A 107661-nucleotide genomic window follows, 5' to 3' on the forward strand; every position below is an offset into this window, starting at 1 on the left:
GCGAGCCAACAATACGAAGTATTGTATATAAAGAAGCCAGTAAATGAATTTATAAAAAACTCATTTACTGGCATTTTTGCTAGGAATTATGTCCCAGCCTCAGATTTAATCATGTATCTTCGTATACATATATTTTTATTTACTATATATTATTGCTTTAGAATAAACCTACTGCATGGCCATCTTCTGTAACGTCCATATTTAACGCAGCTGGTTTCTTAGGTAATCCAGGCATAGTCATAATTGCACCTGTTAAGGCAACAATAAATCCTGCACCTGTTTTAGCTTCTAATTCTCTAATTGTAATATCAAAATCAGTTGGTGCTCCTAATGCAGTAGCGTCATCGCTGAATGAATATTGTGTTTTAGCCATACAGATTGGATATTTACCCCATCCATTATCTGTAAATTCTTTTAATTGTTTTTTAGCTTTTTTACTGAATGTTACTGAAGAACCACCGTAAATATCTTTAACGATTGTTTCAATTTTTTCTTCTAATGATTGATCTAAATCATATAAGAATTTGAAATCATTTGGTTGTTCGATAACTTCTAATACTTGGTTAGCTAATTCAACGCCACCTTTACCGCCTTTTTCCCAAACTTCAGTTAAAGCGATTCTAACGTTATTTTTTTTAGCCCAAGCTTTTACAGCTTCAGTTTCTGCATCAGTGTCATGAATAAATGCATTTAATGCGATAACTGGTTCAACACCGAATTTGCGGATGTTATTAACGTGACGTTCTAGGTTAACGATACCAGCTTTTACAGCTTCAACGTTTTCTTCTTTAAGATCATCTTTTGCTACGCCACCATGCATTTTAAGCGCACGAACTGTTGCAACTAATACGACTGCTGATGGTTCGAAGCCAGCTTCTCTAGCTTTAATGTCGATAAATTTCTCAGCACCAAGGTCTGAACCGAATCCTGCTTCAGTTACAACAATATCTGCAAGATCACGTGCAGTTTCAGTAGCTAAAATAGAGTTACAACCATGTGCAATATTTGCGAATGGTCCACCATGAACTAATGCAGGTGTACCTTCAATTGTTTGAACTAAGTTAGGTTTAATAGCATCTTTTAAAATCATTGCTAATGCACCTTCAACTTTTAAGTCAGCAACTGTAACTGGTTTACGGTCGCGAGTGTAGCCAATAGTGATACGACTAATTTTTTCTTTTAAGTCATTAATATTACGAGCTAAACATAAGATAGCCATTACTTCTGAAGCAACTGTAATGTTGAAGCCATCTTCACGTGGTACACCATTTGTAGGTCCACCTAAACCAACGTTCACATGACGTAATGCACGGTCGTTCATGTCTAATACACGTTTCCATTCAACACGACGTACATCAATGCCTAAGTCGTTACCTTGATGGATGTGGTTGTCGATAAATGCAGATAACGCATTGTTAGCAGTAGTAATGGCATGGAAGTCACCATTGAAGTGTAAGTTAATGTCTTCCATTGGTAGTACTTGTGCATAACCGCCACCAGTTGCCCCACCTTTAATACCAAATGTAGGTCCTAATGCTGGTTCACGTAAAGCGACCATTACATTTTTATTTAATTCGTTGAACGCATCAGATAATCCAACTGTAACTGTAGATTTACCTTCACCTGCTGGCGTAGGACTCATAGCAGTTACTAAAACGACTTTCCCTTTGTTGTCTTTAGGTTTGATTTGATTGATATCAATCTTAGCTTTATAGTGACCATATTGTTCTAAAGCATCTGCTGGGATGCCAGCTTTTTCAGCGATTTCTCCAATAGGTTTAAGTTCTGATTGATTAGCAATGTCTAAATCTGATAAATGTGCCAACTTATTTCAACCCCTTATTAATTTTAGTTTGATTTATGTAAGAATACCTCAAATAAATCTTTTAAGGTTTCTTTTAATCTTACATACTAATAATAACTAACAATGAAAGCGATGTCGAATTTTTGAGAGCGTTTCCAATGATTTGTGTAAAATTTAACTTAATTTTATGATCAATTAACTAATTTAAAAATATAATGAATGTAAATCATTAACTTTTTAGGTAAAAATACATTATTACTTCATTTAAAATTTGGAACGATTATTTCTAAATTGAACAGTAATTTAATAATTTTAAGAACAAAATCTCTTAAATCATGTGATCTAAAATGGATAGTAGAATGTAGTTAATCATTGCGCCCAAACAAAGCATATCTCAAAATAGATTTACAAATTAAGCAAGTTGGACAAGTAAAGTAACAATACGAATGAATGTAAATAAAGAAACCAGCGAATGAATTTGTAAAAACTCATCCGCTGGCTATCTTACTAGGAATTATGTCCCACACCCTGTCTAATAAATGATTTAATCTTCCATTGTACTTAAATCACCTGCATCTAAGTTAAGCTCCCAAGCTTTCAATACACGTCTCATAATTTTACCTGAACGTGTTTTTGGCAATTTATCTTTAAATTCTATTTCTCTTGGCGCTGCATGACCTGATAATCCTTCTTTAACAAACTTACGAATTTCTGTCTTTAATTCGTCAGATGGTTCATAACCTTGTCGTAATGAAATAAAGGCTTTGATAATTTCACCTCTGACCGGATCTGGCTTACCGATAACCCCAGCTTCCGCAACCGCTTCATGTTCAACCAATTTAGATTCTACTTCGAAAGGACCCACACGCTCACCAGCAGTCATAATGACATCATCAACGCGTCCTTGGAACCAGAAATAACCATCTTCATCTTGATACGCAGAATCTCCAGATACATACCAATCACCAATGAAATATGAATCATATTTTTCAGGGTTCTTCCAAATTGAATACATCATTGATGGCCAACCTTTCCTGATAGCCAAATTACCCATTCGATTTGGTGGTAACTCATTACCCGAATCATCAACAATAGCAGCTTCAATACCTGGCAGTGGTTTACCCATTGACCCTAATTTAACATCGACTGCTGGGTAATTTACAATCATATGTCCGCCTGTTTCAGTCATCCACCATGTATCTAGCACGCGTTTATCGTAAACATCTTTAGACCATTTTATAACTTCAGGGTTTAAAGGCTCACCTACTGATAATATTGAACGTAATGATGATAAATCATACTTCTCAACGATATCATCACCCGCACTCATCAGCATTCTTAGTGCAGTCGGTGCAGTATACCAAATCGTTACTTTAAATGTTTCAATCATGCTATACCATTGTTCAGGTGAGAATCGTCCTCCAGCAATACAATTCGTTACACCATTTAACCAAGGGGCAAAGACGCCATAAGATGTTCCTGTAACCCATCCTGGATCTGCTGTACACCAGTATATGTCATCTTCTTTTAAATCTAATACGTATTTACCTGAAATATAGTGAAGTAACATGGCCTTTTGAACATGTAATACACCTTTAGGTTGACCAGTAGAACCAGATGTATAATGCAAGATAAGTCCATCATCTTCTTTCAACCATTCGATATCAAATGATTCACTAGCATGATGCAATTCTTTATTAAAATCTATATATTGTTCATCCACATCCTCATCAACGACTATAATCGTCTCAAGATGTGGTAATTTCTCCTTAGGAATTCGATTAACTAAACTGTTTGTTGTAATAATAACTTTTGCCTCACTATTATCTAACCTATCCGTCACGGCTTTTTCCATAAAGGCTTCAAATAGAGGTCCCACGATAGCACCTATTTTTAAAATACCGAGAAAGGCAAAATAGAGTTCAGGTGTTCTAGGCATAAAGATAAATACACGATCCCCTTTTTGAACATTTGCTTTATCAACTAATACATTTGCAGCTTTATTTGATAATACTTTTAATTGTTCAAACGTATATTGTTCTTTACGCTTTTCGTCTCTATAGTTAAGTGCAATTTTATCACCTTTGCCATTATCGACATGGCGATCTATGCACTCATAAGCCATATTAATTTTTCCAGTTTCATTCCATGAGAAAGCTTTTTTCACTTCGTCCCAATCAAAGTCTTGATAAGTTTTTTCATAATCTTGTAAATTATAATTACCTTTTTCGCTTTCAAATACTTCTACTTTCATTGTAAACTCCCCCTTGTTTAATGAAATCGCTTTCTTTAAAAAGTATTATACATCAATTTTTGTGTTATTCAAAATTTTTAGATAATTATTACAATTTAATTTGTTTATTTCTCCAAATAAATATAAAATAACTATAATAGTAGTTCGTATTGGGAGTGAGATAAATGAAACATATCAAAACGCATGTAACAAAGCACCTTACAATAAAAGATAAGCATTTCACAATTGAAGGGCCTGTTTCATACCAATATTTGAAAACGCTTTCTTTCGACGAATCATTAAATGCCTTTAGACCTTCAAATGACCAGTTTGAAGCTTTACTTGAAATAACTCAATTGCCAGAAGGACGTATTTATATAGCGCGAGAAGATAAGCATATTATCGGTTATGTCACCTATCACTATCCTGACGATTTTGAAAGATGGGCTGAAGGTCAATTGCCTTATTTATTAGAGTTAGGTGCAATAGAAGTACAACGTAATTATAGACAATTTCATCTTGGTAGCGAACTTATTGCGTTAAGTCTAGCTCAAGATGAATTTGAAGATTACATTGTTTTAACTACTGAGTACTACTGGCATTGGGATTTAAAAACGGCAAAACTTGAGGTTTTTGAATATAAGAAAATGATGCAAAAGTTAATGTCTAAAGGTGGCTTAGAAGTATTTGCTACAGATGATCCAGAAATTACAAGTCACCCAGCTAATTGTCTAATGGCAAGAATTGGGAAAAGGATATCATTAGACCAACAACAATCTTTTGATGATTTACGTTACAAAAATCGATTTTTATTTTAGCCATTTCTGCTATAACTTTAAGGGGTATGATATTTATGCAAAAGAATTTAAAAACGGGGTATGTATACTCAGATGAACTATTGAAGTATCGTTTCAATGATAATCATCCTTTTAATCAAATGCGATTAAAATTAACAACAGAATTACTCCAAATGATGAACTTATTAAATGATGAGCAGATTATCCAACCTAGAATAGCAAATGAAGACGAACTTGCTTTAATTCATAAATATGATTATATCCAAGCAATTAAACACGCTTCACATGGTATATTAAGCACATCTGAAGCTCAAAAATATGGTTTAAATACTGATGATACATTTCAATTTCGGCATATGCATAGACATAGTGCGCGCATTATAGGTGGTGCACTAAATTTAGCAGATGAAATAATGAATGAAAACATACAAAATGGATGTCACTTAGGCGGTGGCTTGCACCATAGTCTTCCTGGACGCGCGAATGGATTTTGTATATATAATGACGTTGCTATAACTGCGAAATACCTAGCTTCGAAATATCAACAACGGGTGATGGTAATTGATACCGATGCACATCATGGTGACGGTACACAATGGAGTCTTTATACAGATAACACGATAATGTGTTATTCCATTCATGAGACAGGTAAATTTTTATTTCCAGGATCAGGGCATTACACAGAGCGTGGTGAGGATTTAGGATATGGATATACAGTAAATTTGCCATTAGAACCTTATACAGAACATGATAACTATTTAAAGGTATTTGAAGAATCCGTAACAAGCGTGATTCAAGCATATAAACCTGACATCCTACTTAGTGTGCATGGCGTCGATATTCATTATTTAGATCCATTAACGCATATGAGTTGTTCACTAGAAACTTTATATGAAATACCATATATCATTAATAAATTAGCTCAACTATATACCAAAGGAAAAGTACTAATGTTTGGTGGTGGCGGTTATAATATTTGGCAAGTGGTACCTCGAGCGTGGAGTCATATATTTTTAGCTTTAATGAATGAACCTATCCAAGAAGGCCCCTTGCCCGAACAGTGGATAACAAAATGGGGTAACTATTCACCTGTTAAATTACCCAAGCACTGGACAGAAGATTATCGTGACTATGTAACGATCCCAAGAACACAAGCAATCTCTGAAAAAAATAATGAACGTGCGAATAGAATTATTCATTGGTATACAAATTAAAATAAAGGAGTAGGAAAATGTTCTTAGTAAATGCATTATCCTACTCCCTATCTATTAACGCGTAAATTTTCTCATTGAAACACTTGTAGTTAGGACCTCTCCCACAAAGATGAGTTGTGTCTTATTCTTATTTCAATTGCTTAACATTAATCTTTCGTAGTTCCTCTGTACTCAATACGGTGTGGCAATATTACATTTGGTTCTTCAATTTCTTCTTCATTCATATATTTAGTTAACAAACGCATGCCTACAGCGCCGATATCATATAGTGGTTGAATCACACTCGATAATTTTGGTCTCACCATTTCTACTAATCGAGTATTATTAAAGCTAACAATTTGTAAGTCTTCTGGAACGCGTATGCCTGCATCTAGTGCGCTATGCATGATACCAATCGCTTGTTCATCACTAATTGATAATATAGCATCAGGTAGATGATCTTTTAAATCTTCAAATACTTTAATACCATCTTTATAACTTTCAGAACCTGAGAATTGTACTGTATCATTTAATTTTAGTTGGTGACGATCTAACACTTCTCTAAGACCAATTAGCACATCTTCTTGTGCTTTTTTAGAATAATCACCACTCACTAATGCAAACTCTTTAGCGCCTGATTGGATGAGTTGTTCGGTAATCTCCATTGCTGCCGTTTTAAAATCAATATTAACAGAAGCGATGTTATCATCTTTTCCGTTAGTACCTGATACTACAACAGGAACAGATGATTGATTTATTAAATCTTTAATTTCATTCGAAATTGTACCACCTAAGAAGATAATACCGTCTACTTGCTTACTTAATAAGTTATTAAATATTTCTTTTTCTTTCTCAGAATCATTATCTGAGTTTGAAATAATAGAATGATATTTATACATTGTCGCTATATCCTCAATACCACGAGCTAATTGAGAATAATAGATGTTAGAAATATCAGGGATAATAACGCCTACTGTTGTTGTTCGTTTACTAGCTAGTCCTCTTGCAACAGCGTTTGGTCGATAATTTAATCTTTTAATAACTTCATTAACTTTTTTTCTTGTTTCAGGTTTAACGTTTTGATTACCATTCACTACTCGTGAAACGGTTGCCATAGATACTCGGGCCTCTCTAGCAACATCATATATAGTTACTGTCATAATTTCCTCCTTGTAAGCGTTTTAATTGTTATTATAACGTGTTTTCATTTCATTTTCAAAGTTTACCACAAAATCGCTTTCATTCAAACATATTGCTAATATTTTCACATTTATGTCATATTTTATATTATTTTTATCATAAAAGCGTAATTTAACATAATATACATTTGAAATGAAATTCATTCAATAGTCGTAGATTTTATCAATAATTGCAATTGAAAAAGCTATTCATGATTACTAGAAAAAAGTATTATAAAACATACTCTTTATTCAGTAAAATGAATAGCTCATTTCATTAATATATTTAGACGATTAATTTATTATTTTAATTTTTTTGAATTATACAATTCTGCTAATGGCTTTAATTCATTGTAAAATTGATTAAATTCATTTAAATCCATTTGTTGGCCACTATCACTTAATGCAACAGATGGGTCTGGGTGCACTTCTGCCATTACGCCATCAGCACCAACAGCTAACGCAGCTTTAGCAGTTGGTAACATAATGTCCTTACGTCCTGTACTATGTGTTACATCTACCATTACAGGTAAGTGTGTGCCTTGTTTCAAAATAGGCACTGCAGAAATATCTAACGTATTTCTTGTTGCTTTTTCGTAAGTACGGATACCACGCTCACAAAGGATAATATTTTTATTGCCTTGAGAAGCAATATACTCAGCAGCGAAAGTAAATTCTTCAATTGTAGCCGATAAGCCTCGTTTTAAGAGGATTGGTTTGTTCGTTCTTCCAGCTTCTTTTAATAATTCAAAGTTTTGCATGTTTCGAGCACCAATTTGGAACACATCTAAGTATTCGTCGGCAATTTCGAAATCAGCAGGATTTACAATTTCACTGACAACATTAAGGCCAAATTTATCTTTTACATTTTTTAAAATTTTAAGCCCTTCAACACCTAATCCTTGGAAATCATATGGTGATGTACGAGGTTTGAATGCGCCACCGCGAATGAATTTTTCTCCTTTTGCTTGTAAATCTTTTGCGACCGCATCAACTTGTTCTTGTGATTCAACAGAGCATGGTCCAAATACAAATGATTTATTGCCATCGCCAATAACGCCACCATTGTCAAACTGAACAATCGTATCTTCTGGTTTTAATTTACGAGACACATATAAATGTTTTTCATTCTCAGATTTTTGTAAATCAGTAGAAGCTTTAAAAATTTCTTTAAATAATTGCTTAATTACATTATCATTAAAAGGTCCTTGATTACGATCCATTAACTCATTAATCATTTCTTTTTCGCGTTGTGGATCATAAACCTTTGTACCCTGTTTAATTTTCTCTTCACCTATTTTTTGTGCTAATTCTCCACGCTTAGATAATAAATCTAAAATTTGATTATTAATCGAAACAATCTCTTCTCTGTATTGCTCTAATTTAGTTGACATTACTACTCACCTCAATAAAAGTTACTTGTATAATTATATCACTTTAAAGCGATAAAATAATATTAGTTAGATAATATTCTAACAATTAAAAAATAATAGTTCAACCGTTCTAGTTGATAAATTATCTAAAATTTGTGAATTGTCTAATTATTATATCAAATTTGATATTCACTTTTTATAAAAATAAGAAAAAGGAGCGAATCAAAAATCTAATTTAATTAACAGATTTCTGAATCCACTCCATTTAGTGATTAAAACCTCACATTAAATACAAGCATTAGCTTTATTAATCATTAAAGGTACGTTTATCGATTTTACTTTTTGCTTTTTCAGCTCTTTGTTGTTGCTTAGGTGTTTTATTTTTAGCTTTTGTTGCATTCTGCTTTTTCTTAGTATTGCCTTTTGCTTTTTCATTAGCTGATTTAGTATCGTGTGTAATGACACCATTTTCAAATTTAGCAGAGGCATGTGCTTGATTATTTTTAACTTGATCTTCATCTTTGTTAATTTCTTTTTTTGTAACTAAATTAGGGACCACTTTATCGCCTGATGATTTAGCAATTGCTGGTTCTTCTAATAACGTTTTTGTTTTACGCGCAACATTTGCATCATTATCTATCTTATTTTTCTTTGTACGTGCTGCAGATGCTATATTTTTTGCATTCACATGTTGATGGTTGCTCGTATCACCACTAGTTGAAGGATCAGATAAATTATGTTTTGATGATTCAACTTTAACTGCATTTTGTTGCGCTGCTAATTCAGTTGCACTAACCTCTTTAGACTGTTGTTCTTTTTCAGTCTCTTTCTTAGCTTCTTGAATTTCTTGTGCTTGTGGTGATTGATCAGCTAAGTTATCTGATGTTTCTGCTTTAATCGCATTTTGTTGCGCGACAATTTCTTCTGCACTATTGCCTTCATTGTTTCTTAAATGTTCACTATCATCAGCTTTAGCTTCTTGAATTTGTTGCGCTTGTGGTGATTGATCCGCTAAATTATCTGATGTTTCCGCTTTGATCGCATTTTGTTGCGCTGCTAATTCTGTCGCAGTAATATCTTTCGTATCTTGCTCTTTAAGTGCTTCAGCTTTAGCTTCTTGGATTTCTTGTGCTTGTGGTGATTGATCCGCTAAATTATCTGACGTTTCCTTTTTGATTGCATTTTGTTGTGCAACAAGTGCTTCTTTACTAACTTCTGAATGGTCTTTATTTCTAAAGTCTTCAATTTTTTGTTTTACATTTTCAATATTATTCTCAGTTTGTTGCTTGATATTTTGATAACGATGTCTTAATTCTTGTTCTTTATTTTTTGCGCTATCAATTTTTTCTTCGGCTTTATTTTTATAAAAGAGTCCAACCGCTGAACCAATTAAAGCACCTGTAATAAAACTAATCACAAAGTCTTTGCGTGATGGATGAGAACTGTATTTGTTGTGACTATATTGAGAACTAGTAACATCCTCTCCAGTAGTCTTTTGATTTGCACCTTGACCATGTAAGTCTTTACCAGAATTATTTGTGACAAACGCATCTCTATTATAATGCTCTGTATTTAAACCTTGTCTAGACTTACCATCTTTTTGATTTGGGCCATTATCATGTAAATCATGGCCATGATTATTTTTTTCAAAGTCATCTCTATTGTAATGTTTAGTCGCATTTGATTGTGCTGCACTATCTTGTTGATTCGCACCTTGTCCGTGTAAATCGCTGCCAGTGTTTGTCGTTGTAAAAGCGTCTCTATCATAATGCTTAGTCGCATTTGATTGTGCTGCACTATCTTGTTGATTCGCACCTTGTCCGTGTAAATCATTTCCAGAATTTGTCGTTTCAAATGCGTCACGATTATATTTCTTACTCATATTAGCTCCTCCTATAAGAAAAGCACTTAAATAAGTAAAAACCTCATTTAAGTGCATTTGATTGAATCATATTAAAAGTTTTTCTCAACGTTAGTAGTGTAATTTTCGTTTGCATGATTTGCATCATTACCTACAGATGTGTTTCTGTAGTTTGCACTTCCTCTACGGTAGTGTCTATTTTGCCATTTGTCAGCAATTTCCATTGCAACATTTGACCATTGAACTACTTGAGAAATTTTATCTTCATTTTGAGAAATATTATGTGTAATTGAGTTAGTTACACGATCAACTGAACCATTTAAATTTTGTACTGAATCGCCGATACCTTTAACACCATCGACAACAGAATTTAAGCGTTCAACTTTGCCTTGAATATCTTCAGTTAAGCGGTTAGCTTTGTGAAGTAAATCAGTTGTTTCACGTGTAATACCTTGAACTTGTCCTTCAACACCATCAAGTGTTTTAGCAACGTGATCTAAATTCTTTTTAACTGAAATTAAAACGACAACGATTCCAATACATAATACTAAGAATGCAATCGCGGCGATAATTCCAGCAATTGGTAAAATCCAATCCATTAAAAACGCCTCCTAAATACCATTTACTTTTAAATAAAAGCTATTAATTATTAATACCCAACATAATTATATATAAACATATTAAAATTCATTTGTCATGCCGACATGTTCTTCATAAGCACGTTGTAACTTTTGAATGTCACCAGCGCCCATAAATAAGATAACAGCATTATCAAATTGTTCTAATACGTCAATATTATTTTCATCGATTAGCGCAGATCCGTCAATACGATTTATTAAATCTTGAATTGTTAAATCACCTGTATTTTCACGAATTGAACCAAATATTTCACATAAATAAACATGATCCGCTTTGCTTAGTGATGCTGCAAATTCTTCTAAGAAAGCTTGTGTTCTTGAAAATGTGTGAGGTTGGAAAACTGCCACAATATCTTTATTTGGATATTTTTTACGTGCTGTTTCAATTGTAGCACTTATTTCTCTTGGATGGTGAGCGTAATCGTCTACTAATACTTGATTAGCAACATTTGTTTCATTAAAGCGACGTTTTACACCACCAAATGTTTCCAATGCTTCTTTAATATTCTTGACGTCCATCTTTTCAAGGTAACTAATCGCGATAACTGCTAATGCATTTTGGATATTATGATCTCCGTATTGTGGTGATAAGAATTGATCATAATATTCACCATTAACGTAAACATCAAATTGTGTACCTTTATCAGTTATTTGAATATTATCGGCATATATATCATCATTTTTGTTTAAACCATAATAATAAATTGGTACGTCCGCTTCAAGTTGTCTTAAATGTTCGTCATCACCCCAAGCAATAATCGCTTTTTTAACATTATGTGCCATACTTTGGAAAGCACTTGCAACGTCTTCAATGTCTTTAAAATAATCAGGATGGTCGAAATCAATATTAGTCATAATGGCATAGTCTGGATGGTAACTTAAGAAATGACGACGGTACTCACACGCCTCAAATGCAAAATAGTCACTTGCAGGTAATCCCATACCCGTACCATCTCCAATTAAGAATGATGTTTTTTTATCACCATTCATAACGTGAGACAGTAAACCAGTTGTTGATGTTTTTCCGTGTGCACCTGTAACTGCAACAGATGTGTATTGATCAATCACATGACCTAAGAAATCATGATAACGTATCACGTCTAATTTTAAATCATGCGCTTTAACAATTTCTTCATGAGTATCTGGAAACGCATTACCTTGAATGACTACCATACCTTCTTTAATATTGTCACTGTTGAATGGTAGTATTTTAATTCCTTTATTTTTTAATGCTACTTCTGTGAATACATATTTTTCTATGTCAGATCCTTGCACCTCATGTCCTAAATCATGCATGATTTGTGCTAATGAACTCATTCCTGCGCCTTTAATACCAACAAAATGATAATGCGTCATATACATAAAACTCCTTTAATTTAATCTTTCTTTAAATCTGCTTCAGTAATAAATACATCTCTAGGTTTAGAACCGTTTGCACCAGAAATATAATCTAACTGTTCAAGTTGGTCTACGATTCGTGCAGCACGGTTATATCCAATTTGGAAGTGTCTTTGAATTAATGAAGTGGAAATATGTCCTTCTTTAACCATAAATTCACACACATCATCGAATAATTCGTCTTGAGCTTGTGTTTGGTTCTTTTTAAGTAATTCCTTCTCCTCGAACAAATAGTTCGGTTCTCTTTGTTCTTTAATGAAATCAACTACATCATCAATCTCATCATCTGAAACAAATGTACCTTGGACACGAATTGGTTTATTCATTCCACTACCTAAGTAAAGCATATCGCCATAGCCTAACAAGCGTTCCGCACCACCACTGTCTAAAATGGTTCTTGAGTCAACGCTTGAAGATACCATAAATGCAATACGTGTAGGTATATTGGCTTTAATTAAGCCAGTTATAACATTGACAGATGGTCGTTGTGTTGCAACCAACATATGAATGCCACATGCACGCGCCTTTTGTGCTATTCGAGCAATTGATTGTTCTACCTCTTGCGGTGCCATCATCATTAAATCTGCTAACTCATCAATAACAATAACAATTTTTGGCATTCTTTGCTCATACGGTGCTTTTTTGTTGAAAGCAGTAATGTTTCTTACATGGAATTGCGCAAATAATTTGTAACGTTTTTCCATTTCGTCAACGGCCCATTTTAAACTTTGTGTGGCTGCCTTAACATCAGTAATAACCGGTGAAACTAAATGCGGTAAATCGTTGTATGGTGCAAGTTCAACCATCTTAGGATCAATTAGTAATAACCTTAATTCTTCTGGATGATTTTTGTAAAGTAATGACATTAAAATACTATTGATACAGACTGATTTACCTGATCCGGTTGCACCCGCAATAAGGGCGTGTGGTGTCTTAGCAATATCCATTAACAATGGTTCATTGTTAATTCTATTACCCATGGCTACGGTTAATTTAGACTCAGCATTTTTAAATTTTGGACTTTCTAAAATAGATTTTAAGTTAACTTTCGTAGGATTTAAGTTTGGTACTTCAATACCTACTAAACTTGTTCCAGGAATTGGTGCTTCAATTCGAATGTCTTTCGCAGCTAACGCCATTTTAATATCATCCTGTAAAGCTGTAATTCGTGAAACTTTGACACCCTTCTCTACTGCCAATTCAAACCGAGTTACACTTGGTCCTTCAGTTACATGTTGCACTTCAGCCGGTACATTAAAATAATAAAAGGCATCATTTAGCTCTTGTTTCTTCTCTTCAATCCATGCCTCATCGATTTCATGTGCTTCATGATCTTCTAATAAATCAAGGCTAGGTAGTTTAATATTTGGACCTCTTCTAATTGTACCTTTAGCATTATGATCTTCTTTTTGATGGTGGTTTGAAGATACAATAGTTTGATCGTCTGCTGAAACGGTTGGATTCACTTCTTGATGATTGTTCATATCATGATTTGAATGTACAGCTTGGTTAAATTGTTCTTCACTGTCTGTATCAGTATTTTGGCTGTTTTCGAGAGGTTCTTCTACTAGGTTATCGTCATCTCTGTTTATGTCATTATTTAAATTTTTATCTTGTTCATCTGAATGATTGATATGATAGTTTGAATGCGTAGACTCTGTTCGAGACTCAGATAATGTATTTTCATTGTCACGAGATTCATTTGTATGATGGTTGACTTCTGATTCACGCTTTTTAGTTTGAACATGTTGTTTTGTCTCAGGCTTTAATTCTGGCACATTCACTTTATGTTTCGATACAGATTCTTTTTTTGCATCCATCATTCTTTTTTTATCAGAAGGTGTCATAACTACATTAAACGGTTTACTTCCTGGCGTGATAGACATTTTTTCAGGTACTTTTTTAGCTTCCTTATGTGTTATTTCTGATTTATCGTCGCCATTGTTAATGTGTTCATCTTCCACACCTTGTACTGATTCATCTGTATCTTTAACTGCAAATGAATCATCCATTTTATTAGAAGGGTCATTATGTGTTTTCGTTGACTGTGATACATTTTGGCTCTCTATATTTGTATTTTGAGAGACTCCATTCGTTTCGTCATCTTCTTTAGTGGCATATTCCACTTCAGACGTTACAGCATTTCTAATTGCATGATTCACATTTTCAGTTGATACATCTTCATCATCTTCTATGGCAGATGTTTCATCTGATAAAGATTCATTTTCGGACATACTGTCAGTGTGTGACTCCACGTCATCTATTTCTCTAAATTGTGCATCATCAACAGTTCCATTATGGTTGTCGTCATGAATGTTTTCACTTAAACTATCTGAATCATCATTATTAGATTGTAATTGTACCGCTTCTTCATCTGCTACGTCGTGATGGTAATTTGATTCTTTTGTAGATTCGTCAATCGCTTCATTAGAATGACGTTGTGCCTCATCATGATTAACATTTGATAATTGATCATTTGGAACATCTTTAACTTGTACATCATCTTGGTTAACTTCTTGCACACTTGAAACTTGGTTTAAATCAATCTCTTCATAATTATATGGTGCATTTGTCTCTTCGATATACTCTTGTTGTTCAATATTATGGTCTATGTCACTATCATCTTTCGATTGAGCGTTAGATGTCTCATGATGTGCAACGTCTTCTACTTGTGCTTGGCTCTCAACATGGTCATTGTTGTTTTTGTACTCTTCATTAACACCCTCTGTTACATCACTATGTAAATGGTCAGAGTGGTTTAATGAACTTTCGCCAATATATTGTTCAGCTTGCTTAGCATACATTTCATCAATAGCTCTTTGAATACTATCTTCTTCATCAGTCTGTTGACGTTTGTTTTGCAATGCTTGTTTAAATTTACGTTTTTGTTGAACTTTACGCTCTCTTTCTTTTCTAATCTCCTCTACGATTTGAGAAGCATAAATATTTTCTATATTTACCGTGTTATCACGTTTTGAATAGTTTGGCGTACGTTCATAGTGATTAGAAGTATCAGCATTTCCTTCAACGATTGATTGTTGTTCACTGTTAACTGGTGCATTCTCTTGTGAAGTTAAATGTTCACCATCAAATTTTTGTCTGCTATCTTTTTCATTTTTACTTTCATGCGGAACGTGTTCTACCGTGCTCGAATGATGCTTGGTTTTAGACTCACTTGTATCTGTGTCATCTTTCACTGGTGGTATAACACCGTTTTCAATAGGTCTACGCTTTTTAGTTCCGAAAATAGCTGATGGTACTTCTGAAGTTTTAAAACTTGAACGGTGATATGTAGGTTCAGAACTCAAATGATAATTCGATTTGAATCTTTCTGATTGTAATTTCATCCTAGATTGATTTGAATTAGCGCTTCTGTAATTAGCAGTATTCGTTCTAGAATGTGTATTTTGACGTTTGTTAAAACGTTGAGATGTACTCGTATTATGAGTTCTACTTGATGTTTGAGAAGTTCTTGACTTAATAGAAGGCATACCAGAATCATCTTGACTCACATGTTTTCTTCTACGATGTCTTCTTGCATTTTCAGCACGATCATCATCTGAGTAACTATTCATGTGACCCGTATAGTCATCATATTCATATGAACCGTATTGATTATCTTTCAATGTTGAATGGTTCTCTTTATCATCATTACTTTCGCGATAAGTTGCTTCTTCATACGTTTCATCTCGACCCACATCGATTGGGAATCGAAACTTACCTTTTGGACGATCGTAAATATCATTATTTTCAGGAAGTAATGAATCATCTTTGCTTTGAGTTAGATCGCCATTGCGACGTTTACTTTTGCGTCTAAGCAATTCATCATCAGAATTGTCTTTGTTACTAAATAAATCATCAAACCAACTCATACATTCACTTCCTTCCTTTATTCATCAAAAAATGCTTGACCGACTTTATAGTCATCACTTAAAACCATAATACCTTTTTCTTGAGGTGCATTAGGTAAATTTAATTCTCTCATTGAGCAAACCATACCGCTTGAAGCAACACCACGTAATTCAGCATCTTTAATAACCATTCCACTCGGCATTACGGCACCAACTTTAGCAACAACCACTTTTTGTCCAGCTTCTACATTTGGCGCACCACAAACGATTTGTAAATGGTCATTACCGACATCTATTTTTAAAATACTTAATTCATCCGCATCTGGATGCTTATCTTTAGTTTCAACATAACCAACTACAAATTTAGGAGATAAATCTGCATTTAGTTGATACGTTAATCCAGATTCATTAATAGCTTTTTGTAATGCATCTACAAGCTCAGAAGTTAATTTAATATGTCCATTACCGTTGATTTGATGATAATTTGAAAACTTAAATAGATTGAAGCCAACAATCGTTCCTTCTTTACTAATTTCAACAACATCTCCAGATTTCTTATATTCAAACGGTCCATCTGTAGGTTCAATTTGTAGAAAAGCTACATCCCCTACGCCTTCTTTATTGTAAAATAAATTCATTTTAAATCTCCTCTATATCAATTATTTCTTATTATTAAATTTTTTACGATTTGCTTCCAATCGTTGTATCACATTGGGGTCTCTTTTTTGTTTGTTATTTTTACCCAAAATGAAGATAGGTTCGAAGTGACCTTTTTCATAACCAAATGATAATGAAGTAATAGGGACTAATCCTTTAGTAAAGAATTCCATAGTTAAATGTGCCATTACATCATAACCAGTTTTATTTCGAATATCAGCAATAATTAAGACATCTTGATGTGGTACAGCCACTAACATTTCACCTTCACATTGTTGATAGATATCATCTAAAAATTTGGTATTTAAAACACGACTGGCATCATAGCCATCATTAGAGTTTACAAAATAAAAAATATTCCCTTTAACTTCATCTGTTTTATATTGATTATTAAGTTTACGTATATTAAATAGTGACATTTCCTTAACTTGTTGTTCAGTCAATCCAAGTGATTCAAGCATACTTTCGTCAATTAAGCGATAAGACTTACCTAAATCGAGTGCATAATAGATATTTGTTTCTGCTGTATGCTTTTCAATTATAAATGGATGACCATCTTTTGTTTTTTTATCAAAGCTTGTAGCACGAATGACAGGCATAATTTGAATGTCATTCATTTTCTCAATACTTTGATCATCCATTTGAGCGATGGCTTCTTCAACATAATATACAATCTCATCTATAATTTTCTCTTTTTGGACTTCATATTTAGCGACAATAGCGTTTAATTTGATTGTTACGCCTTTATGGTTGTCTTGTCTATATATACGTAACGTTTCTTCTTCACGATCAAATTTAAAATCAACATTTAAATGCGCTAAACGTTGTTTCAATTTATCTCTTACTTGAAAAACATTCATGTTTAACACTCCTATATTCGCACCTTATCCTATTTTACAATAAATTTGTGGTCAATTACAGAAAAAATCAATTGTACATATCATTCTAAAAACCTTTTAAATGATTTATCTATTTATCAAACTGACTTAAAAATTCATCGATTTGTACTATAGATTTGCGTTCTTTTCCAATGTAACTTCCTACTAATTCGTCATCTTTAAATACTAAAAAGCTTGGAATACCCATGATATCATGTTCTATGGCTAAATCTATAAATTGGTCTCTATCTACAGAAACGAAGTTAAAATCTTTATATTTCTCTTCCAATTGAGGTAGATCAGGTTCAATGACACGACAGTCAGGACACCAACCTGCCGTAAATTCAAATACGGTATGCTCTTTCTTAAGTGACTTGAATTGTGATTCAGATTCTAAATTAATCATTCTATTCGCTCCTTATTCTTGAAATTGTAATTTATTAATTTGTTCTTCAGTTAAGTTGAGTATAACTTGTTCTAGTAATTGTCTTGCTGAGAAATAATCTCTAATATCAAAAACAGCATTAGTACTGTGAATGTATCTAGCACAAACACCAATTACAGCAGTTGGAATACCAATATTAGCTTTGTGAATTTCACCACCATCTGTGCCACCCGGTGAAATATAATATTGGTAATTTATATTATTATCATCTGCTAATTTAAGTAGATAGTCTCTAAATTCAGGTTGTAAAATCATGGTACCGTCTTTAATTCGAATTAAAGTCCCTTCACCTAATTCACCTGATAATTGATTTGCACCTTTAATATCATTTGCTGGAGAACAATCCACTACAAGTGCAACATCGGGTTGAATGAGTTCAGCTGCTGCTTTTGCACCACGTAAGCCTACTTCTTCTTGAACATTAGCGCCAACGTATAAATCAACATCCAAATCGACATTCTTCAACAATTCTAATATTTCAATCGCAATGACACAACCATATCGATTATCCCATGCTTTCGCGCTATATCGATGTTCAGTTAATTGCGTTAATTCAGTATTCGGAACAATCGTATCTCCTATTTCTATTCCCATCTGTCTTACTTCATCATCAGAACTTGCACCGATATCTAGCATCAAATCTTTTATTTCTGGCACCGCTTCGTTGCCTGTTCTAAAATGTTTCGGAATATTAGAGACAATCCCTACTATAATGTCGCCTTTTCTATTTTTTACTTGAAGACGTTGACCTTGCCAAATATCGTTTGCTACACCACCAAGATTGGTAAACTGTAGCATACCATTCGAAGTAATGTTTGTAATCATGAACCCTATTTCATCCATATGCGCAGCAATCATTACCTTCTTAGCATTAGCTTTTTTAGATTTTTTAACGCCATAGAAACCACCCATACGATTTACGATAAACTCATCAACATATGGTGACATTTCATTTTTCATATAATTTCGTACATCCTCTTCAAAACCTGGTGCACCATGTAATTCGGTTAATGCCTTAATTCGTTCTAATGTTTTATGCTTATCCATCTTAACTAACACACTCCTTAAATGTATTATATCATTTTGAATATGGTACACTAATGATAAGAACTATTAATAGAGAGGTAGAGATTATGACACGTCAAACTTACAAATACATCTCAATTTCAGTTGCTCTAGTTACAGGTATAGCCACTGTCTTTTTTATTTATTTCCTAAAAGAAAAGAATAAAATGCAAAATCCTGATAAAGTATTGGATGAAGCCAAATCTTACTTTATGAACATCACAGGATCGTTTATTCTTCATGAGCCGTATGTAGATGACAATCTATATCCAAATCGTTTCATTTTTCAAGGCGGCATTACTCAAGTTAAGAATGATCAAAAGATGGAATATATCTTTTATGCAGATGCAAAATCTGGTGAAATTTTAAATATTATTGAATTATAATAAACTGAACATAATAGGGAGCTGGACTGAATGAATATAAATTCTTAGTCCGGCTCCCTATTATAATCGTTCATTAAAAAATGGATAACAACGTTACCAAATCGCTTTATATCACTTTCTTTATCGTTTAATTGATTGCTTAATCGTCTTTCCATCTGACTCATATTGCGTCGCGAAGTAAACATGATCATGATAATATAAGAACCAATAATCATGATAAATAAAGTATGGTATTAATCTTTCTTTTTCTCGAATAGACGTCATTGGGTAATCATCATATGCCATAACCCAAAGTGGATTGGTATGTGCATTTGTAGGTAATATATCGGACATGTGAACTGCACGCTCACCTTCACTCTCAATTGTAATAATTGATTGTCCATAACTATGACCACCAACATGCTTCATATGAATCCCTGGATAAACTTCAATGAATTCATCAAAAAGTATCATTTTATCTTCATATGTACCTCTATTTATTTCCCAATAGGTTGCTTTACTACGAATGTTTGGACTTATAAATTCATGCCACTCGTCTTGTTGCACATAGTGCATTGCATTTGGAAAAATAGAATTACCCTCAGTATCCGTTAACCCTGTCGCATGATCAAAATGCATATGTGACATTAATACAATATCGATATCTTCCACAGTCAAATTTAATTTTTCTAAATCAAATTGAATATGACTTTCATATTCGACACCATAATTTTTAAGTTGTTTGTCTGTTAATTTATGATTTCCAATTCCAGCATCGATGATAATGTTCTTATCGCCAGTCTGAATTAAAATTGGATATGTTAAGTTAGGAACTTGATTTCTTTCATTCACATCATACTTTTTCGTCCACAGCGGTTTAGGTACAACGCCAAAGATAGCACCACCATCCATTTGCGTCATACCCCCATTTAAATAAGTGATATTAAATGCACCTAACTTCATATTAAACACCTTCCATCTTTTTATTTATCAAGTATTTCAATATATGAAATAATCTTACATTACAATATCCAATTTAAGAATATATAAACAGAAAAGAGCAGAACAGAATTCTTGTCGAATTCAATGTTCCACTCTTGGAATGACGTTTTAAACTATAACAAGTGATGCATTAGCCTTCACTCAATCTCACTAACTACCGTGAATCTTCATGATGATCAAAGTCACAACTTTAAATTAATGTTCAATGTCTTTATGAAATTTTGCTTCCATTCGATAAATTCTAGAACCTTTATCGGAAAATTTCTTCTCATATTCTGTCAATATATTATCTTCATCATCTTCTTCATGAAGATTGAGATTTAATTTAGTAAAGTACATACCATATTGCGACATACTTTCTAAACTAAACGCGAATAAGCCTCTGTTATCCGTTTTAAAATGGATTTCTCCATCTTCTTTAAGGATTTGTTGATATAGCGCTAAAAAAGTATGATATGTTAATCGACGTTTAGCGTGTCTTTTTTTCGGCCATGGGTCAGAGAAATTTAAATAAATTCGTGCAACTTCACCATCATTGAAATACTCATTTAATTCTATAGCGTCATTACATATCATTTTTAAATTTGTCAGGCCTTGTTCTTTCACTTTATCTAGTACTTTATACATGACACTTTTTTCGCGTTCCATAGATACAAAATTAATTTCTGGGAATTTAGAGGCTAACGTTGTTATAAACTGCCCCATACCAGAGCCAATTTCTATATAGATGGGTTGTTCTTTATCAAACCACTCCGACATTTTTCCTGCATGTGTGCCATCCATATCTACTAAATCAGGATGTTCTTTTAAATAATCTTCCGCCCATGGTTTATAGCGAACTCTCATACTTGAAATCTCCCTTAGATAAATAAATTACTATTCATAACCTCGTTTAAAAATTTTAGCCAATTATTCATATCTTTGAATCTTTTTTGCTCTTCATACCATTGAACCATACCAATTGATTGAATGACTGTATACCATTTCATACGTTTATTTAAGTCTATGCTTTCTTCTACGCCATACGTCTTAAACCAGTCAGACCAATTTTTTTCGGGAACGTAGTTATAGAGCAGCATTCCAATATCAATAGCAGGATCGGCAATCATTGCGCCTTCCCAATCTACTAAGAATAATTCATCTCTATCAGATAGTAGCCAGTTGTTATGATTTACATCTCCATGTACAACCGTAAAGAAACGAGAATCCATATTGGGGATATGTTCTTCAAGGTATGTTAATGATTTACGAATAATGTGATGTGTTAATACTTCTCTTGATAGTGATGCATTAATCTTTTTCAACATGATATTAGGCGTGATGGGTTCCATTTCCATACGTTTAAGCATATTCAGTAAAGGTTTAGAACCATGAATCTTTTTAAGCAATGCAGCAACACGTGCTTGATACATTTCATCTGGTTCAAGTTCTCTGCCATTTTTCCAGTGTTGGGCTGTGACAACTTCACCTGTTTCAATACGTTTGGTCCATACTAATTTAGGTACAATACCTTCAGCTGACAATGCTGCAATAAATGGATTAGAATTACGCTTTAAAAATAGCTTTTGACCGTCCTGTTCAGCCATATATGCTTCACCAGAAGCACCTCCTGCTGAATCAAGTGTCCACCCTAATTGATAAAACTGCTCCAACTCGTTCACCTCACTTTCAATTAGAAAATGGCTCGAGAAATATAGTTTTCAAGAGCCATATATTCTAATTTGATATAATCGTTTGTTGGAAAACACGACTATATATTTCTAAATAATTATATTTTTATACATAAGTTATTATTATAAATAAATTGTTACTGTCCCCAAACATTTATTTAAATAAATACGTCTCTTTTATCACTCAATGATGATTTTATAATTTTTAGCCTTTTTTTTCAACTGAAAATGAGAAACAAAAAGATACATTTTACTAGTCGATTATGGCTAAATTACGTTTCAATCTTTAGGTTTTATTATAACACATTTTCAGACCATTAAACTGCGTATTTTTAATTTAATTCATGAAATTTATTTACATTATAAAATCAAAAAGAACGTACTCAAATTCTATAAATTTAGAATCAGTACGTTCTTTAATAATCAATTATTTATTTAATTAATTACTTCTCGTTTCAATGTATTTATTAAATCCTTCTTGAAGTTTGCGCGTAACAGGTCCTACTGTGCCTTCACCAACTTGCTCACCATCTATTTTAACAACAGGTGTCACTTCGGCAGATGTACTTGAAACAATGACTTCATCAGCATTTTTCAAAAATTCAACAGTAAACGTTTCTTCTTTAAATGGAATATCTTCATCTTCAGATATCCATTTAATTACTTTACGCGTAATACCATTCAAAATGTAATTATTAACGGGATGCGTATAGATTGCACCATCTTTAATTGCATACACATTACTTGAAGCACCTTCTGTAACTATATCGCCTCTATGTTGAATTGCTTCACTTGTGTTGTATTTAACTGCATATTCTTTTGCAAGTACATTTCCTAAAAGGTTTAAACTTTTAATGTCGCAACGTAACCATCTAATATCTTCTACAGTTGCTGCATTGATTCCGTTTTCCAAATCTTCAAAAGGTCGATCGTAACTTTTAGCAAATGCCATAATGACAGGCTTTACGTCAGGTGTTGGGAAAGAATGATTTCTTGGTGCTACACCACGTGTAGCTTGGATGTAAATGCCACCATTTTTTATTTGATTTACCTTTAATAATTCTCTAACTACATCAATTAATTCTTCGACTGTATATCCTAAATCTAATTGTATTTCCGCAGCACTTCTTAAAAAACGCTCGAAATGTTCTGTAACTGTAAATAATTTCCCGTCATATGCTCGAATGTATTCATAAATACCATCACCGAATACATAACCACGATCTTCATAAGAGACTTTTGCTTCACTTTGATCGATAAATTCACCGTTAATAAATACTTTTGTCATAGTTTATCCCTCCACACATAGTGAGTAAATTGCTTCTAAATAGATACTTGTTGCATTGAATAATTGTTTTTTAGTAATATATTCATTCTTTTGATGCATTAAATCCTCTGAATCTTCAAACATGGCTCCAAATGCCACACCTTTATCAAGGTTTCTAGCATATGTACCTCCACCTATTGTATAGGGTTCAGACATATCGCCAGTTTGATTTCTATAAGCTGTAACTAATTTCTGTACAAAAGGATCATTTTTGTCTACAAAATGAGGTTGCTGAACTTTGCCTAATTCAAGATCAAATCCATATTCTTTAATTTCTTTAGTAAATCGCTGTATAGCTTCTTCAAATTCAAAATTTTGTGGATAACGTAAATTAATGCCAAATCGGCCAGCATGTTTATGGTCATAAGAAATAATACCAACATTTGTAGTTACATCGCCCATAACATCTGTATGGAATTTCATTCCCATCTTCTCACCAAAATGTGATTCGTGAAGGTAACGATTACTAAAGTCTACAAATTCTCTTGCTGTTTGATTTAGATTTAATGTTGATAAGAAATCTAATAAGTATAAGCCAGCATTAACACCTAATGATGGATCCATACCATGAACAGCTTTACCTTCAACCGTTAGGACTAACTCTCCACTATCAACGACACTCTCACCTTGTAGTTTATGCTCATCTAAATAGTGTTCGAAATGCTGAACAACGTCGGTCATGTTTTCTTTGACAAATACGCGTGCTTGAGCATGATCAGGTACCATATTGTAACGTTGACCAGATTCAAACGAAATCAATTCATAATCTGGTTCATCTTGATCTTCAGACGTACTATTCTGAACTAAATCGAAAGTTGTGATTCCTTTTTCTCCATGAATAGCTGGAAATTCTGCATCAGGTGCAAATCCTAATGCTGGCATTTCTTCCGTTTGGAAATATCTTTCAGTACATTTCCAATCTGACTCTTCATCTGTACCAATAATGATATGAATACGTTTCTTCCAATCAACTTTCATTTCATTTAAAATTTTGACTGCGTAATAGGCTGCTATTGTCGGTCCTTTGTCATCTAGCGTACCTCTAGCAATAATTGCATCATCAGTTACCACAGGATTAAATGGATCTGAGTCCCATCCATCTCCTGCAGGCACGACATCGACATGACATAAAATACCTAAAACATCGTCACCTTTACCTGCTTCAATTCTGCCTGCAATATGATCTACATCATGGGTAGAAAAACCATCTCTTTGTGCTATTTCGTACATATAATCAAGCGCTTGACGAGGCCCCGGACCAACTGGAGTTTCATCAGATGCTTTTGAATCATCTCTGACACTCTCAATCGAAAGTAAACCTTTCAAATCATCGATTATTTGACCTTCATATTCTTGAACTTTCTCTTTCCACATTCGAGATCAACTTCCTTTTCAATAAATATACAGTTTATTTTACATAACTATAACGAAAAATTACAGTAAGATGTCAGAATATTTATAGATTTTATAAAATTTTATGTTAAAAATTTTATAAAACCTCCATATTTATACGCTATTTGACGCAGTTTGTGTAAATCATACATATCAATGACATTTAATTTTTTGTACACAAATCTTTCATTCCATATTTATAAAAAAAGAATGGGACAGAATTCTTTTTAAATTCGTTGTCCCACCCCGAAAGGATGACCAGAACTGAAAAAAGCATGATTTAAGTGTATTCTCAGTTCAGTCAGCTACTGCCTATTGGCAAAGTAGCATTATCATAATGTTATTTCTCTTGCGCTTATAAATATCACAAAATTAATCTTTATCTTCTAACGCATTTTTATTTTTCTTTAAATCTTCTTCAGTGACTACTCTTAAATTGTTATTAACAGTAGCGCCACCTTCATCATCAAATTTACCTTCTTCTAGTGCATCTTCTTTGTTTGCATCTAAATTAGTAAATTTTGATTTTTCTTCTTCTAAGAATGATTTTGGATCATTTTTCAAGCGATTAGCGTATTCTTGAGGGTTATTTCTAACCTCTTGAATTGTTTCATTAGCTTTTGAACCTAATTGACTCGCTAATCCTTTTGCATTTTCTTTATAACTTTCTGGATCTTCTTTGTATTTATTATATTGCTCTTTTAATTTGTCTCTACTTTCTTTTCGAGATAATACAACTGCTGCAGTTGCAGCACCGACTCCAGCAATAATTCTAAATAAGCCTGTAGTTTTAGACATAGTAAACACCTTCTCCTTTATGAATGCTGTAAAAGCTTTAATTCGTCATCTGAGAGTAACTTATACTCACCAGATTTAAGATTTTCATCTAACGCCAAATTAGCGATTTTAAGACGTTTTAATTCTAATACCTCATTTTCAATGGCATGAAACATCCTTTTAACTTGATGATACTTACCTTCATAAATGGTCACCTGTGACGTAGTCTCATTTACTCTTGTTAGTAAAGCAGGTTTAACTGGTCCATCAGATAGCGTGATCCCCTGCTTAAAAGCTTCAATATCATCATCAGATATCGTATGTTGAGAGATGACTTCATATGTCTTTGATACATGTTTAACGGGACTCATCAATTCATGACTAAACTGACCGTCATTTGTGATAAGCAATAATCCCTCTGTATCTTTATCTAATCTACCAACAGGAAAGATATCTAAATGTTGATATTCTGGAATTAAATCTATGACAGTGCGATTCGTTCCATCATGCGTAGCTGAAATATAGCCCTTAGGTTTATTGAGCATAATATAAATATGATTAATAAACGTAATTTGTTTTCCATTTACCATCACAATATCGTCTTCTGGATTAATATGACATTTAGGTGATTTCTCTATCGAATCGTTAACTGTAACGGTCCCTTTTTTTAAAAGTTGCTTTACCTCAGAACGTGTTCCCACACCCATATTAGCTAAAAATTTATCTAATCTCATCTTAAGAAACCAACTTTTCGACGAATTTTACCAGGTAAATCTCCTAAAAACTCATCAGCCAATCTATTTTTAATTGTAATTGTACCATAGATGAGACCACCTACAATAACGCCAATAATCAGAATAATAAACGCTCCAGATTTACGATCGACAGATATGAACAAGCTTAAAATAAAGTAAACAACTTCAACACTTATCATCATGATTAAACTATAAATGAAAATTTTAGCAACTTGAACAAATGTATCTGTAAAATGGAATTTAGCATAAATTTTCAAAATCATTAGGTTCGCGATGTTAGCGACTGTAAGCGCAATAGCAGTACTTAAAACTGCACCTGCTGTATGGAATATCATAATTAATGGAATATTCAAGATTAATTTAACAATTACAGATCCTAAAATTACAAAAACTGTTAATTTTTGTTTGTTAATCCCTTGTAGCATTGACGCAGTTACACTTAATAAAGAAATTAAAATTGCAACTGGTGCATAGTAAAATAGTATTTTATTACCATCTGGATTATATTGATAGAATACAGTGTATAAAGGAGATGATAATGCCATTATTCCAAGACTTGCTGGCACTGTTATGTACATTAATACGCCAATAGACGTTCTAATTTGACGATGCATTTCTGTTAAGCGACCTTCAGCAAAAGTCTTGGTAATAAATGGTATTAAACTAACTGCAAAACCCGCTGCTAATGATGTTGGTATCATAACAATTTTGTTTGTTGTAAAGTTTAAGATAGTAAAGAAATAGTCTTTATTCGCATGGAATCCTGCTGCATCTAATGCATTATTGTGTGTAAATTGGTCCACTAAATTAAATAGTGGGAAATTCAGACTTACAATAACAAATGGAATACTATATGAAATTATTTCTTTATACATTTTAGTATAAGAAACATCTAGTCCAGAATTATCGGATGCTACCATTTTTTGAATATGTGGCTTACGTTTTCGCCAGTAGTACCAAAGCGTTAGTAAACCAGCAATAGCACCTATCGCGGCTGCAAACGTAGCTATACCATTTGCTTGTAAGTAAGAACCATGAAAGACATTTAATACTAAGAAACTTCCGATAAGTATAAACACAATTCTAGCGAGTTGTTCTGTTACCTCAGAAACAGCTGTAGGTCCCATTGATTCGTACCCTTGGAATACACCACGCCATGTAGCAAGTAATGGTATAAATACAACTACCATACTTATCACTCGAATGATCCAAGTAATATCATCAATTGTCCATCCGCCTTTGCCCTCTTTACGTCCTAAAGTTAGAGAAGCAATATCTGGCGCTAAGAAAAATAGAATTAAAAATCCTATTATTCCTGATATGGACATAACGATAAAACTTGATTTATATAATTTCTGTCCAACTTTATACGCACCTAAAGCATTGTACTTAGCTACAAATTTTGAGGCTGCTAATGGTATTCCCGCTGTTGCAACAGCAATTGCGATATTATATGGAACATATGCATAGTTAAATGGTGCTAACTTTTCTTCCGCATTTGCACCCATAATGGCATAAAAAGGAATTACAAAAAGTACACCTAATATTTTAGTTATTAGAATACTTAATGTAATGAGAAAGGTACCTCTTACCATTTCCTTATTTTCACTCATATTTAATCTTCCTGCCTTTTTAATAATCAAATTATTTAATTTAAAACCTTCTTGAAGGGCTTGCATTACTATAAAATATATCACAAAATACTAATTGTTTACTAATGACTTTAATAGTTTTCCTAAATTTAAGTTTAAACGCATAATAAATCAAGATATATATTCATTTGTTAATGAACCAATCTTAAATTATAACTAAAATTGTTAAGAATTCAATCGTAATTTAAATTATAATAATAGCACTAAGATAATAAGACGGAGGTTTCTCAATGTATCAAACAATAATCATAGGTGGTGGACCTAGCGGACTCATGGCTGCAGTTGCTGCATCTGAGCAAAGTGAAAAAGTACTTTTATTAGAGAAAAAGAAAGGTTTAGGTAGAAAACTTAAAATTTCTGGTGGCGGTAGATGTAATGTTACGAATCGATTACCATATGCAGAAATAATTAAAAACATACCAGGTAATGGAAAATTTTTATATAGCCCTTTTTCTGTATTTGATAACGAATCAATCATACACTTTTTTGAATCTAAAGGCGTAAAATTAAAAGAAGAAGATCACGGTCGTATGTTTCCAGTATCTAATAAATCTCAAGATGTAGTAGATACACTTGTAAACACCATTAAACAAAATAAAGTCGATATTAAAGAAGAAACGATCGTTAACGATATTAATGTAGAAGACAATGGGATATTTAAAGTTATAACTGATAAAGGCTCATTTTTAAGTAAAAGTGTCATCATTGCAACTGGAGGCACAAGTGTACCTCAAACAGGTTCAACTGGAGATGGCTACAAATTTGCGGAAAGTTTAGGTCATAGCATTACTGAACTCTTCCCTACTGAAGTTCCTATTACTTCAGCAGAACACTTTATTAAATCCAAAGAACTTAAAGGTTTAAGTCTTAAAGATGTAGAATTATCCGTGCTTAAGAAAAACGGTAAAAAACGAATTAGCCATCAAATGGATATGATATTTACTCATTTTGGTATAAGTGGACCAGCAGCACTAAGATGTAGTCAATTTGTTTATAAAGAACAAAAAAATCAAAAGAAAAAAGAAATTAATATGCAATTAGATGTTTTTCCAGAATACAAAAATCATGTTCTAGAGGAAAAAATAACATCTATTTTAATTGAAGAACCTGATAAGTACATAAAAAATAGTTTAAAAGGACTTATAGAAGAACGATATTTGTTATTTATGCTCAAACGAGCTCAAATCGATGAAAATACTACATATCATCACCTATCAAACCAACAACTAAAACAATTAGTTGACTGTTTTAAAGCCTTTACCTTTAAAGTGAACGGCACTTTACCAATTGATAAAGCCTTTGTAACTGGTGGTGGTGTAAGTTTAAAAGAAATTTGGCCAAAAACGATGATGTCAAAAATACAACCTGGTTTATTTTTATGTGGAGAAGTATTAGATATTCACGGTTATACAGGTGGCTATAATATTACTAGTGCATTAGTAACTGGCCATGTTGCTGGACATGAAGCAGCCATTTTTAAATAGAACAAAAGAACTTCCTTCAAACAAATTAGGATTTAAACGTTTGAAGGAAGTTCTTTTAAAATTTAATTTCTGATTACCGGTAAAGAGCGTATTTCAATCTTATTTAACATTTTTTCTTCGCTTTGATATTAATAGTAAGAATAATCCACTAATTAAAGACAATTGAGTTAATGGTACAACATCTTCTACTTTTTTAATACCTGTATTAGGTAATAAAGTATTTCCATTAAATTCTATTAATTTTAATTTAGAATTGACTCTAGGATTTTTATTTTTAGAAGCTTCTTTTTCTATTTTAGAAATTTTTTCAGTATTTTTCATTTTATTAAATTTAATATCGTTAAGTTTAGCTTCAGTTTCTTCAACAATTTGACTTAATTGAGTATCATGTGTAGCTTTATCAATTCTTAATAATGAACTTTTAACAATATTATCTACAAGTGTCTTTAACTTATTCTTTTCTTCATTAGAAATATTTTGTGAATTCTCTATTTTTTCTACTATATCCTTACCTTTACTTAAAATTACTTTTTTAGCGTTTAGTTTAGCTTTAGCTAAGGTATTTATTTGTGTAATTAACTTACTATATTTAATATCAATTGCTTTAACTTCTCTATTACTTTTCGCTTTTTTAATTTCTGCAAAAGCTTGATTTATTATTTGATCAATCTTATGTTTTGCACGCATTTTTTCTTCATCAGTTGCAGATTTATTTGAATCAATGATTGCTTTTTGCTTAGTTGCAATATCCATCAGATGTTTAAGTGCTTTATTTTTCGCAATAACTGTAGTTTGAACTTTGTTTATATCCAATTTACCTTTACTTAAAGATGCATCAACTTCGCTATTGTTTAAAGATTTATCAATATTTTCTTTCGCAATTTTAATTACTTCGTCTACCTTTGCTTTCGCTGCTGCCTTTTCTTCGTCTGTCGCGTTTGGCGTTTGATCGATTTCCGTTTTCTTAGCTTCTGCTGCTTTGTCAATTGCTTGTTTTGCTTGTGCTTTTTTCTCAACCGTTGGTTGAACATTGTTAATTGAATCTACACCGTTTGCTTTTGCTGTATCTACACCTGCGTTATTTGTTGCTTGGTCTATCGCATTCTTAGCGTTACTTACAGCCTCATCGACTTTTGCTTTCGCTTCTGCCTTTTCTTCATCTGTGGCATTAGGCGTTTGATCGATTTCTGCTTTCTTTGCTTCGGCTGCTTTGTCAATTGCTGTTTTCGCTTCGTCTTTCTTAACAACCGTTGGTTGAACGTGATTAATTGACTCTACTCCAGATGCTTTTGCAGTGTCTACATCTGCGTTATTTGTTGCTTGATCTATCGCATTCTTAGCGTTACTTACAGCCTCATCGACTTTTGCTTTTGCTGTTGCTTTTTCTTCATCTGTTGCGTTTGGTGTTTGATCGATTTCTGCTTTCTTTGCTTGCGCTGCATTATCAATCGCTGCTTTTGCTTCGTCTTTCTTAACAACAATTGGTTGAACATGATTGATCGCGTCTACACCTGAAGATTTAGCAGTGTCTACACCTGTGTTATTTGTTGCTTGATCTATCGCATTTTTAGCTGATGTCACTGCTTCATCAACTTTCGCTTTGGCTGCTACTTTTTCTTCATCTGTCGCGTTTGGTGTTTGATCGATTGCTGCTTTCTTTGCTTGCGCTGCATTATCGATTGCTTGTTTTGCTTGTGCTTTTTTCTCAACCGTTGGTTGAACATGATTGATCGCGTCTACACCTGAAGATTTAGCAGTATCTACGCCTGTGTTATTTGTCGCTTGATCTATCGCGTTTTTAGCAGTTGTCACTGCTTCATCGACTTTCGCTTTGGCTGTTGCTTTTTCTTCTTCTGTTGCGTTTGGTGTTTGATCGATTTCTTCTTTCTTTGCTTGCGCTGCATTATCGATTGCTGTTTTCGCTTCGTCTTTCTTAACAACACTTGGTTGAACATGATTGATCGCGTCTGCACCTGAAGATTTAGCAGTGTCTACATCTGTGTTATTTGTTGCTTGATCTATCGCATTCTTAGCGTTACTTACAGCCTCATCGACTTTTGCTTTTGCTGTTGCTTTTTCTTCATCTGTGGCATTTGGTGTTTGATCGATTTCTTCTTTCTTTGCTTGCGCTGCATTATCGATTGCTGTTTTCGCTTCGTCTTTCTTAACAACACTTGGTTGAACATGATTAATCGCGTCTACACCTGAAGATTTAGCAGTGTCTACACCTGCGTTATTTGTCGCTTGGTCTATCGCGTTTTTAGCAGTTGTCACTGCTTCATCGACTTTTGCTTTTGCTGTTGCTTTTTCTTCATCTGTTGCGTTTGGTGTTTGATCGATTGCTGCTTTCTTAGCACGAGCTGCTTCATCTATTGCGTTCTTTGCTTGTGCTTTTTTCTCAACCGTTGGTTGCACATTGTTGATTGAATCTACACCGTTTGTTTTTGCTGTATCTACACCTGCGTTATTTGTTGCTTGGTCTATCGCTGTTTTAGCGTTATTTACCGCCTCATCGACTTTTGCTTTCGCTGCTGCCTTTTCTTCATCTGTCGCGTTTGGTGTTTGATCTATTTCTACTTTCTTAGCACGGGCTGCATTATCGATTGCTGTTTTCGCTTCGTCTTTCTTAACAACCGTTGGTTGCACATTGTTGATTGAATCTACACCGTTGGTTTTTGAAGTATCTACGTCAGCGTTATTTGTCGCTTGGTCTATCGCATTCTTCGCACTATTCACTGCTTCATCGACTTTCGCTTTTGCAGCTGCTTTTTCTTCATCTGTGGCATTTGGTGTTTGATCGATCTCTGCTTTCTTTGCTTGTGCTGCATTATCAATCGCTGTTTTCGCTTCATCTTTCTTAACAACACTTGGTTGAACATGATTGATCGCGTCTACACCTGAAGATTTAGCAGTTTCTACACCTGCGTTATTTGTCGCTTGGTCTATCGCGTTTTTAGCAGTTGTCACTGCTTCATCGACTTTTGCTTTTGCTGTTGCTTTTTCTTCATCTGTTGCGTTTGGTGTTTGATCGATTTCTGCTTTCTTAGCACGAGCTGCTTCATCTATTGCGTTTTTTGCTTGGGCTTTTTTCTCAACCGTTGGTTGCACATTGTTGATTGAATCTACACCGTTTGTTTTTGCTGCATCTACACCGGCATTATTTGTCGCTTGGTCTATTGCTGCTTTCGTATTATTCACTGCCTCATCGACTTTCGCTTTCGCTGCTGCCTTCTCTTCGTCCGTCGCGTTTGGCGTTTGATCGATTTCTGCTTTCTTTGCTTGCGCTGCATTATCAATCGCTGCTTTTGCTTCGTCTTTCTTAACAACCGTTGGTTGCACATTGTTGATTGAATCTACACCGTTTGTTTTTGCTGTATCTACGTCAGCGTTATTTGTCGCTTGGTCTATCGCATTCTTAGCGTTACTTACAGCCTCATCGACTTTTGCTTTTGCTGTTGCTTTTTCTTCATCTGTTGCGTTTGGTGTTTGATCGATTGCTGCTTTCTTTGCTTGCGCTGCATTATCAATCGCTGTTTTCGCTTCATCTTTCTTAACAACACTTGGTTGAACATGATTGATCGCGTCTACACCTGAAGATTTAGAAGTATCTACGCCTGTGTTATTTGTTGCTTGATCTATCGCATTTTTAGCAGTTGTCACTGCTTCATCAACTTTCGCTTTGGCTGCTGCCTTTTCTTCGTCCGTCGCGTTTGGCGTTTGATCGATTTCTGCTTTCTTTGCTTGCGCTGCATTATCGATTGCTGCTTTTGCTTCGTCTTTCTTAACAACCGTTGGTTGAACATGATTGATTGCGTCTATACCTGAAGATTTAGCAGTGTCTACACCTGCGTTATTTGTCGCTTGGTCTATCGCATTCTTCGCACTATTCACTGCTTCATCGACTTTCGCTGCTGCCTTCTCTTCATCTGTCGCGTTTGGCGTTTGATCGATTTCTGCTTTCTTAGCTTCGGCTGCTTTGTCAATTGCTGTTTTCGCTTCGTCTTTCTTAACAACCGTTGGTTGGACTTGATTAATTGACTCTACTCCAGATCCTTTTGCAGTGTCTACGCCTGCGTTATTTGTTGCTTGATCTATCGCATTTTTAGCAGTTGTCACTGCTTCATCGACTTTCGCTTTGGCTGCTGCCTTTTCTTCGTCCGTTGCGTTTGGTGCTTGATCGATTTCTGCTTTTTTAGCACGGGCTACTTCATCTATTGCTGTTTTTGCTTGTGCTTTTTTCTCAACTGTTGGTTGGACGTTATTAATGGCGTCTGTTCCTTCAGTTTTCGCTGTATCTACGCCTGCGTTATTTGTCGCTTGGTCTATTGCATTCTTCGCATTACTTACAGCCTCATCGACTTTTGCTTTTGCTGCTGCCTTTTCTTCATCTGTCGCGTTTGGTGTTTGATCGATTTCTACTTTCTTAGCACGGGCTGCTTCATCTATTGCTGTTTTTGCATCGTCTTTTTTTACAACCACTGGTTGGACTTGATTAATTGCATCTAAACCAGATGATTTTGCTGCATCTACACCGGCATTATTTGTCGCTTGGTCTATTGCTGCTTTCGTATTATTCACTGCCTCGTCGACTTTTGCTTTTGCTGCTGCTTTTTCTTCGTCTGTGGCATTTGGTGTTCTATCTATTTCAGATTTCTTCGCATTTGCTTGATCTATTATTGCTTGTCTAGCAAGATTCTTTTTAACAGCGTTAACTTGTACATCATTGATTTTGTTAACTGCATTCTCTTTTGCAGTCGTAACATCAGTATTATGCACACCTCGCTCTATATTTAATCGTGCTTGATTAGCAATTTCATCAATTTTTGCTTTCGCTTCATTTTTTTCTTCAATGGTTGCATTAGTATCGTTATCAATTACGGACTTTTTAGAAGCAATAGCCCTTTCTAATTCTTGTTTCATATTATTTCTATGAACTGAGTTAGGAACAATTTGACCAATATGGTTAGTATTTGAAGTTTGAGCTGTTTCAACTAACTGATTAGTTGTTGCATTTCTCACATCATTAGTCGCATTAATGAGCGCTTCATTAACACTTGTTTTAGCTGTTTCTCTTTCTTCAAATGTTGCGTTTGTATCATTCTCAATTTCAATTAGTTTTTCATTGGCTTTATCTTGCAACGCTTGTATCGCTTGTTGCTTAATTGTTGGAATAACATCTATAGGATCAATATCAACTACCGATTGATTCTTTCTTTCTGAAATTTCATTAGTATTAGATGCACTTTCAATATCTCTATTTTTTTCGTCCAAAGTTGCTTTTAAAAGTGTTAAAGCAGCATCTTTTTCTTCTCTAGTCGCATCATTATTATTATTAATTGCTGCTTTACGCGACTCTGCAACTTGATCTATATCTAGTTTTGCTCTTTCTTTATCTAATTTTAAAGTTAAATCATTAATAGTTGCTTGATTTTTTCTTTCACTTATAGGCGTATCATCGTTTTCATTTAAAATTTGACGTGATGCATTTAGAACATTTTGCATCGATGACCAAGCTTCTTGTGAATAATCATGTTGGTTTAAATGCTCTATTTGAGCAGATATTTCATTAAATTTCTCTTGTAAAGCAGTTTTATACATTTCGACAGTAACAGATTGTGTTTCAACATTAATATTACCTTTTCTTTGATCTGATTCAGTTTTTATATACTCGTTATTACCACCATATCTAAAATAGTTATCATCGGCATTCAAACCAAAATCACGACTTCCATTTCTTCTATTCATATTTATACCATCAGTAGCATAAACTAATGTTGCATCGAAATCCTTTTTAATAGGTTCTGAAGTCGGTAATGAAACAGTATAAGCAATGTTTTTAATCGCTCCTGGCTCTATTCTATCTACATTTAATGTTAACAATCTAGTGGATGTATTATAACTTGCTCTAGCATTTTGAGCTGAAATAAATTGAGCTCCTTCTGGTAAAATTACTTTATATTGCGTTTTATTCGAACGGGAGTGTCCTTTATTTTCTAATGCGACATTTAGTGTAGTATTTACTGTAGTTGCAATAGATGAAGGGGATGTAACTTTATATTGTGTTTCTGTAGTAGTTGCTTTTAAGTATGCACCACTATTTACTTTCACATCTGCTAATCCACTTCCACCAAAATTATTATTACCTTTTAAAAGTCTACCGCCATTTGCACTTTCATAACTTCTTTTTTCATGTGTTTCAAACATAAATCTTAGTCTTGAAACATTGTTAGGCACATTAAATACACCTGTAAATACACCAAATGATTTACCAGCTGTATTAGGTCTACCTGCGTAAAGTAAATCAGTAGGATTATTCGCATCATAGATTGATACTTTAACACCATTGATACCTTGTGTATTACCCATCGAAGTACCCATGAAATTTAGTTGAATTTCTGATCCTGGCGTAACATCTATATCTTGGTATATTGGACCAACAGTCTTATCTGCTGCTACCCCACTAACATTACTTGGATATTTGGATAATACTGCGGCAATTTTATTTTTAGTTTTATCAAAAACATAAGGATTGTAAGGTGGTAATGCTTTAGGTCCCCATATAAGTGGTATTACTGTTTGATCGTTATCTTTGACATGCCATCCTGTAATCTTACTTGCCTGATTCATTTCAGACACAGTTTGATTCGTAGGAATAACTGCTCCATTAGACGTATCCGTAAAAGTACCGTTAACAATTTGACCAGAATTGGTTTCATTTAAACTCATTTGATCTTGATTATTTGTAACAATTGTATCAGTAGAACGTTTAGTTCTTTTATGTACTAAATTATTTTTATTTACAGTAATATGATTACTTTCATTTTTCAAAAGATTTTCAGTAGTTGGATTGCCTTCATTAGAAACCGTACTTTGATTGTTATCTCTAGATAAGTTGTTTGTTTCTCGATTATCTATGTTTTTGGGATCATTAATATTTTCTACTTTAGATTTAATTTCATTGTTAATCTTTTGATTAGTTACTAAATCGTTAACAGATCCATTATTATTTTCAGAATCTATGTATTTATCATTATTATTTATTGATTTATCAATGGTTTGAGATTTAACATTTTGTGAGGTAGTTTGCGAAGAATTACTTTCTTCCTCTTGAGTTGCTGCATGACCTGGGTGTGATAAGAAAGTCAGTGTAGCTATAACAGTGGAAAATATTCCTACACTAAATTTACGAATACTAAATTTCTGTTTTTTAAAAAGATTCATTATTGTCCTCCTTGATGTTCTTGTCTTGTTGTAATAGTAATAATGAATAATAATGAGTGTTGCTATTAAATTGTATGATATGATTTTATGCAATTGTTATCATACTTTTTATAATATCATCATTCATCTAAAATAACCAGAATAAATTTTTCATTACATAAGATTTTCACATAACATAAATCTTTAAAAAATTATATTTTAAATCATTATATGTTTTTTGCAAATGAATAATAAAAAATCAGACCCCACAATTTTGTGAAGTCTGATTTCCAATTTAACTCATTGATCAATTATTTTCTTTGTTTCTTTTTCTATTTTTCAAGAATAAGAATAAACCACTTATCAACGCTAAACCTGCTAAAGGTGATTGATTTTGACTTTCTTTACCAGTACTTGGTAATTTAATAGACCCTTTGTTGTTACCTGAGCTAGTATTATAATTATCACCTGAATTATTATTATTTCTATCTCCACCATTATTATTGCCACTTGGTAAATATTCCTTACCTTTTGAACTTAATGGATTAACTTTTTCAATATCTTCAATGGCTTTATTTGTAATTGCATCAACGTCGTTGTTATTAATATCATTTTCCAATTTTTCTAAAGCATTTTTAACAATTTCATCAATCATGTTTTTAGCTTTATTTTTTTGTTCATCTGTTAAACCATTTAGATTATCAATTTTAGCTTTTTGTTTTCTCGCTATATTTAAAATATTTTTTCTAGCCTGTGGCTTTTTAACAATTTTGATTTTAACTTCTTTTATTTTAGAAGTGAAATTAACTTGAACTTTATCAACATCGTCATTAGTATTTGCATTATCTATTGCTCTATTAGCCTTATCAATTATTTTATCAACCTCTGCTTTTGCTGCATCTTTTTCTTCTTTAGTTGCATTGTGATTTTTATCGATTTCGGCTTTCTTAGCTTTTGCTTGATCTAAAAGCGTTTGTTTCGCAACAGTTTTCTTAGTAGTATCTGGTTGAATTTTTTTGATAATATCGCTACTACTATTTTTAGCTTGATCTACTTCGTCATTTGTAGTTCCTTGATCTATATTATCTTTTGCTTTTTTAGCTTCTTCGTCGACTTTAGCTTTTGCAGTGTCTTTTTCTTCTTTAGTTGCATTGTGATTTTTGTCGATTTCGGCTTTCTTAGCACGTACTAATTCATCGATTGCTTTTTTAGCTTCGTCTTTTTTCACTACTTCAACTACAACACTATTAATGCCATTTGTTCCTTTATTTTTAACCTGATCAACATCACTATTTGTAATAGCTTGATCTATTTCTTTTTTAGCTTTAGTGACTTCTTCATCTACTTTAGCTTTTGCTGCATCTTTCTCTTCTTTTGTTGCATTTGGTGTTTGATCGATTAACTCTTTTTTAGCTTTAGCTACTTCATCTATAGCATTTTTAGCTTCAGGTTTTTTAACTGTTTCAGGTTCAATTGGTGTTATAGCTGTATGGCCGTTATTTTTTGCTTGGTCAACTCCGTCGTTAGTTGTTGCTTGATCTATAGCACTCTTAGCTTTAGTAACTTCTTCATCTACTTTTGTTTTTGCTACATCTTTTTCTTCTTGAGTTGCATTTGTGTTATTATCAATTGCTTGCTTCTTAGCTTTAGCAACTTCGTCAATTGTACGTTTTGCTTCTGACTTTTTAACTATTTCAGGTTGAATAGATGTAATAGTATTAACGCCTTGAGTTTTAGCTTGATCTACTGTTTCATTTGTTGTCGAATTATCAATAGATTGTTTTGCTTTTGTTGCTTCTTCATCTACTTTTGCTTTCGCTGCATCTTTCTCTTCTTTAGTAGCTTCTTGATTTTGATCAATTTCGGCTTTTTTAGCAGTCACCGCTTCATCGATTGCTTGTTTTGCTTCTGCTTTTTTAACAACTTCTGGTTGGATTTTTGCTATAGCTGAAGCGCCGTCTGTTTTAGCTTGATCTACATCATTATTTGTTGATGATTGGTCAATGCTATTTTTTGCTTTTGTTGCTTCTTCATCTACTTTTGCTTTCGCTGCGTCTTTCTCTTCTTTAGTAGCTTCTTGGTTTTGATCAATTTCGGCTTTTTTAGCAGTCACTGCATCATCAATTGCTTGTTTTGCTTCTGCTTTTTTAACAACTTCTGGTTGGATAGATGAAATTGTTGTTTCACCTGATGTTTTAACTTGATCTACATCATTATTAGTAGAAGCTTGATCAATCGCTGCTTTTGCTTTTGTTGCTTCTTCATCTACTTTTGTTTTAGCAGCATCTTTTTCTTCTTGAGTAGCATTTTCATTATTATCAATTTCTTGTTTTTTAGCTGATACTGCCACATCGATTGCTTGTTTCGCCTCAGCTTTTTTAATAGTTTTTGGTTCTATTGAAGAAATTATTGTAGTTCCATTCGTTTTTGCTTGGTCAACATCATTATTTGTAACGGCTTTATCTATAGCTGATTTAGCTTTTGTTACTTCTTCGTCAACTTTTGCTTTGGCTGCGTCTTTCTCTTCTTGTGTAGCATTAGAAACTTGGTCAATTTTAGCTTTTTTAGCTGTAGCAGCATCATCGATTGCTTGTTTCGCCTCAGCTTTTTTAATTGCTTCAGGTTGAATTTTGTTAATAGCAGTTATTTCATTATCTCTAGTTTCATGTACAGCATCATTAGTGCTTGCTTGATCAATAGCTTGTTTTGCTTTAGTTGCCTCTTCATCTACTTTTGCTTTGGCTGCGTCTTTTTCTTCTTGTGTAGTAGTGCCATCTTGATCAATTGTATTCTTTTTAGCTGTTACAGTTTCATCTATTGCTTGTTTTGCTTTAATTTTTTCAATTGACTCTGGTTGGATATTATGAATCGTGTTAACACCATTGTCTTTTGCTTGATCTACACCATCATTTGTTGTTGCTTGATCAATTGCTGCTTTGGCTTTAGTGACTTCTTCATCCACTTTTGCTTTGGCTGCATCTTTTTCTTCTTGTGTTGCTGTAGGGTGTTGGTCAATTTCTTGCTTCTTAGCAGTTGCTGCATCGTCAATTGCTTGTTTCGCTGTAGATTTTTTAACTGCATCTACTTGAATACCTGCAATTGTAGTAGTTTCTGAATTTTGAACTTGATCTACATCATTATTAGTATTTGCTCGCGTAATTGCATCCTTAGCTTTTTGTACTTCAGCATCTACTCTTGCTTTGGCTGCGTCTTTTTCTTCTTGTGTAGCGGTTGGATGCTGATCAATTTCATTTTTTCTTAGCTATCGCTGCATCATCGATTGCTTTTCTAGCGGCAGCTTTTTTAACAACATCAGGTTGAATAATTGATATTGCATTAGTACCTGAGTCTTTCGCTTGATCAACACCATCATTTGTTGTTGCTTGATTAATCGCTGTTTTTGCTTTTGCAACTTCAGCATCGACTTTGGCTTTTGCTGCGTCTTTCTCTTCTTGTGTAGCGTCACTATTATTATCAATTGCTGCTTTCTTAGCAGTTGCACTATCATCGATTGCTTGTTTTGCTGATGATTTTTTAATTGTATCTGGTTGGATACCTTCAATAGTTGTTACACCAGATGATTTAGCCTGTTCTACTTCATTATTTGTATTAGCTTGATCAATCGCTACTTTGGCTTTTGTAGCTTCAGCATCGACTTTGGCTTTTGCTGCTTGTTTTTCTTCCTCTGTAGCATCGTTAACAGTATCAATTGCTGCTTTCTTAGCAACAACTTCATCATCAATCGCTTTTCTTGCTGCTGCTTTTTTAACGACTTCTGGTTGGATACTAGCAATAGATGAACTACCATTATTTTGTGCTTGATCCACACTATCATTAGTAGTTGCTTGTGCTATTGCTTGTTTTGCTGCTGTAACAGCTGCATCGACTTTAGCAATTGCTGCGTCTTTCTCTTCTTGTGTTGCATCAGGTGTATTATTAATAGCTTCTTTTTTAGCAGTTGCAGCATCATCAATTGCTTTTCTTGCTGCAGCTTTCTTCACAGTGTCAGGAAGAATTCCTGAAATAATAGCAGTATTGCTGTTAGTTGCTTCATCTACCGCACTATTAGTAGTTGCAGCATCAATTGCAGCCTTTGCTTGTTTTGCTGCTTCATCGATTTTAGCTAAAGCGACATTCTTCTCTTCTTGAGTAGCCTCATTATTATTGTTGACTAATGCTTTTTGATTTAAGACTGCAGTGTCAATCGCTTGTTTTGCAGCAGGTTTTTTAGCTATTTCAGGTTGAATATTATTAATTGTACTAGTACTGTGCGCTTGAACTTCATCGACACCATCATTATTTGTAGATTGATCAATAAGTCTATCAGCATTTCTAACTTCATCTGTGACTCTTTGAATCGCAGCGTCTTTTTCTTCTTGTGTTGCATCACTAATTTGATTAATTAACGCCTTTTTAGCTTCTGCAGCTTGGTCAATAGCCTTTTTAGCATTTGCTTTTTTGATTACATCAGCATCAATACTATTAATAACGTTTGTTCCATTAGTTTGAGCTTGGTCTACATCATTATTTGAAGTTGCTTGATCAATTAATGCTTTCGCCTTGTTAGCTTCTTCAGTTGCTTTTGCCATAGCCACATCTTTTTCTTCTTGTGTTGCATCATAATGACTATCGATATAAACTTTGCGCTCAGTCAATGCCGCTTCAATAGCTTTTTTCGCTTCTGCTTTTTTAGATGCAGTCACATTAATTGTGTTAATTTGAGCGATTTTAGCTTCTTTTGAAGGAGCGATATCACTACTAGTAGTTAAATTATCAATTTCACCTTTTGCTTCTGTGTATTTATTTTGTAATTTAGTTAAAGCGACTTGTTTTTCTTCAGTAGTAGCTTCAGTGTTACTATTAATGACATTTTCTCTAGCTTTAGCAGCTTTATCAATATCAAATTTAGCTTTTGCTTTTTCTAGGTTTAATAATAAATTATTAATTTCGGCTTGATTCTTTCTATCTGTTAATGGTGTTGATTCAGTTTCATTTTTAACAACTTTTGCATTTGTGAGTGCTGTTTGAAGATTGTTCCACGCCTCCGTAGAGTAATCATTTTGATTTGCTTGAGCAAGTTCTGTTTCAATCTCACTTATTTTATTATTGATAGCATCTTTATACATAAAGACAGTTACAGATTGTGTTGATGCATTCGTAGTACCTTGTCTTTGATCACTTTCAGCAATAATAAACTCATTATTACCACCATATCGAAGGTAGTTATTATCACCAGGTGTTTGCGTAGCAAGGTCTCTTGAACCATTTTTTCGGTTCATGTTAATACCTTCAGTTTGATAAATCAGATTACCGTTAAAATCTTTTTTAATTGGAACTGAAGTAGGTAATGAAACAGTATAAGATATATCTCGTGTAGAACCAGCGTCTATTGGATTAATATTAAGTGTCAACTCTCTTGTATCTTCATTAAATGAACCTGTTGCATTTTCTGCAGTAACAAAAGTAGCCCCTTCTGGTAAAACAACTTTATATTGAGTTTTGTTAGAACTTGAGTGTCCTTTATTCTCAATAGAAAAATTTAATTTAGCATTGACATTAGGTGATGACGCAGAAGTAGAGTTTGCTTGATATTCTGTTTGAGCTGCACTTACTTTCAAGTAAGCACCGGTATTCACAGAAACGTCGGCAACTACACCACCACCAAAGTTATTAGGGCCTTTAAGTAAACGGTGGCCACTGTAAGTGTCATGACTAACATTCACTAAAGATTCGAATTGAACTCTGATTCTTGAAATATTATCAGGTACATTAAATACCCCTTTAAAAATACCAAAAGGTTGGCCACTCGTTTTAGGTGTACCTTTATATAATAATGTTGAAGGATTATTAGCATCATAGACATATAAACGTGCACTATTAAATCCAGATACGTTCCCCATAGATGTACCAATAAAATGGAATTGTAATTCTGAACCTGGTGTAACATCGATATCTTGATAAATCGGTCCTACACTATTATCTGGTCTACCATATGATAAGTTATCGCTATATTTAGATAATACAGCACCAATTTTGTTATTAGTCTTATCAAATGTAACATACGTATATGATGGTAAAGCTTTAGGTCCCCAAACTAGTGGAATTTGTGTTTGTTGACTATTGACTACTTGCCATCCTGGTATTGTACTTGCAGCATCCATAGCTGATTCTGTTGCTGCAGTAGGAAGTTCCGCACCGTTAGATGTATCAGTGAAATTACCATTAATAATTTGACCTGAGTTTGTTTCATTAATTGCCATCGGATCCTGCTGCGATTGTGTATTTGAAGTCGCATCACTGGCATCACGTTTCACTCTTTTATGTTTAGCCGTATTACGCTTTTCATTTGATGACGTTTTTTCTTCTGATAATGGTTGATTAGTGTCAACATTAATATCTTTAGACTTTGTCTCAGCTAAATCTTTGTTTGAATTTTTATTGTTACTTAAAGTTTCAGACTTGCTCGATTTAGCACTTGTATCATCAACTGAGTTTTGTTTTGGTGCAGGATTATTATCTGCTTTCGTTTCCACTTTAGAAGGTGGGTTGCTTGCGTCTTCTTTAGATTCTACTTGTGAAGATGCATTATCAGGAGCAGTTGATTTTTGATTAGTATCATCTGTACCGCTTGTTTCAGTAACCTTTTGTTGAGCAGATTGACTTTGCTCATCCAATTCAGCTGCATGTCCTGTATGTGTGATAAATGCTAATGTAGCAATCACTGTTGAGAACGTACCAACTGTAAATTTACGTATACTGAATTTTTGTTTTTTAAATAGATTCATTAAATATCCTCCTTGTAGTCTGATCTTGATGTCCTTGATTTAATGAATTAGTCAAAATATAGTCTAAATCCTATTTGACCATTTACGGAATTATTCTATCACTATTAATCATTGTACGCTAGTGTATTTTAAATTATTATGATAAATATTTTATAAAATATAATTTAGTCCTCTTAAAAATCAAAAAAGCGACTGACATTTGAATTTGTCAGTCGCTTATGCATGATTAAATACTATTTATTTCTGTACCTGCAGTGCCCCATTCGTTCATACCACCTTCTACATTAATAGCATGAATATCATGGCCTTCTAAATATTTCACAACTTTTGCACTACGCATTCCAGCTGCACAGATAATATAGTATGTGTCTTTGTCATTAAAATAATTTAGGTTATCAGGAATTTGATCCATTGGAATTGTTTTAGCTCCAGGTATAACTCCCATTGCAGTTTCTTCGTCAGTTCTAACATCCACAATGTTAACTGGATTAGATTCTAATACTTTCTCTTTTAATTGATCTACTGTAATAGATTCCATTATTAAAACTCCTTTTAATTATTATTTAGCAACAATATTCACTAATTTTTGAGGCACAGCAATCACTTTTTTAATGTCTTTACCCTCTATAGATAGTTTAACATTTTCGTCTTGTAATGCTAATGCTTCCATCTCATCTTTAGACGTGTCTTTAGGAATATTCATTTTGGCTCTAACTTTACCGTTAACTTGGACAACAATTTCTACTTCTGCATCAACTAATAATGATTCATCATAGGTTGGCCAAGGTTGGTAAGTAATCGTATCATCATTACCCAATCTGTTCCATAATTCTTCACCAATATGAGGCGCAATTGGTGCTAACATTTTAATGAAACCTTCTGCATATGGTTTATAAATAGTTTCTGATTTATAACACTCGTTAATAAATACCATCAATTGGCTAATAGCTGTGTTAAAGTTCAATGAATTAAAATCTTCTGTTACCTTTTTCACAGTTTGGTTAAATACTTTATCTAATTTAGTGTCATTGTTTTCAACTACTTTATCTGTTAATGAACCATCTTCATTAATGAATAATCGCCATACACGATCTAAGAAACGTCTAGAACCGTCAAGTCCATTTTCACTCCATGCAATCGCAGCATCTAATGGTCCCATAAACATTTCATATAAACGTAATGTATCAGCACCATGAGAATTGACAATATCATCTGGGTTAACTACGTTGCCTTTTGACTTACTCATTTTCTCATTACCTTCACCAAGAATCATACCTTGATTATATAATTTTTGGAAAGGTTCTTTAGTTGGAACAACACCTAAGTCAAATAAAACTTTATGCCAAAATCTTGCATATAATAAGTGTAGTACTGCGTGTTCAACACCACCAATGTATAAATCAACTGGCAACCAGTGTTTTAATTTTTCTGGATCAGCTAACATCTTACTATTATTAGGATCGATATATCTTAAATAATACCAACAGCTTCCTGCCCATTGTGGCATTGTATTCGTTTCACGACGACCTTTCATGCCAGTTTTCTCATCAACGACATTTACGAATTCATCAATATTAGCTAATGGAGATTCTCCAGTTCCTGAAGGTTTAATTTCATCTGTTTCTGGAAGTAATAAAGGTAATTCATCTTCTGGCACTGTAGTCATAGAACCGTCTTCCCAGTGTATAACTGGAATAGGTTCTCCCCAATAACGTTGTCTACTGAATAACCAATCTCTTAGTTTGTAGTTTACTTTCTTTTCGCCTGCACCTTTAGCAACTAATAGTTCAATTGCTTTAGAGATCGCCGCTTCATTATCTAAGCCATTTAATTCACCTGAATTAATATGTTCACCAACACCTGTGTATGCTTCTTTTTGAATATCTCCACCAGCAATCACTTCGTTAATTGGTAAATTAAATTTAGATGCAAATTCATAATCACGTTCGTCATGCGCAGGTACAGCCATGACTGCGCCTGTACCATAACTAGATAGTACATAATCTGCAATCCAAATTGGTAATGTCTCACCTGATAACGGATTGATAGCGTATGCCCCCGTAAATACACCTGATTTATCTTTTGCTAAATCAGTACGTTCTAAATCGGATTTCTTTGAAGCTTCTTCTTGATATTGTTTAACCGTTTCAAGTTTATCGGCAGACGTAATTTTATTTACTAAAGCGTGTTCAGGACTTAATACTAGGAAAGTTGTACCATAAATTGTGTCCGGTCTTGTAGTAAACACATCAATACTTTCATCACTGTTATCTACTTTAAAAGATACGCTTGCACCTTCAGATCGGCCAATCCAATTACGTTGCATATCTTTAATAGATTCAGGCCAATCCAGTTCGTCTAAATCTTCTAATAAACGATCAGCATATTCCGTAATTTTTAGTACCCATTGTTTCATTGGACGTCTATAAACAGGATGTCCTCCACGTTCAGATACACCGTCCACTACTTCTTCATTAGACAATACAGTACCCAATGCTGGACACCAGTTAACAGCTACTTCATCAACATAGGCTAATCCTTTATTGTAAAGTTGAATGAAAATCCATTGCGTCCATTTATAATACTCTGGATCTGTCGTATTAACTTCTCTATCCCAATCATAACTAAATCCTAATTCTTGAATTTGACGTTTAAACGTTTGAATATTTTGTTGTGTAAATTCTCTAGGGTCATTACCCGTATCTAAAGCATATTGCTCTGCCGGTAAACCAAACGCATCCCATCCCATTGGATGAAGAACGTTATAACCTTGCATACGTTTATATCTAGATACAATATCCGTAGCGGTATAACCTTCAGGGTGTCCGACATGTAAACCTGCTCCTGATGGATACGGGAACATATCTAACGCATAAAATTTCTTTTGACCTAAGTTATCGCTTGTTTTAAAAGTTTTGTTGTCTGTCCAATAATTTTGCCATTTTTTCTCAATTTCCTTATGATTATATCCCAAATCTATTTCCTCCTATAAATAAAAAAACATCTCTAACTATTATTTATGATAGGGACGACGAATAGCCGCGGTACCACCCTAATTCACATATTATGTGCACTTTATAATAGTAAGAGATGTTTTAAATTTAATTATTTAACGGTAAGTTCACTTAATTCTTAACACTAGTTCTCACCACCACTAGCTCTCTGATGAAAAGTATTTAAGCTACTACTCCAATACATTTTAATATTATGAGATTCAAGCAGTAATTGCAAGTAGTAGTTATTAATTTATTTCAACTTACACTTAAATATAGTTACTGTCTTGAACGTTTTGATTGTTCTCTTTTAGGCAGACCCTTATCAAAGATTGAAAGGAAAATAATTCCAATGATTAATAAAAGCATGATACCGATAAACATTGCACTCATGTTAAACGTATCTACTAATAATCCACCAATCAACGGACCAAATGCCTTACCAACAGTTGATGCTGAATTGACAACACCTTGATATTGACCTTGTTTACCTTCAGGTGCTAAATAGTTAGCGATTGTTGGAACAGCAGGCCATACAAACATTTCACCCAACGTTAAAATAATCATTCCGATTAGAAATACAGTAAATTGTTCTGCAAAACTAGTAACAAAGAATGACAACATAAAGATTAAAATCCCAACAAACATTTGATGTTTTAAGTTTCCTTTTAATAACATAATCGCTGGTCTTATTAACGGTTGGGCAACTAAAATCATAATACCATTCACTGTCCATAATACGCTATATTGAGACATTGAAATATTTAATTCTTGCGTGAATGATGCAATTGTTGTTTCCCATTGAATATAAGCAATCCAACAGATAGCAAACATGACACATAATAATAATAGTGCAATAAACCGTTTTTTGTTTTCTTTATTATGAATATCTATGCTGTCGGGTGTTCGAAATTTAGCATGATACTCAAGATTGAACTGCGTTATTGCAACAATTGCAAATAAGACGTACATGATTAAGTTAGCTAAGAAGATATAATTAAAACTTAATTCAGCCACGAAACCACCCATTGCTGCGCCCGTTGCTACACCAATGTTTTGAGCTAAGTAGATAGCATTAAATGTTGTTCTTCCCCCATTAGGCCAAACGGCACCAGCCATTGCATATATTGCGGGAACTATCATACCTCCACCAAAGCCTAACAGTACTAACCAAACTGCATACCATGGCCATCCATGGAAGAAGTTTAAGAGTGTCGTACTTATTAAACAAGTCACAGTACCAATCATAATTGTTCGATAGCCGCCTAATTTATCGAATAATGAACCCCCTAATAAATTTCCGACTACCATTCCAAATGAATTAACCATTAGAACAATCGCAGCAATTGTCAGGCTCTTACCCAGCTCTTCTTTCATATAAATTGTGTTTAAAGGCCATAAAAAGCTAGAGCCAGTTATATTCAGTGCCATACCTATAACTAGCCACCATACTGATCTAGGTATATTCATACTATTAGTCCCCTCTTTATATTTTTGTTGAACCACATTAAACACTATAACATTAAAGTATGTTAAAATCTTTACTTAGAACTAAGTTAGATAGAAAGGAAAATGTGTTATGGGTAACTATTTCCCGTATGCCTTTGAAAATAAACGATATCATACATGGAATTACCATTTAAAAAATAGATTTGGGCAAAAGATTTTTAAAGTAGCGCTGGACGGTGGATTTGATTGTCCTAACCGTGATGGCACAGTTGCACATGGTGGTTGTACATTTTGTTCAGCAGCAGGAAGTGGCGACTTTGCCGGTAATAGAGCTGATCCAATTGAAGTTCAATTCCAACAAATTAAAGATAGAATGCACGAAAAATGGAGCGAGGGTAAATATATTGCTTATTTCCAAGCCTTCACTAATACGCATGCACCAGTAGAAGTATTAAAAGAGAAGTATGAGCCTGTCCTTAAAGAAGAAGGCGTTGTTGGTTTGTCTATAGCAACACGACCAGATTGCTTACCAGATGACGTTGTAGACTATTTAGCAGAGCTTAATGAACGTACTTATTTATGGGTAGAATTAGGTTTACAGACTGTCCATCAAGAAACATCTGATTTGATTAACCGTGCACATGATATGCAAACTTATTATGAAGGTGTGGCAAAGTTAAGAAAACACAATATTAATGTTTGTACACATATCATCAATGGATTACCAGGAGAAGACTATCAAATGATGATGGAAACAGCTCGTGAAGTAGCGCAAATGGATGTTCAAGGTATTAAAATCCATTTACTTCATTTATTAAAAGGTACGCCAATGGTTAAACAATATGAAAAAGGAATGCTTGAATTTATGTCTCAAGAAGATTATACCAATCTAGTTTGTGATCAACTTGAGATTTTACCTCCAGAAATGATTATACATCGAATTACTGGTGATGGTCCTATCGACTTAATGGTTGGTCCAATGTGGAGTGTTAATAAATGGGAAGTTTTAAATGAAATTGATAATGAATTAGCAAGACGCGAATCATATCAAGGTAAATATTATCAAACTGAAGAAAAGGTCAAATTATGAAATTAGAACGTATTCTCCCCTTTTCAAAAACGTTAATAACTGAACACATTAATTCGCAAAGCATCGTCATTGATGCAACTTGTGGCAATGGTAATGACACGAAATTCCTTGCGCAACAAGTTCCAGAGGGTCACGTATTCGGATTTGACATACAAGCATCTGCTATTCAATCCACTTATGAAAAGGTAAAAACATACGATAACGTAACGCTCATTCAAGATGGCCACGAGAATGTGCAACAACATATCGATTCTAACTATAAAGGTCATATTGATGCCGCCATCTTCAATCTTGGGTATTTACCTAAAGGAGATAAATCTATCGTTACGAAACCAGAAACTACTATCAACGCGATTAATAACATCTTTGATTATTTAAGCGTTGAAGGCATTATCGTATTAGTTATCTATCACGGCCACCCTGAAGGTCAAATTGAGAGAGACGCTTTATTAACGTTTCTAGAAGCATTCGATCAAAATAAAGCACATATTCTTAAATATCAATTTATGAATCAAGTGAATCATGCACCCTTCATTTGTGCCATTGAAAAACGTTAGCTTTAACATCTAACAAGAAACCTAACATTCTTAATAAGAATACAAAAAATCCACTCCAAAATATTAATTACGGAGTGGATTTTTTATATAACACGCTTATAGTATAAGTCAATATGACATCAAACTGAGATTTGATTACTTAAACACGCATTAATAAATTTAAACTGCTTTCTAATATTTCATATCGTTTTTTTATAGTTGCGGTAATGAAATCTAACAGTTCATTTTTCTGTTCTTGTTTAGCTTCATTAAAATGTATAATTACAGTACGTTCATCATCCAAAGGACGTTCTTTAAAAATCCATTCAGAGTGAACCAATTTATTATATGTACGGGTACGTTTATAAGACTTAATATTAACGTAACTATCCATTTCTTTCAGCGTCATAGGACCTTTGTCCCATAAAGTAAGTAAAATTAAAACCTCTTCTTTAGTTAAATCATAAGTTTCATATATTACTTTAAAAATTGAATTGATTTCCTTACAGACTTCTTCAAGCTGTAATATCATTGAAACATTCTCTCCTGCTTGATTACTCATGCTGCTCCCTCCCTAACCGATTGTACACATTCTGATTTTAAAATGATTAAATTATCTGTCACTATATATTTACCCAATTATCACTATTGTAATTAAACAATTTATAATAACTCCCAAAAATTAACTTACATTAAAGCAAATGTTAAAATACTTTAAATTTTAAACTCTAATAGACAAATATATAATTAAATTATTAATGATATACTATTTACATTATATTATATTTTTACTTATCTTTAAAAGTTATTAACTTACTATTACTAAATTAACTTATTCAATCAAACAATTGCATTATATTTAATTAGGTGTTTAAAAAAAGCCAACCAACAAATTAAATCATTGGTTAGCCAAATGTATCATACTTCTTCAATTTCTTCTTCATTAACAATAAAGCCCATAGTATTCACACTGTTATTTAAAAATGTTAAAACATAGCGCATCACTTGATCACGTTCAGGTTCATTATGAATCTCGTGATAGAGCCCTTGCCAAACTTTATAATAAAATTCATTCGTGCTAAGTTTATTTTTTAAATCTTCTAAAGAACGCAATTCTAATATTTTATCTTCTGTGCCATACATGAGTAATGTTGGCATTGATTGGATGTCTTTCAAATGTTGTACTGTATCTTTCATTGTTTCTAGAACAATGTTATACCATTTATAAGTTACCTTTCTTAACATTAAACCATCTTGATTTGTTTCATCAATTACTTCATCATTTCGTGTTAAGTCTTCAGGTTCTATACCTAAGTTGAAGCGTGCATCCTTAGAACCTTTACCAATATTAGAGATAAGCATATCTTTGCGCGTTTTATTGTTTCTTTTAAATTCTAACAATGGAGAAAGGAGTAACATACCCTCGATAGGCAATTCTGTTTTTTCAAGTACATTTAATAATATCAATCCACCTAGCCCGACGCCCATAACGAATGTAGGAATTTTATATTCATTTGCGATTCTAACCCATTCCAACAGCGTTTCATGGTAAATATCAAAATGCTCGAGTTGCCCTTTACTCGCTCTAGAAGTTTGACCTTGGCCAGGCAAATCACCCATGATTACGTGATAGCCATTACGTCTTAACATCGTAATAACATAAGCATATCTACCAGTATGCTCTAAGATATTATGCACTATAACAACGACACCTTTAGCATCATGTTCAGTTTCCCATTTCCACATATGCATGATTCCTCTCTAACTTATATTTCAATAAATGTATTATATCAGATTATCTGTTAAGTCTGGTGTAAATCTAAGACACAATCTCATTATAAATATTATTCAACAATGTAATTATACTCTTTTTATAGTATTCAGATAATTGAAAACGCTTTCTACTATGTAATATTCATGCTAAACTATTATTAAATTATTAGTTTAATGTAATTTGGAGGAATGGGATATGTCACTTTTCAAAAATTTTTTTATTGCATTATCAAATAGCACATATTTAAATGAAACTGCCAAAAAAGTAGGTCCGAAAATGGGTGCTAACAAAGTTGTAGCTGGCAATACGATCGAGCAACTAATTGATACAATCGAGAGACTCAACGATTTAAATATTGCTGTTACAGTAGATAATCTTGGCGAATTTGTTGGAACGGTTGAAGAAGCAAATCAAGCAAAAAATGAAATTTTAGAAGTTATGCAAGCCATTAAAGATTATAATGTCGATGCACATATGTCAGTAAAATTAAGTTCACTGGGTGGTGAATTTGATACAGAATTAGCCTATAACAATTTAAGAGAAATATTACTTAAAGCTAATGAATTCAATAATATGCATATTAACATTGACACTGAAAAATATGACAGTTTACAACAAATCGTAGAAGTACTAGATCGTCTTAAAGGGGAATTCAGAAACGTTGGTACTGTAATACAAGCTTATCTTTATGATGCAGTTGATTTAATTGATAAATATCCTAATTTACGCTTAAGATTAGTCAAAGGTGCTTACAAAGAGGATCAACAAATCGCTTATCAAACTAAAGAAGAAATTGATGAAAATTACATAAAAATCATCGAAAAACGACTTTTAAATGCTAAAAATTTCACTTCTATCGCTACACATGATGACCAAATTATTAACCATGTTAAACAATTTGTTAAATTACATAATATCGATAAGGATCAATTCGAATTTCAAATGTTATATGGATTCCGTAGCGAATTAGCTGAAGAAATTGCACGACAAGGATACCATTTCACTATTTATGTACCATATGGTAATGACTGGTTCGGTTATTTCATGCGTAGATTAGCTGAGCGTCCACAAAATTTAGCACTAGCATATCAAGAGTTCGTCTCAACTAAAACATTGAAGCAAATTGGTCTTTTCACTAGTTTAGGACTTGGAGCAGCCTTTATAATTTCAGGTGTAACTAAACTTATAAAACGATAAGTCCGGGACAAAAATAATATAATGAAGCTATTTTGCAAATTCGCAGTAGCTGACTGAACTGAGAAGGCGCTTAATTCAAGCTTTTCTCAGTTCTAATCACCCTTGCGGGCGGGGCCCCAACAAAGAGAATTTCATCAAGAAATTCTACAAGCAAAGCAAGCTGGGAGTCGGGGCCCCAGCAAAGAGAATTTCATCAAGAAATTCTACAAGCAAAGCAAGCTGGGAGTGGACGAAGAATTTAAAAGAATTCTGTCCCACTCCCTATCATTTCAAATTAAAACTGTTTTAATAAATTAGCCATTTCAATCGCACTCACTGCCGCTTCGGCACCTTTATTTCCTGCTTTAGTACCCGCTCTTTCAACTGCTTGTTCAATACTTTCTGTTGTTAATACACCAAATATAACTGGTGTATCACTCACGTCATTCGCCTTAGAAACACCTTTAGCTACCTCATTACATACATAATCATAATGAGATGTTGCGCCTCTTATAACACAACCTAAAGTTATAATTGCGTCATATGCACCTTTTTGGGCAAGTTTTTTTGAGACTAATGGAATCTCAAATGCACCAGGGACATATGCAACATCTATATTACTCTCTTCAACACCATGACGTACGAGTGTATCTTTCGCACCATCTAATAGACGATTGGTAATGAAATCATTAAAACGACTTACTACAATTGCTACTTTTAAATCTGTTCCTACTAATTTACCTTCAAAGTTCATATTTATTCCTCCTAAATTAAATGACCCATTTTGATTTTTTTGGTATTCATATACTCATGGTTATATTCAGTTTCTGCCACTATAATTGGTGTACGATCCGCAACTGTAATACCATATTCAGATAAACCTTCAAATTTTTTGGGATTATTACTTAACAAGTTCACTTGTTGTACATTAAAATAATTTAATATTTGTGCTGCAATGTGATAATCTCTCAAATCTTCATCAAAACCTAAAGCTAAGTTAGCTGTTACTGTATCATGACCCTGTTCGATCAATTCATATGCTCTTAGTTTATTTATTAACCCTATCCCTCTACCCTCTTGAGGTAAATAGATAATTAAGCCACCATGCGAATGAATATATTTCATTGCCGCTTCTAGTTGTGCACCACAATCGCATCTCTGACTATGGAAGATGTCACCTGTTAAACAAGCAGAGTGAATACGTACATTTTCAGTCGCACGTGGTTTACCCTTAGCAAGTACAACAATTTCTTCATTAGTTAATGGTGATTCAAATCCATACATTTCAAAAGAACCGTAATCTGTTGGCATATTTACCTTTGCTTTCAATTCAACATTAGCGTTTTTATCCTTCTGGTATTTAACTAAATTTTCAATTGTAATCATTTTAAGACCATGACGTTGTTTAAATGCTTCAAGTTGTTCACCTTTAGCCATAGTGCCATCTTCGTTCATAATTTCGCATATTACACCAGCAGGCTTAGCTTGCGTAAGTTTGGCTAAATCAACAGCCGCTTCAGTATGACCGGTACGTTCTAATACACCCTTTTCCTTAGCAATGAGTGGAAATAGATGACCAGGTTTATGAAAATCCGACGGTGTAGATTCAGGATTAATTAAGGCACGTGCCGTTGCCATTCGGTCAAATGCGCTTATGCCAGTTGAAGTTGTTACATGATCAACACTAACTGTGAAATTCGTTCCAAAGTCATCCGTATTATGGTCAACCATCGTTGTTAGATTTAATCTTTGAGCTATATCTTTACTAATTGGTGCACAAATTAATCCTCTACCTTCTTTTGCCATAAAATTGATGGTATTATCATTCATCCATTGCGTAACAGCAACCAGGTCACCTTCATTTTCACGATCTTCATCGTCCACTACAATAATACTTTCACCACGTTGTAAAGCATTTAGTGCATCTTTTATCTCATCAAATTTCATTTAATCTTACGCCTCCTAAAATCCAAATGCTTTCAGCTTATCTAATGTAAGTTCTGATTCATTTCTACTCATCATTCGCTCAACGTATTTGAAAAGAACATCCGTTTCTAGATGAACTGAATCTCCTTTTTGCTTGGAAGATAAAATCGTTGAACGTCTCGTTTCAGGTATTAAATGAATATCAAAACTATCATTCCGAAGATCGAAAACAGTTAAGCTTACACCATCTACAGTGATAGAGCCTTGCTTAACCATTTGTTTAATAATCCTTGGCGATGCTTTAATCGAAACAATTCTTGAATTAGATGTTTCGTTTACATGCGTAATCACACCTTTATCATCGACGTGACCTAAAACGAAATGACCTCCAAAGCGACCATCTCCTGGCATTGCGCGTTCTAAATTCACTTCATCATTTTGCTTAATTTGTGATAAGTATGTTTTATCTTCAGTACCTTTAATAACTTGTACCGAAAAATAGTTACTTGTAAAATCAATTACCGTTAGACATGCACCATTCACACTAATAGAATCACCAATGTGCATGTCTTCTACAATCGTTTGACAAGCAATATCCAGTGTTCTAACTGATTGATGCGTACGAATATTCTTGACAGTACCAATTTCTTCAACGATACCTGTAAACATGAATTGTCACTTCTTTCGCAAGATCATTTTTAAGTTTTGATTAATTAACTCAGTAGAAATAATTTCAAATTGCGTGGCGTGGTTTAAATCAATGACATCATTTGTTTGATAGAATTGATTTTTCCCAGAACCACCTATTATTTTCGGGGCGTAATAAATAATAAGTTGATCGATAAAATGTGTTTGGAGAAATTCCGAAGTTACACGAGGTCCAGCTTCTATTAATAGCTTACCAATACCTCGCTTATAAATATCTTTTAAAATATCTTTTAATTTACATTCAGTTAAATAGATAATTTTGACATTTGCATTTGGACTTTTAAGATGCTCATTTTCTGTGTATATCCAAACTTCGCTTGAAGAATCTTGGAACAATTGCTTTGTAAAGTCAATGTTGCCACTTCTTGATAAAACGATTCGAATAGGATGTTTACCGTTTGGAATACGCGTCGTATATTGGGGATTGTCAGCGTTAATTGTGCCATTACCCGTTAATACAGCATCATGCGTATGTCTTAAATGATAAACATCTTGTTTCACATCTGAATTTGTAATCCATTTGCTTTGACCCATATCAGTAGCCTGTTTACCATCTAATGATACAGACACTTTCATCGTGATTTCAGGTAATTGTTCTGACTTAGCTTTGAAAAAGTCACGATACAACGCAGCTGCATCTTCAGTGTATTGATATTCAACTTCGATGCCAGCTTGTTCTAATATTGCATCCCCTTCAGAAGGTAATGTTGTATCTTTAACAGCGTAAACAACTTTACTTAGTCCAAATTCTATAATTTTATTCACACATGGTGGTGTTGAGCCAAAGTGCGTACAAGGTTCTAACGAAATGTAAATCGTTCCACCTTTTGCATTTTCTCCAGCCATATCAAGTGCTTGTACTTCCGCGTGTTTATCACCTTGTTTAAGATGTGCACCCAGTCCGACAATTCTGCCGTTCTTGACTACGACAGCACCCACTGGCGGGTTAACACCCGTTTGACCTTCAACCATTTGTGCGAGTTGTATTGCATAATTCATAAAATAACTCAATTCATCACCTCAAAATAAAAATTCCCTATACCAATAAAACAATTACAGGCATAGGGAAATTAAATATATGTTCAAATAAGCTTACAACATTTCTTAAATGTGTATGCTAAATAAGCGTCATTATAACTTAAATTGACGTCTCGATTCTTTCTCCCATCCAGACTTTCACTGTCGGCTCTAGACTTTCACTAGATCAGCCATCAAAGTAGTTAACCATATACTTTGACAGGTCGCAGGCTTAATTTACTGCCGGTTGGGAATTGCACCCCGCCCCGAAAGAATTCATATGAAATTGTGATTATTAGAGTTAATGTAGTTTGATTACTACACTAATCATCATACGCTTATTGTTTAAAAATTACAAATCGTCTACGCTATCTAATATTAAACAGTGTAACCATTGATGCAATTTAGTCATTTAAGTGTAAACATGCACTTTAAGCATCGACGTGATCAAACTTACTTTGATTGTCGTACATATAGTTGACAGAACTTACTGCTTGATCAACAATCATCTTCACACCATTTCTTAACTTGTTAACACCGTTCGTCACTTGTCCAATGGCAATCATATTATTTAATGTTCCATATCTTGGGCTAATGACTTGATTCGTTTCTGGAATAATTTGAATACCGCCCATTGGGTGCGGCTGAACGATTTGTCTATTTTGAAGGTTCAGTATAAGCTGATCTTCGTCATCTAAATCTGACAAATGTGTTTTGGATCCAGTTGAATTGATTATGACATCGTATGGTTTAGGTTGTCGCTCATCTTTAAATGTTAATAAATAACCGTCATCTGTATGTTTAATATCCTCTAATCCTCTTTTAATAATAAGTGATTGATTACGTATAAGTTTAATAATTAATTCTGCTGTACGTGGTGGCATTGGATTTGAATTTAATTGAATATGTTTTGAAAATCGCTTATCAAAGGCTTGCTGATCTTCTCGACTGAAACTATTCCATATCCAATTCAAATTCTCTTTAACATTTTCAATCAAACTTTGAAATACTCCAATTTCATTTGCACGTTCGAGATCATATTGTAAATCTTTAATTGTATTACCAGTACGTCTATGTATTAATTTATCTAACTGTATATTACGGTCTTTACATTCTTGTTGAAATAATTCAAAAGCGATTTCTAATGGAACATTTCCAAAATGTTTTCCTTTTAGCTCATTAAACTTTTGTTTAGTTAAATATTTGAATTCAATATCAACCATATTCCCTCTTACACTTGGCAGATGTGCTGAACGACTTGTCATAGTAATTGGCAACTTAGGGTGATGTGTAGCGACATATCTAACAACATCTAAACTAGCTAATCCAGTTCCAATTATGGCTATATCATCTGATTCTGAAACTTCATCCAATGTATTATATGTAGGATAAGGTGTTTGAATATATCCTTTTTTACCTTTTAATTGATACGGATCATGATAAGCGAAAGTACCTGTCGTTAAGAAGATATAGTCGTATTCTTTCCATTCACTCATATCTTCTGATGTACATACATAATATTTTAATGTCGTCTCATCTATTTCTGAATTTGTAAAAATTTCACGAACTGGACGCTTGATAACCGAAAGATTATCAAATAATAGGTCAAAGTTAGATAGATAAGATTTCATATAATGACCAAACACAAATCGAGGTAAGTACTTAGGATTATCAAATTTAAACTCTGATTGTTCTTGATACCAATTCCAGAATTCTTCATCATCATCTAAATTTAAACTCATCTGCTTTGTTGGCAAATTGATGAGTAACTGACTACTGTCATTTTGAAATGGCACACCTTGTCCCATATTCTTTTCATTATCATAGACATCTACCTCTAAATATTTAAATGCTTCATTTTTGACTAACTGTCTTAAAACACTCACACCAGCCGTACCCATTCCAATTATAGCTACACGCATATATCATCATCCTTCTTTATTACTCTAAAAAGACTTTTTAATATATCTATTATATCAATATCATAAATCGCTTAAAATAATTTATACTTATATGTTATTATCATCATTTTTCTTTTAGCTCAGCAATTATGGTAGTATTAAGTTATTGAGGTGAACAAAAATGAAATTTATTTTAAAAGTTTTTGTCGTAATGATTATAGCCTTTAGTTGGTTAACTAAGAAAAATAAAGCAGAATAAATAAATCTATTTTTTATCCTAAAAAGCCAACGTCAACACTTATTCACACAAGTGTCGACGTTGGCTTTTACTATATAATAACTTTATTTTTGATGTTTATTGTCATCTTTGTATACGTATAATTTGAAATATTTACCTTCAGTTTTCATTTCTTTATAAAAATCAGCAATGATTTCAGCATTACTTTCTGCCCATTTTATATCAGTAGCATATTGATGCTCACCTGGATTCTTAGGATTCCATCTCATACTGTAGAGCGTATTTTGATCTTCGTGAGATAGGAAATGTTGGTGAATAAAGTCGGCGCCACCTTTGATTGCTTTTTCAGGTGTGTCCCAACCATGTTTTTTAGCGTACTCTGAACCCGTTTTAATTGGATCACTATCTAACGCGCCTACACCGTAGAAGTTATAATACTTCTTACCGTCAATTTCTACCCCGTTGGCTAATTCACTTTTAACTGAACCTGTTTCTAATAAAGCATGTGAAATTAAATATACTTCGTTAACATGCTTCTCTTTGGCAGCACTAATGAAAGCGTCAGTATGTTTCAATAACATTGGTCGGTCGAATAACATACGTTTAATACGATTTTCATCAATGCCTTGATATTTAGATAAATCTAAAAATTGATACTTTTGTTTGTCATCATCAATGAACTTACTACTGTCCATTGCAGCTTTTATTTCACTATCTGAAGCATCTCTCCAAGCAGTATTATTCTTGTTAGAGACTTGTTGACTTGTGTAATTATCAATTTGTTTATTCGCAGCTTTATTTAATGTTACATCTAAATGTTCTACGCGTTCTTCTTCATTAACATGCTTAAAGAATATTTGATCTGAAATCATATTAAAGAATATAAAACCTGCTGCAACTAAAACAATCAATAACCCCACTAGGCTAATAATTGAGCCTTTTTTGTGCTTCGTCATATTCACACCTCTTAGGTCAATGTTGTTTTTATTTAAAATCTATTATGATAATAAAGTTTAACATTATTAATTCTTATAAACAATTTTATACTTGCAATGTTACATATTCATAAAATAAAAGTAATCAAAATGAAACTTTGCAAAATAAAAAGTAATGAAACATATATAATTTCATTACTTGATTCTCACCAGCAATACTTTATCTATCAATTATCTTTACGATAATCCATCATAATAAAACTCGCTGCTTGAGATCTATTCTTGTAATAATATTGATTTAAATCAACTGTTCCTTCTATTTCACCATCTCGATACATCATTTCATTTGTAAAATTATTTATCATTACAAATTCAGAACGATCTCTAATAATGTCTAAATCATCATTTCTTGCGAAGAAATGCTCAAGATTTAAATGTGCGTAATCCAACTTTATACCTCCCATGTTACAAATTGACTAAAATTTAAATATATTGATGAATGTAAGGTATGTCCATAATGATTTTGTCGTATTGCTAAGTTACATGCGCCTTTAGACATGATTTTACAGTTTATAGTTAATCTATGCTTACTATTTAACACCCTTTTGTTAAATTACGCAAATGATAATTTAAATAAATTACTTTAAATTTTATATATCCGGAAATTTCATTTAAGTACTTAAATTAGGAGCGAATCTCTGAAGTATTGAATTTTAATGACATATATCATAAACATCATAAAATAATTCACTATTTGTTAAAGCATTATAACGTCAAGTATAATTATGATGAATTTTATCAATTATTACTCATAAAACTGTGGCAATTATCTAAGAATTACAATGATAATTCAAATGTAAGTTTATCCTCGTTTCTCTACCAACGACTCAATTTTTATTTAATTGATTTATTTAGAAAAGAAAGTTTAAAACCTGACATGGTTGACGTTGACACCTCAACCTCTCCACACCTTATCTCCGCTTCAATAGAAACATCAATCTTTAATTATAATGATATGACGCAATTGTTAAATCCTAGAGAACTTGAATGGTATAACTATTTCATTCAAGGTTATAAACAGTTTGAAATTGCCGAATTAATGCATGTGTCTTTATCTAGTATTAAAAACTATAAAACTTCTTCTATAAAAAAACTCAACAACTATTATGTCAAAGGTGAGTAATATGATACCACACAACACACACCATCTTCTTTATCTCCAAACTTTGCAGGCTAATACGCATAAAACGACATGTTGTTTTTCAACATATAATATGGTTTTACCTTTTCCAATAAAAAAAGTACTGATTTATTATTTTGAACAACATAATCAATCGTATTCACAAAGATTAAAATTAGCGAAACGATTGTTAGCGATTCATAAACTCGTACCTTTATATATATCTGACAAAGCCGTACTGTTCCCTATTAAACATCAACGTGCACCTTTGCAAACTTATATTAATGCATTGAACATTATAGGGTTAACATCAAATAAAGATGGCGTAATCATAACATTTGATAATAATATCCAATTACGTGTTGATGAACCCTACACTTTAATTTATAAAAAGTGGCAAGAGAGTACTTTATTATTTCATTTAATGCAAAAAACTATGCAGATTTATTAAATTTGTATTCAAGTAACTTTTTAGTGAAAAATGCAGTAACTGATTTAATCAGCATTAAACTTACGATAGCCAATAGTATTGCACCAATTAAAATTAAGACGACATTCAATATTGGCATTGATACCTGTGGATTGATAAAATAATTGACTGCAGTTAAACTCGTAATAAATCCTGTTAAAAATAAGCCAAGTAAGAAAGCGTAAATAAGCACCATACTAATGAGTAAAAGAAGCAATGTTGTACTTGCTACTTCTTTTTGTTGAAACACATTATTTTTCAGAAATTGATTCGCATAATGAATAGGTTTACGATACTGCTTCGTCTGAATTTCCCCTTCTTGACACTCAACTTCATGGCGATATTCCGCTAAACTATTATGTAATTGTTTTTTTCTTTCTTATTCAAAAACCACAATTGCTTTTTTACTTTCTCTTCAAAATCTGTTCGTTTCATACTTTGTGGTTATCTCCTTTTTAAATTATTTCTTTTTAAAATTTTAACGAAGTTGACATTTAGAAACAAGTTGGAATAGTATCACTTATTAATATAAAAATACCCCGTAGCTATGTTTCTGATTTTGTTAATATCATTCTACACTCTAATACGTTTATACCAGTGTCTTATAGAATGTCTTAACACTATCTAATGCTACGGAGTCAGTTGTTAAATTTAATTATACTTAAAGAATAGATAGCCCAGAGCTTTGAATATCTTTAGCAAATCCTTTAACCGTATCTACTGATAATTCATTAATATCTCGCCCTAAATTCGTATTCACTTTCTTCACTACATCTGCAGGACATGTAATGATGTCGGCACCAATTTCATCAGCTTGAATGACATTAAATAGTTCACGGCAACTTGCCCATAATAATAATACGCCTTCTTTACTGTGGGCAACGTCAACTGATTCTTTCATTAATGGTAATGGATCTACACCTGTATCCGCAATTCTTCCAGCAAACACTGAAATATATGTAGGTACACCTGCAGTGACTGCTTCTGTAATTTCTTTAACTTGTTCAATCGTGTATACTGCTGTTACGTTTAGACGCACATTGTTAGCAGATAACTTTTTAATTAATGGGATAGTTGATTCACCTTTTGTGTTAACCACTGGAATTTTAACAAATACATTATCACCGTATTGTTTTAAAATTTCAGCTTCTTTCTCCATTGTTTCTAAATCATCTGCAAACACTTCAAATGAAATTGATGCATCTGGAATCGCTTTAACTGCTTCTTCTGCAAATGTTTTGTAATCCGTTACACCTGCTTTCGCCATTAAACTAGGATTTGTAGTGAACCCATCTACTTCTTTATTCTTATAAGCTGCTTTCATTTGTTCAATGTCTGCACCATCTGCAAATACTTGTACATTTAATTTTGTCATTGTATTTCTTCCTCCTTTAATTTCGATTACGATGATAGTTAAGTTACATCACAATGGAATTTATATGTATGTACGCATGTTCTTATGATGATTATACTATGCCGTAACAATAAAATATTTATAAATTATTTATATCATTCTTAGAATTACTAAGCGAATGTTTTGCCTTTTAATGAAAATAAAATTCAAAATTGACGAGTCACTATTAAATTATAATTAAAATGTGGTAATATGATTAAATGAAATTAGGTAGGAGGAACACAATGTCTAAGCCAAAAAAATACTTCTATATATCAGTGATTTTACTCATAATAAGCTTTTATTTTAATACATTTAATCCACTATTAAGTCAGCAAATTAATTCTGTTAAATATTTACTCATTGCCTGTAGTATTGTTAATGTTATTGTTTTAATTGCTTCGATTATCTTTTCAGATAAAGCAATCAAACATTTAGGCGATAAACAAGGCTGGATTAGAATTGCTAGTAAAATTTTACCAATCATTATTTTATTCGTAATTGTATTCCATATCTTTGCTTCAATCAAAACGTTTGGTATTATTTCGTAATCGAATGGATATCACAGAATAATGATTTAATTGTAATAAAACAAGAAATAGGTGTGACAAAATGCAATATTTATTTGTGTTTATCGGTGGTATGGTTGGTGCATTATTAAGATACATCTTATCAACATTAAATACAGGCTCTGGCTTACCTATTGGGACGTTAGTCGCAAATTTAGTTGGTGCATTAGTAATGGGATATTTGTCATCTCTAACCATACAATTTTTCAAACATAAGCCCATGCTAAAAAAAGGATTAACTACGGGGCTATTAGGTGCGTTAACTACCTTCTCAACCTTCCAATTCGAGTTAGTTACTATGTTTCATGATCATCGTTTCATATTGCTATGTATATATGGATCATTAAGTTACGTTGGAGGCATCTTATGTTGCTGGTTAGGCGTTAAATTAGGAGGGGCACGTGTATGATTAATTTAGTGCTCGTTATGGTTGGCGGAGGTTTAGGTGCTGTCGTGAGAGCTTGGCTATCAGATTTCATTAATACTAAGATTTCTTCACCTATACCCGTTGCTACGTTAATCGTCAATATTATAGGCAGTTTTTTAATCGGGTTCGTATTCGGAATCGCTTTGAATCATCAGTGGTTTTCAATGTTGTTTATCACTGGCTTTCTTGGTGGATTAACAACTTTTTCAACCCTATCACATGAACTTGTCCAATTATTGTATCCACATTTTAAACCGATTCGTTTTTTGAGTTATTCCATTTTACAATTTATCGTAGGATTTATATCATGCTATGTAGGTTTCATATTATAAAACACTTCATTGTTAAAAGTTTTAATGCTTTTAACAATGAAGTGTTTTTAGTTAACTATTAGCCCTCGAATGTTTCTGGATCAGGACCAATACGTTGGTCTTTATTTAAATTGTCAATTCGTTCCATTTGTTCATCAGTTAATTCAAAGTCAAAGACATTGATATTCTCTTCTATTCTTTGTGGCGTGACTGATTTAGGAATGACGATAACACCATGTTGTATATTCCATCGTATCACGACTTGAGCTGCAGTTTTATTCACTTCTTTACCAATTTGGTTCAACGTTTCATCATCTAAAATTTGAGCATTCATAAATGGTGACCATGACTCCATGTGAATATTTTGCACTTCTAAATATTTACGTAATGCCTTTTGCGTGAAATATGGATGAAATTCCACTTGGTTGATCACAGGTTTGATAGAAACTTGAGCTAGTAATGCTTCAAAGTGTTCTGCATTAAAATTACTTACGCCAATATTTTTAACCTTATCCTCTTTATATAAATCTTCCATACCTTTCCAAGTATCTATCATGATTGCCTCATTTGTACCAGGCCAATGCACAAGGTATAAGTCTAAATAATCCAAGCCTAGCTTGTTGATGCTTGTTTCATAGGCATTTGCTACATTTTCTCGACCAAAATCTTCAAAATATAGTTTAGACGTAATAAATAAATCTTTACGTTCTAAACCTGTAGCAGCTAAACCATCCTGGATTCCTAAACCGACTTGTTCTTCATTACCATAGACTTTAGCTGTATCAATACTACGATAACCAGAAACGATTGCATGCTTAACCGCTTCTCTACATTCATCATTATTTTCTACTCTAAACGTTCCAATTCCAACTTTAGGCATTGTGTGACCATTGTAAAATTCAATTGTTTCCATTCACGGTACCCCTTTTCTTTAAAATATGTATTATCTTATTCCCTTATTTAAACCATTTAAAAACGGGAATGGAACAGAATTCTTTTTAAATTCGTTGCTCCACTCCCGCAAGAATGACTAGAACTGAGAAAAGCTTGATTTAAGCGCCTTCTCAGTTCAGTCAGCTACTGCGAATTTGCAAAGTAGCTGATTGGTATGTTTGTTTATATCAGATTAGAAATTAATTAAATGATTCAATTTTGTCCATAACATCTTGTAATTCATCCACATTATATTGAATACGTCCATGGAATACAAACTTATTGAAGAACTCATCTAATTGATCAGGTCCTACGAGTACTTTAACACTTGAACTTTGTGCATAATTTGAAATTGTGACGTCTCCATCATGTTTCGGATTGAAATATAAAATCGCTGTTGGTGTATATTTCGCCCCCAACTGAGTTTGTAAATCTGACGCTAATTTCTCTATCGCAGCAAGCTGTTCAGAATAATTAACGAATGACAATGACGCTTTGTCCTCATTTTGATCAAGTACTAACGTTTGTGGTGACTTAGCATCTAAATCTAGTGTGCTAAAGATTTGTTCCATCATTGGTAATTCGTTAAATTGATTACCACTTATGCCTTGATATACATGTCCTTTTAATAATTGTGAATCAATAATATATAGGCCAGTACGTGTAAGTACAAGGTGACTAATACGTTCAATATCATTAAACTCATTACTTGGAAGGAAGATATTTGCCATAATATGCATATCTTCAGGTCTGATACGTTTTTCTTTTACTAAACGATCTCTAATACCAATTAAACGCATATCTGTCACATATTCACTTTTATTCTTAGAGAATAGTTTTAAGGCATCAATTTCACGGTCTTTACCGCTGACAGTTGCATCAAAATCTTCTTTTTGTTTAGTAACTTGTTTTTTATTTTGTATACGCTCTTTTTCAAGTGCTTCGTCATGAGACGCTTTCATTTGTTTTTCTTTTAGGTCGTATTCTTCTTTTGTCTTTTGTTTAATATTATTTTTACTTTTAAGTGTAACTAAAAATAGAATTAAACAAATTGCTGCAACTACAATAGCTATGATTAAACCAATTTCAATTGGTCCAAGTGAATTCATTAAATCAACGCTCCTTTAATCTATCAGTATGTCTAATTATAATAGAAACAGTCTTTAATTTCGACAATTTCTTATAATATTATTTAAAGCGTTTATTAACTTTGAACAGCATCTTTTAATACGTTCACTTTGTCTAATTTTTCCCAAGGTAATAGTACATCAGTTCTACCAAAGTGACCATATGCTGCTGTTTGTTTATATATAGGATGTTTTAAATCTAACATTTTAATGATACCTGCTGGTCGTAAATCAAAGTTTGCTCTAACCGCTTCAACAAGTTGTGCTTCTGAAACTTTACCTGTCTTGAATGTATCAATTGAAATTGAAACTGGTTCAGCAACGCCAATCGCATATGCAAGTTGTACTTCACATTGATCTGCCAGTCCTGCAGCAACGATATTTTTCGCTACATATCTCGCTGCATAAGCTGCTGAGCGGTCTACTTTAGTTGGATCTTTACCACTGAAGCAACCACCACCGTGACGTGCATAACCACCATAAGTATCAACGATGATTTTACGTCCTGTTAACCCTGCATCGCCTTGTGGTCCACCGATAACAAATCTTCCTGTTGGATTGATAAAGAATTTAGTCTCACTATCAATTAAACCTTCTGGTACTGTTGGATAAATGACATGTTCTTTAATATCACTTTGAATTTGTTCTAATTCAACATCATCCGCATGTTGAGATGATACAACAATCGTATCAATACGTTTAGGTTTATCATCTTCATCATATTCTACTGTAACTTGAACCTTACCATCAGGTCTTAAATAATCTAGAATACCATCTTTACGTACATCTGATAAACGCTTCGCTAATTGATGTGATAAAAAGATTGGTAACGGCATATATGTTTCTGTCTCATTAGTCGCATAACCAAACATTAAGCCTTGGTCACCCGCACCTGTAGCTTCAATTTCTTCCTCTGAAATATCATTTCTATATTCAAGTGCTTTGTCTACACCTTGCGCAATATCCGGTGACTGTTCATCGATTGCAGTTAATACTGCCATTGTTTGGTAATCATAGCCAAATTTAGCACGCGTATAGCCAATACCTTTAATTGTTTCTCGTACGACTTTAGGAATATCTACATAAGTAGAAGTTGATATTTCACCTGAAATGAGCGCCATTCCAGTTGTTACAGTCGTTTCACAAGCGACACGTGCATTAGGATCATCTTTCAATATTTCATCTAAGATCGCATCAGACACTTGGTCAGCAATCTTGTCAGGATGTCCTTCTGTTACTGATTCTGAAGTAAATAAACGTTTATTGTAAGTCATGACTTGCTCCTTTTACCATTATATTTACGAAAATTCTCTTTAAAATGTGAGCTCAAAAATAAAAGAGCCTTCTTCACTATTCAAGACAGAGAGAAGGCTCTTAAACGTCCATTCGCTCTTATCGTTCAGACGATTATATGTCTGCAAACGGTTTGGCACCTTTCTTTAAAAAAGAGGTTGCTGGGTTTCATTGGGTCCATGTCCCTCCACCACTCAGGATAAGAGAATCCGTTAAGAACTATACTACCTAATTCGCCAATTAATGTCAATTTTGTTTTTACATGTTTTTTTGTCTTTTCCAGGTGGAATAATTATGGCATTATGTTATACTATTTTCATGTAAAGGCTTACAATATTGAATTTCTATAACACACGCTGGAGGGATTGGGTATGTCAGTAGATACATACAGCGAAACACCTAAAATTAAAAAATTATTAGAAAAAGAAAGCTCTCTTTTTCAACTCTCAACAACTCAACTTTATTACAAAATAATGGGTAATAAAGAAGGAGAATTAACTGAACTTGGTGCGATTAATGCGAGCACTGGTAAATACACTGGACGTTCTCCAAAAGATAAATTTATCGTTACAGAACCTTCTTATAAAGATAATATTCATTGGGGAGATATTAACCAACCTATCGATGAAGAAACTTTCTTAAATCTCTACGCTAAAGTTTTAGACTATCTTGATACTAAAGATGAACTTTACGTTTTTAATGGCTATGCGGGTAGTGACAAAGATACACAATTGAAACTTACAGTTATTAACGAACTTGCATGGCACAACCTTTTTGCACAAAATATGTTTATTCGCCCAGATTCTAAAGAAGAAGCAAGTAATATTAAACCTAATTTCACTATTGTTTCTGCACCTCATTTTAAAGCTGACCCTGAAGTTGATGGTACTAAATCAGAAACATTCGTTATCATTTCATTCAAACATAAAACGATTTTAATTGGTGGTACTGAATATGCTGGCGAAATGAAAAAAGGTATCTTCTCAGTAATGAACTATTTACTACCAATGCAAGACATTATGAGTATGCATTGTTCTGCTAACGTTGGAGATAAAGGAGACGTTGCCTTATTCTTCGGATTATCAGGTACAGGTAAAACAACGTTATCTGCAGCACCAGATAGAAAATTAATTGGTGATGATGAGCATGGTTGGAATAAAAATGGTATTTTCAACATCGAAGGTGGTTGTTACGCTAAAGCAATCAATCTTTCTAAAGAAAAAGAACCGCAAATTTATAACGCGATTCAATACGGCACTATTCTTGAAAATACTGTAGTTAACGAGCGTGGCGCCGTTGACTTTGATGATAATTCATATACTGAGAATACCCGTGCAGCTTATCCAATTCATCACATTGATAACATTGTATTACCATCTAAAGCAGCTCATCCTAATACAATCATTTTCTTAACAGCTGACGCATTCGGTGTATTACCACCAATTGCTAAATTAACTAAATCACAAGCGATGTACCACTTCTTAAGCGGCTTTACATCTAAATTAGCAGGAACAGAGCGTGGCGTTACAGAGCCTGAACCATCATTCTCTACATGTTTTGGCGCACCATTCTTACCACTTAATCCTATTAAGTATGCAGATTTGCTAGGTGAACTTATTGATAAACATGACGTTGATGTTTACTTAGTTAACACTGGCTGGACAGGTGGTAAATACGGTGTAGGTAGACGTATAAGCTTACATTACACTCGCTATATGGTAGATCAAGCGATTAAAGGTAAATTGAAAAACGCTGAATTTACTAAAGATGAAAAATTCGGTTTAAGTATTCCTACAGAAATGGAAGATGTACCTAAAACAATACTCAACCCAATTAATGCTTGGAGTGATTCAGACAAATATCGCGCTCAAGCCGACGACTTAATTAAACGTTTTGAAGAAAACTTCAAAAAATTCGGTCCAGAAGTTGAAGAAATTGCTAATACAGGTGGCTTTAATAAATAATTAAATGGTCACATTCAAAAGGCAACGTACTTGGTAAAATTAGCCAAGGTACGTTGCCTTTTTATTTACCTTCACATTTCGCCATCCATTGATGTACATAGTTAAGTGCTTTTTTCATAGCTGGTGGTCTAGGCACATGACCTTCATCTATTTGATAAAACGTATCAAAGTCGACACCTTTAGAACGCAATTGCTTTTCTAAATAATAAGCATGGTGAATACCTACCTGTTTATCTTTACCCCCATGTACAATTAGGATTGGCGGACTATGCGCACCAATTAATTTTATAGCATCTCTTTTGTCATAGGCGTCTTTATGCTTATCAGGATGACCAACCATACGACGTAACATGCCACGTAAATCAACACGTTCCTCATACATTAAATGCATATCAGAAACCCCACCCCAGATAATATAACTATCTACTGGATAATCTTGAAAAGTTAAGAGACCTTGTATACCCCCTCTTGAGAATCCAATCATATGTACATAGGCATTTGGATATCGTTGTTTGAGTATTCTAATTAGGTACGTTACATCTTTTAAATCAGCGTTGGCAAACTCATCTCGACCTTCACTGCCATTACTACCTCGATAGTAAGGTCCTATCACTAAAGTATCATCATATGCAAACTGCATTAATCTGGCTGCACGTACACGACCAACTTGGCCCTTACCTCCTCGCAAGTACACAACAATTCTATTTACTGCTTTCTTTAGAGGACACATCTGTAATGCTTTTACTTTTAAGCCATCAACTGTATAAGTCATTTCATCAAATTGATGCGTTCTCGATGCTATAGGCATTTTCTTAGTCGCGATCATATCCAAGGTCAATCATCCTTTCGACACACTTCAGAATTGCGTCATCTTGAATTAAGTAACTTTGCATATCCAACGGAACATCACTAATATGCTTAAACAACAATGGACCGCTCGTTTCTAAATAATCACTTTTCTCTTTAATTGATTTGATCCTCACTATATATACATCTTTTTTGAAAATAGCGTTATCCAACGTGTGAACTTGATATTGTGCTATATAGTCAATCGTTTCAGGTATACCTCCAGTTTCTTCAAAAAGCTCTCTCTTGATTGCTTGTATACTTTGTTCTCCCTTTTCAACCTTACCACCTGGAAACTCAATGCCACGCATTTTGTGCTGAGTAAAAAGTAACTGGTTCTTATATAGTGGAATAGCTAAAACATGATTACCATCAGGACAGTCGTTGTTCGTTTTGTAACTCATTGTGACACGTCTATTATCTTTATCTAGAAACTCCATGTTCCATACTACTCCCTTCAATATGTTAAACTAATTTATAATCGTATTACTGGTTGGAGGCCTATAATGTTAAAAAAATTATTTCTTGGAATAATCCATATCTATCAACGCTATATTTCACCTATGACGCCACCTACATGCAGATTTTATCCTACGTGCTCAGAATATACGCGAGAAGCGATTGAAGTTTATGGCCCATTAAAAGGTGGCTTTATGGGAATTCGTCGCATTCTTAAATGTCATCCTCTTCATAAAGGTGGATTTGATCCAGTTCCTTTAAAAAAGGATAAACATAGACACTAGTTTAATTTATATAATTTTGATTTATCGATTTGAGGAGGATGGAATAAAATCATCCCCTCTTTTAATTTGCCAACACCTTGCGTAAAATCGTCAGTAAAATAATAACCATCTGGGGTGACATCCCCTGGATAATCACCTTCTCTCGCTAACAGTGCGGTAAAATATCTACTCAGTCCATATTCATACATGCCACCGATAACCACTTTCATATCAATTGATTTTAGTTCACGTATCAATGATTGCACGCTATCAATACCACCCACTCTAAAAGGTTTAACAATCACTACTTTAATCGGGAATCGCTTAACAATTGACATAATACGATTTATATCAGTTGCTTTTTCGTCTATCGCAATCGCAGGATATTGCGTATGATTAATGTGTAAAATTGAAGACAACAATTTGAATGGCTCTTCTATATAAAGTATGTTTTGTGTCTCTATGGCTTCTAATTTCTGAAAATCTGACACATCCAGTGACTCATTAGCATCTAAAGCTAATTCATAATCAAAAGGCAATGCGTCATTTAACAGTGAAATATCATTATTCAATTGACTTGTCCATTTTAATTTAATGCGTTTAGGTTCCGTTTGTACTAAATCATCAAGTTGTTGTGCACTAATACCACTAATTGTTGCACCGTATTCAACTTTAAACGTCGGCAAATCATGGTACATCTGGTAAATCGCCATAGCTACAGTGCTTCTCGCTGCAGGTTGATTGTCAAGCATGGCTAAATATGGCTTCCAATCTTCATATACATGAAATGACTTATGTATGACGCTTTCCGCCCATTGAGAAAGTGTTTCTTTAACTGTATCAATCGTCTCTGCGGCATACCAATCTGATTCAAACGCATTACATTCACCGTAATAAGATTGCTCATCATCACTTAAAAATTCAACAATAAGCGCTTTACGATGCGTCATTTTAACTTTTGGTGTCACAATTGGATTTATAAATTCATGATTATAAAGATAAAAATTTACTGCTTTAATCCACATATTAATGCCCTCTATTTATCATTTTACTACGCTGAAGTTTACCAGTTGATGTATAAGGCAAACGTTCAACTTGATGAAACGCTTTAGGTATTTTATATTTAGCTAAACGAGATTTAAAATAGTTTATTAACGCCGTATCAGAAATGGGACAATCAGCAACGTAATAGAGTACTGGCACTTGTCCCCATGTCACATCCTCTTGTGCGACACATACAGCGTCATTAATATCTGAATGCGTTTTAGCAATGGTTTCTATCTCATAAGGATAAATATTTTCTCCACCACTAATAATCAAATCTTTGCGACGATCATAGACCATTACAAATCCTTCTTCATCAATTTCTGCTATATCACCCGTTTTAAAGTAACCATCTTCAAATGTATCGTTTAAACCTGATGGATATAAATAACCATTCATCACATTGTTTCCTTTTATAAGTAGTTCGCCATGACCTTCACTATTAGGATGTTTGATTCGTACCTGTACGTTTTCACTTGGTTTACCAACAGTGTCATATCGTTGTGCAAGCATCTTAGGTGTGGCAGTCAGAAATTGAGAACATGTCTCTGTCATTCCAAAAGAATTGTATATTGGGAGATGATCATTTAGCGCTTCATCAATTAATGTAGATGATAATTTGGCGCCGCCAAGTAAAATTTTCTCTATTGAAAACGGTTGGTTTAATCCTGCATCCATAAGCCACTTGAGCGTTTGTGGCACTAAAGATACATGTGTAGGTCCTTCTTCTTTAATAATCGCTAACATCGTTTGCGTATTATATTTTTCCAGTATACGTACCGTAAAGCCCTCGATTATAGAACGTAACAACACACTGAGCCCTGAAATATGATATATCGGTAAAACAGATAACCATTTCGTAGTTTCATCATATCCTAAACTTTTTTTACAACCAATCGCACTTGCATAATGATTTTTAAATGTTTGTGGTACCGCTTTTTGAGGCCCTGTCGTACCTGATGTAAACATGATTGATGCAATACGTTCATCATTAAATGTTTCGTCATTGGCATGACTTGGATATTGTTCTAATTCAGATAAATGTATCACATTGAAATGCGACAAATGAAAAGGTTGCGTCGTTAATATAGTTGTAATATTAATGGAATTCATTTGATTTATCATTTCAGTTTCTGTTAATCGTGTGTTTAACATTGCTATTTCAACATTAGCTAACCAACACGCGTTTATAAGCATAATAGACTCAATGTCATTCTTAATGTACAATCCTACTCTATTCAAATTCAAAGAAAGGATATGTTCTGAAATTGAAAGTGCTTTATCATATAATTCTTTAAATGTTATAGAATGTTTTCCATCTGTAACTGCAATTTTATTTCTATTTTTAATACTTTGCTCTTTTAACCAAAAATCCACGATTCATTCCTCCATCTAGATACATTTTAATTATAACGATATTTGAGTTAGTTAGCATTGGTTGTGTTTAAGTAGCAGCATATTTTATTGACATTAACTTATCACTATAAAGATTTAAAGTGTATTTTAACTATAAATAATAAGCTACTTTTATTTTAAAAAAATAAAAAGAGTTTAAAGTGATGATTACCACTTCAAACTCTGATAAGCTATGATATTCAATTATTGCCTAGCCTCATAGTAGGCTGGCTACTCTGTTCAATGTATTTCGTTTTATAAGCTCCACGCATTGTCGTTGACCTAAATATATTATAATATTTTTATATAATAAAATCAATATAAATTTTAAACTAAATATTTACATCTTATCTCATTGGGAGTGGGACATAAATAATATGATGACGCTATTTGCAAATTCGCAGTAGCTGACTGAACTGAAAATGCGCTTAAATCAAGCTTATTTCAATTCTAGTCATCTTTGCGGAGGTGGGCGGGGCCCCAGCACAAAAAATCACGAAAGTGATTTTACAAGCTAAGCAAGTTGGGGTCGGAACCCCAGCAGAGAGAATTTCATTAAGAAATTCCACAAGCAAAGAAAGCTGGGAGCGGATGACGAATTTAAAAAGAATTCTGTCCCACTCCCCTATACATTACAACTTACTAACAATAAAAAAGCAAGGTCAACGTGTCAGAGAATTGTTTTCTTGACACTTTTTGACACTTGCTAACTCGAAACCCTATTGTATAAGGCTTATCATATGGAGAGCAAGGGATTCGAACCCTTGAAACGCTTATGGCGCTTACACACTTTCCAGGCGTGCTCCTTCGGCCAGACTCGGACAGCTCTCCTCAATATTAGTTATATATATACATAAAAAAACAGAAGCGATATTTCACTTCTGTTTGTATGACTCCTACGGGACTCGAACCCGTGTTACCGCCGTGAAAGGGCGGTGTCTTAACCGCTTGACCAAGGAGCCATGGCTCCGCAGGTAGGATTCGAACCTACGACCGATCGGTTAACAGCCGATAGCTCTACCACTGAGCTACTGCGGAATAATATGATGGAGCGGGTGATGGGAATCGAACCCACAACATCAGCTTGGAAGGCTGAGGTTTTGCCATTAAACTACACCCGCGTAGTAAACGATTATGGGGCGGTTGAAGGGAATCGAACCCTCGAATGTCGGAACCACAATCCGATGCGTTAACCACTTCGCCACAACCGCCAAAATGATTGAATGGTTCAGGACAGAGTCGAACTGCCGACACATGGAGCTTCAATCCATTGCTCTACCAACTGAGCTACTGAACCGTAATAAGTAATGGCGGTCTCGACGGGAATCGAACCCGCGATCTCCTGCGTGACAGGCAGGCGTGTTAACCGCTACACTACGAGACCTATTAAAATGGTGTATTGCGGGAGGCGGATTTGAACCACCGACCTTCGGGTTATGAGCCCGACGAGCTACCGAACTGCTCCATCCCGCGCTAATATTATTTACGTCTCAAAAATCATTACTTATTAAGTATATCATTTAACATCATTGAATGTCAATAACTTTTTTAAATAAATTTTACATTTAATTCATTGAATCTTCATATTAAAATGCGATAATTAATTAATGGTCATCGCCTTTCGAATACTTTATTAGTATATATAGTATTATTAACTTAGTCAATAACAATTCTAAAGTAATTTGTGTAAAAAAACGCTACATTTAAAATATTTTAATTTAAGATACGAATTGGATATTTAATTATTGAATGAATGGTTTAAATAAATGTGATTTTGGGTTTTAAAATCATAAAGTAGAGAGTAGCCACTCCCTACTTTCTTTAAATTTAATTATTTAAACATTTTTATTATAAATGACACTAACACTTATCTCGTCATGTAATGTTGCATTTTTTCTTGTAACTCAGTGAAGGAAACAAAGCCCTCTTCTTCTAAAAAGTGCCCTCCTTCATCAACAATTTTAGTTTTGCCACCCAATTCATTAATTAGATTTTGTGTTTCTAAATATGACACATAGGCATCGTCTCTTGAAGCAAGTCCGTAAAAATGCTTCACTTTTGATTTAACGTCATCATAATCGATACTAAAATCCCCTACTTTAATGGAATCGTCAATTTTTACTGCATCTTCTTTAAACCCTGCAATACTGAAAAAGCCTTCAAAGCAGCCATCAACTGATAGGCCTTCAATATATTTTAAAGTAGCTATTGAGCCATATCCATGTGTTACAAAATAAGTATCTGTAGTCAAAATATCAATTTGTTGATGTAATTCATGAATCCAGTTGTCTATGTCATCATTTTTATTTTCATCTAAATGAAATAATTGAACATCGTAACCTTCTAATTCTAAGTTGTGTTGTAACCATGCATACCAATGGTTATGCGAATCCCCTATCTGTGAATGAACGATAACTACATTAGTCATTAACGTATGTCCTCCTTAAAATACTAAATTTGGATAATTGATATAACAAAACACTTTTAAAGAGGTGCCCTGACCTCTAAAAAAGTGTTTAAAACATTATATTTCATCCAATAATTCTTCTACGGCGTTTTTACCTTGTTGAATACAGTCTGGTAGACCAACCGCTTCAAAAGGTGCACCAGTAATTCTAAGTGCTGGATAAGTCTGTTTAACATGTTGTTGAATTTTACGAATTTGACTCATATGTCCAATATGATATTGTGGCATACTTTTAGTCAAACGATTGACAATTGTAAATTCAGGATTGCCTTTAAAGGTCATCATTTTATTTAAATCGCGACGTGCGATTGTTGCTATTTCTTCATCTGTGTGATCTTCAACGACAGTATCACCTGGTTTACCTACATACGCTCTAATCAATACTTTACCTTTAGGCGTAGTGAAAGGCCATTTTTTAGTAGTCCAAGTACATGCTGTAATATCCGTCTTACTCGTTCTAGCAATAACAAAACCAGTACCATTATATGTGTTTTCAATATCCTTTTCATCGAATGCAAATACCACTGTTGCAACTGAAGTAGAATCCATTTGATTAAAGTATTTAAATGCTTCGTCATGATTAAACCATTTCATAAATGTTTGATGCGGCGTTGTAATTAAAACCCCATCAAATTGTTCACTACCTTGATCAGTCACAATCTCATAATTATCTTTATTAATATGGATATCATTGACAGGTGATTGATATCGAATCGTAACGCCTTTACTTTCTATATTCTCAGCTAACGCTTCAATAAATGAACTTAAACCATGTCGAAACTGCTTAAACTGGCCTTTAGGTGCGCCAGGGTATAATTGACGTTGCTTAATACGCTGAGCCTTTTCATGTTGCATACCTTTAATTAAACTGCCATGTGTTTCTTCTTGTTCTTTGAAATTAGGAAATGTACTCATCAAACTTAATCGATCGATATCCGTACCATATATCCCCCCCATAAGAGGCTCTATTAAATTCTCAAGTATTTCATTTCCTAATCGTCTTCTAAAGAATTCCCCGACAGATATATCATCATCAATTTGTATAGGTGGTATAACTAAATCAAGTCCGGCTCTTAGCTTACCTAATGGCGATATGAGTTTCGTTTTGAGAAACGGTTTAATATCAGTCGGAATTCCCATAATTGACCCACCTGGTATGGGATACAATTTATTTTTAGCGAAAATATAAGATTGGCCTGTCTCATTCGTAATCAAATCATCTCCCAGACCAATATCTTTAGCTATGTCAGTCATAATCGTTTTACGTCCAAGATATGATTCAGGACCAAGTTCAATTGTATAACCTTCATTACGATACGTTTGTATCTTTCCACCAGGTCGATTAGTTGCTTCAAAAATGGTTACATCTACATCTGGTTTATAATGTTTTAAATAATATGCACTTGCAAGTCCAGTTATACCTGCACCAATGATTGCCACTTTTTTACTCACAATGAGTCCCTTCCTTTATTAAAAAACTGTTTTGATTTCATCCACTATTGCATGGATAAATAATGGATCCGTATTAGGCATTTTTGGACGATAATAATTTGCACCTATCTCATCACATACGACTTTACATTCATAGTCATTATCATACAATACTTCCAAATGTTCACATACAAATCCTACTGGTGTATAAATAAAATGTTTATAGTGATGGTCATTGTACAATGCTCTAGTTAAATCTTGCACGTCCGGTCCTAACCATGGTGTTCCAGTATTCCCCTCGGATTGCCAGCCTTGAGCAACGTGTTTAATATTCGAAGCTACTTGTAATCGGTTCATTGTATCCTTTAATTCATTAGGATATGGATCATTATTTTTCTCAATTAAACCTTTAGGCAAACTGTGTGCAGAAACAACCAAGATGGTCTCATCGTGTTCATCTTGTGGGATTTGTGCTAACGTTTCATTAATTTTATTTGTCCAATACTCGATAAATTTAGGTTGGTGATAATAATGTTCAACATGGTGTAGCTTAATGCCATACTTATCCGCTTCCTCTTTAGCACGTTTATTATATGAACCAACTGAGAAGCTAGAGTAATGTGGTGCCAACACTACAGTTACTGCTTCTTCAATACCGTCATTGTGCATTTTTTCAACAGCTTCTTCAATATATGGAGAAATATGTTTCAATCCTAAATACAATTGAAATTCAACATCTTCATATGATTCATTTAACGCATGCTTCAATGCTTCAGCTTGTCGATCAGTTGTGCCAGCTAAAGGAGAAAGTCCTCCTATAAATTCATAACGATCTTTTAGATCTTGTAACTCTTCTTCAGTTGGTCTCTTACCATGTCTTATATCTGTGTAATATGGTTCAATATCGCTTTCTTTATATGGTGTCCCATATGCCATAACTAATAAGCCTATTGTCTTAGTCATTAAATAAAACCTTCCTTAATCTTTTTTGAATTCTATGTGTTATTTACTTGTATAATCATGAACAAATTGGGTTACACGTTTTAATGTTTCTGGTTTAACTTCTGGGAAAACACCATGTCCTAAATTAAAAATGTGTTTCCCTCTCTCCATACCTTCGTCGAGAATAGCACGGATTCTCTTTTCTAATACATCCCAAGGCGCAAGTAAAAGTGATGGATCTAAATTACCTTGTAGCGTTTTATTGACGCCCATATTTGTCGCTGTCGTAATAGAAGTACGCCAATCTAACCCTAATACATCGATTGATAAGTCATTCCATTCATTAATAAGATGACTTGCTCCTACCCCAAACATAATGATAGGTACATCATATTGCGCTTTTATGCCATTGATTAACTTATGCATAGACGGTTTAATGTAATAATGATAATCCTCGATATTTAATGCGCCTACCCATGAATCAAAGATTTGAATAAGTTCTGCACCTGCTTCAATTTGAGCTACTACGTAATCAATTGAAACTTGTACAAGATGGTCCATTAAGGCAAACCAAGTTGCTTCATCCCCATACATCATTGCTTTCGTAAAATTATAATTTTTTGAAGGACCACCCTCAATCATATAAGATGCCAACGTAAATGGTGCACCTGTAAAGCCAATTAGAGGTACGTTCAACTTCTCTTGTGTTAGCAATTGAATCGTTTCAAGTACATATGGCACATCTCTTTTGGGATCAATTTGCGTGAGTTTTTCAACATCAGATACAGATTTAATTGGATTGCTGATGACTGGTCCAATGCCTGATTTGATGTCAACATCCACGCCAATTGGTTTCAAAGGTGTCATGATATCTTTATATAAAACCGCTGCGTCAGTATTATAATTATCTACTGGTAATTGCGTTACATAAGCACATAATTCAGGTTGGTGAGTAATGTCAAACAATGAGTATTTTTCTTTTAATTTTCGATATTCTGGTTGTGATCGGCCGGCTTGGCGCATAAACCATACAGGTGTATGAGATGTTTTTTCACCTTTTATTGTTTGTAAAATTGTCTTATTTTTATTATGCACCTTATAGTCCTCCTAAATTAAAATCATTCTTATCTATAATATCATATGCTAATATAATTATCGTTTATGCACACTTAAATGTCATAAAAAAGACAAAGCATAAATGTACATTTCAATTCATTAAATTTTAATAATTTATTAATCTTAATTATAGTATATTTAAGCATTTAAAAATATCCCTCAAACAGACTAATTCGTTTTCAAAATTTTTTAAATATTACATTCATTTAGTATAGCTAGACTTCTGATTTAATCGTATAATATAAGCAACAAAGGAGGTATGAGTCATGAACATATATACAACATATGGGACTTATGGTTACTTAAATCAAATTAGAACTAAAAATACTGATAGAAATCTGTTTTTATTTTCGACAGATGATTCTTCAGTCATTATTGAAGAAACAGATGACAAATCTATTTTAAAACATCCGACGGTTTATACGACGGTTAAAGCAATTAACGATTTAGATCAAACACATTTTTATTCGGCAATATTTATTCCATCATCTGATGATCATGTACATCAGTTAGAAAAACGTATTGCAAATTTAGAATTGAATTTTGATAACGTTGCTGGGTTTAAGAGCTATCGCTTTTTAAAACCTGTACAAGGAACAACTTATAAGGTTTATTTTGGCTTCGCTAACCGACAAACATACGAAGACTTTAAAGAAACTGACACGTTTAAGGACTATTTTTCAAAAGATGCCTTAAGACATTATTTCGGTTCGAGCAGTCAACATTCAAGTTATTTCGAAAGATATTTATACCCAATTAAAGATTAGTAAATCAAAAAGTTGCCTTTTAACTAGTAACATTTGAATATGTGCTAGTTAAAGGCAACTTTTATTAATCTTTGAGCAGTGATTCTTGATATTGTAATTTTTTAATTGTACTTCTAATCGTTAACCACCCTACTATAAAGAAGATAAGTGCGAAAAAGAAATACTGCGGATAAATACTTATAAATGTAATTGAAAAAATAAGCCCTATGATTAACATTAGTCGATATAAAAACTTTTCGTACCCTTTTATCACTTCAACATCTGACACTGGCCAAACTTGAGGCCATAATCCATAGGCTTGTTGTGTATAAAATTGGGACATTTGTAATAATGTTATATACATGAATAAACATCCAATAATCGCAGAAACGATTGGGAAAGATAACCAAATCATTAATACTAATGCAATCATAATTAAACGCAGAATAATACTAAATGCATCTCTTCCACGTACAAAACTTCGAGTAAAAAGGTAAAGATACATATTTTTCGAATTAAATTTACGACCTTTAGGTGTTGGTAATAAAACATCTAAATATCTACGTCGAACTGCTGTTTCTTTTAAGTGCTTAACATCTGTGAACATATTTACAAATTTATAGTAATTCGTATGATGTCTTTCTTCTATGCTAATCATTCGCTCCCAAGGATATAAATTTGAATGGTTAACTTTAGGAAGTAGAAACGTTGCACTTAATAAAATAAGTGTAAAGACGATTCCCCAATACATTTGATAGCCTAGGACTAAATCAAAGGTTACTAAATTAAATAGAAATAGAATGATACTGATGCTCCAACTTGATTTTCTGATTTGATACCATTGCCATCTCAATTTCAACCCTAGCCAAGGATGGATTAAAGTTAAAATACTAAAAATAATATAAGGTGTTAGTACATGATCATCTAATTTAGAAAATAGTGGGAACAAGATAATGAGTAATACGATTTGAATAGCAATTCTATTAAAATAACTATATCGTAAACTCAACTTCATATAATCCTTCATGTGTGTTTCAAACGGAAGTAAAAATATTCTATCTGCATCTTTCAAAAATGTTCGTATCGGAAAGATAGATGTCAAGGCTAACAATACGCTCGCACACAATGCATAATCGATATCGTTAGGAATATGTTGTAGCCATTGACCATATCCTAATATAAACGCTCCTAATAAAATTAAAAGAAACACTGAAAAATGACCATTGAAAATAAACTTATTATAATAGCTTTTTTCTTTTCGAATTGCATCTAATCTCGTTCTAAATAAAGACGTAGCTGATTTATCCATCTGCTTGACCACCTTGTGTGACATGTATATAGATGTCATCAAGTGTGCGACCATGTAAACCAGTTTGTTCGCGAAGTTCCTCTAAATCTCCGAATGCAACCACTTTCCCTTTATCTAAAATGATGAAGCGATCACAATATCGTTCTGCAGTCGCTAAAATATGAGTACTCATCAAAACCGTACGCCCTTCGTTTTTCTTTTCAACCATCAAATCTAACATTGATTGAATCCCTAGTGGATCGAGACCTAAAAATGGTTCATCTATAATATATAATTCCGGATTCACTATAAAAGCACAGATTATCATTACCTTTTGCTTCATTCCTTTAGAGAAGTGGCTTGGGAATACTTTCAACTCATTCTCTAATCGAAATGTTTTAAGTAATGGACGTGCACGTTTCATTGCTTCTTCTTCACTTATTTGATACGCCATTGCTGTCATGGCGATATGCTCTTCCAATGTTAATTCTTCATATATGATGGGTGACTCAGGAATATAAGATAACTTCTTGCGATACACTTCGATATCATCGGTAATCTCAGTATTTGAGATAGAAAGTTTACCTTCTGTTGGCGTTAGTAAGCCTAGCATATGTTTAATGGTTGTACTCTTACCTGCACCATTTAATCCAATTAAACCAACAATTTCTCCTGCTTTTAATTCAAAATTTATATCTTCAATAACAGGACGTTTTCCGTAACCTCCTGTCAAATGTTCAACTTTGACTGTCATATGGCACCTCCATGACTATCATTGTACCAAAATTAGCTTTTAACTACTAAAATTACAATTACTTCATTAACGAAATTTTTAATGAGTAATGCTATAATAAGCTATAAATACGTAAAAGGAGTGCATTCAAATGGCTGAAACAGTATTTAGTAAAATTTTATCTGGAGAAATTCCAAGCTTCAAAGTTTATGAAGATGAATTTGTTTATGCATTTTTAGATATTTCTCAAGTAACTAAAGGACATACCTTACTTATTCCTAAAAAAGCATCACCTAATATCTTTGAAACAGATGAAGAGACAATGGCACATATTGGTGCAGCCTTACCTAAAGTCGCTAACGCAATTAAAAAAGCCTTCAATCCTGATGGTTTAAATATCATTCAAAACAATGGTGAATTTGCAGATCAATCTGTATTCCATATTCATTTTCATTTCCTACCACGTTACGAAAATGATATCGACGGCTTCGGCTATCATTGGGAAACGCATGAAAATGAAATCAATGATGAACAAAAACAAGCTATCGCTAATCAAATCAAAGCTCAATTTGAATAATTCTGCATATTGAATGTCATTTTAGGGTAATATACAATTAAAATTAGCTTGTCGACATATGTTTGATATAGAAATAGAAATTGTTATGATTTCACTATTCTATTATTATCCGATAACGACATAACAAGTGAGGAGAATAAAACATGAAAGTATCACGCGTATTATTTGGTATTACTGTGGGAGTGGCATCTGGAATCGCTGTTTCTTGGTTAAACCGTGATGATCAAAGTGTAAAAAACAACACAATTGATGCGAAAGAACCTACTGGATCTCGTTCTGAACTAGAACGTGAGATAGCATCACTTAAACGTAATTTTTATAATATTATAGATTATGCGAAACAAGTTAAGAATGATGGTGTCTCTTATGGTAGTGACATTGGTGATGAATTTAAAACACTCATTGGTGATTTTAAATCTGACATTAATCCAAACATTGAAAAACTACAATCCCACATTGAGAACTTACAAAACCGTGGCGAAGAAATAAGTAATACTTTTTCTAAAGATAATAAATAATTTACGAAATTAGAGTGGTGTGATATTCATTTTGAATTAACACCACTCCTTTTATATTTATAGCAAATTGGACTTGACTGTTTACATTGATAGTTAGATAATACGTAGCGTATATAATTAAGACCTATTAAGAGGTGTCCTTATGTTCCTATGTAAACGTCAAATTGACATTCATGCACGGTTTGGTGTGCCAAGAATCGCATTTTTAAGTTTTACGATTACTATCATCGCGTTTTTAATAAGTTATGAAATCATGTACTATTTTGTAAATACACCTTTATCAGATCGCCATTTTGTGATTTTATTAGTATTTGCTGTATTGATGTACCCTATTCATAAATCAATCCACCTGCTCTTTTTCTTGCCTTATATGAATTCATTTAGAATTCATAAATTAAATAAGAAGCGGTGGTTACCTTATTTCAACACTTATGTAAGCACGCCAGTCCATAAACTATATTTTTGTATTAACTTGATTTTACCTTTCGTATTAATCACTTTCATTTTAATTGTATTAACGATGCATTTCCCACAATATGGCCACTATTTTATGTTTTTATTGGCTTTAAATTTTGGCATATCTGTAATGGATTTTTTATATCTTAAAATTATTATTTTTTCAAATGAAGGTCATTTTATCGAGGAACATCAAACAGGTATTAATATTTTAAATAAAGTGCCCTACCAATCATTTCATTAAAACAAACCATATCGAACTTAAAGCATGTCGCATGTTTCAGGTTCGATATTTTTTAATGCTAAAGTCCGATTAAATCTCGTACTTTAGCAGTATCTCGCCTATTTCTAATTGGTGATGCTTTCATAATATGTTATAGTAACTTTGTTATTAATGTAAAAGGAGCTATCAACCATGAAAATTATGAATAAATTAATTGTTCCAGTAACTGCAAGTGCTTTACTTTTAGGTGCTTGTGGATCAAATGCAACAGATTCTGAAAGTAATACATTAATCTCTTCCAAAGCTGGAGATGTAAAAGTGAAAGATGTAATGAATAAAATTGGTGATGAACAAATTGCAAGTACATCATTTAGCATTGCATTAAATAAAATTTTAGAAGATAAATACAAGGATAAAGTCGATACAAAAGATATCGAGGATGAAATAAAAAAAGAGCAAAAACAGTATGGTGGTAAAGATCAATTTGAAAGCATGCTTAAACAACAAGGTATGACTTTAAATGATTATAAAGAGCAGAAAAAACTTGCTGCATACCAAAAACAATTACTTGCTGATAAAGTTAAAGTGTCTGATAAAGAAATCAAAGATAACACTAAAAAAGCTTCTCACATTTTAATTAAAGTGAAATCAAATAGTGATGATAAAGAAGGTTTATCAGATAAAAAAGCAAAAGAAAAAGCTGAGAAAATCCAAAAAGAAGTTGAAAAAAATCCAGAAAAATTCGGAGAAATTGCTAAAAAAGAATCTATGGACGCTTCAAGTGCCAAGAAAAATGGTTCTTTAGGTTATGTTGTCAAAGGACAAATGGTAAGCAAATTTGAAAAAGCTTTATTCAAATTAAAAGAAGGTCAAGTTTCAGATGTAGTTAAAACCGACTACGGTTACCATATTATTAAAGCTGATAAAGAAAACGACTTTGATAAACAAAAATCTAAATTGAAAGCTAAACTAATAGAACAAAAAGTACAAAAAGATCCAGAAATTTTAACTGATGCTTATAAAGATTTATTAAAAGAATATGATGTTGATTATAAAGATAGTGATATTAAAAAAGCTGTAGAAAACACTATCCTAAATCCTGATAAACTTAAACAACAATCATCTTCAGATAGTTCTTCATCAGCATCAAGCTTATCTTCATAATTTTCAAAGATACTAATTAGAAAAGAAAGCGCAAGTTAGACCACATCATGAAGTCTAGCTTGCGCCCTTTTTTATTTAGTCATAACAATTTATAAAATAAGCGCTTTTACTTTCCATCGTAAATTGGCTTTACATAATGGATAAAGTAAAAACGCTTTTTTATTAATCTAATTTTTCTGGATTGTAGAACTGTCGATTTTCCATACCAAAAATACGTTCGGTAAATTGACCTTTATCTGTTTTCTTAAATGCTTTTTCAAACATATTCATCTTCGCGTCAATATTATCAATAAAGAATAATATTTCTGCTTCTTTTAAGTGTGGTAACTTAGGTGAACCAAATTCCATTTTACCATGATGGGCTAAAATCATATGTCGAAGTAACATGACTTCTTCACCATCAATGCCTAGTTCTTTAGCTGCGTCCGCAACTTCATCACTCGCTATCGAAATATGACCTAGTAAATTACCTTCAACCGTATACGTTGTTGCTACAGGTCCACTTAGTTCCCTTACTTTACCTAAATCATGTAAAATAATTGAACTATATAATAAGCTACGATTTAACAATGGATAAATATCACATAATGATTTAGCTATTTCTAACATGGTTAGTACGTGATAACTCAATCCGCTTGCAAAATTGTGATGATGTGAGCTTGCCGCTGGATACGTAAAGAATTTATCTTGGTACTTTTTCAATAAATGACGTGTGATACGCTGTAAGTTAGCATTTTCAATATCTAAAATATAGTGTGAAATGTTCTCTTGGATTTCGTCAGGTGTCAAAGGTGCACCATCTACAAAATCTTGTGTCTTTAAGCCATCTTCAGGTTTCGCTAATCTAAACTGATTGACTTTCATTTGTTTACGACCTCGATAGTTAATGACATCGCCTTTAACCCAAACAATCGTCTCTGGTTTAAGTATTTGCATATCTTCTTTACTCACTGTCCATAATTTGGCTTCAATGTCACCACTTTTATCTTGTAAGAATAATGTCATATAATCTTTTCCTTGAGCAGTAACACCTTGTGTAGCTCTATGGATTAAGAAGAAATTATCAACCGAATCTCCTGGATTTAGCTTTTCTACATTTCTCATCGTTTTCCGCCTTCCTCTACTTTATTTAATATGAGCATCTCTTTAGAAGGAATTGCAGTATCTTTCATACAAGTGAAGTACAATACTTGATAGTCTTTAGCTAATTCTCTTAAATAGTTTAACATCATTGATTTTCTTTGTTTATCAAAATGAACAAATGCATCGTCAATAATAATTGGGAATGGATAATATGGTCTTAATATCTTAATCAAACTAATTCTAAGTGCAATATATAATAATTCTTTCGTTGATTGACTTAGTTCAAGTGGGTGATACATTTGACCATTATGATGTTTAACCATTATTGTGTCATTTTCGTAGGTAATCAAATTATAATTACCTTGTGTGAGTGACGTGAAAATATTAACAGCTTCATTGATCACTTGTGGTAAACGTTTGTCCTTGATTTGCTTAATATGTTCATTAATAAGTGCTTCTAGATAACTTAAACTTGCCCAATCTTTAGCTAAATCATTCATTCTATTTTTTAAGTTATAGTATTCGTGTCTTAACTTAGATAATGTTTTGTCTGTTTCCATATAATTAATTTGAGCAGTCAAGTCACTGACTTCTGTTTGTTTATCTAAATATTGATCATTATAGTCATCTACTTGTTTCGCAAGCGTAGCGTCTTCTTCTTCTAATTGTGCAGTTGTCTTCTCGCTTAAATCTGAACTATCTTCATATGAGAAATCTTGGTTCTCAAGATATAATGTTAAATCATTAAATCTAGCTAATTGTTGATGATAAAGTTGATATTGCTCATACGATTGATAGTATGCCTCTTCACTTGAAACATCGATATAGTTAAATAATGTATCAATTGTATGCTCATTTTCTTCAAGTTGTTCTTTCAATTGTTTTAATTCATTACTTAATAACTCGATTTGATTTTTAAGTTGTTCTTTTTTCTCTCTTTTACTTTCATAATTAGAAATCCAATTTTTTAAATCCGTAAATAATGAAGCTTTATTGAATGGACTAATTTCATGTTCAGTATATTCATTCGCAATTTGATAAAATTGATCCAATTTTTGATTTACTTCTTGATATTGATGCTTTAATTTATTGCGATAGCTATCATTTGATTTCAGTTGATTCATTGTTTTGAAACTATCAAGCAATAGATCATCTGTCATGTTATTCGACAATTTCAAATTGGCTTTAACTTCATCTAATTGATGCTTAAGCGTATTGATTTGTTCTTCTGTGTTTTGTAGTAAACTTTCTTGATGATTTAATTTATTTGCTAAGACGCTCTTATTATTACTTGCGTTACTCCAACGCTCGCGAAGTTGAAATTGTTGATCTAAATCGAAGTTTAAATCATATTCAGATTCTAAATGATTAATTTGTTGTTCCAAATCATTTATTTCTTCACTAATTGATTCACTATAATCAATTTCCTTCGTTCTTACTAAGAAAATACCAATAATAAATACGACTGTTAAAATCGCAAAGATAATTCCGAATATAAGGTTCTGCGTTACAAAAGAGAAAATGGTTAAACCTAATCCGATGACTGAAAGTACTATGAAACTTAGTCTTAACCACCAATTTCTTTGTTGTTTTCTTTCTTTATCGGAATTAAATGTATCTTTGAGTTTGTTATACAGGTTTTCTTTTTCGTGTAGTTCTAGTTTTTGTTGATTATATTGTTTTTTCTTATCTAAAGCGTCTTCAGAGACTAATTCTTTTTCTAAATGATCAATTTCTTGTGTCAGTGCATTTTGTTCGATTTGATTTTCATCAATGGATCTTTCGATTTGTTGTTTCAATACGTTTTGTTCATTACGCGCTTTAATTGTTTCGCTAACATAGTTTTTCTTGGCTTCTGATGTGTCAGTATCGTGATGAACTTCTTGCCAACCAATGCTAGATTTCAAATCTACTTCTTGACGTTCATAATCATCAATTTCTTGTTCGAGTGCAGAAGATTTCAGTTCAGCCTGTTGAATTTCATTTTCGTCACGTGTTAAATCATAAATATGTTTCGCAGTAGTTTCATTTGAAACTGCAATTGCATTATATTCATGCTCTAATTGCTTTAATTTCTCTTCACGCAAGCTTATATCTCTAGTTAAAGATTGTTTGTAATTTGAAGCTGTTTCATAGCGTTCAATCCCCTTCTCAGGAAAACGCAATGGCTCGATATTTAATCTCTGTTCTAGATCTTTCCATTCTTGGGCTTGCTCATGTATAGCGAGTTGCTTCTGTTTACTTTCATGCATTTTAGATAATTGGTTTAAATTTGCTTTTAAATGTTGCAAATGACGTTGTGACTTATCTCTATCATCTACTAAACGATGATACTCATCCACCTTCGCCTCTTCTTCTCTAATTTGCGCTTCTAACTGTTTCAATTCCTCTAGTTGTTGATTTAGTATTGGATTTTTACCCGCTTTTTTATACAACGTTGTTTTCTTTTGACTGACCATTTTATTCATCATCGTAAATTCTGATGAACCGAGTGCGCCAGCTTCAAGTAAATAACTTTGTAATTGATCTTCATCTAAATTACGGTGAATATCTTGTAATCCAAGCACATTGAATGAGAAGATACCTTGATACGTTTTTTTAGAGATATAGTTTAATTTTTTCTTGAGCCATGCTTCATCACGAATTAAGCCATTTTCTAAATAAACTTTCACATCACCTGAAACGCTACCTTTAACCCGCTCAACAACAATTTCTGATTGGTCATCTAGAATAAGCGTCAGTTTACCCCCATACTGATTTCCCATACGAGGTTCTAATCGAGGCTCTTTCTCTTTTTTAGAAGGGAAGCCAAATAAAATGGAATGGATGAAAGCTTGAATCGTTGATTTACCCGCTTCATTCTCTCCAAAAATCTCAGTAAATTCACGATTAAATTCAATCTTACGATGTACAAATTGTCCATAACCATAGATTTCTAAAGATTTAATGATCATCACTTTCACCTCTCATAATTGCTTTTAAAATATTTTCAGCACGATTAACCAGTTCAACCTTATCAAAATCAGTATAGTCTTCTAGATATTTAGAAGCTCTAGGATTTAAATACAATTCCGTCATTGCTGTTTCAAATACTTTATTATCTTTAATTAAATCAGCTGAAAATTCCCTGACAAGAGGTGTTTCATCCATTTGGATATAATTAAATGTTAGCGATTCTATCATTACAAAATGGTGTTCATTCTCTTCGTAATCGTCAATCATTTCCTTAATCTGACTAATATCATGAGAAGATAATGGTTTATCACTATCTAAATTAACAGTTAATCTATAAAATGCTTTTCCATTAGAACGAACGCTTTCTTTGAATGATTGAATTGCTTCATAAATCTCTTGTTTAGAAACTTTATCTGTGTTGATTGTTGCTTCTTCAAATCGAATTTGCTGCGTTGGAATAAATGTTGCATTTAATCTTAAATGATCACCCTCAACTAATAAACATCCTTTAGGCCCTTGTTCCCCAAAGTGACGTCCTTGAATGTTACCCGGATAATGTATTGGGGGCATGTCGCTTAATTCTTGTCTTTCATGAATATGACCTAACGCCCAATAATGATATAATTTCTGATTTAAATCTTCCAAAATAAATTCAGTGTATCGATCTTTAGTTGACGATTTACTGTATGTACCATGCAGCATGCCAATATGGATTCCTTTTTTACCTTGACTTGATGGAAATTCATCAATCTTATTCTCATAACTTGCATCGTGTTGATAACTAAAACCATGGATAAAAATGGTTTCTCCATCTTTAGTAATAGCTTGATAAGTTTCTAATCTATTAGAGAATACTGAAACATTATTCGGCCAATCGTTCGTAATTTTTTCAGTTAATGGGTCATGATTACCATGACTTACATACACAAAAATTTGCTCTTTTTCTAATCGTTTAAATTGTTCCTTCAAAAATACTTCAGCACGCAATGTGCGATTCTCACTATCAAATAAGTCTCCAACGATGAGAACAAAATCAACTTCTTCTTTCAATGCAGTATCGACAATCTTCTTAAAGCTTTCATACGCACTGTTTTGAACATCTTCAAAAATGGATGGCGCCAAATGACTTTTAGATTTAAAGGGGCTGTCGAGATGCAAATCCGCACAGTGAATAAATTTTATCATTGATATTAGCTCCTTAATAGCATGTTCATATATCTTTATGTATTCCTATATTTTACCATAACTTGATTACTTGGGTCGAAGAACTTATGTATTAAAAAAAGGGAGCAGGACAGAATTCTTTTGAATTCGTCGTCCCACCCCCGCAAGGATGACTAGAACTGAGAAAAGCTTGATTTAAGCACCTTCTCAGTTCAGTCAGCTACTGCGAATTTGCTAAGTAGCATCATTATATTATTTATGTCCCAGACTGCTCAAATACTAACAATTAGTCAGCATAAATTTCATCTAAAGGTTTAACAATAATTTGGTTAATTTCTTGGAATACTTGGCTCATTTTTTGCTCAGCTTGCATTAATTCAGAAATATTTTCATCTTTTTCAATAGCTTGAGCTTGTTCTTGAGCTTTTGCTAAATCTTCTTCAGGAATTTCTTCACCTTGCATTTGTTTTTGTTGGAAACTTAATTGTGTTTCGCGGAATTCATCAAATAATTTTTTTGATTCTTCGTTATCTTTAACTTTAGAAAAAGCGTCTTTAATAGCTTTATACTCATCGCTATCTCTTAATGCTTGTTCTAGTTGATTTGCATAATCATATAAATTTACTGCCATATCTGTTTGCACTCCTTAGTGTAAAGTAATTTTTGACAACTCTTAATAACCATAACATATTATTTATAGTTAGACAAAGATTGCGACTAAACCTTGGAAAAATCCAATGATACCACCTAAAATAAAACCTAATGACATAATCAGTTTTAACTCTTTATTCGCAATTTCAATGATTAATTTTTCAATGTAATCTAAATCGAATGTATTAATTTGATCTTCAACCATTTGGCGTAAATTAATTTTAGTCATAATGGTTGAAAGGTGATTGGATGCCTGTTTAATAATTAAATCAGTCATTGTACTTGCTACCCCAGCTTGAAGATGATCAATTAACGTTGGTGCTAAATTCTTTAATGGCATATCCATTTTTTGATTTAATTGTAAATTCGTAGTAATTAATTGCACGACTGACTCAGTAATATGAGTGAATTGCTCTTCCTTTACAACTTGGCCTAAAGGCTGAGATTTAAGTGTTTCATATTCATCTCGAATCACTTTATCAATAATCACTTTAGCTTTTGGATGTCTGGTCAAACGTATTAATTCATGTTGAATTCGATCAGCAATACTTTCTTTCGTCATAAACATTTGTAATAACCCGACGATTTTACCTTTTTCAGTGAAGAAGGTATCTAACATGTCATAAATATCTCTCGCACCTTTATCTGATGAAAGATAATGACGTGCACGTTCTCTAATTAAATCACCCGCTTGTTCTAACTTCTCATCTGCCATGCTGATCACTTCTGCCGGCAATATTTCATTAATTGAGGTATCTTGTTTATCATAATAATATGAATTTAATTTATTTAATACTACGCGATTCATCTTATTATTAATTAGATCATCTATATCAAAATTAAATTGATGTGCAAACTTTCGAATAGTTGCATCATCTTTTCTTAAATTGGATAGTTGCTTACTTACTAAATCATTGATTGCATCACGCGTTTGAGGTTCGTTTAACTTATGCTTAATAACAGACTCCGTAATTAAATGTTCCTCTATCACTTGCCCTATTTTAGTAGCAATCTCTTCTCTTCTTTTTGGGATCAACCCTGGTGTAAAGGGTACACGCATTTTAAATAGATAATATGGTTTAAAGGGATGAAATAACATCCTAATCGCAATAACGTTTGTTACGCCACCAATAACAGCCCCTACTACCACCATAAATAGGATAACTAAAAAAGCCTGCATCTTAATTTCTCCTTAAAATTATTGTTACAATATGATGATTATATCACTTTGTAATTGATGATTCCTTTAATTTACACTTCATTTTAATAGATTATGGCGTTACAAAAAGAAAATTAAAAACGAGCCATGATATCAATATCACAGGCTCGCCTTAAAATTAGCAATCAGAACAAACTTAAGTTAAATTTGGACTTGCTGGTTATTTTAGATTTATAAATAAAATATTACTCGGAAGTGATTAAATCGATGAAGATTCTTCTATCACTTTCATACTGAATAATAATGATTTAACTATAATTAAACGTGCATTAATTCTTCTTTCGCATTTCTATTGAAGTATGTTTCAGCTTCTCTTAATTTTGAAGTACCAAAGATGGGTTGTTTTTCAGAGTTTAACACTCTATAAATATTACTTACTTTATTACTTTGTAAAATGAAGCCGTTACGCGTTTCAATTGTATTCCAATAAATATCACTTGTTGTTGAATGATTTGGATATGCACAATGATTACGAGAAATAGTTTGTACAATTTCCAAAGGATCGCAACCGAATGTATTATTTAGTACATCTGAATCTCTAAATAATGCACATATTGATACACATGTCGTCCAGTTCGGTAACACACGTTCTTTCTCAATTTGAACTAATGTTTTTTTTGAAAGGCCAATTGTTTGAGCCATTGTATCTTGCGTATAGCCCGCTTCAATACGAACCATTTTAAATTTTGTTTGAATTAAATCTGTGAAACTCTGTCTATCCATATTTTATTCTCTACCTTTCTAATAGGGGTTAATTTATCCGGACACAAGAAATTGCAATAATACACATTTCTTGAAACACAAATTACATCTTAATATATTTTCAATAAAATGAAAAGAGGAATTTTTGTTTTTGTAGACAATTTTATTAATGCCAAAATTATCAAAATAATTAAATTAATCGATTTTCGAACTTATTTGTCATATTTAACCACATTTATATGGCAATTGAACTCTATTACCCTATACATTTATAAAATATGATTTTATACTAGTCGATTTTCAATTGCATAAATTGCTGCTTGAGTACGATCAGTCACATTTAATTTGTTAAAAATATGACTCACATGTGTTTTGATTGTTTTTTCTGACACGAACAAAGTATTTGCGATTTCTTTATTTGTTTTACCTTTAACCATTTCTGCTAATACTTCTATTTCGCGTTTAGACAGCTTATTCGTGTTATGTGGTTTTGATGAAACTGTATCTAATACACTTTGAGCATCTGGATGAATAATACGTTTGTCATTCAATACGTCATGTATTGTTTCTATCAATTTTTGAGGTTCAACATCTTTCATTTCATATCCATCAGCTCCCTTATTAATTGCTGATATAACATGTTCATCATCCACATAACTCGTTAATACCAACACTTTAATATCTGGATAGTGTTGTTTCACATACTCTGTCACCTCAATACCATTCATTTCAGGCATAACCAAATCTAGTAGTATAATATCTGGTATATCATGTTCATTTAAATAATTAATTAGAGATTGACCATCTGCTAAACTAGCTAATACTTCTAAATCATTTACAGTTGACAATAGAAACTCAAGTCCTTGTCTTACAATATGATGGTCGTCAATTAGTATGACTGTTGCCACAATGATGACTCCTTTCACCTATTTATAAAGGGATACTGAATCGTAATGTTGTTCCTTTATTTAGCTTTGAATCTATTTTAAACTGCCCGTTTAATGCATAGATACGTTGATTTATATTTCTTAAACCTTGTGATGATTTATTGATTTCTTTATTCATGTCGAAACCAACACCTTCATCTTCTACACAAATCATCAACCGTTCTTTTTCTTGTTTTAAAATAATATGTATTGCATTGGTTTGAGCATGCTTTTTAGTATTGTTAATACATTCTTGTAAAATTCTATAAACGTGTTCTTCTATGATGTTAGATAAGTCAATCAATCCATCAACATCGATAGTTACATCCATATTTAGAATTTGGGCATATTGCTTTAACGCGTGTACTAACCCATGCTCAAGTCCTACTGGTTTGAGTTGCCAAATTAATGAACGCATTTCATTAACAGCACTTTGACTTGTTTCTTCAATCGTCTTAAAGGCTTTTTTTGCCATTTCATCAGTTGTTATATCATGTGCTGCATGGGCTGTTAATTTTAAAGAAAATAATAGTTGGTTAACTGAATCATGTAAATCTCTTGCTAAACGATTTCGCTCATTTATTCTAGCCGCCTCTTTTTCTTGATCCGTTAAATATATACGTTTAATGGCAGAACCTATTTGTAAAGCTACAGATTCTAATAAAGCTAAATCCTCTTCACTATAATGTGTTGTATAAGGTGACGCAACATTAAGTAACCCATATTGTTCCGTTCCAGACCGTAATGGCACTGTTGCATGATGGGTGACACCTTCTGTTTCTGCTTTATATGTTTGATTCGCTATATTTATTCTAGAACAGTTAATAATATTAGATGCTGTTGTTAAACGACCATGATGATATGCAGTTACGCACCAACAAGACCCTTCTTTCATATAACGACAATGATTTCTTTTTAATGCACCTGGAAGATCGACATCAGCTACGATTTCATGTTCTCCATCATCATCTATAAAGAATATCCATCCAGTCGTAAAGTTGCTTCCTTTGATTAAATAATTTAGAGCGCCATGCATCATGTCATATAATTCCGTTTCTTCATTGAGATATTCTGCTATCTCTTTTAATAATGCTAAACGTGTCGGTTTTTCCATCAAATCGCTCCAATTACTCAAATTTGCATTAGTATTATTATACAGTGAGATTTAAATTTTTAAAAACATAAAAATATTTAAGTTACATATCGTTCTACGTAATGGTGATTTTCATATAAATATGTTTAAGTACATCAATAGCAACTGAAGATATGATATGATTAATGCGAATGCTATAGGAGGAAATTATGAAGTTTAAAATACCTGAGAATTATAATCAAAATACATTGAGAGAAATCTTTCAATCATTGAAATTACCTAAAAAAGATTTACACCAATTAAATATGTCAAAAGAAATAACGATTAATCATCAGCCCGCTAAATTAACAGACAAAGTGGTTACTGGTGATGACGTTTTTATCCCTACTCCTGAAGAAAAAAGTAATTATTTACCTAGTTATCGTTATGCACAAATTAGTTATGAAGATGATGATTTAGCTATTGTAATGAAACCTAAAGGTGTTAAGACACACCCAAATGATTTAAAAGAAAGTAATACGCTAATGAATCACGTTATTTACACCCTAGATAGTGATTATGTAGAACCTATCCATCGCTTAGACCAAGAAACAGTTGGTTTACTTATTGTGGCGAAGAACCCTTTAATGAAAAAAATTCTAGATCGTATGTTAGAAGAAAATGAAATTACTAGAATATATAAGGCGAATGTTAAATCTTTGTTACCTATTAAACCTCAAACGATTGATAGTCCAATAGGTAAAGATAAATTCCATCCTAATAAACGTCGAATTTCAAACACTGGTCAACGCGCAATTACACATATTCTATCTTCTAAAATGATAAAAGAAGGCGTATGCCAATTAGATATTAAATTAGATACTGGTCGTACGCATCAAATTCGAGTTCATTTAGCCGAAATTGGTCACCCTGTAATTGGAGATCCTTTATATGGCGATTCAACATTACGTCAGTTAGAACTTAATAGTCATAAAATTGAATTTAAACATCCATTAACTCAAGCACTCATCTCCGTTAGCCTAGATGATGAATAAAAAAATCACTTGTCTTCTATATTTTGGTGCAAAGACGATGTGATACTTACAATTTCATTTTGTATGTGCTAAACTGTTTATGTCGGATGACATTAAATAGCATCTCCTCGTGTTGAATATTTGGTTGGCTGACCAATATATATTCTAGCACGTAGAGATGCATTTTTTTTAGATAACGGTGAAACCTTTTCTGGGGAGCGGGACAAAAATAATATAATGAAGCTATTTAGCAAATTCGCAGTAGCTGACTGAACTGAGAAGGCGCTTAAATCAAGCTATTCTCAGTCCTAGTCATCCTTGCGGGCGGGGCAGAATTTCATCAAGAAATTCTACAAGCAAAGCAAGCTGGGAGTCGGGGCCCCAACAAAGAGAATTTCATCAAGAAATTCTACAAGCAAAGCAAGTTGGGAGTCGGGGCCCCAGCAAAGAGAATTTCATCAAGAAATTCTACAAGCAAAGCAAGCTGGGAGTCGGGGCCCCAACACAAAAAATCACGAAAGTGATTTTACAAGCTAAGCAAGTTGGGGTTACGACGAATTTAATAGAATTCTGTCCCACTCCCTACTTTATACAATGAGAGTAACTGTCAATATCAGTCGACAGTTACTCCCTTATTTTTTTATGCGTTTTAATTAATGTGGATCTACCATATCTTCAGGTTTAATCCATTCTTTAAATTGTTCTTCTGTAACATGTCCAGATTGGATAGCAGATTCTTTTAAAGTTAATCCTTCTTTATGTGCTTTTTTAGCAATTTGAGCAGCTTTTTCATAACCAATATGAGGGTTTAAAGCAGTTACTAACATTAATGATTGATTTAAATAATTATTAATGTTTTCTTCAATTGGTTCAATGCCTATCGCACAGTTATCATTGAATGTTTGCATACCATCTGCAAGTAAGTAAATTGATTGTAATGTGTTATGAAGTATTACTGGTTTAAAGACATTTAATTCAAAATTACCTTGTGAACTTGCAATACCTACTGTTGTATCATTACCCATAACTTGAACTGCAACCATTGTAAGCATTTCGCATTGTGTCGGATTTACTTTACCAGGCATAATTGATGATCCTGGTTCATTTTCAGGAATTGAAATTTCTGCAAGTCCCGCTCTCGGACCAGATGCTAACCATCTAATATCATTTGCGATTTTCATCAAGTCTGCTGCTAACGCTTTTAACGTACCATGTAATTGAACAACTTCATCATGAGATGTCAATGCATGGAATTTATTGTCAGATGATACAAAGTCATATCCAGTATTGTCTGAGATAAATTTAGCAACCTTATTACCAAATTCTGGATGCGCATTAATACCTGTACCAACAGCAGTTCCACCGATAGCTAAGCTTAAGATATGTTTTTTTGATTCTGCTAGTAATTCTTCACATTTATCTAACATATAACGCCAGCCACTGATTTCTTGTCCTAATTTAATTGGTGTCGCATCTTGTAAATGTGTTCTACCAATCTTAATAATTGATTGATACTTATCCTCTTTTTCTTTAAAAGTATCACGAAGATGTTTTAAAGCGGGTTCAAGTTTTGTTTCAACTTCATGATATAACGCAACATGCATTGCTGTTGGGAATGTATCATTTGAACTTTGAGATTTATTCACATCATCATTAGGATGAATTGATTCGTCAATACCTTGCTCTTTTAAATATTTATTTGCTACAAAGCTAACAACTTCATTAACGTTCATATTACTTTGAGTACCGCTTCCTGTTTGCCAAACAACAAGTGGGAAATGTTCATCTAATTCCCCTTTTAAGATTAAATCACAAGCGTAAACGATGGCATCTTTTTTAGCATCACTTAATTTTCCTAATTCATGATTGGCTAATGCTGCACCTCTTTTTAATTGGGCAAATCCATAAACCACTTCAATTGGCATACGTTCTTTACCCACTGGAAAGTTTCGTTTACTTCTCTCCGTTTGAGCACCCCAATATTTATCTCCAGGTACTTCAATTTCTCCGAATGTATCGTGTTCAATTCTTACTGACATGCGAAAATCTCCCCTTATACAATTATTTAACCATAGTATAGCATTATTTAAATTAAAGGGGCAACGCATTATTAAAGCGGTTTCAACAAATTAAATTCAAGCTCAAATTAAAAAATAACGGTTAGAATATGGATGCATTATTCTAATCGTTATTTTTGATACACTATTCAATTGTTCTTCACCGAAGTAACCTTATTCGTGCTCGCTATATTCATATTTAACTTTAACTGCTTTAATAACTGCTAAAGCGCTTAAAATATATAACACCACACTAATGATCAATGTAAAAGGACTTAATTGAATTAGAAAGCCTATAAATCCCGTGAGTTGTGCATAAAAATCATTTAAAGAATACATTAAAATACCAGTTATTAAAATACAACATAGCACACTTATGAATACACCTGTTTGATTACTTTTGATGAAAGGTTGCGCACTTATATTTTCAATTAAACCGTTGGATAAGTTTAATTGCAATTTAATAATTTTAAACAATATAGGTAGATAAAGTGCACCAAATGCGATTGGGAATCCTTTAATTGAAAGTAAACTAATCAAAATAGTGGCAATCGTTAGTGGAAGCCAATATTTATGTAACATTTTACGCTCTCCTTATATTTAATGATTGAAGTATATTTTACCATATTTCATAATGCATTAAATTGTATTCAGCCGTTAAACTCATAAAAATTTACATTTACTTAGTATGCTTGTTTCCTAAAAAAAATAAACTCGAGACATCTTTAAAGGTCTCAAGTTTATATTAATCAAAAGTATTCGTTTTAAAGCTATCAACTATTCATGCGATTGATTTAATTTGTCCTCATCATTTTCTTCAGAAATTTGTTCCATCTCTTTGCCTAAGGTTTTTAAATCATCTAAATCTTGCACCATCGCATTTTCTTCTTCACGATAATTTAGTTCCGAATCTTTATTTTCAGCCATTTGTCAAACCTCACTTTTAAATTTAAGCGAATCTAGCAGTGAAATATGCTTTAACATCTTCAGGTAAACCTTCAGCAGCCGCTCTATCTAACACGACTGTTACCATTCTATGTGCTTTAAGATCAGAAGGTTCAAAGCTTGATTTACCATTTTCTTCATAAAGTTTTTTAACAACCTCACGTTTATTTGCACCAGTCACAACTAATACAACTTCACGTGATTTTAATAAACCTTGTCTTACGTTTACATTTAAACTACCCGCTTCATCAATAGATGTAACTTGTAGAATTAATTTTCCTTTATTTTCTTTCGTCTTAATTTTATCATCAATTAAAGACGCCGCATCATCATCAAAATTAATTGGATAAATTTGGCTAGCAGGTACGCCTAACGCCTCATAAAATGAACGATTATCATCATAATCCAAAATATTTATTTGACTAAAATCGACTGCATGATGATCAACATCTTTCTTTAGTTCATCTAATACTGGTGCCGCATCTTTTGATAAATGAATGCCAGCAATCGTTGTAGGATTGTTATTAAATTGCTTTCTAATGATATCTGCTGTGTATTCAGCTACGTGTTCTACATCATTAAATACTTTAAAGTTCATTGCCATTGTCTTTACACTCCTCTTAGTTCATCAATGTCTTATAAATAACGTATTATTTATTAGAATACCCTTGTAGACATTAAATCAAACTATTTTAAAAATGTTATATTAAATCACTAATAAATATAACATTTTTTAATAAAAAGATGCATTGAATTTCAACTTTCAAATTAACGTTTACGATAAACCAGGAAAGTTTTGTTGTCGTAACGCTTCATAGATTAACAATGCTGCTGTATTAGATAAATTCAATGATCTAATATTCTCACTCATAGGAATTCTTAATGCTGTATCCGCGTATTTCTCTTTAACCCAATCAGGTAATCCAGTTGTTTCCCTACCAAATATAAAATAATAATCTGTATTCTCTTTAGCGAAATTAAAATCGCTATAAGTTTGTTTACCAAATTTAGTTAATAAATAATATTCACCATTTGTAATATCAAAGAAGTCTTCAATACTTTCATGATAGGTAATATTAACGTGTTCCCAATAATCAAGACCAGCTCGCTTTAACATTTTATCATCCGTACTAAACCCTAATGGTTTAATCAAATGCAAATGTGTATTTGTCCCTGCACAAGTACGAGCGATATTACCTGTATTAGCAGGAATTTCTGGTTGAAATAAAACAATATGATTTGTCATTTAAAGTTTCCTCATTTCTAATCCTTTTATCATTTCATTTTGAACTTCTTCAAGTTCATGTTCATAGTTTTCATCTATGAATTCACGTGCTTCTTCTCCTAGAATTTGGCCGATTGCCCAGTACGCAGTTCCCCTAATCATTGGCCTTGGATCATTTAATGCTACTTCTTTAAGTTCAGGTATAGCGGCAACTTCATTAAAGTGTGCTAATGCAATAATAGCGTTACGTTGAATTGGTTTTTTTCCACGCCAAGCACCTGCTAAATGACCATAAGTTTGTTTGAATTCTTTATTGCTCATTTGTAATAATGGTACTAATCGTGGTTTCAATATCTCAGGTTCTAGTATAATATCATCATGTTTCGTGTTTATTCCTTTATTTTTAGGACAAACTTGTTGACATGTATCACATCCATATAAACGATTACCTATTTTATATCTATATTCATCTTGTAGGTATCCTTTAGTTTGTGTTAAAAAGCTAATACACTTTTGAGCGTTTAATTGACCATTTCCAACAAGTGCTCCCGTAGGACACCTATCAACACATATCGTACAGTCACCACAGCTATCAAGAATTGGATCATCTGGCTCAAATGGTATACTCACTAACATTTCTCCTAAGTAAGTCCAGGTACCTAAATCGGGGTTAATGATAAATCCATTTCGACCTGCAAATCCAAGTCCAGCTCGCTCTGCAACTGCCCTATCGGATAACACGCCAGTATCAACCATACTCTGCATTTCTACTTCGGGCACTTTAGATTGTATAAAATACGCAAGTTTATCTAAACGCTTTCGCATAATTGAGTGATAATCTTGTCCCCAAGAAGCGCGTGCAAACATCCCTCGACGATCACCTCTAACACTTTTAGGTGCACCTTTAAGTTTATTTGGATATCCAACAGCTATTGCTATAATTGAACGTGCAGTAGGCAAACTTAATTTTGGCTCAGTTCGTAATGCAATATCTGATTCTTCAAACCCTGAAGCATAGCCTTTTGCGTGATAATCTTCTAATTTCTTTTTAAGTTCATCAAATGGATCAGCTGTAGTAAAACCAATGCTATCTATGCCTATTGAATATGCATAATCGATAATTTCTTCTTTAAGCCAATTATAATCCAATACATTTGCCTCCTTAAAAAGGATACATATGACATTTTAACACAATCCTCTTAAAGAAATCGTTAATTATTTATGGACTATTTAAGTATCTTTACATTTTAATAGGAGTCTGAAACGTATATGTCTCAGACTCCTTAATCAGTCATTATTATTTCTATAGTACTCTAGATAAAAAGTTTTGTGTTCTTTTATGCTTCGGTGACTGAAATAGTTGTTGAGGTGAACCTTCTTCTACAACGTATCCATCAGCCATAAAAATCACTTTATCACTTACATCTCTCGCAAATCCCATTTCATGAGTCACAACAACCATTGTCATACCTTCTTTAGCTAAATCTTTCATGACATTGAGCACATCGTATACAACTTCCGGATCCAATGCAGATGTAGGTTCATCAAATAATATGATATCTGGATGCATAGCCAATGCCCTAGCTATCGCAACTCTTTGCTTTTGCCCGCCGGATAATTGTGAAGGATAAACATCAGCTTTATCTTCAAGTCCCACTTTTTTTAGTAATGCAAGTGCCTCTTGTTTCAATTGATTTAAATCGTTCATATTTAGTAACTTAGGTGCCAAAACGATGTTATCCAAGACTGTTTTATGTGGAAATAAATTAAAATTTTGGAATACCATTCCCATTTTTTGACGTAATTTATTTAAATTATTATTCTGATGAGTCAGTTCAGTTCCCTCAAAAATAACCTTTCCACTAGTTGGTGTCTCTAACAAATTTATACATCTAAGCAGCGTGCTTTTACCACTTCCAGATGGTCCGATGATGGCTAAAACTTCACCTTTATTTATTTCCAAATTAATATCTTTAAGTACTTCAATTTTATCAAATTTTTTAGTTAAATTTTCTATTTTAATCACTTGCTTTCATTCTCCCTTCAATTAAACTCATAACGCTTGATAATGAGAAAGTTAATATAAAGTACATACATGCAGCTATGATTAATGGTGTGAAAGGATCAAATGATATACCTTGTACAACTTGAGCGTTGAACATAATTTCACCAACACCAATTGTAGATATAATAGATGATTCTTTTATTAAAGTTACAAATTCGTTTCCTAAAGCTGGTAATATATTTTTAAATGCTTGAGGTAATACAATATGAATCATTGTTTTTGAATAATTTAAACCTAAGCATTGCGCAGCTTCAGTTTGACCTTTATCAACTGCATTAATTCCAGCTCTTATTATTTCTGCAATATAGGCAGAAGAGTTTATGACTAATGCAATCGTTCCACAAATAAGTGCAGAAATATCTAACCCTAAGAGTGCAGTTGTTCCAAAAAAGACTATAAAAACTTGCACTAACATTGGTGTTCCTCTCAAAAATGCGATGTAAATTGACGCTGGCCATGAAAGAATTTTAAATTTACTAAGTTTTGCAAGTGCAATAAATGATCCAATAATCGCTCCACAAACTACACCGATTAAAGAAATAAGTACAGTATTTTGCAATCCTTTAACGAAGAAAGTGCCATACTTTTGAATAAAACTACCATCGTCAACCATTTGTTCTGAAGCTATATTCATATATTTATTGATTAAATTTTGGTCTTTAACATTTTTGATTGACTCATTTAGATGTTGTAATAAAATAGGTGAGTCTTTAGGTAAAGCAATGACTGTAGGTTTTTTCTCCTCATTAAATGAAACATTGGCAATTTTTAAATCTTTATTTTGCTTAGCGTAGGCTTCAGCTACTGGCTTTTCAATAACTAATCCATCAATTTTTTTACTTTTCAAAGCTAAAATTGCATCTGGTAAACGATTGAGTGAACTTAATTGTGCATTTTCTATTTCTTGCTGCGCAATTTTTTCTTGCTCACTGCCCTTTTGAGCGCCTATTTTTTTATTTTTAAAATCATTTAACGTATGGAATACATCACTATTATTTTCTCTAATTAACATTACATTACCTGTTTCCATGTATGGTTCTGAAAAATCTACTTCTTTTTTCCTTTCAGGTGTAGACGTCATACCAGATATAATAATGTCTATTTTCCCAGTTTTTAAAGCGCCAAGTAAACTATCAAATTGCATATTAACAATTTTTAATTTTAAATGATTATCTTTTGCAATTTTTTTAGCTAATTCAATATCTACACCCACATATTCTGTCTTACCATTTTTTGTTTTTTCAAATTCCAGTGGTGCATAATCGGCTGATAGTCCTACTCTTAATTCACCTCTTTCTTTAATTTTATTCCAAGTTGCATCTTCATCAGCTAATACCATTGGTTGTATGTATATCAATGTCAAACTAATTAAGATTGCTATAGTTAGTACTTTAGTAATTATTTTCATAAGCAACCTCCTTTAATTAATTCATTATTATACATATAAATGAATTAATATACAATAGTGTATTTAAAAAAAAGGAGTTAGACAGAATTCTTTTTAAATTCATTGTCCAACTCCCAGCTTGCTTAGCTTGTAAAATGTATTTATAAAATTTTTTATTGACCACACGCAAGCATGACTATAATGAAAAACACATCTTTAGTGTTTTAACAGTTCAGTCACCTACTGCGAATTTGTATAATAACTTCAATATTATATATATTCCTGGCTCGTAAGTAAGCTTTATTGCTTAGGTATTTCAAATTTATAAATACCATCATGATAACTAGGAATTAATTTTTTGCATATTTCATGAATAATAAATGCACTCACAAATGGAATTATCAAGTAACCAAAAATAAGTAAAATAATATTCATTGTTGCATCACCAGGCATTCTATTAAAGGCATTGATTGGTCCAACTAAACCTGTGTACCCAAATCCAGCAGATAATGGTGTACCTTTAATTCCAATGGCGTATGCTAATACTCCTGATACGATACCATTTAAAGTTAGTGGAACCGCAATGATTAAATGCTTTAAATATACAGGTATCATCATTTTTGCAGCACCAATGAGTAATACAATATTAACACCCATTGAATTAACTCGTATTGATCCAAATATGAAAGTAACACAAGCAGCTACAATTCCCATATTGGCTGCACCACTTCCTAAACCAGTTAAGCTTATAGCTGTGGCAATAGCAACTAATGAAATCGGTGTAACCATCAATAATGAGAACGTTACACTTATCAAAATTGACATGATGAGTGGATTCAAAGCTGTAAATGAATTTACCATATGACCAAGACCTTTAGTTATGGTTTGTACATAAGGTAATGTTAAAAGTCCAATTAAACCACTTGCAACAGGAATTAAGACTGGTAATATAATCATTTCAAGTGATCCTAATTTCCCTTGCAAAAACATATATAATGCACACGCTATAATGACAACTAAAATAATATTAATAATATCACCGATGCCCTTTAATGCAATACCTTTAGAAGTGAATTGTACCGCTCCAGATCCAAGCATAGCAGCTACACCAACCATACAAGACCCTGCACCATTAAACTTAAATTGATGTGCCGCTAAAACACCGATAATAAATGCCATAAATGATTGAATAATAATCACTAAATGAAATACTAATTGAAGTAATGGATGATTATCCATAAATAATTTTAAAAATTCTCCCAACAATGCATTTGGCAATAAAGCAATGACAACTCCAGCCCCTACAGCATTGAGAATATTACTAAAAAAATACTTTAAACTTATGCGTTGTTTACTCATAGTAGCCTCCGATTTTAAACATTAGCTTTATATTAGTACAATCTACCCTGTTTAACAATATGAACAAATAAGTTTTAATCAAAAATTAATGTTGAGACTATCAATACAAACAATAAAAAAAGTTATTTAAAAATAATTATCAAATAAAGTTTTAATTTGTTTTATCATATCCTAAAATCTGAGCAATTTTCTATTGATATAACAATGCAAGATTAAGGTCATTTACTAAAAGAAACTTATGAAAAAGATAATAAGAAAGCAGTACATATAATTGAAAATATATAATTTCTAGTGACCAAACCAGTGACCATAATTGTCATCTCAAAATATTTCAGTGACCACCCAATGACCAAAAAATAGTTTCTAAAGGTGTCTAAAAGCATAAAAAAAGAGTGAAAACATTGATTTAACAACATTTTCACTCTAAAAATTCCTAACAGAATTTAAAAGTATACCGGCGGTCGGGGTCGAACCGACACTCCAATACAGGAACGGGATTTTGAGTCCCGCGCGTCTGCCAATTCCGCCACGCCGGCTCAATTTTTGATAAATAAAAAACTTCCATTTGGAAGCAAAAACTTGGAGCGGAAGATAGGATTTGCACCTATATCTCGTTCCGGGAAGGAACGTATTCTAAAAGTTGAAATACTCCCGCATTATTAGAATATGGAGCGGAAGATAGGATTTGCACCTATACCTTGTTCCGGGAAGGAACATATTCTAAGAGTTGAAATACTCCCGCATTATTAGAATATGGAGCGGAAGATAGGATTCGCACCTATATCTCATTCCGGGAAGGAATGTGTTCTAAGAGTTGAACTACTCCCGCATCGTGCATGGAGGCGGCAACCGGATTTGAACCGGTGATAAAGGTTTTGCAGACCTCTGCCTTACCACTTGGCTATGCCGCCAATAACTGGGCTAGCTGGATTCGAACCAGCGCGTGACGGAGTCAAAGTCCGTTGCCTTACCGCTTGGCTATAGCCCATTAATAATATTAAGGGCGGTTGAAGGGAATCGAACCCTCGAGTGTCGGAACCACAATCCGATGCGTTAACCACTTCGCCACAACCGCCATGGCAGGGACAGTAGGAATCGAACCCACATCAAAGGTTTTGGAGACCTCTATTCTACCGTTGAACTATGTCCCTATTATAGATGGTGGAGGGGGGCAGATTCGAACTGCCGAACCCGAAGGAGCGGATTTACAGTCCGCCGCGTTTAGCCACTTCGCTACCCCTCCAAGAGATGGTGCCGGCCAGAGGACTTGAACCCCCAACCTACTGATTACAAGTCAGTTGCTCTACCAATTGAGCTAGGCCGGCATAGTGAAATGGTTCAGGACAGAGTCGAACTGCCGACACATGGAGCTTCAATCCATTGCTCTACCAACTGAGCTACTGAACCGTAATAAGTAATGGCGGTCTCGACGGGAATCGAACCCGCGATCTCCTGCGTGACAGGCAGGCGTGTTAACCGCTACACTACGAGACCTAAAAATGTAATTGCGGGAGGCGGATTTGAACCACCGACCTTCGGGTTATGAGCCCGACGAGCTACCGAACTGCTCCATCCCGCGATAATAATTAATGGCGGAGGAAGAGGGATTCGAACCCCCGCGGCCCGTTAAGGCCCTGTCGGTTTTCAAGACCGATCCCTTCAGCCGGACTTGGGTATTCCTCCACTAATTAAATGTAAATTACTATAAAATTGATAAATGGCGGTCTCGACGGGAATCGAACCCGCGATCTCCTGCGTGACAGGCAGGCGTGTTAACCGCTACACTACGAGACCATTAAAATACGGAGGAAGAGGGATTCGAACCCCCGCGAGCCGTTAAGCCCCTGTCGGTTTTCAAGACCGATCCCTTCAGCCGGACTTGGGTATTCCTCCAAAATTATATGGACCTTGCAGGACTCGAACCTGCGACCGAACGGTTATGAGCCGTTAGCTCTAACCAACTGAGCTAAAGGTCCAAATTATAATTCTACAACTAATAAGTAGTGGCGGTGGAGGGGATCGAACCCCCGACCTCACGGGTATGAACCGTACGCTCTAGCCAGCTGAGCTACACCGCCGTTATCTAGTTTGTAAATGTAATATGGTGGAGACTAGCGGGATCGAACCGCTGACCTCCTGCGTGCAAAGCAGGCGCTCTCCCAGCTGAGCTAAGCCCCCATATTGTATTTAAATAAAGTTCCTATCGGGAAGACAGGATTCGAACCTGCGACCCCTTGGTCCCAAACCAAGTGCTCTACCAAGCTGAGCTACTTCCCGTAAGAGAACGCGCCCGATAGGAGTCGAACCCATAACCTCTTGATCCGTAGTCAAACGCTCTATCCAATTGAGCTACGGGCGCAAAATTATATATGGTGCCGAGGACCGGAATCGAACCGGTACGGTGATCTCTCACCGCAGGATTTTAAGTCCTGTGCGTCTGCCAGTTCCGCCACCCCGGCACTATATTAAATAATGGAGCGGAAGACGGGATTCGAACCCGCGACCCCCACCTTGGCAAGGTGGTGTTCTACCACTGAACTACTTCCGCGTATGCGGGTGAAGGGAGTCGAACCCCCACGCCGTAAGGCGCTAGATCCTAAGTCTAGTGCGTCTGCCAATTCCGCCACACCCGCGTATACATGTGAGCCATAGAGGATTCGAACCTCTGACCCTCTGATTAAAAGTCAGATGCTCTACCAACTGAGCTAATGGCTCAAAGATGGTGCCGGCCAGAGGACTTGAACCCCCAACCTACTGATTACAAGTCAGTTGCTCTACCAATTGAGCTAGGCCGGCTATTTAGTTTTAAGTTTAAATGGTGGAGAATGACGGGTTCGAACCGCCGACCCTCTGCTTGTAAGGCAGATGCTCTCCCAGCTGAGCTAATTCTCCATTACTATATGCCTGGCAACGTCCTACTCTAGCGGAACGTAAATCCAACTACCATCGGCGCTAAGGAG

Annotated in this window: 85 protein-coding genes, 35 tRNA genes, 3 pseudogenes, 2 riboswitches and 1 other annotated feature; of the genes and pseudogenes, 20 read left to right on the top strand and 103 right to left on the bottom strand. The window is 33.5% G+C overall.

Features of this window, described 5'->3' with window-relative positions; translation table 11 throughout:
• Positions 1 to 157: 157 nt before the first annotated feature.
• Positions 158 to 1825 carry a formate--tetrahydrofolate ligase gene (locus AK212_RS09515; protein ID WP_053030475.1) on the bottom strand — a complete coding sequence of 556 codons (1668 nt, stop codon included), beginning with the start codon at positions 1823 to 1825 and terminating at the stop codon, positions 158 to 160.
• A 523-nt stretch (positions 1826 to 2348) separates the two neighbouring features.
• On the bottom strand, positions 2349 to 4058 hold the full coding sequence (gene acsA, locus AK212_RS09520; RefSeq protein ID WP_053030477.1) for an acetate--CoA ligase: 1710 nt from the start codon (positions 4056 to 4058) through the stop codon (positions 2349 to 2351).
• Between the two features lie 164 nt (positions 4059 to 4222).
• Between acsA and AK212_RS09525 the strand changes: the two genes are divergently transcribed.
• Together AK212_RS09525 and AK212_RS09530 are read left to right on the top strand one after the other, a co-directional pair.
• A complete protein-coding gene (locus AK212_RS09525; RefSeq protein ID WP_053030479.1) occupies positions 4223 to 4855 on the top strand; it encodes a GNAT family N-acetyltransferase in 633 nt (210 codons plus the stop codon).
• A 35-nt stretch (positions 4856 to 4890) separates the two neighbouring features.
• A complete protein-coding gene (locus AK212_RS09530; protein ID WP_053030481.1) occupies positions 4891 to 6048 on the top strand; it encodes an acetoin utilization protein AcuC in 1158 nt (385 codons plus the stop codon).
• A 146-nt stretch (positions 6049 to 6194) separates the two neighbouring features.
• Here the strand turns inward: AK212_RS09530 and ccpA are convergent, their stop codons facing one another.
• From ccpA to AK212_RS09580, 10 genes are all read right to left on the bottom strand, one after another.
• Entirely contained in the window at positions 6195 to 7187 is a 993-nt protein-coding gene (ccpA, locus tag AK212_RS09535) for a catabolite control protein A (RefSeq protein WP_053030483.1), read from the bottom strand.
• A 320-nt stretch (positions 7188 to 7507) separates the two neighbouring features.
• Positions 7508 to 8599 (bottom strand): bifunctional 3-deoxy-7-phosphoheptulonate synthase/chorismate mutase, encoded by a 1092-nt coding sequence (locus tag AK212_RS09540; RefSeq protein WP_053030484.1) that lies wholly within the window; start codon positions 8597 to 8599, stop codon positions 7508 to 7510.
• Positions 8600 to 8885: 286 nt separating this feature from the next.
• The gene (locus AK212_RS09545; protein ID WP_053030486.1) at positions 8886 to 10460 is read right to left on the bottom strand and encodes a hypothetical protein; all 1575 of its coding nucleotides are present in this window, start codon (positions 10458 to 10460) and stop codon (positions 8886 to 8888) included.
• Positions 10461 to 10531: 71 nt separating this feature from the next.
• Complete coding sequence (locus AK212_RS09550) at positions 10532 to 11038, bottom strand: DUF948 domain-containing protein (protein WP_053030488.1); 507 nt, start codon at positions 11036 to 11038, stop codon at positions 10532 to 10534.
• An 81-nt stretch (positions 11039 to 11119) separates the two neighbouring features.
• A complete protein-coding gene (murC, locus tag AK212_RS09555; protein WP_053030489.1) occupies positions 11120 to 12433 on the bottom strand; it encodes a UDP-N-acetylmuramate--L-alanine ligase in 1314 nt (437 codons plus the stop codon).
• Positions 12434 to 12453: 20 nt separating this feature from the next.
• The gene (locus AK212_RS09560; RefSeq protein ID WP_053030490.1) at positions 12454 to 16347 is read right to left on the bottom strand and encodes a DNA translocase FtsK; all 3894 of its coding nucleotides are present in this window, start codon (positions 16345 to 16347) and stop codon (positions 12454 to 12456) included.
• 17 nt (positions 16348 to 16364) lie between these two features.
• Positions 16365 to 16964, bottom strand: coding sequence for a YtpR family tRNA-binding protein (gene ytpR, locus AK212_RS09565; RefSeq protein WP_053030491.1), 600 nt, complete (start codon positions 16962 to 16964; stop codon positions 16365 to 16367).
• Between the two features lie 21 nt (positions 16965 to 16985).
• The gene (locus tag AK212_RS09570) at positions 16986 to 17843 is read right to left on the bottom strand and encodes a DUF1444 domain-containing protein (protein ID WP_053030495.1); all 858 of its coding nucleotides are present in this window, start codon (positions 17841 to 17843) and stop codon (positions 16986 to 16988) included.
• A 109-nt stretch (positions 17844 to 17952) separates the two neighbouring features.
• The gene (locus AK212_RS09575) at positions 17953 to 18267 is read right to left on the bottom strand and encodes a thioredoxin family protein (protein WP_053030497.1); all 315 of its coding nucleotides are present in this window, start codon (positions 18265 to 18267) and stop codon (positions 17953 to 17955) included.
• A 12-nt stretch (positions 18268 to 18279) separates the two neighbouring features.
• The gene (locus AK212_RS09580; protein WP_053030499.1) at positions 18280 to 19353 is read right to left on the bottom strand and encodes a M42 family metallopeptidase; all 1074 of its coding nucleotides are present in this window, start codon (positions 19351 to 19353) and stop codon (positions 18280 to 18282) included.
• Positions 19354 to 19439: 86 nt separating this feature from the next.
• Between AK212_RS09580 and AK212_RS09585 the strand changes: the two genes are divergently transcribed.
• The gene (locus tag AK212_RS09585; RefSeq protein ID WP_053030503.1) at positions 19440 to 19757 is read left to right on the top strand and encodes a hypothetical protein; all 318 of its coding nucleotides are present in this window, start codon (positions 19440 to 19442) and stop codon (positions 19755 to 19757) included.
• 120 nt (positions 19758 to 19877) lie between these two features.
• Here the strand turns inward: AK212_RS09585 and AK212_RS09590 are convergent, their stop codons facing one another.
• From AK212_RS09590 to AK212_RS09625, 8 genes are all read right to left on the bottom strand, one after another.
• Complete coding sequence (locus AK212_RS09590; RefSeq protein WP_053030504.1) at positions 19878 to 20699, bottom strand: YtnP family quorum-quenching lactonase; 822 nt, start codon at positions 20697 to 20699, stop codon at positions 19878 to 19880.
• A gap of 234 nt (positions 20700 to 20933) precedes the next feature.
• Positions 20934 to 21584, bottom strand: a complete 651-nt coding sequence (gene trmB / locus AK212_RS09595; protein ID WP_053030505.1) for a tRNA (guanosine(46)-N7)-methyltransferase TrmB — start codon at positions 21582 to 21584, stop codon at positions 20934 to 20936.
• 14 nt (positions 21585 to 21598) lie between these two features.
• Positions 21599 to 22390: a phosphotransferase family protein gene (locus tag AK212_RS09600; protein WP_053030507.1), complete on the bottom strand. Its 792-nt coding sequence runs from the start codon at positions 22388 to 22390 to the stop codon at positions 21599 to 21601.
• A 457-nt stretch (positions 22391 to 22847) separates the two neighbouring features.
• Positions 22848 to 23696 carry a D-amino-acid transaminase gene (gene dat, locus AK212_RS09605; protein WP_053030508.1) on the bottom strand — a complete coding sequence of 283 codons (849 nt, stop codon included), beginning with the start codon at positions 23694 to 23696 and terminating at the stop codon, positions 22848 to 22850.
• A 3-nt stretch (positions 23697 to 23699) separates the two neighbouring features.
• Positions 23700 to 25109, bottom strand: a complete 1410-nt coding sequence (locus AK212_RS09610; RefSeq protein ID WP_053030510.1) for a Cys-Gly-3M3SH dipeptidase — start codon at positions 25107 to 25109, stop codon at positions 23700 to 23702.
• A gap of 390 nt (positions 25110 to 25499) precedes the next feature.
• Entirely contained in the window at positions 25500 to 25925 is a 426-nt protein-coding gene (locus AK212_RS09615) for a YtxH domain-containing protein (protein WP_053030512.1), read from the bottom strand.
• A gap of 17 nt (positions 25926 to 25942) precedes the next feature.
• On the bottom strand, positions 25943 to 26638 hold the full coding sequence (locus AK212_RS09620) for a pseudouridine synthase (RefSeq protein ID WP_053030514.1): 696 nt from the start codon (positions 26636 to 26638) through the stop codon (positions 25943 to 25945).
• A complete protein-coding gene (locus tag AK212_RS09625; RefSeq protein ID WP_053030516.1) occupies positions 26635 to 28272 on the bottom strand; it encodes a putative polysaccharide biosynthesis protein in 1638 nt (545 codons plus the stop codon). Before AK212_RS09625 ends, AK212_RS09620 begins: the two co-directional genes overlap by 4 nt.
• Before the next feature lie 269 nt (positions 28273 to 28541).
• On the opposite strand from AK212_RS09625, the gene AK212_RS09630 reads away from it, so the two are divergent.
• A complete protein-coding gene (locus AK212_RS09630) occupies positions 28542 to 29795 on the top strand; it encodes a BaiN/RdsA family NAD(P)/FAD-dependent oxidoreductase (protein ID WP_053030518.1) in 1254 nt (417 codons plus the stop codon).
• Between the two features lie 339 nt (positions 29796 to 30134).
• On the opposite strand, the pseudogene AK212_RS13415 reads toward AK212_RS09630, so the two are convergent.
• The 6 genes and pseudogenes from AK212_RS13415 to AK212_RS09655 form a co-directional block, all read right to left on the bottom strand.
• Positions 30135 to 37016: pseudogene (locus AK212_RS13415) on the bottom strand (SasC/FmtB family protein); the annotation flags it as partial.
• Between the two features lie 286 nt (positions 37017 to 37302).
• On the bottom strand, positions 37303 to 40242 hold the full coding sequence (locus tag AK212_RS13860) for a DUF1542 domain-containing protein (RefSeq protein ID WP_244881440.1): 2940 nt from the start codon (positions 40240 to 40242) through the stop codon (positions 37303 to 37305).
• A gap of 1 nt (position 40243) precedes the next feature.
• A complete protein-coding gene (locus tag AK212_RS13865; protein WP_231119784.1) occupies positions 40244 to 43780 on the bottom strand; it encodes a SasC/FmtB family protein in 3537 nt (1178 codons plus the stop codon).
• A gap of 226 nt (positions 43781 to 44006) precedes the next feature.
• Complete coding sequence (locus AK212_RS09645) at positions 44007 to 44318, bottom strand: rhodanese-like domain-containing protein (RefSeq protein WP_053030521.1); 312 nt, start codon at positions 44316 to 44318, stop codon at positions 44007 to 44009.
• Between the two features lie 21 nt (positions 44319 to 44339).
• Positions 44340 to 46754: a leucine--tRNA ligase gene (leuS, locus tag AK212_RS09650; RefSeq protein WP_053030523.1), complete on the bottom strand. Its 2415-nt coding sequence runs from the start codon at positions 46752 to 46754 to the stop codon at positions 44340 to 44342.
• A 47-nt stretch (positions 46755 to 46801) separates the two neighbouring features.
• Positions 46802 to 46984: a binding site (T-box leader), on the bottom strand.
• A 68-nt stretch (positions 46985 to 47052) separates the two neighbouring features.
• Entirely contained in the window at positions 47053 to 48243 is a 1191-nt protein-coding gene (locus tag AK212_RS09655; RefSeq protein WP_053030525.1) for an MDR family MFS transporter, read from the bottom strand.
• A gap of 109 nt (positions 48244 to 48352) precedes the next feature.
• On the opposite strand from AK212_RS09655, the gene mnmL reads away from it, so the two are divergent.
• Positions 48353 to 49312: a tRNA modification radical SAM protein MnmL/YtqA gene (gene mnmL / locus AK212_RS09660; protein ID WP_053030526.1), complete on the top strand. Its 960-nt coding sequence runs from the start codon at positions 48353 to 48355 to the stop codon at positions 49310 to 49312.
• Entirely contained in the window at positions 49309 to 49869 is a 561-nt protein-coding gene (mnmM, locus tag AK212_RS09665) for a tRNA 5-(aminomethyl)-2-thiouridylate-methyltransferase MnmM (protein WP_053030528.1), read from the top strand. The genes mnmL and mnmM overlap by 4 nt, the downstream gene beginning before the upstream one ends.
• Before the next feature lie 139 nt (positions 49870 to 50008).
• Here the strand turns inward: mnmM and AK212_RS09670 are convergent, their stop codons facing one another.
• Positions 50009 to 50410 (bottom strand): transcriptional regulator, SarA/Rot family, encoded by a 402-nt coding sequence (locus tag AK212_RS09670; protein ID WP_053030530.1) that lies wholly within the window; start codon positions 50408 to 50410, stop codon positions 50009 to 50011.
• A 356-nt stretch (positions 50411 to 50766) separates the two neighbouring features.
• Entirely contained in the window at positions 50767 to 51594 is an 828-nt protein-coding gene (locus AK212_RS09675; RefSeq protein ID WP_053030532.1) for an alpha/beta fold hydrolase, read from the bottom strand.
• Between the two features lie 223 nt (positions 51595 to 51817).
• Between AK212_RS09675 and AK212_RS09680 the strand changes: the two genes are divergently transcribed.
• Positions 51818 to 52819, top strand: coding sequence for a proline dehydrogenase family protein (locus AK212_RS09680; RefSeq protein WP_053030534.1), 1002 nt, complete (start codon positions 51818 to 51820; stop codon positions 52817 to 52819).
• 274 nt (positions 52820 to 53093) lie between these two features.
• Here AK212_RS09680 and ribH read toward each other — a convergent pair whose 3' ends face one another.
• From ribH to AK212_RS09715, 7 genes are all read right to left on the bottom strand, one after another.
• Complete coding sequence (gene ribH, locus AK212_RS09685) at positions 53094 to 53552, bottom strand: 6,7-dimethyl-8-ribityllumazine synthase (protein WP_053030536.1); 459 nt, start codon at positions 53550 to 53552, stop codon at positions 53094 to 53096.
• A gap of 11 nt (positions 53553 to 53563) precedes the next feature.
• Positions 53564 to 54745, bottom strand: a complete 1182-nt coding sequence (locus tag AK212_RS09690; RefSeq protein WP_053030538.1) for a bifunctional 3,4-dihydroxy-2-butanone-4-phosphate synthase/GTP cyclohydrolase II — start codon at positions 54743 to 54745, stop codon at positions 53564 to 53566.
• 15 nt (positions 54746 to 54760) lie between these two features.
• Complete coding sequence (locus tag AK212_RS09695) at positions 54761 to 55393, bottom strand: riboflavin synthase (RefSeq protein WP_053030540.1); 633 nt, start codon at positions 55391 to 55393, stop codon at positions 54761 to 54763.
• 6 nt (positions 55394 to 55399) lie between these two features.
• The gene (gene ribD, locus AK212_RS09700) at positions 55400 to 56443 is read right to left on the bottom strand and encodes a bifunctional diaminohydroxyphosphoribosylaminopyrimidine deaminase/5-amino-6-(5-phosphoribosylamino)uracil reductase RibD (protein WP_053030542.1); all 1044 of its coding nucleotides are present in this window, start codon (positions 56441 to 56443) and stop codon (positions 55400 to 55402) included.
• Between the two features lie 141 nt (positions 56444 to 56584).
• Positions 56585 to 56727: riboswitch (FMN riboswitch) on the bottom strand.
• Between the two features lie 153 nt (positions 56728 to 56880).
• Positions 56881 to 58371 (bottom strand): FAD/NAD(P)-binding protein, encoded by a 1491-nt coding sequence (locus AK212_RS09705; RefSeq protein ID WP_053030544.1) that lies wholly within the window; start codon positions 58369 to 58371, stop codon positions 56881 to 56883.
• A gap of 321 nt (positions 58372 to 58692) precedes the next feature.
• Complete coding sequence (gene sagB / locus AK212_RS09710; protein ID WP_053030546.1) at positions 58693 to 59544, bottom strand: peptidoglycan release complex glucosaminidase SagB; 852 nt, start codon at positions 59542 to 59544, stop codon at positions 58693 to 58695.
• 206 nt (positions 59545 to 59750) lie between these two features.
• Positions 59751 to 59972 carry a hypothetical protein gene (locus AK212_RS09715; protein WP_011275450.1) on the bottom strand — a complete coding sequence of 74 codons (222 nt, stop codon included), beginning with the start codon at positions 59970 to 59972 and terminating at the stop codon, positions 59751 to 59753.
• Positions 59973 to 60229: 257 nt separating this feature from the next.
• Here AK212_RS09715 and AK212_RS09720 point away from each other — a divergent pair, with 257 nt between their 5' ends.
• Positions 60230 to 60706 (top strand): sigma-70 family RNA polymerase sigma factor, encoded by a 477-nt coding sequence (locus tag AK212_RS09720; protein ID WP_053030548.1) that lies wholly within the window; start codon positions 60230 to 60232, stop codon positions 60704 to 60706.
• 1 nt (position 60707) lies between these two features.
• Complete coding sequence (locus AK212_RS09725) at positions 60708 to 61154, top strand: competence protein ComK (protein WP_053030551.1); 447 nt, start codon at positions 60708 to 60710, stop codon at positions 61152 to 61154.
• Here the strand turns inward: AK212_RS09725 and AK212_RS09730 are convergent.
• Positions 61138 to 61607 (bottom strand): annotated as a pseudogene (locus AK212_RS09730) (hypothetical protein). The gene AK212_RS09725 and the pseudogene AK212_RS09730 overlap by 17 nt on opposite strands.
• 226 nt (positions 61608 to 61833) lie before the next feature.
• Complete coding sequence (locus AK212_RS09735; protein WP_053030554.1) at positions 61834 to 62547, bottom strand: transaldolase; 714 nt, start codon at positions 62545 to 62547, stop codon at positions 61834 to 61836.
• Between the two features lie 263 nt (positions 62548 to 62810).
• Here AK212_RS09735 and AK212_RS09740 point away from each other — a divergent pair, with 263 nt between their 5' ends.
• The 3 genes from AK212_RS09740 (at position 62811) to AK212_RS09750 (ending at position 63893) form a co-directional block, all read left to right on the top strand.
• Positions 62811 to 63116: a hypothetical protein gene (locus tag AK212_RS09740; protein WP_053030556.1), complete on the top strand. Its 306-nt coding sequence runs from the start codon at positions 62811 to 62813 to the stop codon at positions 63114 to 63116.
• Between the two features lie 61 nt (positions 63117 to 63177).
• A complete protein-coding gene (crcB, locus tag AK212_RS09745; protein ID WP_053030558.1) occupies positions 63178 to 63543 on the top strand; it encodes a fluoride efflux transporter CrcB in 366 nt (121 codons plus the stop codon).
• On the top strand, positions 63540 to 63893 hold the full coding sequence (locus AK212_RS09750; RefSeq protein ID WP_053030560.1) for a fluoride efflux transporter FluC: 354 nt from the start codon (positions 63540 to 63542) through the stop codon (positions 63891 to 63893). Before crcB ends, AK212_RS09750 begins: the two co-directional genes overlap by 4 nt.
• Positions 63894 to 63951: 58 nt before the next feature.
• Here the strand turns inward: AK212_RS09750 and AK212_RS09755 are convergent, their stop codons facing one another.
• From AK212_RS09755 to metK, 3 genes are all read right to left on the bottom strand, one after another.
• On the bottom strand, positions 63952 to 64785 hold the full coding sequence (locus AK212_RS09755) for an aldo/keto reductase (RefSeq protein ID WP_053030562.1): 834 nt from the start codon (positions 64783 to 64785) through the stop codon (positions 63952 to 63954).
• Positions 64786 to 65005: 220 nt separating this feature from the next.
• Positions 65006 to 65914, bottom strand: coding sequence for a hypothetical protein (locus tag AK212_RS09760; protein ID WP_053030564.1), 909 nt, complete (start codon positions 65912 to 65914; stop codon positions 65006 to 65008).
• Positions 65915 to 66009: 95 nt separating this feature from the next.
• Positions 66010 to 67206 carry a methionine adenosyltransferase gene (gene metK, locus AK212_RS09765; protein WP_053030566.1) on the bottom strand — a complete coding sequence of 399 codons (1197 nt, stop codon included), beginning with the start codon at positions 67204 to 67206 and terminating at the stop codon, positions 66010 to 66012.
• Between the two features lie 115 nt (positions 67207 to 67321).
• Positions 67322 to 67431: riboswitch (SAM riboswitch) on the bottom strand.
• Positions 67432 to 67596: 165 nt separating this feature from the next.
• Here metK and pckA point away from each other — a divergent pair.
• Entirely contained in the window at positions 67597 to 69189 is a 1593-nt protein-coding gene (pckA, locus tag AK212_RS09770; protein ID WP_053030568.1) for a phosphoenolpyruvate carboxykinase (ATP), read from the top strand.
• 61 nt (positions 69190 to 69250) lie between these two features.
• Here the strand turns inward: pckA and AK212_RS09775 are convergent, their stop codons facing one another.
• Entirely contained in the window at positions 69251 to 70021 is a 771-nt protein-coding gene (locus AK212_RS09775; protein WP_053030570.1) for an alpha/beta hydrolase family protein, read from the bottom strand.
• Entirely contained in the window at positions 70002 to 70475 is a 474-nt protein-coding gene (gene ytkD / locus AK212_RS09780; RefSeq protein ID WP_053030573.1) for an RNA deprotection pyrophosphohydrolase, read from the bottom strand. Before ytkD ends, AK212_RS09775 begins: the two co-directional genes overlap by 20 nt.
• A 66-nt stretch (positions 70476 to 70541) precedes the next feature.
• On the opposite strand from ytkD, the gene yidD reads away from it, so the two are divergent.
• Positions 70542 to 70778 carry a membrane protein insertion efficiency factor YidD gene (gene yidD / locus AK212_RS09785; RefSeq protein WP_053030575.1) on the top strand — a complete coding sequence of 79 codons (237 nt, stop codon included), beginning with the start codon at positions 70542 to 70544 and terminating at the stop codon, positions 70776 to 70778.
• On the opposite strand, the gene menC is transcribed toward yidD, so the two are convergent.
• The 14 genes from menC to hemE form a co-directional block, all read right to left on the bottom strand.
• Positions 70775 to 71782, bottom strand: a complete 1008-nt coding sequence (gene menC / locus AK212_RS09790; RefSeq protein WP_053030577.1) for an o-succinylbenzoate synthase — start codon at positions 71780 to 71782, stop codon at positions 70775 to 70777. The genes yidD and menC overlap by 4 nt on opposite strands.
• Position 71783: 1 nt before the next feature.
• Entirely contained in the window at positions 71784 to 73178 is a 1395-nt protein-coding gene (gene menE / locus AK212_RS09795) for an o-succinylbenzoate--CoA ligase (protein WP_053030579.1), read from the bottom strand.
• Positions 73179 to 73937: 759 nt separating this feature from the next.
• Positions 73938 to 74027 (bottom strand) — tRNA-Ser (locus tag AK212_RS09800).
• A gap of 59 nt (positions 74028 to 74086) precedes the next feature.
• A tRNA-Glu gene (locus tag AK212_RS09805) sits at positions 74087 to 74158 on the bottom strand.
• Between the two features lies 1 nt (position 74159).
• Positions 74160 to 74234: transfer RNA gene (locus tag AK212_RS09810), tRNA-Asn, on the bottom strand.
• Positions 74235 to 74243: 9 nt separating this feature from the next.
• Positions 74244 to 74317: transfer RNA gene (locus AK212_RS09815), tRNA-Gly, on the bottom strand.
• A gap of 14 nt (positions 74318 to 74331) precedes the next feature.
• Positions 74332 to 74407, bottom strand: a tRNA-His gene (locus AK212_RS09820).
• Between the two features lie 13 nt (positions 74408 to 74420).
• Positions 74421 to 74493 (bottom strand) — tRNA-Phe (locus AK212_RS09825).
• 11 nt (positions 74494 to 74504) lie between these two features.
• A tRNA-Asp gene (locus AK212_RS09830) sits at positions 74505 to 74580 on the bottom strand.
• Positions 74581 to 74595: 15 nt separating this feature from the next.
• Positions 74596 to 74669: transfer RNA gene (locus AK212_RS09835), tRNA-Met, on the bottom strand.
• 394 nt (positions 74670 to 75063) lie between these two features.
• Complete coding sequence (locus AK212_RS09840) at positions 75064 to 75624, bottom strand: RBBP9/YdeN family alpha/beta hydrolase (RefSeq protein WP_053030580.1); 561 nt, start codon at positions 75622 to 75624, stop codon at positions 75064 to 75066.
• A 96-nt stretch (positions 75625 to 75720) separates the two neighbouring features.
• Positions 75721 to 77115, bottom strand: coding sequence for a protoporphyrinogen oxidase (gene hemY, locus AK212_RS09845; protein ID WP_053030582.1), 1395 nt, complete (start codon positions 77113 to 77115; stop codon positions 75721 to 75723).
• Positions 77116 to 77133: 18 nt separating this feature from the next.
• Entirely contained in the window at positions 77134 to 78057 is a 924-nt protein-coding gene (hemH, locus tag AK212_RS09850; RefSeq protein ID WP_053030584.1) for a ferrochelatase, read from the bottom strand.
• Between the two features lie 39 nt (positions 78058 to 78096).
• Positions 78097 to 79131, bottom strand: a complete 1035-nt coding sequence (gene hemE, locus AK212_RS09855) for a uroporphyrinogen decarboxylase (protein ID WP_053030586.1) — start codon at positions 79129 to 79131, stop codon at positions 78097 to 78099.
• Positions 79132 to 79418: 287 nt separating this feature from the next.
• On the opposite strand from hemE, the gene AK212_RS09860 reads away from it, so the two are divergent.
• Positions 79419 to 79919, top strand: coding sequence for a hypothetical protein (locus AK212_RS09860; RefSeq protein WP_053030588.1), 501 nt, complete (start codon positions 79419 to 79421; stop codon positions 79917 to 79919).
• 64 nt (positions 79920 to 79983) lie between these two features.
• Here AK212_RS09860 and ecsB read toward each other — a convergent pair whose 3' ends face one another.
• Positions 79984 to 81207: an ABC transporter permease EcsB gene (gene ecsB, locus AK212_RS09865; RefSeq protein ID WP_053030590.1), complete on the bottom strand. Its 1224-nt coding sequence runs from the start codon at positions 81205 to 81207 to the stop codon at positions 79984 to 79986.
• Positions 81200 to 81940, bottom strand: a complete 741-nt coding sequence (gene ecsA, locus AK212_RS09870; RefSeq protein ID WP_053030592.1) for an ABC transporter ATP-binding protein EcsA — start codon at positions 81938 to 81940, stop codon at positions 81200 to 81202. The genes ecsB and ecsA overlap by 8 nt, the downstream gene beginning before the upstream one ends.
• Before the next feature lie 130 nt (positions 81941 to 82070).
• Between ecsA and AK212_RS09875 the strand changes: the two genes are divergently transcribed.
• The 4 genes from AK212_RS09875 to prsA all read left to right on the top strand — a co-directional run bounded on the left by AK212_RS09875 (position 82071) and on the right by prsA (position 84857).
• Positions 82071 to 82496, top strand: a complete 426-nt coding sequence (locus tag AK212_RS09875) for an HIT family protein (RefSeq protein WP_053030594.1) — start codon at positions 82071 to 82073, stop codon at positions 82494 to 82496.
• Positions 82497 to 82639: 143 nt separating this feature from the next.
• Positions 82640 to 83014 (top strand): YtxH domain-containing protein, encoded by a 375-nt coding sequence (locus tag AK212_RS09880; protein WP_053030596.1) that lies wholly within the window; start codon positions 82640 to 82642, stop codon positions 83012 to 83014.
• A gap of 142 nt (positions 83015 to 83156) precedes the next feature.
• Positions 83157 to 83714 carry a DUF3267 domain-containing protein gene (locus tag AK212_RS09885; protein WP_053030599.1) on the top strand — a complete coding sequence of 186 codons (558 nt, stop codon included), beginning with the start codon at positions 83157 to 83159 and terminating at the stop codon, positions 83712 to 83714.
• 171 nt (positions 83715 to 83885) lie between these two features.
• On the top strand, positions 83886 to 84857 hold the full coding sequence (prsA, locus tag AK212_RS09890; RefSeq protein WP_053030602.1) for a peptidylprolyl isomerase PrsA: 972 nt from the start codon (positions 83886 to 83888) through the stop codon (positions 84855 to 84857).
• A gap of 162 nt (positions 84858 to 85019) precedes the next feature.
• On the opposite strand, the gene yhaM is transcribed toward prsA, so the two are convergent.
• The 8 genes from yhaM to AK212_RS09930 form a co-directional block, all read right to left on the bottom strand.
• A complete protein-coding gene (yhaM, locus tag AK212_RS09895; RefSeq protein WP_053030604.1) occupies positions 85020 to 85961 on the bottom strand; it encodes a 3'-5' exoribonuclease YhaM in 942 nt (313 codons plus the stop codon).
• Complete coding sequence (locus tag AK212_RS09900; RefSeq protein ID WP_053030606.1) at positions 85958 to 88894, bottom strand: AAA family ATPase; 2937 nt, start codon at positions 88892 to 88894, stop codon at positions 85958 to 85960. Before AK212_RS09900 ends, yhaM begins: the two co-directional genes overlap by 4 nt.
• The gene (locus AK212_RS09905; protein ID WP_053030608.1) at positions 88884 to 90080 is read right to left on the bottom strand and encodes a metallophosphoesterase family protein; all 1197 of its coding nucleotides are present in this window, start codon (positions 90078 to 90080) and stop codon (positions 88884 to 88886) included. Before AK212_RS09905 ends, AK212_RS09900 begins: the two co-directional genes overlap by 11 nt.
• 265 nt (positions 90081 to 90345) lie before the next feature.
• Positions 90346 to 90690, bottom strand: coding sequence for a YlbF/YmcA family competence regulator (locus tag AK212_RS09910; protein ID WP_011275418.1), 345 nt, complete (start codon positions 90688 to 90690; stop codon positions 90346 to 90348).
• A gap of 69 nt (positions 90691 to 90759) precedes the next feature.
• Positions 90760 to 91890 (bottom strand): DUF445 domain-containing protein, encoded by a 1131-nt coding sequence (locus tag AK212_RS09915; protein ID WP_053030610.1) that lies wholly within the window; start codon positions 91888 to 91890, stop codon positions 90760 to 90762.
• A gap of 297 nt (positions 91891 to 92187) precedes the next feature.
• Positions 92188 to 92652: an XRE family transcriptional regulator XdrA gene (gene xdrA / locus AK212_RS09920; RefSeq protein WP_053030612.1), complete on the bottom strand. Its 465-nt coding sequence runs from the start codon at positions 92650 to 92652 to the stop codon at positions 92188 to 92190.
• Positions 92653 to 92915: 263 nt separating this feature from the next.
• Complete coding sequence (locus tag AK212_RS09925; protein WP_053030614.1) at positions 92916 to 93539, bottom strand: response regulator; 624 nt, start codon at positions 93537 to 93539, stop codon at positions 92916 to 92918.
• 22 nt (positions 93540 to 93561) lie between these two features.
• Positions 93562 to 94671 (bottom strand): GAF domain-containing sensor histidine kinase, encoded by a 1110-nt coding sequence (locus AK212_RS09930; RefSeq protein ID WP_053030615.1) that lies wholly within the window; start codon positions 94669 to 94671, stop codon positions 93562 to 93564.
• Positions 94672 to 94859: 188 nt separating this feature from the next.
• On the opposite strand from AK212_RS09930, the gene AK212_RS09935 reads away from it, so the two are divergent.
• Positions 94860 to 95684 carry an RluA family pseudouridine synthase gene (locus tag AK212_RS09935; RefSeq protein ID WP_053030617.1) on the top strand — a complete coding sequence of 275 codons (825 nt, stop codon included), beginning with the start codon at positions 94860 to 94862 and terminating at the stop codon, positions 95682 to 95684.
• Here the strand turns inward: AK212_RS09935 and AK212_RS13660 are convergent.
• From AK212_RS13660 to AK212_RS10100, 37 genes and pseudogenes are all read right to left on the bottom strand, one after another.
• Positions 95685 to 95777 (bottom strand): annotated as a pseudogene (locus AK212_RS13660) (IS200/IS605 family transposase); the annotation flags it as partial.
• 539 nt (positions 95778 to 96316) lie between these two features.
• A complete protein-coding gene (fumC, locus tag AK212_RS09940) occupies positions 96317 to 97702 on the bottom strand; it encodes a class II fumarate hydratase (RefSeq protein ID WP_053030619.1) in 1386 nt (461 codons plus the stop codon).
• 192 nt (positions 97703 to 97894) lie between these two features.
• Entirely contained in the window at positions 97895 to 98302 is a 408-nt protein-coding gene (locus tag AK212_RS09945; protein ID WP_053030620.1) for a hypothetical protein, read from the bottom strand.
• A gap of 195 nt (positions 98303 to 98497) precedes the next feature.
• Complete coding sequence (locus tag AK212_RS13420) at positions 98498 to 98647, bottom strand: SAS053 family DNA gyrase inhibitor (RefSeq protein ID WP_107630288.1); 150 nt, start codon at positions 98645 to 98647, stop codon at positions 98498 to 98500.
• Positions 98648 to 98669: 22 nt separating this feature from the next.
• Positions 98670 to 99269 (bottom strand): 6-phosphogluconolactonase, encoded by a 600-nt coding sequence (locus tag AK212_RS09950; protein ID WP_053030622.1) that lies wholly within the window; start codon positions 99267 to 99269, stop codon positions 98670 to 98672.
• A 171-nt stretch (positions 99270 to 99440) separates the two neighbouring features.
• The gene (gene trmL / locus AK212_RS09955) at positions 99441 to 99911 is read right to left on the bottom strand and encodes a tRNA (uridine(34)/cytosine(34)/5-carboxymethylaminomethyluridine(34)-2'-O)-methyltransferase TrmL (RefSeq protein ID WP_053030624.1); all 471 of its coding nucleotides are present in this window, start codon (positions 99909 to 99911) and stop codon (positions 99441 to 99443) included.
• Entirely contained in the window at positions 99912 to 101039 is a 1128-nt protein-coding gene (queG, locus tag AK212_RS09960; RefSeq protein ID WP_053030626.1) for a tRNA epoxyqueuosine(34) reductase QueG, read from the bottom strand. It abuts the gene before it with no gap.
• Between the two features lie 154 nt (positions 101040 to 101193).
• Complete coding sequence (locus AK212_RS09965) at positions 101194 to 101916, bottom strand: amino acid ABC transporter ATP-binding protein (RefSeq protein WP_053030628.1); 723 nt, start codon at positions 101914 to 101916, stop codon at positions 101194 to 101196.
• Positions 101909 to 103363 carry an ABC transporter substrate-binding protein/permease gene (locus AK212_RS09970; protein ID WP_053030630.1) on the bottom strand — a complete coding sequence of 485 codons (1455 nt, stop codon included), beginning with the start codon at positions 103361 to 103363 and terminating at the stop codon, positions 101909 to 101911. The genes AK212_RS09965 and AK212_RS09970 overlap by 8 nt, the downstream gene beginning before the upstream one ends.
• A gap of 279 nt (positions 103364 to 103642) precedes the next feature.
• Positions 103643 to 104701 (bottom strand): PTS sugar transporter subunit IIC, encoded by a 1059-nt coding sequence (locus AK212_RS09975; protein ID WP_053030632.1) that lies wholly within the window; start codon positions 104699 to 104701, stop codon positions 103643 to 103645.
• Between the two features lie 452 nt (positions 104702 to 105153).
• Positions 105154 to 105237 (bottom strand) — tRNA-Leu (locus AK212_RS09980).
• A 44-nt stretch (positions 105238 to 105281) separates the two neighbouring features.
• Positions 105282 to 105356 (bottom strand) — tRNA-Gly (locus AK212_RS13425).
• Positions 105357 to 105368: 12 nt separating this feature from the next.
• A tRNA-Gly gene (locus AK212_RS13430) sits at positions 105369 to 105443 on the bottom strand.
• Between the two features lie 12 nt (positions 105444 to 105455).
• Positions 105456 to 105530 (bottom strand) — tRNA-Gly (locus AK212_RS09985).
• Between the two features lie 8 nt (positions 105531 to 105538).
• Positions 105539 to 105612, bottom strand: a tRNA-Cys gene (locus tag AK212_RS09990).
• A gap of 5 nt (positions 105613 to 105617) precedes the next feature.
• Positions 105618 to 105689, bottom strand: a tRNA-Gln gene (locus tag AK212_RS09995).
• Positions 105690 to 105703: 14 nt separating this feature from the next.
• A tRNA-His gene (locus AK212_RS10000) sits at positions 105704 to 105776 on the bottom strand.
• Between the two features lie 2 nt (positions 105777 to 105778).
• Positions 105779 to 105852, bottom strand: a tRNA-Trp gene (locus AK212_RS10005).
• 8 nt (positions 105853 to 105860) lie between these two features.
• A tRNA-Tyr gene (locus AK212_RS10010) sits at positions 105861 to 105944 on the bottom strand.
• A gap of 6 nt (positions 105945 to 105950) precedes the next feature.
• Positions 105951 to 106026 (bottom strand) — tRNA-Thr (locus AK212_RS10015).
• 9 nt (positions 106027 to 106035) lie between these two features.
• Positions 106036 to 106108, bottom strand: a tRNA-Phe gene (locus AK212_RS10020).
• An 11-nt stretch (positions 106109 to 106119) separates the two neighbouring features.
• Positions 106120 to 106195: transfer RNA gene (locus tag AK212_RS10025), tRNA-Asp, on the bottom strand.
• Between the two features lie 11 nt (positions 106196 to 106206).
• A tRNA-Met gene (locus AK212_RS10030) sits at positions 106207 to 106280 on the bottom strand.
• A gap of 11 nt (positions 106281 to 106291) precedes the next feature.
• A tRNA-Ser gene (locus tag AK212_RS10035) sits at positions 106292 to 106384 on the bottom strand.
• Between the two features lie 35 nt (positions 106385 to 106419).
• A tRNA-Asp gene (locus AK212_RS10040) sits at positions 106420 to 106495 on the bottom strand.
• A gap of 9 nt (positions 106496 to 106504) precedes the next feature.
• Positions 106505 to 106594: transfer RNA gene (locus tag AK212_RS10045), tRNA-Ser, on the bottom strand.
• A 9-nt stretch (positions 106595 to 106603) separates the two neighbouring features.
• Positions 106604 to 106677, bottom strand: a tRNA-Ile gene (locus AK212_RS10050).
• Between the two features lie 28 nt (positions 106678 to 106705).
• Positions 106706 to 106779: transfer RNA gene (locus AK212_RS10055), tRNA-Met, on the bottom strand.
• A 24-nt stretch (positions 106780 to 106803) separates the two neighbouring features.
• A tRNA-Ala gene (locus AK212_RS10060) sits at positions 106804 to 106879 on the bottom strand.
• Between the two features lie 25 nt (positions 106880 to 106904).
• Positions 106905 to 106978, bottom strand: a tRNA-Pro gene (locus tag AK212_RS10065).
• Between the two features lie 8 nt (positions 106979 to 106986).
• Positions 106987 to 107060, bottom strand: a tRNA-Arg gene (locus tag AK212_RS10070).
• An 11-nt stretch (positions 107061 to 107071) separates the two neighbouring features.
• Positions 107072 to 107160 (bottom strand) — tRNA-Leu (locus AK212_RS10075).
• A gap of 14 nt (positions 107161 to 107174) precedes the next feature.
• A tRNA-Gly gene (locus AK212_RS10080) sits at positions 107175 to 107249 on the bottom strand.
• 3 nt (positions 107250 to 107252) lie between these two features.
• Positions 107253 to 107334: transfer RNA gene (locus AK212_RS10085), tRNA-Leu, on the bottom strand.
• A gap of 9 nt (positions 107335 to 107343) precedes the next feature.
• Positions 107344 to 107416 (bottom strand) — tRNA-Lys (locus AK212_RS10090).
• A 5-nt stretch (positions 107417 to 107421) separates the two neighbouring features.
• A tRNA-Thr gene (locus AK212_RS10095) sits at positions 107422 to 107497 on the bottom strand.
• 20 nt (positions 107498 to 107517) lie between these two features.
• A tRNA-Val gene (locus AK212_RS10100) sits at positions 107518 to 107593 on the bottom strand.
• Between the last annotated feature and the right edge of the window lie 68 nt (positions 107594 to 107661).

Origin of the sequence: Staphylococcus borealis, assembly GCF_001224225.1 — a bacterium.
In the GTDB taxonomy this organism is placed as follows: domain Bacteria; phylum Bacillota; class Bacilli; order Staphylococcales; family Staphylococcaceae; genus Staphylococcus; species Staphylococcus borealis.

What these genes read in the sequence shown, in the direction of transcription:
- AK212_RS09630 (WP_053030518.1), top strand. Translation starts at nt 28,542, where the DNA reads ATGTATCAAACAATAATCATAGGTGGTGGACCTAGCGGACTCATGGCT.
- ecsB (WP_053030590.1), bottom strand. Translation starts at nt 81,207, where the DNA reads ATGGATAAATCAGCTACGTCTTTATTTAGAACGAGATTAGATGCAATT.
- AK212_RS09750 (WP_053030560.1), top strand. Translation starts at nt 63,540, where the DNA reads ATGATTAATTTAGTGCTCGTTATGGTTGGCGGAGGTTTAGGTGCTGTC.
- mnmM (WP_053030528.1), top strand. Translation starts at nt 49,309, where the DNA reads ATGAAATTAGAACGTATTCTCCCCTTTTCAAAAACGTTAATAACTGAA.
- AK212_RS09975 (WP_053030632.1), bottom strand. Translation starts at nt 104,701, where the DNA reads ATGAGTAAACAACGCATAAGTTTAAAGTATTTTTTTAGTAATATTCTC.
- AK212_RS09950 (WP_053030622.1), bottom strand. Translation starts at nt 99,269, where the DNA reads ATGGCAATGAACTTTAAAGTATTTAATGATGTAGAACACGTAGCTGAA.
- ccpA (WP_053030483.1), bottom strand. Translation starts at nt 7,187, where the DNA reads ATGACAGTAACTATATATGATGTTGCTAGAGAGGCCCGAGTATCTATG.
- AK212_RS09580 (WP_053030499.1), bottom strand. Translation starts at nt 19,353, where the DNA reads ATGGATAAGCATAAAACATTAGAACGAATTAAGGCATTAACCGAATTA.
- AK212_RS09540 (WP_053030484.1), bottom strand. Translation starts at nt 8,599, where the DNA reads ATGTCAACTAAATTAGAGCAATACAGAGAAGAGATTGTTTCGATTAAT.
- AK212_RS09675 (WP_053030532.1), bottom strand. Translation starts at nt 51,594, where the DNA reads ATGTGGAAATGGGAAACTGAACATGATGCTAAAGGTGTCGTTGTTATA.
- AK212_RS09910 (WP_011275418.1), bottom strand. Translation starts at nt 90,690, where the DNA reads ATGGCAGTAAATTTATATGATTATGCAAATCAACTAGAACAAGCATTA.
- AK212_RS09585 (WP_053030503.1), top strand. Translation starts at nt 19,440, where the DNA reads ATGACACGTCAAACTTACAAATACATCTCAATTTCAGTTGCTCTAGTT.
- AK212_RS09690 (WP_053030538.1), bottom strand. Translation starts at nt 54,745, where the DNA reads ATGAAATTTGATGAGATAAAAGATGCACTAAATGCTTTACAACGTGGT.
- AK212_RS09840 (WP_053030580.1), bottom strand. Translation starts at nt 75,624, where the DNA reads ATGACTAATGTAGTTATCGTTCATTCACAGATAGGGGATTCGCATAAC.
- AK212_RS09740 (WP_053030556.1), top strand. Translation starts at nt 62,811, where the DNA reads ATGTCTAAGCCAAAAAAATACTTCTATATATCAGTGATTTTACTCATA.
- ribH (WP_053030536.1), bottom strand. Translation starts at nt 53,552, where the DNA reads ATGAACTTTGAAGGTAAATTAGTAGGAACAGATTTAAAAGTAGCAATT.
- AK212_RS09670 (WP_053030530.1), bottom strand. Translation starts at nt 50,410, where the DNA reads ATGAGTAATCAAGCAGGAGAGAATGTTTCAATGATATTACAGCTTGAA.
- menC (WP_053030577.1), bottom strand. Translation starts at nt 71,782, where the DNA reads ATGTGGATTAAAGCAGTAAATTTTTATCTTTATAATCATGAATTTATA.
- ytpR (WP_053030491.1), bottom strand. Translation starts at nt 16,964, where the DNA reads ATGAATTTATTTTACAATAAAGAAGGCGTAGGGGATGTAGCTTTTCTA.
- fumC (WP_053030619.1), bottom strand. Translation starts at nt 97,702, where the DNA reads ATGTCAGTAAGAATTGAACACGATACATTCGGAGAAATTGAAGTACCT.
- prsA (WP_053030602.1), top strand. Translation starts at nt 83,886, where the DNA reads ATGAAAATTATGAATAAATTAATTGTTCCAGTAACTGCAAGTGCTTTA.
- AK212_RS09680 (WP_053030534.1), top strand. Translation starts at nt 51,818, where the DNA reads ATGTCACTTTTCAAAAATTTTTTTATTGCATTATCAAATAGCACATAT.
- AK212_RS09970 (WP_053030630.1), bottom strand. Translation starts at nt 103,363, where the DNA reads ATGAAAATAATTACTAAAGTACTAACTATAGCAATCTTAATTAGTTTG.
- AK212_RS09610 (WP_053030510.1), bottom strand. Translation starts at nt 25,109, where the DNA reads ATGTGGAAAGAGAAAGTTCAAGAATATGAAGGTCAAATAATCGATGAT.
- dat (WP_053030508.1), bottom strand. Translation starts at nt 23,696, where the DNA reads ATGACAAAAGTATTTATTAACGGTGAATTTATCGATCAAAGTGAAGCA.
- AK212_RS09615 (WP_053030512.1), bottom strand. Translation starts at nt 25,925, where the DNA reads ATGTCTAAAACTACAGGCTTATTTAGAATTATTGCTGGAGTCGGTGCT.
- trmL (WP_053030624.1), bottom strand. Translation starts at nt 99,911, where the DNA reads ATGACAAATCATATTGTTTTATTTCAACCAGAAATTCCTGCTAATACA.
- AK212_RS09560 (WP_053030490.1), bottom strand. Translation starts at nt 16,347, where the DNA reads ATGAGTTGGTTTGATGATTTATTTAGTAACAAAGACAATTCTGATGAT.
- AK212_RS09625 (WP_053030516.1), bottom strand. Translation starts at nt 28,272, where the DNA reads ATGAGTGAAAATAAGGAAATGGTAAGAGGTACCTTTCTCATTACATTA.
- AK212_RS09530 (WP_053030481.1), top strand. Translation starts at nt 4,891, where the DNA reads ATGCAAAAGAATTTAAAAACGGGGTATGTATACTCAGATGAACTATTG.
- AK212_RS09860 (WP_053030588.1), top strand. Translation starts at nt 79,419, where the DNA reads ATGAACATATATACAACATATGGGACTTATGGTTACTTAAATCAAATT.
- crcB (WP_053030558.1), top strand. Translation starts at nt 63,178, where the DNA reads ATGCAATATTTATTTGTGTTTATCGGTGGTATGGTTGGTGCATTATTA.
- AK212_RS13865 (WP_231119784.1), bottom strand. Translation starts at nt 43,780, where the DNA reads ATGAATCTATTTAAAAAACAAAAATTCAGTATACGTAAATTTACAGTT.
- AK212_RS09900 (WP_053030606.1), bottom strand. Translation starts at nt 88,894, where the DNA reads ATGATCATTAAATCTTTAGAAATCTATGGTTATGGACAATTTGTACAT.
- ecsA (WP_053030592.1), bottom strand. Translation starts at nt 81,940, where the DNA reads ATGACAGTCAAAGTTGAACATTTGACAGGAGGTTACGGAAAACGTCCT.
- AK212_RS09880 (WP_053030596.1), top strand. Translation starts at nt 82,640, where the DNA reads ATGAAAGTATCACGCGTATTATTTGGTATTACTGTGGGAGTGGCATCT.
- xdrA (WP_053030612.1), bottom strand. Translation starts at nt 92,652, where the DNA reads ATGGATAGACAGAGTTTCACAGATTTAATTCAAACAAAATTTAAAATG.
- pckA (WP_053030568.1), top strand. Translation starts at nt 67,597, where the DNA reads ATGTCAGTAGATACATACAGCGAAACACCTAAAATTAAAAAATTATTA.
- AK212_RS09885 (WP_053030599.1), top strand. Translation starts at nt 83,157, where the DNA reads ATGTTCCTATGTAAACGTCAAATTGACATTCATGCACGGTTTGGTGTG.
- AK212_RS09930 (WP_053030615.1), bottom strand. Translation starts at nt 94,671, where the DNA reads ATGGAAAAACCGACACGTTTAGCATTATTAAAAGAGATAGCAGAATAT.
- AK212_RS09915 (WP_053030610.1), bottom strand. Translation starts at nt 91,890, where the DNA reads ATGCAGGCTTTTTTAGTTATCCTATTTATGGTGGTAGTAGGGGCTGTT.
- AK212_RS09705 (WP_053030544.1), bottom strand. Translation starts at nt 58,371, where the DNA reads ATGCGTGTAGCTATAATTGGAATGGGTACGGCTGGTGTGAGTGTTTTA.
- AK212_RS09570 (WP_053030495.1), bottom strand. Translation starts at nt 17,843, where the DNA reads ATGAATGTTTTTCAAGTAAGAGATAAATTGAAACAACGTTTAGCGCAT.
- AK212_RS09945 (WP_053030620.1), bottom strand. Translation starts at nt 98,302, where the DNA reads ATGTTACATAAATATTGGCTTCCACTAACGATTGCCACTATTTTGATT.
- AK212_RS09760 (WP_053030564.1), bottom strand. Translation starts at nt 65,914, where the DNA reads ATGAATTCACTTGGACCAATTGAAATTGGTTTAATCATAGCTATTGTA.
- AK212_RS09525 (WP_053030479.1), top strand. Translation starts at nt 4,223, where the DNA reads ATGAAACATATCAAAACGCATGTAACAAAGCACCTTACAATAAAAGAT.
- AK212_RS09645 (WP_053030521.1), bottom strand. Translation starts at nt 44,318, where the DNA reads ATGGAATCTATTACAGTAGATCAATTAAAAGAGAAAGTATTAGAATCT.
- AK212_RS13420 (WP_107630288.1), bottom strand. Translation starts at nt 98,647, where the DNA reads ATGGCTGAAAATAAAGATTCGGAACTAAATTATCGTGAAGAAGAAAAT.
- hemH (WP_053030584.1), bottom strand. Translation starts at nt 78,057, where the DNA reads ATGACTAAGACAATAGGCTTATTAGTTATGGCATATGGGACACCATAT.
- AK212_RS09550 (WP_053030488.1), bottom strand. Translation starts at nt 11,038, where the DNA reads ATGGATTGGATTTTACCAATTGCTGGAATTATCGCCGCGATTGCATTC.
- AK212_RS09725 (WP_053030551.1), top strand. Translation starts at nt 60,708, where the DNA reads ATGATACCACACAACACACACCATCTTCTTTATCTCCAAACTTTGCAG.
- AK212_RS09590 (WP_053030504.1), bottom strand. Translation starts at nt 20,699, where the DNA reads ATGAAGTTAGGTGCATTTAATATCACTTATTTAAATGGGGGTATGACG.
- yhaM (WP_053030604.1), bottom strand. Translation starts at nt 85,961, where the DNA reads ATGAGAAATGTAGAAAAGCTAAATCCAGGAGATTCGGTTGATAATTTC.
- AK212_RS09935 (WP_053030617.1), top strand. Translation starts at nt 94,860, where the DNA reads ATGAAGTTTAAAATACCTGAGAATTATAATCAAAATACATTGAGAGAA.
- AK212_RS09575 (WP_053030497.1), bottom strand. Translation starts at nt 18,267, where the DNA reads ATGATTAATTTAGAATCTGAATCACAATTCAAGTCACTTAAGAAAGAG.
- ytkD (WP_053030573.1), bottom strand. Translation starts at nt 70,475, where the DNA reads ATGGAGTTTCTAGATAAAGATAATAGACGTGTCACAATGAGTTACAAA.
- mnmL (WP_053030526.1), top strand. Translation starts at nt 48,353, where the DNA reads ATGGGTAACTATTTCCCGTATGCCTTTGAAAATAAACGATATCATACA.
- sagB (WP_053030546.1), bottom strand. Translation starts at nt 59,544, where the DNA reads ATGACGAAGCACAAAAAAGGCTCAATTATTAGCCTAGTGGGGTTATTG.
- AK212_RS09875 (WP_053030594.1), top strand. Translation starts at nt 82,071, where the DNA reads ATGGCTGAAACAGTATTTAGTAAAATTTTATCTGGAGAAATTCCAAGC.
- yidD (WP_053030575.1), top strand. Translation starts at nt 70,542, where the DNA reads ATGTTAAAAAAATTATTTCTTGGAATAATCCATATCTATCAACGCTAT.
- trmB (WP_053030505.1), bottom strand. Translation starts at nt 21,584, where the DNA reads ATGAGAGTTCGCTATAAACCATGGGCGGAAGATTATTTAAAAGAACAT.
- AK212_RS09620 (WP_053030514.1), bottom strand. Translation starts at nt 26,638, where the DNA reads ATGAGATTAGATAAATTTTTAGCTAATATGGGTGTGGGAACACGTTCT.
- AK212_RS09655 (WP_053030525.1), bottom strand. Translation starts at nt 48,243, where the DNA reads ATGAATATACCTAGATCAGTATGGTGGCTAGTTATAGGTATGGCACTG.
- AK212_RS09545 (WP_053030486.1), bottom strand. Translation starts at nt 10,460, where the DNA reads ATGAGTAAGAAATATAATCGTGACGCATTTGAAACGACAAATTCTGGA.
- murC (WP_053030489.1), bottom strand. Translation starts at nt 12,433, where the DNA reads ATGACGCATTATCATTTTGTTGGTATTAAAGGCGCAGGAATGAGTTCA.
- acsA (WP_053030477.1), bottom strand. Translation starts at nt 4,058, where the DNA reads ATGAAAGTAGAAGTATTTGAAAGCGAAAAAGGTAATTATAATTTACAA.
- AK212_RS09695 (WP_053030540.1), bottom strand. Translation starts at nt 55,393, where the DNA reads ATGTTTACAGGTATCGTTGAAGAAATTGGTACTGTCAAGAATATTCGT.
- metK (WP_053030566.1), bottom strand. Translation starts at nt 67,206, where the DNA reads ATGACTTACAATAAACGTTTATTTACTTCAGAATCAGTAACAGAAGGA.
- AK212_RS09905 (WP_053030608.1), bottom strand. Translation starts at nt 90,080, where the DNA reads ATGATAAAATTTATTCACTGTGCGGATTTGCATCTCGACAGCCCCTTT.
- AK212_RS09755 (WP_053030562.1), bottom strand. Translation starts at nt 64,785, where the DNA reads ATGGAAACAATTGAATTTTACAATGGTCACACAATGCCTAAAGTTGGA.
- AK212_RS09735 (WP_053030554.1), bottom strand. Translation starts at nt 62,547, where the DNA reads ATGACAAAATTAAATGTACAAGTATTTGCAGATGGTGCAGACATTGAA.